A 98201-nucleotide genomic window follows, 5' to 3' on the forward strand; every position below is an offset into this window, starting at 1 on the left:
AGTCTCCAGGATTTTTTGACGAAACTCCGTCGAATAGGCTTTCATAATGGCATTTCTAACCTTCTCTTTGACTGTACCTCACTCACGTGAAAATTGCTATATTAATATTAAAGTGGCAGTAGTAGCAGCAATACGATCGCAGTTTAATCTTAAAATAGTGTAGAAAACAAAAATATTTATCGTTGAAATAAACAGAACAATACGTCGAGAAGACGGTAAATTTATCTCAATAAAATTAGAGAAAAAATCAAAAGTTCTAGGAAGTCCTAAAGGATGATCGCTCCAAACCTCTTGATAAAAAATGTAGCCTCGTTTTAGTAAATGAACCCGTGTGAGTTCGATTGACTCATCAAAATTAAAATGCCCCGGATAGTCTATAGGGACTGCTAAACTCACTAAGACTAACAAGCAGGTTATTAAAGCAATACCAATAATAAGGTCTAAAAACTTTCTCACAGCAAAAGTTAGTACATCTGTTTCAAGAAGGCACAATAATATAATAACTTTAAAAAAGGCTAAAAGCTTCTCCTTGCTCGTATTGCAACAAAAATCAAACGATATCTGCAAGCAGGAAGAGGTAAGCAGAGCCAGTCTTGCCGTGCAGTTGCAGCAAGTAGACTTCAAAGATTGGTGGACAAACTTGGGAACGAGACAGTAAACTTGGAGGGATTACTAACAAGTAATTCTCCGGGGTGCAATCAAGCTGTCCCGGAAAATTGCTATCGCTACTGTAATTAAGGACTCGCGCGGAACCTATGATAACCAGTATCGCTCCCTAAATCCTCAACCGCTTTCCCCACAACTGACAAGATTCAACAGTCCGAACAGCATTTCATGAAAGTTTCGCTCCTAGCACCCGACTTATCCGGCGGCGGAGGAACCCGAGTTTATTTACTCGGACAAGTCCTGCAAAAGCTGGGCTGCGACGTTAAAGTTTTCGGTTTTCTCTTCGGCGAAAATCTTTACCCCCTGCCCCCAAGCAATCTTCCCGTTCAGTGGGTGCGAGGTCGCAATTATCCCCAAATCCTCGCCGCAGCCCGCGAACTCCTCTCAATCCTCGATGGCGACGTACTGTACGCGGTCAAACCTAGACCGACAAGCTTTGGGATCGGCTTACTCAAACGTTTTTTCTCACGCCGTCCAGTCGTTCTAGATATCGACGATTGGGAGATGAGTTGGTTTGGCGGGGATGACTGGCGCTATCGTCCAACTCCTAAGCAACTGGCTCGGGATGTACTCAAAAAAGATGGCGCATTGAGAAATCCCCAGCATCCTTTCTACCTCCAGCAAATCGAGCAATACGTTCGTCGCGCCGATGCGATTACCGCCGATACTAAATTTTTGCAGCAGCGATATGGTGGCACTTATCTTCCCAACGGGAAGGATACGGATCTCTTCGATCCAAGTCGGTTTAACGCTGATGCTTGCCGTGCTAAGTATGGTTTGGAAAACGTTCGCGTGTTAATGTTTCCGGGAACGGCACGACCGCATAAAGGATTAGAGGATATCTTGGCGGCGCTCGATCGCTTGAACCAAGAAGATCTCAAGCTGGTGTTGGTCGGCGGACGAGAGATTGGCGACGGTTATGTCGAATCGCTACTCTCCCAATGGCCGCGTTGGATTGTCAAACTGCCGTCAACGCCGATCGATAAAATGCCAGAAGTGGTAGCGGCTGCCCATGTCGTCGTCGTACCCCAGCGCGAAAATCGCACCGCCTGCGCCCAATTCCCGATTAAGCTGACGGATGGAATGGCAATGGCTAAGCCGATTGTGGCGACTCGTGTCGGCGATATTCCCGAAATTTTAGGCGATCGCGGTTTCTTGAGCGATCCGTCTTCTCCGGAACAACTCGCCGACAAAATTCAGTGGATTTTCGAGAACTTAGAGGCGGCTAACGCGATCGGATTGCAAGCCAGACAGCGCTGTGTAGAGCGCTATAGTCTCAAGACAATGGCTGAAATCTTGGCTAAAATTCTCGAAGGTTTAACTCATCGTTAGGAATAGAAAAGAATGTCCGCAAGTCGGCTCCTCCTAAAATTTGCTCTGCGCTCCCGTTTATTAGTTATTTTAACGGTCGTTTTAAGCTTTTCTGGCGCACTTTTTAATGGCATCGGAACCGCTCTTATCGTACCGGTTTTGCTGGGCTTTTTGGGGCAAGATGTTGCTTTTAAAAAAGCACCGCCTGCTTTGGCAAAGATTTTGTCATTGTTTGACGTATTTCCGGAAAACACGAAATTACTGGTAATGTTAGGGGCTGTATTTAGTTTAATTGTCTTCAAAAATGTAGCGAATTATGCAGCGCTTCTCGTGGGCAGTTATTTCTCAAAAACTTTAGTTAACGGGATGCGGCTAGAAGGACTAAAACTACTTCTAGAATTAGATTTAGACTATTATGCTAAGAACAAACTCGGAAGCATTGTAAATTTACTCAACCAAGAGATTGGGCGAACGGCGAATGCTATTGGGATTGCTGTTGGGATGTTCACAAGTATTAGTACGATCTTTGTTTTTCTGATTTTATTGATCGGCTTATCTTGGCAGCTAACCGTTTTTACAACAGGCTTATTATTCATCGTTGCACTTATCAACAATTACTACATTAAACGAGCTAAATCTTACGGTAAAGTTCTCAGTCAAAAATCTCGAGAGTCTACGAATAAGCTACTCGAAATTTTAGCGGGGATGCGCGTGATTAAAACAGTAAATTATGAAGATATCGAATACGATCGCGCCGAATCGTTAATTCGAGAGCGCGAGCAAGCCGAATTGCAGTCTCAAGCGAACTATGCAATCATGGGACCGCTGAATGAAGTTTTAGGGATACTGCTCGTCTTATCGATCGTTGTAGCGGGGCGATCGCTGTTTGCTGGGAGAATTGCGATCGCAACGATTGGGACATTCTTATTCTTGCTTACTCGCCTGATTCCCGTGGTTAGCAACCTCAACGGCGCGCGGAGCAAATTTGCCAATGCCGTTCCTAGCGTCGAAATTGTTTCCGACTTCCTACGGCGCGAAGATAAACCGTTAATGACCAACGGCAACAAACTCTATATCAAACTCGAGCAAGGCATCCATTTTGAAAACTTAAGTTTCGCTTACCCCGGAAGCGACGATTTAGTCCTTAGAGAGATCGATTTGTGGATTCCTAAAGGCAAAAGCGTTGCCCTTGTCGGCTCATCAGGGGCAGGAAAATCGACGGTTGCAGACTTAGTACCGCGATTTTACGATCCGAGCGCGGGCAGAATTACCTTTGATGGGATCGATATCCGAGAGTTTAATATTGGCTCGTTGAGAAAAGGGATGGGGATCGTGAGCCAAGATACCTTTCTATTCAATAATACGATTCGCTATAACATCGCCTATGGGATGGACGCGGCGACGGACGAAGATGTCCTGAAAGCAGCCAAACGGGCCAATGCCTACGAGTTTATCAGTAGTATGCCCCAAGGTTTCGAGACAGAAATCGGCGATCGCGGCGTGATGCTATCCGGCGGACAGCGCCAGCGTCTCGCGATCGCGCGGGCGCTACTGCGGAATCCCGATATCCTAATCTTAGACGAAGCCACCAGCGCCCTCGATACCGTCTCAGAACGCCTCGTCCAAGGTGCGATCGACGAACTCTGTCGCGAACGCACCACCCTCGTCATCGCTCACCGCCTCTCCACCATCCAAAAAGCACACCAAATCGCCGTCATGGACAAAGGGCGCGTTGTGGAAATTGGAACTCACGATGAACTCTTAACGAAAAAGGACGGTCACTACGCGCGCTTGTATAATATGCAATTCTCCGATCGCGCCCGAATGACCCTCCCCAGCAACGAAGCTCTGATTCGCGCTTCCTTAGCCGCCTCCCAAGAAATCCGAACCCGCCTCTCCTACGATATCCGAACCCGTTTGAACTCCATGCTCGGTTCCCTCCGATTGCTCGCTGACGATCTCGTCGATAGTCCCGAAGAACAAAAGGAACTGATGGAGGAATCTTACGACTCCGCCTTACAGATTCTCAAAACCATTCAATCCTTCGAGGAAAAAGCACCGATGTTGCCCCCGGGTTAAAGTTCGGCATTCCGATTACAACAATCCGACAAAATGAAGGGGTCCGTGACCGCTAATCAGTTCGAGGAGTAGGGCGAGGAAACCGAGCATCGCGAGGCGACCGTTCCACACTTCGGCGGTAGAGGTCATCCCCCATTCCCAACGTTCTTGAGGGTACATCTTCATCGCTTTTTTCATAGGACGAGCAACTTCAGAAAAGGTACGAGGGGGACTGTTTAAAGCATCAATAACCAATCCGGCTAAGGCATTGATGAAGCCGGGATAAACGTTAAGAGCGGGAACGCGCTTGAACGTCTCAATCCCCGCTTCTTCAGCAATTTCCCGATATTCGATATCGATTTCTTGGAGGGTTTCGATGTGTTCGGACACGAAACTGATGGGAACGACGAGAAGGTCTTTAACCCCAGCCGCACCGAGTTCTTTGAGCGCGTCTTCTGTGTAGGGTTTGAGCCATTCCACCGGGCCGACGCGACTTTGGTACGCCAGTAGCCAGGGATTGGGGCGATTGAGGGTTTGCATAATCAGTTGAGTGCATTCCTCAATTTCTTTTTGATAAGGATCGCCGCCTTCAGTGACATAACTTGCCGGTACGCCGTGGGCGCTGAAAAAGATCTGAATCTCCGAGCGTTCGCTTTCGGGAAATTTGTCGAGTTCGGCCGCGATGAGATCGGCCATCGCCTGTAAATAGCGCGGATTGTCATACCAAGAGGGGATGACTGTATAATCGAGTTGCTGAAGGGCGGGTTCCTCCTGCCACATCTTTTCAAGAATCCGGAACGACGAACCGCTGGTGCTGATCGAAAATTGGGGGTAAAGGGGGAGGATGGCAATTTTGTCAAGGCGATCGCTTTTAATACGCGCGATCGCTTCTTCAGTGAAGGGATGCCAATACCGCATCCCAATATAAACGCGCGCGTCGCATCCTTCTGCTTTTAGTTTTTCCTCCAGCGCTTCGGCTTGCGCTTCAGTAATTTTTCTGAGTGGAGAACCGCCGCCGATTTGCTTGTAATTTTGCTGAGAAGTTTTCGCTCTTCGGGTGGAAATCAACCAGGCTAAGGGTTTTTGCAACCAGGGAAAAGGCAAGCGAATAATTTCTGGGTCGGAGAACAAGTTATATAAGAACGGACGAACATCTTCTAATTCGTCAGGGCCACCCAAATTAAGTAATAATACTCCTACGCGCGCCATATGAATTTTTGTCTCTAAAACTTTCAGATTGTTTACTAAGTTTAACAATAGATCCCGCGATACGTTAAGTTTGATGCGAACCCTTGTCGAGAAGCGATTCTGGGCGAGGGGACTTTTGGAGCCGCTCGAACCGTCGGGGCAGCACGAAGGCCGCGATCGCGAGCGCGCCCATCAATGCCAAAATGATGCCGATGACTCGTCTGCGCCTTACGAGGCCGACAGCGGCCGCGATTGTGAGCGCAAATAAGATTACGCCGACATAACCGAGACTCTGAGCATTGACATCGATAAGCGAAGGTGCAGCCACGGGTTCGCGTAACTCAATTTTTGGGGGCGGCGCTTCTTCAGCGATAATCGTCAGCTTAGGAGAACCGAGATCTGCGATGAAAAGAGACCTCGATAGTTGAAAGGGAAAAATGGATTTGCTCATAAAATGAATGAAGTTTACCGGAATTACCAAGTCGGTTCGGAAAACTCAGAATCGCTTTGGCGAATTCCGAGATGCGCCTAAAATCCTCAGAGCGTTAAACCCCGATCGTAGCGCTTATGCAGCAACAATACTTAAGTCAATTGAGAAACTTGCGCCGCTACTTGCCGCGTCCAGTAGACCGGGAAGCCGGAAAACAGTTAGAAAGCGAATTATTGGAAGACGCGCGTTGGACGATTAACTATGAAGTCTTAATTGTAAGTTCTTGCGCGATCGCAACTTTCGGACTCGTCAACAACAGCGCTGCCGTCATCATTGGTGCAATGTTAATTGCACCCCTGATGTTACCCCTGCGCGCCCTTGCTCTAGGGTTCCTCGAAGGCAACTGGTTGCTATTGCGCAGAGCAACACTCTCGCTCGTGGGAGGAACCCTCTTGGCCATTGGGCTTTCATTCCTGATTGGTTGGCTTGCACGCATTCCTCCCCTCGGCTCGGAAATTCTCTCGCGAACGCAGCCTAACTTAATCGATCTCGGGATTGCAATTTCAGCAGGCGGAGTTAGCGGCTTTGCCAAAATTCGCAAAGACATTAGCGATGTCCTGGCTGGAACGGCGATTTCTGTCGCCTTAATGCCTCCTTTGTGCGTCGTCGGACTCTCTATATCGCAGGGAATTGTCTCCTATGGTTCTGGTGCTTTTCTCCTGTATTTAACCAACTTATTCGGGATCGTCTTCGCTTGCCAGTTGGTGTTCATTTTAGCGGGTTACAGTCGCCTGAGTCGTTCCTTACTCCTAACGAGTTTTTTTACCGTTCTGCTCTTACTTCCCCTCAGCACTAACTTCATCAAACTGGTTCGGCAGCAGCAATTGCAAGCCACGATTAATCAATTGCTGCTACGTCGAACCATTACCTTAAATCAAGCAGGTATTTCGTTACGAGGAAACCAAGTCGATTGGACGGGTAAGCCTCCCACCGTCTATCTTTTCATTGACTTTACCCCCAATGCTAGGGACGCTCAAATGATTACATCCAAGCAAGTCGCTGAAGTGGAAAAGTTCATTTCGGCTCAAATGCAACGACCTTTTACGCTGGTGGCGATTGTCAATGAAGTGCAAAAAATTCAGGCCAGTTATGAAAATTCCGAGGCAGGAAAGCATAGAGTAGACGAAACCCCTTCCCGTTCTATCCGCACGGAAACATTACCCGGTTTCGTGCAACCGACTGAAAATTGAGAAGCAACCAGCACCATTCTCCAATGATGAATGGAGTCGTCCTGATTTAAGGCGAGCGCTGCTAACCCTAGGAAATATCGAGCTTTCGGCGAGTGATTTTTTCTGATTTCAGGGTTATTTCCCAACGATGGAATGCGCGGTTGGCATTTCCGCTACGAACGGCGATCGAGTACCCTGGAGAATGACTGTATTGTAAGTTTGTTGACGAGAACCTAAATGACTGCAACCGCAACTCAACCCAAGTACGAAATTAAAGACATTAACTTAGCCGCAAAAGGCAAACAACGCATCGAATGGGCAGGACGGGAAATGCCTGTCTTGCGGCAAATTCAAGAACGATTTGCCGCTGAAAAGCCGCTAGCCGGAATTCGCTTGGTAGCCTGCTGCCACGTTACCACCGAAACGGCTCACCTCGCGATCGCGCTGCGTAATGCCGGTGCTGATGCTCTCCTAATCGCCAGCAACCCCCTCTCCACTCAAGACGATGTAGCTGCTAGCCTTGTCTCCGATTACGGTATCCCAGTCTATGCTATCAAAGGCGAAGATAACGACACTTATCACCGCCACGTCAACATTGCTCTCGACCATAAACCCAACATTATTATCGATGACGGCAGCGACGTAACCGCTACCCTGGTCAAAGAGCGCCAAAGTCAAATCTCTGATATTATCGGCACAACCGAAGAAACCACCACCGGCATCGTCCGCTTGCAAGCGATGCTGAAAGATGGGGTTTTAACTTTCCCCGCTATTAACGTCAACGATGCTGACACCAAACACTTCTTTGACAACCGCTACGGAACCGGACAATCGACTCTCGACGGCGTTATCCGTGCCACCAACATTCTCTTAGCCGGTAAAACCCTTGTGGTTGCGGGGTACGGATGGTGCGGTAAAGGCGTTGCTATGCGTGCGAGCGGGCTGGGTGCTAATGTTATCGTAACCGAAATCGATCCCACCAAAGCGATTGAAGCTGTTATGGATGGCTTCCGCGTCATGCCGATGGCAGAAGCCGCTTCTCAAGGCGATCTTTTCATTACCGTTACGGGTAACAAGCACGTTATCCGTCCCGAACATTTCGCGGCGATGAAAGATGGGGCAATTGTTTGCAATTCCGGTCACTTTGATATCGAAATCGACCTACAATCTTTAGGTCAAGAAGCGACTGAAGTCAAAGAAGTTCGTCCTTTCACTCAACAGTATTGCTTGAAGAGTGGAAAATCGATTATTGTTCTGGGGGAAGGACGTTTGGTGAACCTGGCGGCTGCTGAAGGACATCCTAGCGCCGTGATGGATATGAGCTTCGCTAACCAAGCGCTGGCGTGCGAATATCTGGTTAAAAATAAGGGTCAATTAGAACCCAAAATTTACAATATTCCCACGGAAATCGATAAAGAAATTGCACGCTTGAAACTGCAAGCAATGGGAATCAAAATCGATAGTTTGACAGCCGATCAGATCGAGTATATTAACTCTTGGACGGCGGGGACTTAAAGTTTTGAGATAGCTCGATTACTTTAAAAACGTAACAAATTTAGGTGGGTTTGAGCGAGTCTCAAACCCACCTCTTCTTATTTCTTCAACCAGCTAAACATCGCGCGCAAATCTTTACCGACTTCCTCAATCGGATGCTCGGCTTCTTGACGGCGCATCGCCGTAAATCCGGGCTTACCGCTTTGATTTTCAAGGACGAAATCGCGGGCAAATTTACCGTCTTGAATCTCTTTAAGGATTTGTCGCATTTCGGCGCGGGTTTCATCGGTAACGATGCGAGGGCCGCGCGTATAATCGCCGTATTCTGCGGTGTTGGAGATACTATCTCGCATTTTTGCGAGGCCGCCTTCAACGACAAGATCGACAATTAATTTAACTTCGTGGAGACATTCAAAGTAGGCGAGTTCGGGTTGATATCCGGCTTCGACAAGGGTTTCAAATCCGGCTTTAATCAGGGCAGATAAACCGCCGCAAAGAACGACTTGTTCGCCGAAGAGATCCGTTTCGGTTTCTTCGCGGAAGGTAGTTTCAAGGATACCGGCGCGAGTGCCACCAACACCTTTAGCATAAGCCATCGCGCGATCGCGGGCCTGTCCGGTGGCATCTTGGTACACCGCAAACAAACAGGGTACGCCTTCGCCTTGTTCGTAGGTACGGCGCACGAGGTGTCCCGGGCCTTTCGGCGCAACCATGATAACATCGACGTTGGCGGGCGGAACGACTTGTCCGAAGTGGATATTAAACCCGTGGGCAAAAGCGAGAATGTTTCCTTCGCTCAAGTTCGGTTCGATTTCTTCTTTGTAGACGGTTTTCTGCACTTCATCGGGCAGCAGAATCATGATGAGATCGGCAGCTTTAGCAGCTTCGGCAACGCTATGCACCTTTAAGCCTGCTTCTTCGGCTTTGGCTGCGGATTTGCTACCGGGATAAAGACCGACGATGACGTTAACGCCGCTATCTTTAAGGTTGAGGGCGTGGGCGTGACCTTGGGAACCATAACCCACAATTGCAACGGTTTTACCCGCTAATAAGTCTAAATTTGCGTCTTCATCATAGTACATTCGAGCCATCGTTTTCTTCCTTGTCGCCAGTTGTGCGTTTCGATACTGCAAACTTTTAATTTTATCGCAAGTGGGACGAGGGAATATTGAATTATCGGGTTGAGCGGTAATAGATACATAAGATATTGATTTTGTCAAGATTTTGAAGCGCGATCGCGTTCGAGTTCTGACTTCGCGGTTTGCTGGTGCAGTTTTTGAATGCGATTTTTAATCGAGACGGCGTGTTGACTTTGTTCGTAGGCCATGACCCAGGATAAAGTCATTGAAAGCGCGATAAGATTGAAGAACATCGCAATAAATATCTCGCAAATTGCAGCAGTACGTGCGAGATACGAGACGGGATGAATATCGCCGTAACCGACAGTGGAAAAGGTGACAATGGAGAAATAAATGGCGATGAATCCTTCTTGAAAGCCATCAAAGTTAGACGGATCGCTCCGATAAAGTTCGGAGTTAAAGCTGGCAAAACCCAATAAAATAGCAAAGAAGCTCAAGCCTAAAAATAAAAGCAAATACGGAAGTTTACTAAAAGAGGGAATAAATTGATATTCTTTGTAAACTTTGTTAGCTTTCTTGACTTCGACTTCTATATCCATCCCAGCGCCGATAAAAATTTCAAGGATGAGTAAAACGACTAATGCTAATCCTAAAAACAGACTGAGAAGGGAGGGAAAAAGGGCGAGTTCGACTAAATGGCTGTGGGGAAAAACTTGATGGAAGGTATTAAAAATTGAGTAGAGCAAACCGATCGCGGTGAAAACGCCGATCGCAACTCGAACGCGAATGAGGCGACGGTGACGCGGATAGCAGTTTTGCTGGAGAACTTCTGACGGGGAATCAGCGGAAGGGGCGAATAAATTGACGCGATCGACAATGGATTGTGCGATCGCTTGAACTAAAGCTTCGTTCTCGAATTCAACGGGCGGTTTTCCGTTCTTTTCGGGTTCCAATTCCATCTCTGAAAATTCACCCTTCTAGCAAGAGAGGCGGTTAATAACTCGCTCTTGACAAAATGGTCTGGGTGGGCATTGCCGAGCGAGTAGGGGCGAGGAAACGCAATACCCGCCCTACAACTCTAGCATTAACGCGATCGCTGGAAAAATTCCCGAACTGCCGCCGGTTGATTGTCCGGTTGGACAAAACTCGCGAGAAAAACAAAGTCGAGTTCGGGAAAAAATTGGCTTTTCTCCCAGGGCTGATACCCTCCCTCCTGCAAGCGATATAAAGAAAACTTGCCGTTCTGCCAAAACCAAACTTCAGGCACTTTTAAACCCAAATAAACTTGCAATTTATTGATACTACCGCTCGTTACCACCACTTCAACTGCGAAATCGGGAATCTCCCGTGTCCCGCTCCTATTTTCGAGGTTTCCTCGAAAACAGGGAACACTTTTAGCTCGCCGACACAATAGCATTCATCGGGTTCTAAACCGCTGCCTTCTGCTTGAGCGCGATAGGGAGTCGAACCGCAGCCGTGCAAGTCGATATTTTTAGCGAGGGCGTAGGTTTCTAATAAGCGAGCGATCGTTTTTTTTTCGCGTTCGTGTCGAGGGGAAAGAATCTTGATTTCGAGCAATCCTTGGCAGTAAGTCAGGCGCAATCCCGGTACGTTTTCGAGTACGGAGTCAAGCGTCAGATAGTCCTGCCAACTCATATTGCTTAGAATCAAACGCTGTTCGGTTTGAGTATCGAGTTGTTCGAGGAATGCTGTATTCTTGACACTCCCCAACCTAAAGGTGTGGGGATTCTTGGTTCAACGAGACCACTTAAAGTAGATACCTTGCAATGCCTACCCCAGAGGTGGGACTCTCCCCAAGCGACTTCGGGTATGCCCTACCCTAGTTGAATTGCTTCAAGTTCTTTTTGAGGCGTGAAACAATATGTTTCAAAGGACTGTTTGCCTAGCTCCTCTAAATCTTTTACCTACTGCGAGGCCGAGTCTAGGAAAATGCAGTAGAACCGCATAGATTTAATTGTTCAAGGTTCAGCGTTGTACCTTTCGGCAACTGGGTTTTTAGAGCGGTTGATTACCCGACCCGCTGTGCTATATTCTAGCACGGACATGAAAAGCCGTCCTGGAAGGACGGGGTTTTAAACCCAAATTTTTCGATAAATTGCCAGTCCAGTAAGGCGCTCTGAAGGGTTATTCAATAGAGCCGCTTACTTCTTCTTCTGTTGTCCATTCTAAGGTATCGCCCACGATCGCGCCGGTATGGTACGCACCGAGCAAAATTTCGCTGGTTTTTCCCCACGCGATCGCGCCGTCGGCCGATAATGCAATTGCGCCAAAATCTCGCCCCCTCTCCTTCGACTCCCGAAACGAACGTTCCATCGCCTCGGAAAGCGATAACCCATCCGTCACGCGCACGACAATTCGCGCTGCCAAACATTCATCGATGATATCTTCGCCAATCCCCGTGCAACTCACCGCCGCGCGCCCGTTTGCATAGTTCCCCGCAGGCATGGCAGAATCGCTGACGCGCCCGATACGCTCCAAGCCTTTACCGCCCGTCGAAGTTCCCGCACAGAGTTGCCCTTCAGCATCCAACGCCACCACGCCAATCGTACCGCGTCTGGCTCCGGTTAACTCCGGTTCGGCGATGGTTCCCGCCATTGCTTTGCTAAAATTCTGCTTGCGTTCTTCAATCCACTCCTGCAAGCGCAAATCGGTGAGGGGATCGTAAGCGGGGATTTTCAGTTCTCGCAATAATTCTGCCGAACCATAATCGGAGAGGACGCGATCGCTTTCATTTTGCAGGAATTCTGCCAGCGCGATCGGATTTTTGAGGCGCGAAGCATTAATTACGCCGCTAAAGCGCTGCACTGCGCCATCCATCAACGATGCGCTCATACGAATATTGCCATCCGATTGTAACACCGAACCCGTTCCTGCATTGAAGCGCGGTTCATCTTCGAGCAACTGACAGCCTTTAATGACGGCATCTTTGGCGCTCCCGCCCGCTTGCAACAGTGCGTAGACTTCCTCAACAATACCGTGAAGCGCTTTCCGAACCGCCTCCACGCCGCCTTTACTCTTGAGCGACAAACCCGCGCCGCCGTGGATAATCAATTTAGGTTGTACTTTCGATGCAGACATCAAATTTCTCTCTTGCTTGTGTGCGTGCCGTTCGATTGTCTCAGAAAATCGCGATCGCGGATCCGGTATGTAGATCTCGAATCCCCACAACTCTCCCGTGAAGGTGAAACTGTATATTAAAATATGTGAGTTGAACCGATACTAATTTCTGTTTCCCATTCCCGAATTATGAATTACAAATACTGATTGACGTTTGATGTGCATTATCCAAAAGTCTTGATTTCCCTCACCCCCAGCCCCTCTCCCCATCGGTGGGAGAGGGGAGAAAGAACAGTAATATCTATCTTTCTGGCTTCTAATTCACATTAGGCGTGATTGCTATTCTCCATTTCCAAATTACGAATTACGAATTACAAACTACGAATTACTAAATGTCTTCCTACTTCCGCCCCAGTGTCGATGCTATGTCTGGCTACGTTCCCGGCGAACAACCGCCCCCGAACGTCAAAGTTATCAAACTCAACACCAACGAAAACCCCTACCTGCCCTCTCCCAAAGCGGTGGCAGTCTTGCAGGATTTTGCCCCAGAATTGTTACGCCGCTATCCTAACCCGATGGCGCAGACGTTTTGCGAAGCAGCGAGTGCTGTTTTAGGCATTCCTAGCGATTGGATTTTAGCGGGGAATGGCAGCGATGACTTGTTGACGATGTTGATGCGCGCTTGCAGCGAACCGGGGCGCGCAGTCGTCTATCCAATGCCCACGTATGTACTTTACCGCACGCTGGCGGAAATTCAGGGCGCAGAAACGATTGAAGTGCCGTATCCAGAAGATTTTACTTTGCCGGTGGAAGCATTAATCGAGGCGCAAGGGGCAATTACGTTTATTGCCTGTCCGAACAGTCCTTCGGGAACGGCGATTCCGTTAGAGTTACTCGATAAGTTGGCGGCGAATTTGTCGGGGGTATTAGTCATTGACGAAGCGTATGTCGATTTCGCGGAAACGACGGCGTTACCCTTAGTGAAGAAGTACGAGAACGTTATCGTTTTGCGAACGCTATCGAAGGGATATTCACTGGCGGGATTGCGGTTTGGGTTTGGGGTAGCGAATCCGGTGCTGTTGGAAGGGTTGATTAAGGTTAAGGATAGTTATAACGTGGACGCGATCGCTTGTGCGGTGGCGACGGCGGCGATTCAGGATGTGGAGTATAAGAATGCTAGCGCCCAAAAGGTGAAGGTAGAACGCGATCGCGTTACAACAGCTTTAAGCAAGTTAGGATTTGAAGTTTTACCCTCCCAAGCCAACTTTATTCTTGCTACCGTTCCCCCGCAGCACAATGCCGAAGCGATTTATCAAAATCTCAAACAGCAAGGCATTTTTGTCCGCTATTTCAAACAACCGGGCTTAGATAATAAACTAAGAATTACCATTGGTACGCCGGACGAAAATAGTGCTTTGTTAGATGAAGTGAGTCTTTTTCTAAGAAAATAACAACTTTTTATAGGCGCTGTTAAATAACATTTCTATTGCATTTTGCGCTTAAAAGCGACCCGATCGTTATCTTGAAACCCTTGATGCGCTGTACCAATATCCGGGTCTCTGGAGATGTCTACTAAATTTGTGACTTGTAGGGTAGTAATTACGAATTACGAATTACGAATTACGAATTACGAATCCCCTTTTAATGTATCATATTAGTTAAAGTTTGAATTCCGCCCCATGACCTCGAAAGAAAAACCTGCTGTTACCCCAACAGAAACCGAAAAAACATCCTCTGAATTAACTTTTTGGGAACAAGTTAAAAGTAACAGTAAAACGATCGCGATCGCGCTGTTAATTGCTCTTATTATTCGCGCTTTCATCGCCGAACCGCGCTACATTCCTTCAGATTCCATGTTGCCGACCCTAGAAGTCAGCGATCGCGTCATCGTCGAAAAAATTTCCTATCGCTTCCATCCGCCCCAACGCGGCGATATTATCGTCTTTGAACCGCCACCCCAACTCCAAGCATTAGGCTATCAAGCCGACCAAGCGTTTATCAAGCGTACCATCGGCGAGCCGCATCAGACTGTCGAAGTGCGCGATCGCACCGTTTACCTCGATAACCTCGCCCTCAAAGAAGATTACATCGCCGAAGCGCCCAATTACGACTTACAGCGCGTTACGATTCCCGATAATACAATCTGGGTGATGGGCGACAATCGCAATAATAGCAACGACTCCCATATTTGGGGATTTTTACCCCAACGTAATGTCATTGGACGCGCCTTTTTCCGCTTTTGGCCGCTGAATCGTCTCGGTTGGATTTCTCGAGGGAATGAGAATGCGAATAATCCCATCGAACTTACCTAATTTAACGACTCTGAAACCCTCCTTTCTTCTGTGAAATCTCAACTTGCATTCAACGCCCAAAAAAGCGATCGCACTGCCCAATGGAAAACCCTTTGGAACGATACTTGGACCGTATTTTGGAGTGAATGGCTTGACTTGCGCGTGCGCGTTCCGCAAGTCGTCGCGACGGGTTTAATCTCCCCCGCCATTTATATCCTTGCTTTTGGCTTGGGATTGGGCAGTACCTTAGATCGAGCGATGACACCACCCGTGGGCGATAGTTACCTAGAATTCATTTTACCGGGAATGGCAGCACTCTCCTCGATGACCATTAGCTTTGGAGGGACAACCTTTTCCATTTGCGGCGATCGCCTTTTTAGCAAAACTTTTGAAGAATTACTGCTTCTCCCCGTCCATCCCCTCGCCCTTCACCTCGGCAAAACGATTGCAGGGATCCTCCGAGGTTTAATGACTTCCGGTTCCGTCGTCTTTCTCGCCGTCCTCTTCACTGGCAAAGTTTGGAGTTTCCTCAATCCGCTCTTTTGGTTGGTCTTAATCCTTAATTGCGCGGTTTTCGCCGGTTTAGGCGTAATTACCGGCTTAAGAGTAAAATCCCTCGAAAGTGTAGGACTTTACAACAACTTCGTCATCGTTCCCATGTCCTTTCTCGGGGCGACCTTTTTCGATCCTTCCACCCTTCCCGCCGCCCTCAAAGCTGTGGTGTTCTGCCTGCCCTTAACCTACACCAGCATTGGACTGCGCGCTGCCGCTTACCGCCCGCTAGCCGAGTTTCCGTGGTACTCGCTGCCGATTTTATTTGCCGCCGCGATCGCGCTTTCAGTTTGGGGCGCTTACCAATTTTCCCACCAACAGGATTAGAGCGTTATACCCGATTGATATGAAGCTACATAAAATCTAAAAGTAGGGTGTGTTAGCGAAGCGTAACGCACCATTATCCTAACCCAAAATTGAGAGGAGTCGATTTTGTGGAACATCATATTCAATGGGTATTATTCAGTTAAAAGTTAACTGCGATCGCGGTTAACTTTTAACTGTTATTAGTTATCAATTATTCATTGTCGAATGGCACTGACTTAAGACTGGTGGGCGCTGCCCACCCTACGAAAGATCGATGCTTTGGGCAATTTTTAAACCCTTATTTCAGTGCCATTCATTATCCATTATCCATTATCCATTATCCATTACTTCCTAGTCGAATTGCCCGCTTGAGGTCGCTATCCGACAGCTTAACTCGATCCAATTTTGCTCCGATTAAGTTCGTATCTTGGAGATTAGCACCGCTTAAATTTGCTCCTCCTAACTCGGCAAATAATAAACCGGCTTGACGCAAATCCGCTCGTTGAAGATTAGCAGCTTCTAAATTTGCTTCAAGTAAATTTGTTCCCGATAGATTAGCGTTGCTCAATTGTGCCTGTTGCAAACTCGCGTTATTTAAGTCGGCTTCTTGAAGGTTCGCCCGCCGAAAGTTGGCCCCTATCAAGTTAGCATAGCTTAAATTTGCCCCCTCCAAATTTGCCCCTTTCAAGTTAGCCCCCGAGAGATCGGCTTTGCGCAAGTCGGCAAAACTAAGGTCGGCTCCTTGAAGGTCTGCACCTCGAAGATTAACGCGCTGGAGATAGGCTCGAATCAGAATTGCACCCTTGAGTGTGGCTAAGCTCAAATCAGCTTCCGTCAGGACGGCGCGCGCCAGCATTGCTCCATTTAAGTTAGCTTCTGCGACTCGGGCGCGAGTGAGTGTCGCTGAGGTGAGGTTCGCGCCCTTGAGTCGAACGCGACCGAGCAGTTGCGCGCCTAGTAAACTACTGCCGACTAAGGAAGCATATCTGAGGTCGGCTCCGTTTAAATTGCTACCTTGAAGAATCGCGCCGGTTAAATCGGCTTCTGCAAGGATTGCACCACTCAGATTGGCTTGGGATAAATTCGCATCCACGAGCATCGCTCGGAAGAAGTTCGCTCGGCACAAGTTTGCATTTTTAAGATTGCTGCCAATCAGACGAACGCGGGTAAAGTTAGTTTTTTTGAGGAAAGCTTCGCTAAAATTGCAGCAGCTAAGACAGGCTCGACTGAGGTCTGCCTTCGGTAATTGAATACCTTGAAAGTTGCGCTCTCCTCGATAGTATTGATTTAACAGATCGTCAGTCTTAAATAACTCACTGGTACTCATAAAATAATGGTAAATGGTTTCTCGCGGTCAATGCGGAGGTAGATTGAACCCAATGAACCGATGTACCGCTTGCAGCGGAATTCAAAATTCAAAATACTCACTAAGTCAGTATTTTAAATTTTGAATTAGGTTGTGTCTGCGGCCCTCTAGCCTTAGCTTAAAGCTGATTGAAGCGACCGCCTTAAAGCACTGTCATACAGCACGGTGTTTTACTGTTACTGCTTGGGTTATCGGGAACTCAAACTGAAAAATTTGCCGCTACAAAGGGGCAAATAATAACCCAAACCATCTTTCCAAATTTATAGCTCCCAAGGCTTTAGTCGATGGCATACAGTCTGTCAAAAAATATTGAGCCGGACGATCGCGCTTGTGTTTTAAGCTTCTTTATCACAAGCCTCCTAAAATGTCAAGAGTGAGTTGACATTTTCCGAGCGATCGCGTAGCTGAAGACGCTCGATATTTACTAAAGATAATCGTTCTTCCCTCGGGAATGCAAGAGAACGGCTCTTGTCGATCGCGTTTTGCTCGAAACTGGGTTGAGCGGTAATTCTTTCGAGGCTCTGTGCTGTTCCCCCGCAACCTCATAAGTACGCGATCGATCCCCGATCCGTCTCGCCTTAAGTTAATGCCCTCGATCTATCAATTTATTTTTGTCCCAATCCAAGCTCTTTATCGTAGTAAAGTTTTTTCTCAATCGCTCGATTTTCAGGGTTAAATTCAATAGAAAGGGTGAGGGTGGGTGCGCCTTGCCAGTGACACCAGCGATTAGGCGACTTGACTTTTTGGGGCAGATCGTCATCGCAGTAGACTCTTAATCTATCCAAAACCAGAGCATCGATTTCTTGATAAGATGCGCCGTACTGAATGCGATCGTAAATTACTTTGTACTTCTGCTGGAGTTGAACGGTGTTTTGCATCCGACGGTCGCGCTCGCCATTCAATGTTCCCCAAAACAAAACGGCAAGCGTTCCGGCGATCGCAACCAAAAAGACGAGCGAGCTTCGTAAATAATCCTCGATCCGCTCCATAATCCTAGCGATACCAAGACATTCAATACAATAGCGCCTCAGAAATTGAATTTCAACTCGCGCGGGAAAATGCTAAAACTCCTGTAACGTCCTTTTTGCGCAAAATATGTCCGAACCTAAAATTGCTGCGATTATCTGTACCCACAATCGGGATTATTACTTGGGTGCAGCGATTGATAGCTTATTGGCTCAAACCTGCGATGATTTTGAGGTGTTAGTCGTGGATAATGCTTCAAGCGATCGCACTCGGACCGTCGTTGAGGAACGCCTCAGCGATCCTCGCCTCCAATATATCTACGAAGACGCGATCGGGCTATCCGTCGCCCGCAACCGAGGGGCAAACGAAAGCCGCGCCCCGATTCTGGCTTATTTAGATGACGATGCGGTTGCCAGCCCTCACTGGTTGAACGTTCTCCTGGCCGCCTACCGCGATAACGATAAACTGGCGGTTGCTGGCGGGAAAGTAACTTTAATCTGGCCCGAGGGCATCGAACCCCCTAACTGGATTTCTGAGGGACTCGCCGGTAACTTAGGACTGTACGATCTCGGTAATACTGTTACCTATATCCGACAACCCGGACTTACACCCCGAGGTCTCAATTATTCGCTCCGTCGCACGTTTCTCGAGCAAATAGGGGGCTTTGATCCGAATTTGGGGCGAAAAGGCAAAAATCTACTGTCTAACGAAGAAGTCTTGATGACGGAACTCGCGATCGCAAAAGGCTGGCAAGTGGCTTATCTCCCCGATGCTCTCGTCGCCCATAACGTTGCTCCCGAACGGATCGATCCGAAGTGGTTTTTACAGCGCAGTTGGTGGCAGGGGATTAGCGAGTGCTACCGCGAGGAGGCAGCAGGGCGGACGGGAATCGCTCAACTCGGACGCGGCGGCGAGCGCATCGCACGCGGACTCTACAAAAGCTTAAAATATTTCTCGGATCCGGCCGAGCGCTTCGATAATCTTGTCTATGCTTACGGTCAGTTGGGCTATTTGAGCGCCGCGATTAAAGGAATGCTAAGTCTTTCCAAACCTTCACTTTGATAAGCGATGACTGATGAGCGATAACTCAATTCCCCATCCTGACGAACCGAATCGTACTGTAGGTTGTGCCATCATTACGGTTAGCGATACGCGCACCTTGGAAACCGATCGCAGCGGGCGCATTCTCCAAACTTTACTGCTAGAGGCGCAGCATCGCGTTGTGGCTCGAGAAATTATTCCCGACGAACCGGCTCGCATTCAAGAACTATTCGTTCAGTGGTGCAAGCGTGACGAGGTTGAAGTTCTAATTTTTAATGGCGGAACGGGCATTGCGCCGCGCGATACGACTTACGATGCGATCGCGACTCTTCTTGAAAAAACTTTACCGGGGTTTGGCGAACTGTTCCGCTTTCTGAGCTATCAAGAAATTGGTTCCCGCGCGATCGCTTCGCGCGCGATCGCGGGGACGTATCGCAATAAGCCGATCTTCTCCCTTCCCGGCTCTACAGCAGCCGTTACCTTGGCGATGAAGCGCCTAATTTTGCCCGAACTGGTTCATTTAGTCGGTCAACTCAATCCTCCCACAAGGGACGACTGACAAATCATTGATTTGATTCAAAAGCGAGTATTGGACTGACTCTCTAGCCGTGTTTTCCACGACCGGCAATTTAGTTAGCGAGGGTTACTCAGTAATTATCGTGTCCTTAGAGGGATCGTTGTCCGATAGCGTACCCATCGGTACATTGCTGGCAATTTCCACGCCGTCACCATTGAGTCCGCGCCCGAGTCGAATTTGAATTTGAGGGCCGGAACTGGCTAAGCGCACGATCATGCCATCGGTTATGGTTGCTTTATTAATACGCTTGCCATCAAGGTAAGTTCCATTCGCTCCTAAGTTAACAATTTCCCATTGAGCATCTCGCTGTCGGATTTCAACATGATGGCGGGAAACTACAGCACTGTAAAGTATAACTTCGTTGTCCGTCGAGCGTCCTATCCCGATTGTGGAGTTCGGATCGAAGGTCCAACTTTGAACTGGCACAGCCTGAAGTGGATGCAGCAGAGTCAGAGTAATCACCTAAAGTTCATGCTTTGCGAAAGTTTTGCAAATGAATTGATTCATTTTCGAGCCAGCCTAGGTTATTGCAGCTTCTTATTATAGAGCGTTAAATTCCCCAGCTAGTTGAAGATGATTTTATCCTAAAAGCCCTCTTATTTAGAGGAGGGGTTTCGGGATACAATTGTCCCTTCAGGTAAAGCCCCGTGCTGATACGGAAAGCGTTAAACCCAATTGACGGACGATCCTTCGGGAGATATTCCGAATAATGCTCGAAAACATACTCCATTTTGGCGATTGCTTAGTTCTTTTTATGTATAGCTTGTAGAAGCAATATTTTCAACCCTCTTCTCAATCCAGACTCATGCGAGTTAAAATTTGCGGAATTACCCGTGCCGACCAAGGTTGTGCGATCGCGCGACTGGGAGCCACAGCCCTCGGTTTTATTTGCGTTCCTTCTTCTCCCCGCTATATTCCCCTAGATGCGCTGCAAGAAGTGACGCGCGCCCTCCCCACTCGCGTCGATCGCATTGGAGTATTTGCGGATGCGTCGATTGCTGAGATTTGTCACGCTGTCGCCCGCTCTGGGTTGACAGGCGTGCAGTTACATGGTAAGGAATCGCCCGATTTCTGTCGGAAACTGCGCCAAGCTCTGCCCGATATTGAAGCAATTAAAGCCTTAAAAATTAAAACGTCGGAATCCCTAGCCCTAGCAGAAGCATATCGCGATTGCACCGATGGTCTTCTGCTGGATGCTTACCATCCCCAACAGTTGGGCGGAACCGGACAAACGCTCGATTGGGATGCGATCGCAACTTTTAATTCCCCCCTGCCTTGGTTCCTAGCGGGGGGGCTGAACCCCGATAACATTACCGAAGCCTTAGAGCAACTCAAACCGAACGGGATCGACCTTTCTAGTGGCGTGGAGCGATCGCCGGGAGATAAAGATTTAACGCGAGTCGCGAAACTATTCGAGCGCTTGAGAGCAATAAAGACCATTGAATAATTGATAATGGACAATTGACAATGGATAACGTGCGTTGTCCATTATCAATTATCAATTAACTTTCCCCCCACAAGACTGACTTACGAAGCCGAAGCATAACTCAGTGCTAACAAATCTTCTGCTAGCGCCACCGCCCCCCACAAAGGCGCTTCATCGCCCAGTTCGGCAGGAATAACTTGGAAATGAACTTCAGGCAAAGCTGTTGTTTCGGCAGTTTGACGCACCACTTGCCAAAATTGTTCGCCAGCTTTAGTTACGCCGCCACCGAGGACAAATAATTGGGGATTAATTAAATTAGCAACGTTGCCGATACCCGTTCCTAACGCCCAACCCGCTTTCGCGATCGCCGCCCGAGCCACTTCGTCGCCCGCCTCCGCTGCCAAACTTACCGTTTGACCTGTAATTGCGTCCAGTTTCCCGCCCACTAACGTGCGTAGAACCTCGCCGCGTTCTGGCTGTTCGAGGAGTTGCGATCTCACATCGCCCGCCATATACGGTCCGGAAGCCAAACGCTCCACGCAGCCGCGTTTTCCACACAAACACTGCGGCCCGTTCGGTTCGACGACCGTATGGCCGATTTCTCCAGCCATTCCCTCAGTTCCTTGCCAGAGTTTGCCATTCAAAATCCAGCCGCCGCCAACTCCCGTGCTGACGGTGATATAAAATAGGCTATTGTATCCTCGCCCCGCCCCAAAGCGATATTCGCCCAGTGCGGCGACATTCGCATCGTTATCGACGGCTGCGGGCGCACCGAATTCGTCTTCGAGAATGCGACTGAGGGGAATATTTTCCCAGCCGGGGACGTGATGTGAAAGGCGTACCTCTCCCGTTGCGGCGTTGACTGGACCGCCAAAACTAACACCGATTGCAAGCGGCGTGCGACCTTGTAGGAGTTCGCGCCCCAGAGAACGCGCGATTTCTAAATCTGTTTTTGCATCCGCTCCTGGCGGTGCTAATACGCGCCGATACTCCTGCCAGTGGCGCTGACCGGGTTTTAATAAGGCTGCGGCGTGTTTGGTTCCCCCGAAGTCAAAGACTAAGATGAGGGGTTCGCGAGTTGCGGCGCGCCGGTCGGAACGGCGCTGGGTGGTAGATGGCGTGCAAACGTGCATAGTTTTTGAATGTGCGATGAATCGGTGTGAATCGCCTGCGAGCATTTGCTGCCCGACCGGCAAGGCTGCAATCGCGATCGATTAAATTTATTCAATCGATCGAGGGTTCCGCTCCTGTCAACTTTTCGATTGGGATGGCGAGGGCAGATTTTTACGGATTGCGCCTCGAGTTTATGCCATCTAACCAGGTTTTGCCATTAGGGATCGAACGAGCATCCACCCCCTCTTTTAGACGAGGGTTACGCAAATATACGCTCGGTGATTGTTAATCTACCTGGAAAAAATAAGAGTAAAGGGGGAAGTTTTGCGTAACTTCACTGTTGTTGGGTGTGATGGGAGGGTGAGAACGCTGTAACTGACGGCAATTTTGGATTTGAAGGAAGAGACTGATTTTATTTTTACTCACCCCCTTGCGTTATTTGAAATTCTTGCTATACTAGAAAAGGCGACGCGGGATAGAGCAGTCTGGTAGCTCGTCGGGCTCATAACCCGAAGGTCGGTGGTTCAAATCCGCCTCCCGCCACCTTTAAAAGAATGTAAGATTTCCCCAGCAACGTTAAGGTTGTTGGGGAAATTTGTTTGGGTCAAAGTTATCAGGAAAAGTTTGTTTTGCCGCACTAGACCTTGCAAACGAGAACTGATTGCTGATTGTGTCCCTCTTTCCGATAAGATGAAAAATGCTAAGCACCCCGAGTGCTGTCTTTACAGTACGCTTGTTGAGATTGAGAGAAAAAATGACCAATACAGAAATTTTTGATAAAGTTCAAAGCATTGTTGCCGAACAACTAGAAGTTGAACCGTCGAAAGTTACACCGGAAGCGACCTTCGCCGGAGATCTAGGGGCGGATTCCCTCGATACGGTGGAATTGGTGATGGCTTTTGAAGAAGCATTTGGTGTCGAAATTGCCGACGAAGACGCAGAGCAAATCGATACGGTTCAAAAAGCTGTGGATTATATTGCATCGCAGAAATAGCCGAGTGCTTGAATTGAAAATCTTAACCGGGGGGGAAAGTAACCGAGCCGCTCGATCGCGTTCTCTAGGGGGCGGATCGGATTGCTAAATCGCCGATCGCTCGTCTTATCAATTCCCAACCGGAAAGCAACACCTGCGGGTAGCTGTCTGTTCTTTTAACTTCTGCATTCCGGGCAAAAAGCCCTCATAAGAGATCGATTACCATGACAAACTTGCAACTCAAGCGCGTTGTTGTGACGGGGTTAGGCGCGCTTACCCCGATTGGAAATACCCTGACCGACTACTGGGAAGGTTTGCTCGACGGGCGCAATGGCATCGGACCGATTACGCTGTTCGATGCTTCCAAACACGCTTGTCGGTTTGCTGGGGAAGTGAAAAATTTTGACCCCAACCAGCATATGGAGCGCAAAGAAGCCAAGCGCATGGATCGATTCTCGCAGTTTGCAGTTGCGGTCAGCAAACAAGCGCTTGCTGATGCGGGCTTGGTTATTAACGATCTCAACGCTGAAGAGGTTGGCGTTCTTATCGGGACGGGCGTAGGCGGGATTAAAGTGATGGAAGACCAGCAGACGATTTATCTCGAGAAAGGTCCCGATCGCTGTAGCCCGTTCATGATTCCGATGATGATTGCGAATATGGCGGCGGGATTGACGGCGATTCATACCGGAGCGAAAGGCCCGAATTCTTGTACGGTAACGGCCTGTGCGGCTGGCTCGAACGCAATTGGCGATGCTTTTCGCTTGGTGCAACGGGGCTACGCTCGCGCCATGATCTGCGGGGGAACCGAAGCCGCAGTTACGCCCCTTTCAGTCGCGGGCTTTGCCGCAGCGCGGGCGCTTTCGACGCGCAACGACGATCCGACTCATGCCAGTCGTCCGTTCGATCGCGATCGCGATGGCTTTGTTATGGGTGAAGGTTGCGGAATTCTGATCCTAGAAGAACTAGAATCCGCTTTAGCTCGCGGCGCTCGCATCTATGCGGAAATGGTCGGTTACGGAACGACCTGCGATGCTTACCACATGACGGCTCCGGTTCCTGAAGGTTTGGGCGCAACTCGCGCGATCGCGCTAGCCTTAAAAGATGGCAACCTCGTTCCCGAACAAGTTAATTATATTAACGCTCACGGAACCAGTACCGCAGCCAATGACGTAACCGAAACCAAAGCGATTAAGAAAGCCTTGGGCGATGCGGCTTACCATGCGGCGATTAGTTCGACGAAATCGATGACGGGTCACTTATTGGGCGGTTCTGGAGGCATCGAAGCCGTGGCAACCGTAATGGCTGTCGCTAACGATAAAGCCCCGCCGACGATTAATTTGGCAAATCCAGATGCCGAGTGCAATCTTGATTACATTCCCCACGTCTTCCGCGAATTGCCGATTCATGTCGCCCTCTCCAACTCGTTTGGATTCGGCGGTCATAATGTCACCTTGGCATTTCAGAAATACGTGGAGTAAATTAAAGATTAAAAATTTAATTTCCGGTTCCCGGGCTGGCAAGGAAAACATTAAGGGATGGCGACAAAGACGGGCAGACCGATTGCAATAGATTTGTTTGCCGGTGCGGGCGGGTTTTCTCTAGGAGTCGAGCAAGCTGGATTTGATGTTGCGATCGCCGTAGAATACGATCCAATCCATGCTGCCGTTCATGCTTTTAACTTTCCCCGCACTCGCGTCTTGCAGGCAGATATTTCAACCTTCGATGCTGCCCAAATTCGCGGATTGTGCGATCGCACCCCAGACTTGCTAGTCGGAGGACCGCCCTGTCAGGGGTTTTCGACGGCAGGACTGCACAATCTCAAGGACGATCGTAACAGCTTGATTTTTCATTTCTGTCGCTGGGTGAGCGTCCTGCAACCGCGTTATTTCGTGATGGAAAACGTCCCCGGTTTAACCCAAGGGCAGAATAAGACGTTATTGCGGCGACTCAAGCACGATCTGCGCGATCTCGGTTACAAAATTACCGAGCCGGTTCGGATCTTGAATGCTGCTGATTTTGGCGTACCGCAGAATCGCTCGCGCTTGTTTTTGTTGGGGGCGCGGCTGGGGGAACGACTGGTGAGTTATCCTCAACCGCTCGATCGCCCCAAAGTTAGCATTCGAGACGCGATCGCAGATTTACCTAACCTCGATAGCTTCCCCGAACTGGCTAAAACTGATGAAGTGCTACTCGCCCGCTCGCAAATTCGGTATTTAAATCAAAATGCGAGCAATTATGCCAAAACAATGCGACGACGGTTGACAGATACACAAGATTATGCGTACCGCCGTCACTGGAATCCCAGCTTGCTGACTTGTTCGCGACAAACGCAGCATACCCCAGCCATTATCGAGCGCTTTAGCCTCTTGCCGCCTGGAAAGCAGGATGGTCCCTCGCACTTTTACCGTTTAGACTGGGAAGGGCGATCGGTAACGTTGCGTGCGGGAACCGGATCCGAACGCGGCGCGCATACCGCCGCGCGTCCCCTCCATCCCGAATATCATCGCGTGATTTCCGTGCGCGAAGCAGCCCGCTTGCACTCCTTTCCCGATTGGTTTCGCCTGCACGCGACCAAATGGCATGGATTTCGGGAAGTGGGGAATGCCGTCCCACCCCTCTTAGCCCGCGCGATCGCCCGTCAAATTTTACAGGCGCTAGGAGTAGAACCCGTTCTCCCCAGACCGATCCTGCCGTTAGGAGAGAGGCAACTGCTGTATCTAACACCGAAACAAGCAGCGCGCCATTTCAGTTAAAGGAACAGATTTTTGGGCGCGCCGTAACTCACTTTCCGCGATCGTTATCCATTGTCAATTAAAATTTGGTGCATCAGGACTGGCAATTGGTATTACAATTCGCATTTAATCGGAAAAAAGAACAGATTCTTAGGCACGCCGTAACTCACTTTTTCCGATCGTTATCCATTATCCATTGTCAATTGTCAATTATTCCCGGACGCATAGCAGGAGGAATTTTGCGCTTGCTGAGTTGGCGCAACCAGAAACCGCCCAATACGGCAATAATTAGCGAAATCCAGCCCGTTAGCGGTTGCAGTAACAAGAAACCGCCGATCGCGAACATCGACCCAAACAGCAGTAAAATCGCCGCCATCACCTTAAGCAAATCCAAGCCCAAATCCTGAACCGGCGAGATTCCCGTGCGTTGCTGCTGTCGCTTCCAACCCGGTCCCGCCGGACGCACGCGACGATAGAATTCATCGAGCGTTTCCTCGGATTCTGCCCGCGTCAGAAACATTGCCGCAATCCAAAAAATGCCAACGGTGACGGTAATAAACGCCAAGCGCAGCCCGAAATCTTCAATTTTGAATTGCGGAACGGTGCTAGTGACTAAACCGACGGTAAAACTGCCAACAATGGCTGCCAGTTCTGCGGCTGCATTGACGCGCCACCAAAACCAGCGCAGGATGAGTACCAGCCCCGAACCCGTCCCAATCGCGATCACCAAACGAAAGACCGTCGCCACATCTTTTGCATAATACGCCGCCACAGCCCCCAATGCCGTCACTAACACCGAAGCAATGCGCCCCACCCAAACTAACTCGTCTTGACTGGCTTCTGGCTTCACAAAGCGTCGATAGAGGTCGTTGGTGACAAAGGATGCACCCCAGTTGATCGAAGTTGAAACCGTACTCATGAAAGCCGCAATCAGAGAAGAGACGACTATCCCCAGCACGACAGGTGGCAAAAAGTCAAGCATTAATTTCGGGTAGCCTAACTCGCGGTCTTGTAAATCTGGGTAGACGACGAGTGCAACGAGGGAAACGAGAATCCAAGGCCAAGTCCGCACCACGTAGTTGAGGATATTAAACAGCCACGCCGACTTTTCCGCTTCGGCTTCATCTTTAGCAGCAATCAAGCGTTGAATAAACTCGCCGCCGCCATCGCTGCGCCGCCACGACCACCATTGCACTAACATATAGGCAGCAAAGGTACTGGCGCTAATTCCGGCAACATCGCTCCATTGCAAACCGCCCGCGCTGAATTGGAAGGGAAAGAAGGAGAGAACGTCGAATTGAGTTGCTTGTTGGGCGGCGGGAATTAAGGCTTGGATGTTGGGAACGCGATCGCTACCAATCGAATAAAATGCCACTAAAACCGCCCCAATCAAAGCCAAAACCAGTTGGAAGAAATCCGTCGTTACTACGCCCCACAACCCCGCAAAACCGGCGTAAATCAGCACTAAAACGCTGATTCCCACCACGCTTAAAAACTTAAGATTGTCTCCCGGTTGAATGCCGAAACTCTGCCAAACTTCCAACGCATCGACAACTTTCACCGCAGCAAGCATGGCGTAACCGATGCCGATACAGTTAATCGGTACTGCAAACAGGAACGCCTTCACGCCGCGCAACACGGCTGCTGTTTTGCCGCCGTAGCGCAGTTCGGTGAGTTCCGCATCGGTAATCACTTCGCTACGCCGCCACATCCGGGCAAAAACGTAGACCATAATGATGTGGGAAATGCCGAAACTCCACCATTCCCAATTCCCCGCAATGCCTCGGTTGCCGACAAGACCCGCCACGTAGAGAGGGGTATCGATGGAAAAGGTTGTCGCTGCCATACTGGAACCAGCCAACCACCAAGGGAGCGATCGCCCCGATACGAAAAAGTCTACCAAACTCTTCGAGCCTTGGCGCGACAGATATAACCCAATCCCCATTGAGGCAATGAGGTATAGGAGAACGACGATCCAATCAACAGTTTGCATTCAACTACCGATAAACTGGATTTATCTTGCCATAGTTGGGGTTCAATAATGCCCACCGGACAAAAATGAGATTAGTCGATCCTCAGCCAGCTAAACACTTCAGCCGCCGAAAGTTTCCAATCTCCCAGCACTTGGAGAACGGTCAAGCGATCGCTTCCTTGTTTGAATTCTGGCAATTGTCCGGGTTGAAAGATTGCGATCGATTCGTCTTCGGGATCGATAAACCATCCCAGTTGAGTTCCGTGTTGAAGACAGAATACAATTTTCCGAATCACGCGATTGGGCGACTGTTCGGGGGAAAGAATTTCAATCGTCCAGTCGGGCGGAATTTCAAATTTGTTGGCAATTCGACCGTTAGCTGTTTTAGGAAGTCTTGACCATTCAAAGACAGAAAGGTCGGGGACGAGGGAAAGTCCGCCGAAGGTACAGCGTAATTCAGTGAAAGCGTGGACGGATTTTTGAGGAAGTCCGAGTTCGTTGATAGCTGTTCCCAAGCGAATTTGTAGGATGCTGTGTTCGCCTTGAGGCATCGGTTTTGAGTAGATTTTACCGTCGATATATTCGCGTGCCGGTTGGGTTTCAGGTTGTTGGAGAAATTCGTCGAGTGGGAGTTGAGTGGGGGGGGGTAGAGTTGAGGTCATTTCGGTAAGGGCGGGGTTTTCCTGCCCGTACAGCGATCGATAGATCGAGGGGTAGGGGCGAATTTTTGGGGGCGATTTAGAAGATTGATTTTTAAAGATAGCGGTTTCGGTGCGATTCGATCGCAACCTCGTTTGAGGAAGTCAATAATTTAGCAATAATTTCTAACGCAAACCCGATCGCAAAATACTAAAAATCAACCACAATCCCAAAAACGAAGCCGCCGTAAACAGAATATTGGGAATAATCGAGAGTTGAGGCGTTTGCGCGCCGGAGGAGATAATCGCCGCGCCCATAATCAGGGAACCGACGAGAATGCTAAAGGATAAACGGTTAGCAGAATCGTCTAAACTGCGTCGCAAGCCGTTGAGTTCGCGGATATTGAAGTTCCAGTTTAAGGTTTCCGAGGTCATGCGCTCCAAGAGTACGTCGAGTTGCTGGGGCGATCGCAACGATAAACTTTTAAGATCTAAAGCCGTTCTCAACAGTGTTTGCAGGGGATTAGTCCCCAGTAGTTGGCGGCGGAACAAATCGGTGAGTAAGGGTTTGACTTCATCGAGGAAGTTAATCTCGGGGTCGAAACCGCGCGCTAAGCCTTCTAAGTTCGCCAGGGATTTAGCAAATAATCCCATACTTCCCGGCAGGCGAATTTTATTATTGCGGGCGACTTGTAAGGCTTCGTAGATGATTTCGCTGAAGTTAATTTGCGATAAATTGAGGCTGTGATATTTCCGCAACATTCGGCTGAAATCGCCTTCTAAACGCTCTAAATTAATGAGTTTGCTGCCTTGTTGCGAAAGTTTGAGCGTTAGTTGGCTGCATCGCTGCGCGTCGAGATCGACGACGGCGAGGAGCAATTCGGTTAAAATTTGTTGCGATCGCGGATCGATTTGTCCCACCATCCCGCAATCGAGGAGGGCTACTCGCCCATCATCGAGGTAAAAAATATTACCGGGATGCGGGTCGGCGTGAAAGAAGCCGTCGATATAAAACTGCTGGACGAAGGCGCGAAAGATTAACGAAGTAACTTCGCTGCGTCGTTCTTGCCCTTCCATTCCCGACTGTGCGAGGGCGAGTTGCGAAGCAAGCAACGGTTGACCGTTCAGCCATTCTAATACCAAAAGTTTGGGGGTACTCAGTTCCCAATAAACGCCGGGAGTCGTGATGCGATTGGCCTCAAACCAGCGACTTTTGGCGAGATTTTCCCGCAAGCGATCGGTATAATCGGCTTCTTCGAGAAAGTTGAGTTCCGATTGTAGGGCGGAGGTGAATTCGTCGGCGAGGGTGACGATATCGAAGTCTTTGCCGGTTTCCGTTATCGAGACGAGTTCGGCTAACCCTTTAATCAGGGCAACATCTTGGGCGACGATAATATCGATCCCCGGACGTTGGACTTTGAGGGCAACTTCGCGACCGTCGGCGAGGGTAGCGCGGTAGACTTGACCGATAGAACCGGCTGCGATCGCCTCCGAACCGACTCGCGCAAACACTTCTTCAAGCGGTTTACCTAACTCTTGTCGCAGTAGCGCTTCAACCTCAATCCAGGGCGCGGGAGGAACGTTAGCTTGTAAGTCCGTCAGCGCTTCGATATAGCGCGCTGGCAGCACGTCGGGACGGGTGGAGAGTAACTGACCCAGTTTGACGTAAACGGGGCCTAATTCAACGAGAATCTTGCGTAGGGTTTCCGGGGAAGGCAATCGCGGTTCGCCGGACTTACCCCCGACGAGTAGCCCGCGCATATAGCCCCAACCGTTACGCAGGACTACTTCTAAAATTTCTCCCTGTCGAGAAACATTTTTAGTCAGCGAAAACATTTAATAATTTAATAATTTTTAATCTAATTTTGAGTTTAGGCTACAATTTTTAGGTCTTGCGCTCCTCTGCTTCGCCAATCTGTAGAGAGCTTACCGCTTTGGAAATCGGGCGTACATCTTCCCTAGGTTAAATCTTGGGTTCTAACTCGCGAAGGACGGAACGAAGAGCGCGCTCGGTTATTGTGCTTGGCATGACTAGAAAAAGCTCCGATCGCTCTTTGAGACTGATAGTTTGAAACTGTAGCGGCTCAATGAGCTTATCGAACTCAATTTTGAGGATTTTATCATAATGGCAGCATCAAAACCGCTAGAGGGTATTGAATTAGTTGATTGTGCTAGCGCTAATGCCAAGTCGGGCATTGAAGTGACGGCGCGACAATGTGGGTATGGCAAAGATGTCGAGGCTTTTTGGCAGAGTCTCGACAAGGCTTGTCAGCAGATGGGGATTTCGATTGACGATCTGAATGATTTAGTCCGCGATCGCCCAACTTCGCTAGAACGCGGTATTGAAATTGCACCAGACACCGATTACAGTCTGTAGCTTCTGTACCAATATTTCGACTCTAAAAGATAAAGATTAGCTCCAGCGTCCAATTTCGACCATCGCGAACGATTTCGATTTGACGGAGAAATTCGCGGAAGTAGAAGCGGCGTTCTGCTTCTGAGAGGTCAAACCAGAACTGAGGGATTGAGACGGTTTGCGCGATCGCGTCGAGATTGGGAGGGGGAAGTTCAGCTAAGCTTTGCCGCAGGCGGGCGATTTCGGCGCGCAAGTTATAACGGCGCAAGTCTGCGGTTTCTTCATCTAAGATTTCTTTTTCGACCAAGGTGGGGATTTGTGCGATTATCTCTTCTTTTTGAGCAATTTGAGCGGCTAATCGCTCGCTAATGGTGCGAATTGGCGAGCCTTGCAAGTTAGCGACGGCGCGGGGCAGTTGCTCGCAAATGCAAGCGATCGCGCGCTCGAGCAATTCCCCATAAGGAATTGCTTGACATTTTGGATTTTTTGTGCAGCAAACGGGGCGTAAGTAGAGATATTCTTGCGATTTGCCGCGCGGGGCAACGCGAGTAATGGTGGTAGGCGATTGGCATTGCTGGCAGAACACGAGTCCGGCGAGCGATCGCGGTGCGCTAGCGGTTCGGGGGGGTAAGCGGCGGTTGCGGCGCAATAAGCGATCGATTTGAGCGGCTTCTTCGCGCGAGAGGATCGGTGCGTGGGTATCGGGAATGACTTCGCCGGTTTGATAGGCGGTATCGCCGCGATATACGGGATTAGCAAGCCAGCGCCGCCCGGTTGTCACTGAGATTTTTTTACCGTACTTTTGTTCGAGGTAGCGCACTGCACCGCGCAGGGAACCGAAAAGGAGGTAGCGATCGAAAAAATCTTTAACGACGGGGGCGGTACTGCGATCGAGGATATAGCGATCTTTGCCGCGCCGATAGCCGTAGCAGGCTTTTCCAGGCGGTGGCAGTGCTTTAATGCGGTTGCGGGCGTGTCCTTGGCGCAGGCGATGGCGGTGGAGATTGTGGACTAGCGAGAGTGGTGCGGTGCGATTGTCGGCGGTTTCGGCAGCGATGAAGGGGATTTGGAGGGCTTCGAGTTGGGCGAGGGCGCGATCGATTTCCTCGAGATTATCGCCGAGTTCGTCTAAGCGGCGAACTAGCAAGCATTCTGGCGGCTGCTTTTCGCTATCGGCGAGGAGTTGTTGCCACTGGCTGCGATCGCATCTATCTTGGTAAACGCGATCGACATGAATTCCCTCAATTTTTGCATCGGCGAGAGAATCGAGGAGCGGTTCGCCGTATAGGTAAGCAATGACGGACACAATTTTAAGAGCTTGTTAGCAATTTCGCTTTCAGAATCTTAGCGCTATTTGTAATCCACTCGATTGGTTTTGTTTCGGTTTTTTTGCACTCAGTCAAGGATGATTCGATGTACTCTGGGAATTTATAGCCAAATCTGTAAATATCCTTTTTAAATAAATTGGCTACTAATTTTCGTTCTTTTAAATTGTACATCGCCGTATAATGTTTGTGTTCTCTTTTTTCAATGTGCGGCAGCAATATATCGCTCGCTCCAATCTTGTTCAACATCGCACTAAAATCTTGCTGTAGCGTTTCAAATCGCAGCGTAAAATCCAACTCTTCGTTCAAGATATCATTGTAAAACAAGGTTTTATAAGTTTCGTTAGAGTGCGGTCTTAATTTTTTAATAAACGTTTCAAAGGAACAGTCTTCGTTTAAGTTTGCTGCCTGATGCCACCACTTACAAGCCCACATTGAGACAATGCGATCCCAAGGATTTCTCACCACAGAAAACTTGGTGTAGCTATTCCAAATTTTTTCTCCATAAAGCTGGCGGGCTTGCGCTGCTGTAATGTGTTTGGTGGGCGCATCGATTAGCCACCAATCTTTCCCTGCTAGGGCGGTTTCGATGCTCGTTCCACCGGTTCGAGAAATATGGATAAAAATTAGCTTTCTGGTGCGATCGATCATTATTTATTCTCCAGTGCGTAGCAGAATCGGCGTGTAATTTTGTGTGGTTTCGGAAAAGAACAGCGTTATTTAAATTTATTTTTCTCTGAGGGAAGTAAAAATGTAAAAAATTTTTCCTGCAATGATTTTAAGCAGATGTTAGTTAAAGCTTTGTCTGCCAGAGCTTTAACTATTTGGTTTGTATTTTAGTAGGTATTGATGGTTATCTGGGCTAGACTAACCGTTGATGGTATTGATAGTTCGAGCGGGCTGTTCGAGTCTTAAGATTTACTTTATAATTTATCATATTCTCTCAATCCTGGAAAATCATGATACTTCCCGAATAACAGACGACCCAAACTTGTTGAGTATCGGGATCGTAGGTAATCCCAATGGGATGGGTATCGGTGGGCAGGCTTTGCAGGACTTTCAGATCGCTAGTACGGACTTTACTAACGGTATTTGAGAAATAGTTAACGACATAGAGAAATTGCCCATCGGCAGAAAGAACCATGCTGCGTGGGGCATTACCCGTTCTAACCTTTTGCCATTCGTTGGTACTCAAGTCGATTTTTGCAATAGTTCCTTCGCTATTTAAACTGGCGTAAAGGTAGCGATTATCTGGTGAAAGATTGAGGTGGCGCGGTCCTGCCCCGACATTTTTTATCCAATCGACGGAGAAGTTTTTTAAGTTAACAATTGCGATGTTACTCGAACCCATGACGGCGACATAGGCGCGGGTGGAATTGGAATCAACTGCGATACCGCGCGGATATGCGCCTAGCGGAATGCGGCGAATTTCTTGGTTTTTTTCGGGATCGACAACGCTTAAATCCCAGCTACACCAATTGCTGGCGAGGACATATTGGTTATCTGGGGTGACGGCAACGTATTTGGGGACGGAACCGACTTTGATGACTTTCTCGATATTAATCGTATCGGTATTGATGCGGTAGAGGAAGCTAGGATCGTGTTTTGCTTCTGGGGAACAGCGATCGTCTCCTGGATTGCCGAAGCCGGAACCGTACATTTGGTAGTTGGATACCCAAGCGTATTGTCCGCTGTGGGAGAATGCTGCTTCGACGGGCGCGCCGCGATAAGTACCGGGATAGTCTTTGTAGCCAAAGTCGGAGAGTTTGACGGCATCGGAGAGGGTTCTAATTAGTTCGTATTGTTGGTTGTAGACGGCGATGGTGTGTCCGTACATCATGTTTTGTACGAAAAATTTTCCTCGTCCGGAATAAACGATTGATTTGGGGGAAAGATTGCCGCGAATCGCCTTTTCAAACGTCATGGGCGAGATGGCAGATTGCAACTTTTCTTTGATGGAGTCGAGGTAGTATTCGTATTCAATAATTTTTTGCGATGCGATCGCGAACTGGGAATGTCCCGGCGGAACGGCTTTCATGGCTGAGATCGCGCGTTGCCAATTTTGGGCGATGGTTTGCCACTCGCTTTGCGTTTTGGCTGTTTTTCCCAGTTCTACGGCTTGTTCTGCTGCTTGGATGCCTTTGCTGAAGTCATCGGGCATCCGTCGGGCATACTCGATCGCGTTTTCGTACTCTCGCAATTTTTGCTGGGCAAGGGGATAATCGCGATCGCTCTTGGGTACGGATTTCATTGCTGCGATCGCTTTTTGCCATGCTTGTTCGACTTTATCCCAATCATCGGGGGTTTTAGCCGTCTGCGCGAGTTGGGCGGCGATCGCTGCGGCATTCGCGCCTTGATAGAAGTAATCGGTTTTCGGGGGGGGCGGTGCTACTTTTTCCGCCGGTTTTAGCGCGCTAGAGGGGGCAGCAGGCTGAGAACGGGCGTTTTTGCTCGGTTGCTGTTTTGCCGTTTCGAGATTGGCGCGATATTCGCTAATTTTCTGCTGGGCGAGGGCATAATCGCGATCGCCTTTTGGAACCGATTCCATCGCCGCGATCGCTTGCTGCCAGAACTTAGCAACATTTTGCCATTCTGCCTCAGTTTTTGCCGTTTTCGCCAATTCTGCGGCGGCGGCGGCGGCATTGGCCCCTTCGTAGAAGAAATCCGGCGGCAGCGCTACATCAGGACTTTCGGGGACGGGTTCGGCAGCAGGAGAAGGAGACTTTTGACTCTGTTCCTCGCTTTGAGGTGGCTTTGATGCTGGTGTTTCTTCCGGTGTTTGGGGCGCGGATGGTGCTGGGGGAACGGCGGCGCGATCGGGGGACTGTACTGGGGCGGGAGAGGGGGCTTCTTGCTTTGGTTCCGGGCGTTCTAGCGGTTTTTGGGCGGCGCGATCGGGGGACTGTACGGGGGTGGGAGAGGGGGCTTCTTGCTTCGGTTCTGGGCGTTCTGGCGGTTTTTGGGGCAGGGTTTTCGGTTCTTGGCGCGCGCGTTCGAGGTTGGTTTGATACTCGCTAATTTTCTGTTGGGCGAGGGCATAATCGCGATCGCTTTCCGGGACGGATTTCATCGCTGCGATCGCTTGCTGCCAAAACTTCTCGACGTTATCCCATTCTGCCTCGCTTTTAGCCGTTTTCGCCAATTCTGCGGCAGCAGCGGCTGCATTCGTCCCTTCATAGAAGAAATCCGATTGCACCTGGCTCGATTCTGGCGGTTCTAGCGGTTTTTGGGCAGCGCGATCGGGGGACTGTACGGGGGTGGGAGAGGGGGCTTCTTGCTTCGGTTCTGGGCGTTCTGGCGGTTTTTGGGGCAGGGTTTTCGGTTCTTGGCGCGCGCGTTCGAGGTTGGTTTGATATTCGCTAATTTTCTGTTGGGCGAGGGCATAATCGCGATCGCTCTTTTGCACGGATTTCATCGCTGCGATCGCTTGCTGCCAAAACTTCTCGACGTTATCCCATTCTGCCTCAGTTTTAGCCGTTTTCGCCAATTCTGCGGCGGCGGCGGCGGCATTCGTCCCTTCGGAAAGAAAATCTGTCTTTTGTTGCGAAAGTTGGCGGAGTTCTTCGCGAAGTTCTGCGGCTTGGGGCGGTTCTTCTGGGAGAGGTTGAGTTGCACTCTCTAAGGGTTCTGCTGTACGGAACGTCTCTTCGCCCGTCGCTAGCAATTCGCCATTAGCGCGGGCAAAATCCGGCGGCGTGACGAGGAGAACTAGCGCCGCGACAGCCAGTAAATGCAAGCCAAAAGCACTCGGCACTACGCGCCAATTCCACAATCGTTCGGACAGATTGACTTCAACTCCAACCTCTCGTTCGTAAACTTCGTAGGAATGGGGGTAGGCTAAAGCTTCCATTTGCAATCAATTGATAATGGACAATTGATGATTGATAATTCATTCAACAAACAACTTGTTTTGCAACCTAGAAATTACCTTCCTTTAAGTCATGCTTTCTCCTTTGTTTTGGATGAGATGACTGTTAATTGCAAAGCACGAACTCTTCGTTATCTTTTGTTTGTTATACCAATTCCCATAGGTTTTGCACGATTCCCTAGAGCGAGGGCATAACAGTGTTATGCCCCTACAGACAAAATTTAGTGCATTAAAATGAGAATTGGTATTAGCAATTATCAATGGGTCAATTGCCCATTATTCATTGTCAATTGTCAATTGTCAATTAACAACTGCCGTTTCGCAGTCCACCAAATTGGCGCTCAAATCCCACAAGCGCACGGCGCGTTCGTCATCGCGCGCTTGCGGCGAAACCTTCTGTACGAACACATTGCGATTTTTGCTGTTGCGGTTCCCCCAGCTAAAGTATGCGCCCGATTGTTGATACTCCGGATCTACTGTAACAGCCGCCACGCGATCGCCCGCCAACTCCTGAGAAACATAGCCCTTAGTAATATACTTCTGGAACAACGGAAAGAGCTTCTGGAACAGCGGGTAATGATTGCGGAACAGCGGGGTATCCGCCACGCAACCCGGATAGAGTGCGCTAAACGTAATTCCCGTCGAATCGTGGAAGCGGCGATGCAACTCCCGCATCGTCATCACATTGCACACCTTACTATCCTTATAAGCCTTCACCGGCTCGAATTTCTTGCCATCCGCCATCGTAATCGGATCTTTGAACCCCGCCGCAAAGCCTTCTAACTCTCCCAAATCCGGACGCGGGTATACCTTACCGCCCGGTTCGTCGGGATTGTGCGTTACCGTTCCTAAAATCACCATACGTTTATCCGGAAGCGGCGACTTTTTCAAATCGTCCATCAGCAAATTGCACAACAGAAAATGTCCGAGGTGATTCGTCGTCATCGTCAACTCATATCCTTCTGGACTGCGCAACGGTTCTTTAAGCAAGGGCATATAAATCGCCGCATTGCAGACTAAAGCCTGAAATAATCGCCCGCTGGCGCTAAATTCCCGTGCAAACCGACGCACGCTTTCCAAATTGCCCAAATCAATCTGCTTAATCGTGTAGCTGCCTTGAGGCAAACCGACTTTTTGCGCTGCTTCGCCCGCCCGTGTCAAGTTGCGGCAAGCCATAACAACGTGATATCCTCGCTCGATTAAAGCCTTGGTTGTATATAAGCCTACGCCGGAAGAGGCTCCTGTAACGATTACGGTTGGAGTTCGATCTTGTACCATCTTCGTTAAAAATTTGTTCGTTGCTGTTTGCTAATTCAGCGATCTTACACCCTGAAGCGACCCGCGTTTCATTGAAATTCACGTCAACATAATTCGTAATTGATAATTCGTAGTTCGTAATTATTACCCCACGACGGTCAACATAATTCGTAATTGATAATTCGTAGTTCGTAATTATTACCCCACGACAGTCGTCGGGGGCTTGAATATCGTTGCTGGTATTTCTCAACTTTTTCCTCATTAAAATTAGAGGATTGTGACCAGAAATTATAAATTACATTTCGGCAGGTGCTACGCTTAGCTTGCCGAAGTGTTCAATGACCGCGAATTAATAATTGTTGGGTTATGTAATATTGGTTTGAGATTTACTCAACCAAGCATTGCGATGCCCTCATCGGACTGGGGAACATCATATATAGCAGTTTTTACATGGATAAGGTACACCCAGCGGGCGAATACCATTCGCCCCTACGGGGCGGCGTTTAATTTCGAGGCGACCTCGAAATCCGCGCCCCTACCGATTTGATTTTTGGAACTGTACCTCACGCAAAGGAAAAACGCTATATCTTTATTACGATAATGTTGGACTCCCCTGATTTGTCCTACTAAAAAAATAGCTCGACCCGACCCGATTTAAAATCATACTTCTCCAACACATCGAGCATCACTTTTGTTAATTTTTCTCCCCCTCGCTCTGACGGTTCGATCGCGTTTGCGTAATCTTCGGGTTCGCTGAATATCTGTCGCAGATCGATAATCGGCAATCGTGCAAAAGATGCCTCGCGCAGGATGACTTCATTGAAAAAACTTAAGGCTGCGCTTGCTAATTCCCGATAGCGAAGCTCGCTAAAATTGGGGTAATAAATCGTGCAAACGGTTGTCGGCAACCCCACTCCTAAAACAGATTGTAACATCGCGCTATATTGCTGCTGAAACTCTTTACCTAGGGCTACGAATCTCGCTAAAACTTCAGATACAGAGGTTGCAGTTCCTTCTAAAATGCTAGCTTGTGCTAAGGCATTATTTCCGCCTGCACTGAGAAATAAATGAGTTGCATCTTGAGGAATATGTTTGAGTTGAACGATCGCATCTTCTGCCTTCGCTCCATCAACCGCTAGAAGCGTTGCTGGGCTTCCCACCGGAAGTTTAGAACGAAGTTGAGCAATGATATCGGGCTTGCCCTCAACGTAGGCAGCGTTGTCAAAAATTGAATCTCCGAGCAGAACGGGATGGTAAGGCATCGTCGGTTTTAGGGTTTTCGATAAGCTCTAGGAATTAGCAAGAGCGACAATCCACGCAAGTTGAGAAGAGGGGTGTTTTTTAGTTTACAAAAAAGTGTAACAGGTTGATAATTGTGATTTCAATCGGACTAGACTAGAGGTTTTCAATCGGAGCAGAATCTAGCCATGAAATGTGGAAGCTCGATCTTACAAGGCTCGAATTGGGGCAAAATAACGACAGGAATATTGCTAACCTCTAGCGCTGCGATCGCGTTAGCTCTTCCGGTTCGCGCCCTCACTTTCTCGACCGACCGCGCGGCATTCAACAGTAACGATAGCCTGGATTGGTCGAGTTTGGGAAAAATTTTTGCGCCTCCAATTGACGCATCGGATTTTCTCCCATTTTCCTTCTCGGCAACGTCCCAACAAGGATTGGGATTAAATGTCAATGTTCCTTTCCCGCCCGTCGGTTCGGGAATTACGCCGCCGTTCGTTTTCCAAACTTTACCGCCTCCCCAAGGGATTCCGACTAACTTTGCCCCCGGAGATTTTATTCTGTTTAGCGGGTTGCTGCCGGGACGTTTTCCCGCTCCCGGAAACCCCGGTCCACTAACGATTACTTTCGATAAACCCGTATTAGCAGCGGGAACGCAAATTGCTACGGACGATACGCCGTTCTTTACGGGATTTATCTCGGCTTTTGATAAGGATAATAATTTATTGGGCGAATTTTCTGCACCGGGAACTTCTTCGGTGACTCTCGATAATTCCGCTCTCTTTCTCGGCGTTCGCAGCGATACGGCGAATATCTCCAAACTCGTGTTTCAAACTTCCGTTCCCGGACGCGCGATCGGCATTAATACTTTAAGTCTAGATCGAGCGAGCGTTCCCGAATCTAGCATTCCCGCTTTGGGCTGGATTCTCGGCGCGATCGGTGTTGGATTGATACGCCGACGATCCCAGCATTAGTCCCCTAATTTGTGTCAAAAACGCTGAAATTGTTTGCATTTCGGTGCGTTACGCTTCGCTAACGACACCCTACTTAATTCCACCCGCCAAGGTAGTAGTAGGGTGCGTTAGGCGCGAGTTCTATTGCATAAAAAGTAACGGATTTTTCGGCGCGCCGTAGCGCACCATTTTAGAACGTTACCCTTCGCTTTGACTTCAGTTAGTGTTATTCATTAAGGCTTAACGCCCCGGTTACAGTCAAAATGAATTCGGGGCTAGGAGTGCGCCACAATTGGTCCAAGCGCGTTGCGGGAATGGTTAAATAAACCGTATAACCGGTCAGCAGTTGCACGTCGAGCAGATCCCAACCTTGTACCGAGCGACCTTCGGCATTGACATAAAGCGGTACAAAATCGGCTTCTTTGGCGGCTTCGCGAATGGTTTTGCCGTAAAAGGGATGCTCGCTGGTAATTAAAGTTGCTAGGGCAACCCAAAGCAAGTCATCCGTCATGCCATTGCCTAAGATTTTCCCACCCAGAGCGGCGGCGGCAAAGGCAGGGGTTGCCAGTTCGTTGGGACAGAGTACGGTTTCAAAGCCGAAAACCTGCTGGACGGCGAGGGAAAATTCGGGGTCTTGGTTGCGGACAATGACGGGGAGATTGGGGCGCAATCCGCGAGCGCACAGGCTGATTTCGACGTTAATCGTATCGATATTGGTTGCCGCGATTAAAGCGTCGGCGGTGTCGATGTTGGCAGCTTTGAGGGCGTTAGCGAGTCTTGCATCTTCGAGGATAACGGGAACGCCGAGCGATCGCGCCGCATTGAGCAAACGATTGCTAGGATTGCTTTCAATGGCGACGACTTCGTACCCTTGTTCGACAAATTGCTCGATAACGTACAGTCCCAATTCTCCCAACCCGCAAACGATATAGTGATAGCGAGAGGGTACGCGCGCTGCATCCCAAAATTGGCGGATGCGACTGCCTAAAATGAAGTCATTGATTAGGGCGTAACAAATTCCGACAACTCCCGCCCCAACGATCATCATAATCGCGGTAAAGATTTTAATTCCTTCCGGGCCGTTCTCGGCAACTTCTTCTTTGCCCCCCGCGCCGGTAATCATACCGACGGAAAAGTAGAAGGCATCGACGAGGGAGGTGTGAAAGTTAACGAAGGTATAAGTCAGCGTTGCCATAAAAATGGTCGCTAGCAGGGCAATGCTGACGAGGGTAACGGAACGTCCGTAATGCCCGAATTGTCGAAAGTTGCTGAGGACTTTGAGCAGTTTGCGGGGGCGCAGGCGGCGGTTAGAGCGGGTTTTGGGTTGCGTGCCGATAATTAAGCGATCGCCAACTTGCAGTTGTTTGCCTTCTTCCATCGCTGTAATGAGGTCGAATTCGCCGGTCGCGGGAAGATAGTAAATCAGCATCCGGCTGCGATTGTCCCAAAGCGCGCTCAGGGGGCGGTACAGCCAAGGGTGATTTTCGTCTACGATTTCTTCGTGGATGGGCCACGTGCGATCGAATAGTTGCAATTGACCGATCGCTTTATTCCCCAAGGCAGCGAAGGCAAAGGTGGGGGCGGCGAGGGCGGGAGCGCTCATGCTGACGTGATCCCGCAGGGTTGTGTCGAGGCGATCGCCGAGCGTTTCGTTGAATAAACGATTGATGATGCGGATGCGAGGGTTGAGAACTCGTGCTTGGGTGAGGATGGCGAGATTTAAACCGTCATCGTTGTTAGCCAGAACGATACTTTGGGCTTCTCGAATGCCCGCAGCTATTAACGTTGTTGCCGAGCGGAGATTGCCGATAATAATATCATCTTTCCGCTCTCCTGGCATGGGGCGATCGCTAATCCCAACAACGTCAGCGCCTTGTTGCCCGAGCAGTTTGAAAATTTTGTAGCCGGTTCTACCGAGACCGCAGACAATAATGCGGGGTTTCATGGGTAAATATTTAAGCGCGAAGAGGAGCAAATCGAACAACTGTCTATTATCGCTTAGTCCTCCCAGGCTAAGTGTAATTCAAAGCACTTTTTGCTCGATTTCTATCGATTGTCTTCAAAATTTACAGTGCGCCTATTTTGTAGGAATCTGAGAATTCAAAGTTTCGAGAATTTGCTCCAATAACTGAGTTTGCTCTCGGTTAATTGTTTCTAGCTTTTGCAAAATTTCGGAGAGTTCTAAGGAGCGATCGGATAATACTAAATCTGAAGATTTTTCGGCAACAGGTAAGGGATTTTGTGTTCCTTTGAATTTTAAGCCATTGGAGAGAAAACGACCGAGTTTGAGAGGCAGACTAAAGATCGTACTCCAGAAGGCAACATTCAATTGTGCGATCGATCGCGATAGGGTTTGAAAGAGGAAAACGAGTAGGGACAGAAGAACGAGTAGGACGACGACGCTAATAACGGGATGAGAAATTGCCCAATCGACGCGCGGATGTTGGGCGAACCAATTTTGGAAGGGATTGCTGAAGAGCGTTTGAATCATGGTATCTGGCGCTATTGGCGAAACAAGCGGTTTTTATCAACTATTGTACCGATAGCAGACTGCCAATCCGAACAGGGACGCGATCGCGCTTCGGGTAAGGGCTGAGTTTTCCCCAGCGTTACCGTCAGTCCTTACTGGCGATCGCGCTCGAGTAACGCTTCCACTGCCTCCCGCGTCGCTAAAGAAGGCTGCGCGCCTTCCACCGTCGTCGCTAGCGCCCCCGCCGCCGCACCCCACAACAACGCCTTGCTTAGGGACAAATTCAAGTCCAAGGCAGCGGCAAACGCACCGTTAAACGCATCCCCCGCCGCGACAGTATCGATCGCATCTACCGCAAACGGCGGCACAAATTCCACGCTTTCCGCCGTCACCGCCACCAACCCCCGACTGCCCAATTTCACAATCGCGCCTTCTGCCCCTCGCGCCAGCAATTCCCGCCCCGCCCGAATCGCTGTCTCCGGATCCTTCACCTCAAATCCGACTAACTGACTGGCTTCTACTTCATTGGGCGTTACCCAATTGACAAATTTCAAGATTGGTGTAATATCGGTTTCCGGGACGGGAGCGGGATCGAGAATGACTCGAACGCCTGCGGTTCGGGCTGCCCTTGCCGCTGCTTCCACCGCCGGTAACGGAATTTCTAGCTGTAACAATAGCACCGTTGCTGCCGACAAGAGCAGGCGCACGCGATCGCAATCCGTTGCATCAATGCGCCCGTTTGCACCGGGAACGACGATAATTTGATTGTCTGCGCGATCGCTTGCTGCGATCGCCGCAACGCCGGAATGCGCCTCGGAATCTACCGTTACGCCTTCAATAGCGACTTCATTCCCGCGCAAACTTGCTAACAACTGCTTCCCGAACGCATCCCCGCCGACACGCCCCACCATCTGCGTTTTCGCCCCCAAGCGTGCCGCTGCTACGGCTTGATTTGCGCCCTTACCGCCGGGAATGGTGGCGAAACTACGACCCGCGATCGTTTCTCCGGGGAGAGGAAGACGAGGCGTGCGGACGACTAAATCTAAGTTAAGGCTGCCGAATACGAGAACGCTCATCAGAAAAATGGGTTTGAAACCCCGTGCTTCTAGTACGGCTTTACATTAATTTTTGGTAGAATAGTATTGGTCAATGACCCACCCGCGACGATGGAGACATAAACCCTAACACCAAAGCTTGCGAAACTTCGCAACGGGGAAGAAAAATCGGTAGACCGGGAAAAGAGGACGGGGCAATGGGTAGAGCTATCCCTCGAATCAACCAAAAACCTAGAAATTCTTTTCGGAATTTCGACACCTAAGAACCGCTGGGCTAGCGGGGATAGTCTGTGGAGCGAACGTAAGACCATAAAACTCCTTGCGGGTAGAGGCAGTTGCAATGAAGCAGAAACCTGAATCGTAGCGTCCTCGTTTTTGAGGAGAACTCAAAAATATGGACGGGCGCGTGAGGTTTAGGAATCACCGCACTTTTAGGGCGGTGAGGATGTCAAGTTAAGTTGACCCCATAAGCTACAAAACGCCTTTAGAACTGGGAATTTGTTCGGCGCGACGAGGATCGATTTCTAATGCCATTCGCATCGCACGAGCAAAGGCTTTAAAAGTAGCTTCGATGATATGGTGAGAGTTGATACCATCAAGTTGGCGAATGTGCAGCGTCATTTGGGCATGATTGACGATCGCAACGAAAAATTCTCGCACTAATTGAGTATCATAAGTACCGACGCGCTGGGTGGGAATTTCTAAGCCGTAGCTGAGGTGCGGTCTACCGGAGAAGTCGAGGGCGACTTGAACTAAGGCTTCGTCGAGAGGGGCGACAAAATGCCCGAAGCGATGGATTCCTTTGCGATCGCGCAATGCTTGGGCTAAGGCTTGCCCCATTGTAATCCCTACGTCCTCGTTGGTGTGGTGGTCGTCGATTTCAATATCTCCCGTCGCTTGAATATCGAGATCGATTAAGCCGTGGGAAGAGATTTGATGCAACATATGATCGAGGAAGGGAACGCCGGTATTAGCGTGACATTTTCCGGTTCCATCTAAATTGAGGCTGACTTGCACGTCAGTTTCCCCGGTGGTGCGCCGCACGGAGGCACTGCGAGCGGTTGAAGGGGCGGTGAGGGCGCGATCGCTAAGCTGCATAAATCTAAAATTCAGAATTTTCTAAGGAATATTGTATTTTAAAGGAATCACCGTCTACAATTCGTAGTTCGTAATTCGTAGTTCGTAATTCGTAGTTCGTAATTCGTAATTCACCACTCACCACTCACCACTCATAACTCATAACTCATAACTCATCATTCATAATTTATAAGACTGTCATGATTCAACCTGCAAAAAGCACTCACATCAGAACTTTAGAACAATTGCGATCGCTCACTAATCTTCTTGATAATGCTGTTGGTATTCCTGGTACGCGCTACCGCGTGGGATTGGATCCGGTTCTCGGATTATTGCCGGGAGTTGGGGACTATGCAGGCGCGATGATGTCGAGTTATATCGTGATTCAAGCAGCGCGAATGGGTGCTTCTCGGGCGACTTTAGGACGGATGGTGTCGAATATCATTTTGGATTCCTTCGTGGGGATGGTTCCTTTATTCGGTGATTTATTCGATGCGGGGTGGAAAGCTAATACTAAAAATATTGCCTTGTTGGAGCAACATCTCGAACTTCCTCAAAGTCGTCAAAAAGCGGATTGGCTGTTTTTGGGATTGCTGTTAGGCGGGTTGCTTTTGGTGCTGCTTCTGGTTACTGCGATTAGCGTTACGCTTTTCCAAGGCGTTTTTAGGTTTTTGCAATTCTTGTTCGCACGTTAAGGGATGACTGTACGGAGCGGTTCTAAAATGAAGAGAATGCCTCCGAAGGCGATCGCGACTCCTAATGTAAGTCCGGTTGCAGTGGCAGGATAATCGGGAAGGACTTGTAACATCGCCGCCCAAGCAATGGGGGTTGTGGACTGAAGCAGCACGATTCCGAGCAGTAAGGCGGTGAAATGGCGTTCTCCAAGCCATAGGAGGGGAAGGGCGCACAAGAGGGCAAATTGCGTCCAGCGCCACGCCCCGACGCGATCGCCCAAAAATCCGCCGAGGAGCTTACCTAGGGCTGCGGCGATCGCTAATGCGAGCAGTAAATCGGCACGTGCTAAGTAAATTTGCTGAAATAAATTCCAAATTGCCGAGCGCAACGCGATCGCGCCCAATAAAACCGCAATCCACACCTCGCGATTTTCCAGGAGTCTTTCACCTTTGAAGCTCTGAATGTGTGGATAAAATCGAGCTTGAGAGACTAATAGGGCGATTGTCCCCGCCAGCAGTAGTAAAGCGGCGAAAAAGGGCGCGATCGCATTTTGCTGTGTCAGCCCGATAATACCCCCGATTGCCAATCCAACCACTCCTGGTGCGGCAAATACCGAGAGTTCCGTTATTTTTCCCGCAGCGAGAGCGTTCGCGATCGCGCCACCGCCGGGATGAAACAGTGCCGAACCGCATCCAGCCAAGAAAACAGCGGCTATTGGCGTGCTGCCAGAGAGGGGTAAAGCAAAGGCGAGGAGGAGTAGTCCCCCAATGGCTGCCAGATGTGGCTTGAGGGCGCGATCGACGAGTAAACCCGCGATCGCTTGAGCGCCAAAGGCAAGCGCATTGTAGAGTAAAATCCAGAGCGAAATTTCAAGCAGCGATCGCCCGCGCGCCAAACTTGCCAGCAGGAAGGCTGCCGACGCATCCGCAACGCCGTGCGCTGTTCCTAACGCGAGTAGAAGAGAGCGATCGCATTGCCGCGTTATCGAGGCGAAAACCACAGCCGCAATACTCCGAATAAGAGGATTAAAACACAGTAGCTCGCCGCATTCGCAACGGCAGATGCAAAGGCAGTTTCTCGCAATGGCTTGCGCCGCAACAACAGCAGCATTGACCCTTCAATCAGGAAGGATAGCGCCCAACTGAGGAAAAGCCATAAGGGGAAGAAAATTGCGGGGGGGAGAATTCGATAAAGCGCTGCAAAATTGATGAGACTGAGCGGTAAACCGATAATGCCCGAAGTCATATTGGTGAGGGAAGCATCGAGGAGCGATCGCTGCCAAGTTCCCCATTCCAACTGCCACAAAACCAACGTTTCGCAAACAATCACAATAAGTTCAAAGACAATAAAACCAACCCCACCAATAATAGGAATTGTTTGGGCGGGCAAAACATCGGCAAGAAGAATTATGCCTAACATTGAGTTCATTCTCAATTCCTAACTCCCATTTTATAACTCATCAATCTTTTTGCGTCAAATCATTTCGCTCCAGTTCGTAATTCATAACTCATAATTCATAACTGTCCAAACGAGCTAGAAATATCGATTAACCAACGCACCGTTTGCGGGAAGATAACAACCAATACTAAGACAATGCCCTGCAACGCCATAAACGGTAAAGCACTGCGATGAATATCCGCTGTCGAAACTTCTTTCGGCGCTACGCTCTGAAGGTAAAAAAGGGAAAATCCAACTGGCGGGGAAATAAAAGCAGTTTGCAAGTTAATCGCCATAATCACTCCAAACCAAACCATATCTAAGCCCAACGCTTGAGCAGCGGGAACTAATAAGGGCATAGCAATAAAGCAAATTTCGATAAATTCGAGGAAGGATCCAAGCGCGAAAATAACGATATTACTGACGATCAAAAATCCAACTTTTCCTCCTGGTAGTTTCAGCAATAAATCGGTAATTAACGTCTTTCCGCCTAACGCATCAAACACTAAAGCAAACAGAGAGGAACACAATAAAATCATTAGGACGAGCGCTGTAATCACCATTGTCGAGTGTGCTGCATCTCGGAGTAATTGCAGTGTCAAGCGCTTGTTAAAAGCTGCAATGATACTCGCACCAACCGCACCCACTGCCCCCGCTTCTGTCGGCGTTGCCAAACCAAAAAAGATACTGCCCAATACGGCAAAAATGAGGAGTAAGGAAGGAACAATCGTTTTTAGGACTTTTTGGAAGAGTTCGCCCTTTTTCGGAAGCGGTACATCCGCCGGGAGAACCGGCACCATCTCCGGTTTAACAAAGGCTAAAGCAATAATATAAAGTAAATACGAACCCGACAGCATCAAGCCGGGAATTAATGCGCCTAAAAATAAATCGCCTACGGAAACCCCGATTTGGTCGCTGAGAATCACTAAAACTAAACTGGGAGGAATGAGTTGCGCTAAAGTTCCTGAAGCAACAATAATTCCGGCGGCTAATTTTTTATCGTAACCGTAACGCAACATAGCGGGTAAATACAGCATCCCCATCACGATTACGGTTGCGGCAACAACGCCCGTTGTTGCCGCAAGTAACGTCCCCACGACGACGACGGCTAGCGCCAATCCGCCCCGCACTCGCCGTAGCATAATTCCCATTGTTTCTAATAATTCTTCTGCCAGTCCGGACTTTTCTAAAATTGCGCCGAGAAAGACGAAATAGGGAATTGCGAGAAGGGTAAAATTGGACATCGTACCGAACCACAGATTCGGCAATAAAAGCAAGCGGTTGAGGTCAAACGCACCAAAAATTAAACCGATCGCGCCAAATAAGAGCGCCGTTCCCGCAAAGGAAAATGCAACGGGATAACCGCTAATTAAAATAAAGAAAAAGCCGACAAACATTAAGATTGCTAGCCATTCATACCCCATAATTGACCTCGCTGTTTAATTAGAAATTAAAAGGTAAAAATTAAAAATTACTTATTCGGGTGCGATTTTTTCGGAAGATTCTAAGCGAACGCGATCTTCAATGTCTTGGTAACCTAAGATAATGGCTAAATATTTAATGGCTTGGGAAATACTTTGTAGCAACAATAAGAGTAATCCGATGGGAATCATTGTTTTAATCGGCGCGCGCGGCAAACCGTTAGCATCGGAGGAGATTTCCCACGGCCCCCAACTGCCATCGGGCAATCGTCCCCAAGATTGTAGGACGGGATTAAACGTTACCCAAAGCCCTATGAGACAGAAGGGAATTAAAAATAAAACCGTCCCGACTAAATCGACGAGAGCTTGTTTTTTGGGTGAAAAATGCGAGTATAAAAAATCAACGCGGACGTTTTCGTTATGCAGGAGAATATAAGAAAATCCGAGCCAAAATAAGATGGAAAATAAGTACCATTGCAGTTCGATGAACGCATTGGAAGAGAGTTGCTGGCCGACGAAACGACCGAGAAACCGGGCGATAACGTTATAAAAACCGACTCCGAGGGTTAATAAGACCAGCCAATTGGCAAGCCATCCCAACTTTTCAGATAAATTATCGATCGCGCGGGAAAATTTCAGCAGCGATCGCACCGGCAGCCTTCTAAAAAACCGAACCATATTATCGAACGCAACAAGGGAAACTTCAGCCGTCCTATTCTACCGAAATGCGTTCCCCTTCTCGTGATATTCTGAGGAAACTTTGTTTGGTAGGGTTGATATGAAACGTCGAGCTATTGTTAGAGCGTTATCCCAAGGCGCGATCGCGACGACGGGCGTTGCGATTGTCGGTGGGTGCAGATCCGCACAGAATTCCGCCGCACCGGGTTCTACCAATACCGCCAACCCTGCCGATCTTGCGAATTTGCCTTCTCTACAATGGCAAATGGCAACCAGTTGGCCGCGATCGCTCGATACAATCTTTGGGGGGGCGCAAGTCTTAGCCGATCGCGTCGCCGCCCTCACGGGTGGAAAATTGAAGTTAGTCCCCCGTGCCGCCGGAGAAGTCGCCCCGCCCTTAGATGTCTTAAACGTCGTCTCCCAAGGCGGCGTACAGTGCGGACATACCGCCTCTTATTACTATGTCGGGCGCAATCCCGCCCTCGCCTTCGGTACTACCCTTCCCTTCGGATTCACCGCCCAACAGCAGAATGCTTGGCTTTATGAAGGCGGCGGTTTGAAAAAATTACAAGAAATTTACGCCGCTAAATTTAACGTCATTCAGTTTCCGGCGGGCAATACCGGCACGCAAATGGGCGGTTGGTTTCGCAAGGAAGTCGCAACACTCAACGATCTCAAAGGCTTAAAAATGCGGATTCCGGGATTGGGCGGGCAGGTGATGGCGAAGTTAGGCGTAAACGTGCAAACGATCGCGGGGGGCGAAATTTTCCAAGCGCTACAAACCGGCGCGATCGATGCAGCAGAATGGGTTGGGCCTTACGATGATGAAAAATTGGGCCTCAATAAAGCCGCGAAATTTTATTACTATCCCGGTTGGTGGGAACCGGGTGCAACCTTGGAATTTCAGGTTAATTTAAACGAGTGGAAAAAGTTACCGGCGCAATATCAACAAGCAATTCAAACGGCTGCGTTTGAGTCTAATGCAACCATGCTGGCGCGCTACGAATCTCGCAATAACGAAGCATTGCAAAAATTGCTTTCTACCGGAACGCAAGTGCGTCCTTACAGCCCGGAAATTTTAGCGGCGGCAGAACAGGCAGCTTTCGCGCTTTACGATGAGTTTGCCGCCAAAGATGTCGATTTTAAGGCAGTCTATGATTTGTGGAAACCCTTCCGCGATCGCGTCACCGCCTGGAATAAACTCAATGAAGGCAGTTTTGCCAATTATATTTACTCGAAAATAAAAGCGTAGGGACTTTGTATACAACGTCCCTACCGATAAAAACCTTTGACGGCTCCTCGCCCTAAAGATGCGAGGATTCTTGGATCGTAGGGAGTCTAATGACTTTACCCTCACCAAAATTCACGGCGATGCGCCCCACCGCTGTATGAGAAAATTCTTTCTGCTCCCTTGGAGCCAAAACTTTCCCAGGAAATTACGCCCATTGCGAGACAGGTTCCTCCGCTCTTGGCGCGAGTCTCTGACTGTGTGGCGGATGCCTTTATCCTACCATCAGGCATCCGCCCTAGAAGGGCGTAGCTCTGTATCCCATTATTTTCGGTCAAAATTCAAGATGTGGAGGCGTGGCTTGTGTTCCCCCATCCCCCGCACGAGACAAAATTTAGCTTGACAGACCGATCGCGAAGGTACGGGAATTGCGATCGCGTTCTGGGAAAAACCGAACGCTATCTCGGCTCTAGCTCTGTTAGCATCAAATACAGGGTATGAATTATTATTAAGTTGGCGACCCGAGGAGATTGCGATCCGATGCCTTCGACTGACTTCAAAGACTACTACGCCCTCTTGGGGGTTAATAAAACCGCTAGCGCTGAAGAAATTAAAAAAACCTTCCGCAAATTGGCGTTAAAATACCATCCCGATCGCAACCCGGGAGACAAAGCCGCTGAAGCGCGCTTCAAAGAAATTAGCGAAGCCTACGAAGTGCTGTCCGACGCGGATAAGCGCAAAAAATACGACAATTACGGGCAGTATTGGCAGCAAGCCGAGAAAGCAGGAGATTACGCGCGCGGCGGTGCGGGCGTAGACTTCGGCGGCTTCGATTTTGGACGCTACGGCAGTTTTGAAGAATTTATCAACGACTTACTCGGTGGGATAGGCGGACAAACGGGAGGCGGGCGCACGGGAAATTACACCTACCGCACCTCCACTTCAACCGGACGTTCCGGTTATAGTAGCACCGATACTTTTAACACCGGCTTTAACGGACAAGCGACTCAAAGCGATACGGAATCCACCATTCAACTCACTTGGTCGGAAGCCTATCGCGGCACCAAGAAGCGCTTGAATTTAGGGAGTGAAGTTATCGACGTGCGCATTCCTCCCGGCGCAAAACCGGGCGTTCGCATTCGAGTTCGGGAAAAGGGCAATGTGAACCCTTACACCCGCAAGCGTGGCGATTTGAACCTGAAAGTAGAACTCTCGCCCCATCCCTTCTTCCGCTTTGAGGATGACAATTTAGTCTGCGAAGTGCCGATCGCGCCAGACGAAGCTGCTTTAGGTGCTTCGATTGAAGTGCCAACGCTGGATGGTATGGTGACGATGAAAGTCCCGGCGGGGATTCGCGGCGGACAATCGCTGCGGTTGCGGGGCAAAGGTTGGCCGAATCCCAAAGGCGGACGCGGCGACCAATTGGTAAAAATCGCGATCGCAACCCCCCAAAATCTCAGTAAAACCGAACGGGAATATTACGAAAAACTGCGCGGCGTTCGTACAGAAAATCCGCGCGCTCATTTGCAGAATATTCAAGTTTAATGAGTTTGGAATGACAGAATGCGATCGCTAAGTAAGTGCAATAGCTCCGATTTGCCCTCGCTCAAGCGTTGGACGGTTCGAGACTATCACCGCATGAGCGAACTGGGAATTCTCGACCCTAGCGAGCGAACCGAACTCATCGACGGACAAATTACTTTGATGATTGCTAAGGGAACGCCTCATGTTACTGCCTTACGCTTACTGGCAGCAAAATTAGAGGCGTTGCTTGTTGGCGATGAAAATGTTTTTGTAAGTACCCAAGACCCAATTCTTTTAGACGATCTTTCCGAACCCGAACCCGATTTAGTTCTCGCACGCGGCACAATTTTAGACTACAGCGAAACGCATCCCTGCTCGGAAGATATTTATCTCCTCGTCGAAGTTGCCGATTCCACTTTAAAAACTGACTGCGAAATTAAAGATAAACTCTATGCCCGCGCCGGAATTGCTGACTATTGGGTTCTAGATGTTAAAGAGCGCCAACTCCATCTTTTCCGCGACCCAACAGCAACAGGATATACTCGCCACCTCATCGTTTCCGAACCCAATCGAGTGGCTTCGCTTGCCTTTCCCCACCTCAACCTTTCCTTAAGCGAAATTCTTCCTCCTCAAGCTTAAAATCCCATCTTAATATCTACCATTTATCAACGTCCCGTAGGGGCATAGCACTGCTATGCCCTCTTAAGTAATCGTGCAAAATCAATAAAAATTGGGATAAAAGAATAGTAGGGTTCAGTGCTGAAAATTTGTGGAAGTGTTTCCAAGCATCCGGAGTGAATTCTAGCTTGAAGGGCATCATACCAACTCTCATTGATTTTGCACGATTCCCGAAGAGGGCATAACGATGTTATGCCCCTACGACGAAAAATTTAGTGCATCGTAACTGAGAATTGGTATCAGTCCTCTTTGGTAAGATTGGCTGACTTTCTGCTATTATATATCTAAAAAATAACGAAAATTAGTTTTTAGGTTTCCAGTCCAGCATTTATCATTTGAGCGATTATGAACCCAGCCGTTTTAATTGAAAAATTACAAAAAAATTACGGTTCCATTCCTGCGGTAAAAGACGTTTCTTTTCGAGTCGATCGCGGCGAGATTTTCGGACTGCTTGGCCCCAACGGTGCGGGCAAAACGACGACGATCCGCTGTTTGTGTACCCTAGCCAAGCCCGATGCGGGCAAAGTCGAAGTTTGCGGGATTGACGCGATCGCGCAGCCCAAAATCGCGCGACGCAGATTGGGTTACGTCGCCCAAGAAGTCGCCCTCGATAAAGTCCTCACCGGACGCGAACTGCTGCAACTCCAAGCCGCCCTCTACCACCTCCCCAACGCCAACGCCAAAGCGCGCATCGAACAACTGATTCAAATGCTTGGCCTCTCGGAATACGCCGATCGCCAAACAGGAGGCTATTCTGGCGGGTTGCGCAAGCGCTTGGATCTCGCCGCCGGACTCCTCCACCAACCCGATTTACTCGTCCTCGACGAACCCACCGTCGGTTTGGATATCGAAAGTCGCGCGGCAGTCTGGGAGTTTTTGCGAAACTTGCGCGCGGCGGGAACCACGGTATTAATCACCAGCCATTATTTAGAGGAAGTAGACGCACTAGCCGATCGCCTCGCAATTATCGATAAAGGAACCGTCATCGCTGAAGGAACCCCCTCGCAACTCAAAGATCGAGTCGGCGGCGATCGCGTTACGCTACGAGTGCGCGAGTTTACTGCCACCGAAGAAGCCGAAACCGTGCGAGATAAGTTACTAACGCTGCCCTTTGTCGAAGAAGCGATCGTTAATCCCGCCCAAGGCAATTCACTCAACCTCGTCGTCGCACCGCAAAGCAATCCTTTAACTAAAATCGAGCAAACCTTGCAAGAACTCAGCTTGCCCGTTTTCAGTATGGCTCAATCTCGCCCCAGTCTCGATGATGTTTACCTCGCTGCCACCGGACGTACTCTTATGGATGCAGAATTAGCCGCCGCAGGCAGTCGAGATTTAAAGAAAGAGAAAAAGCAAGAAATGAAGTAATTGATAATTGATAATTGACAATGGATAACGAAAGAATAAAGTAGGGTGCGTTAGCGGAGCGTAACGCACCGTTCATCTAACTGAGAAAAGGTGAATAGTCAATGTAGTAGTTCATCCAACTTTCTGTATTCTTTTCAACTGAGAAGAAGCAATAATTACGGTGCAAACGCACCCCAAAAAACTCGCGTTGGAGTCGGCAACGCCTAACAGCCAAGGCTTTTGTGCGTTTACAAACGTACATTGGCGTTTTAAGTAGCGCGATCGCCGCAAATTTCAATTTCGGGGGGATTTTTGTAAAGATTCAAAAAATGTAGCGAAAGAACATTGACAGTGGGAGGAGGAGAGTAGATTAATTTTAAATAGGTTTCGACCGAAAGTTCGGAACTTCGAGAAAATAAAATTTTCTTTCATTGAGAATAAAAAAGACCATATCGTTTCTCCCTCACAGAAACGCCAACCCGCCTCGGTTGCCGCCAGTGCGATCGAACCCTCCGCCAACTCTATCACTTTATCAGGAACCCCTATGCCCGAAACCACCAGCCAAGTTGCCGAACCTGCTAATGGTATGGTTTATGCGATCGGTACTCTCGGTTACGACTTCGGCACTGAAGCCCGCCGCGACACCTTCAAACAGTTGATGCCCCCCTACACCATTCAAGGCAGTCAGATTCCTGCCAACCCTTACGACGCGCGGCAAATGGTGGATTACCTGGCTGAGAACCTGTCGGAAATGAAGTCGCTGATTTGGACGCTGAACCTGGAATCTCCAGTTTACGCGATCGAACCTACGGGTTCCTTATCCGGCAATGTCTACGCCATCCTGCAAGACCTCCTCGCCGGTCAAGTCGAAGCCGAAGACAGTGCAGCTTACATCGAGCGAGTCAACATTCCCGGTCTAATTACGGGTCGCACCGTGCGCCTGTTCTCCGGTCAAGTCGTCCCCGTCATCGAACTCCCAAGCCCTCGCGTGATGTACGGCTGGCACGTCAACACCCTAGTAGATGCCGCCCTAGAAGCGGTTGGAGCAAAACAGGATGCTGATGAAAAGCAAATGCGCCGCACCCTCAGCAGCTTCCTGAATCGAATCTACTACGATCTCCGCAACCTGGGGCAAACCTCCCAAGACCGCGCCCTCAACTTCGCTGCAACCAATGCTTTCCAAGCGGCGCAAACCTTCTCAGAAGCCGTCGGGGCGGGGATGGAACTCGGTAGCATTAATGTGTCCAAGAGTCCCTTCTGTCGGCTGGATAACGATTGTTGGGACGTGCAACTGAAATTCTTCGATCCGGAAGACTACCGTCGCGCCAAGAACTTCCGGTTTACCATAGATGTGAGCGATCTCATGCCCGTTACTCTGGGCGAGGTGCGTTCTTGGTCGTCGTCTGATTAAGATGAATTCCGAAGTGATTTCGTAGGATGGGTTAGTTCATATTCAAAAAATATAGCGAAAGGCAGTGCTGTATTTTTCTTACACTGCTGCATAACCTGAAGGAGCAACAAATATGATTCAAACGCGCCCTAAAAAACTGACCTTTGAGGAATACCTCGAGTATGAAGATGAAACCGATAACCGCTACGAACTCATCGATGGAGAATTAATTGCCTTGCCCCCAGAATCAGGATTGAATGATTTTATCGCTCGCTTCTTACTCTTCCTTTTTGCCAGTCAAAATCTCGTCCCCCTGAAACTGCTTGCTATCCACACCTGCGAAATTCAAGTCCCCATTCTGCAACCCGGAGATGCTGCCAATCGTTACCCCGATTTAGTGGTATTGCACGAAGAACATTGGCAGTTAACCCAAAAACGACTCACGATTACCTTGGAAATGCCGCCACCGCAATTGGTGGTGGAAATTGTCAGTCCCGGACGCATCGGGAAAGAACGAGACTACCTTCGCAAGCGAGCGCAATATGCCGCAGTTTCTATTCCTGAGTATTGGATTATCGATCCTCAAAAACAAACTGTTTCGGTGTTATTATTAGAAGGAAATTCTGGGCAATATTGCGATCGCGTTTTTCGAGGACAAGACTCTCTTGTTTCTCCTACCTTTCCAACTTTACAGTTAACAGTAGAACAGCTTTTTGCATCAATCGACTAAAGAATTACTAAAGTTTGGGGATTCCGGTAACAAATTGATTTGTTACTACGAGCGGGCGAAGGCTATTCACCTCTACCTCACTTCCGCGAACGATACCAGCGAACAAACAATTTTTCCAGTTCCACCCAAACAAACAACAAACTGCTGAAGCCCAAACAAATTAAGAGTTCCTGTTGGGTAAGCGGTACTGTCCCGAAGAAACTTTGCAGGGGGGGAACATAGACTAACATCAGTTGCAGCAAGGTGGTTACGGCAACAGCCCCTAAAAGAAAGGGATTAGAGAAGGGATTGACTTCGATCGCGAGTTGTGAGTGGGAACGGGCGGCGATCGCGTGTCCCATCTGTGCCAAACACAGCGAAGTAAAGACCATCGTCTTCCAACTATCGGGGCGATCGGTTCCCTGGACGTGGTTGTAAGCCCACACCATCAACGCGATACTGACGATGGCAAAAATAATGCCGATGCGAACGATATAAAGCCCCAATCCCCGCGCGAAAATATTCTCGTCGGGGCTAAACGGCGGACGGCGCATAACATTCGGTTCTGGCGGTTCGACAGCGAGGGCGAGGGCGGGCAGTCCGTCGGTAACAAGGTTCATCCAGAGGATTTGCAATGGGGTTAAAGGAACTCCGCCCAATCCAAGCAGGGGGGCGGCGGCAATCGTAATTACTTCCCCGACGTTACTACCGAGAATATACTTAATAAAACGGCGGATATTAGTATAAACGACGCGCCCTTCTTCTGTGGCGGCAACGATGGTGGCGAAGTTATCGTCGAGCAGTACCATATCGCTGGCTTCTTTACTCACATCCGTGCCGGTGATGCCCATTGCAATGCCGATATCGGCTTGTTTGAGGGCGGGAGCGTCGTTGACCCCATCTCCCGTCATGGCGACGAATTTACCGCGTTTCTGGAGGGCGCGGACGATGCGGAGTTTGTGTTCGGGGGAGACGCGGGCGTAGATGCTGACGCGATCGACTTCGCTTTCAAGGTCTTCTTGGGACATTCGTTCTAGTTCTTTCCCCGACAGGGCGCGATCGCCAGTTTCGGCAATTCCGAGTTCGGAAGCGATCGCGGTTGCGGTAAGCTGGTGGTCGCCGGTAATCATCACCGGACGAATCCCTGCTTCACGACTGCGTTGAACGGCAAGTTTAACTTCTGGGCGGGGCGCATCTAACATCCCCACCAGTCCCAACCACACCATTTCGCGTTCGTTTTCTTCCTCCGTTCCCGCTTCCGGAACGGCTTGGAGGGATTTGCAGGCAAAGCCGAGAACGCGCAAGCCCCGAGCCGCCATTCCCTCATTGCTTTCTAGGATGGCTTGGCGTTGTTGTTCCGTCAGCGGTTCGATGTTTTCTCCCGATTGCACGAATTGACAGCGTTCTAGCACCAGTTCCGGCGAACCTTTGGAAAATAGGGAGTAGGGGGCGCTTTCAGCGTTGGGGTTTATCTGCGCCGAACCTCCACAAATAACGCTCATGCGCTTGCGCTCTGAGGAAAAGGGAAATTCGCCCATGCGCGCAAATTGTTTATCGAGTTCCTTTTGTTCGAGTCCGGCTTTCCCTGCGAGGGCAAGCAATGCGCCTTCGGTTGGGTCGCCGAGAATGTTCCAGCCATTACCGCTGTCGTTACCGCCGCTATTCTGTTGCAAAACGGCATCGTTGCAGAGAACGCAAGAGTGGAGTAAGCCTTGCAGTTCGCCGATCTCGCTGACTCGAACCGGGCGATCGTTGTTGAGAAATTCGCCGGTGGGGGCGTAACCTTCGCCCGTGACGCGATACCGCCCGCCGACGGTTTCGACTTCCTGCACGACCATTTTGTTTTGGGTGAGGGTTCCGGTTTTGTCGGAACAAATGGTGTTGACGCTACCGAGGGTTTCGACGGCGGGAAGTTTGCGAATGAGTGCGTTGCGGCGTACCATGCGCTGCGTCCCCAGGGCGAGGGTAACGGTAATGACGGCGGGCAGCCCTTCAGGCACGACGGCGACAGCCATGCTTAGGGAGACTTCGAGTAATTCTCGCAGGCGAGCGATACCGTCGGGTTGGAGGATGCGATCGATTCCTTTTTCGAGTACGCCAATGATGACGACGATGGCAACGAGAATGAGGGAACCCGTGACGAGAACGTTGCCGAGTTGCGTCATTCGCTGCTGGAGGGGCGTGGGTTCGCTTTCCACCGATTGCAGCATTTGGGCGATGTTGCCGAGTTCGGTGTTCATTCCGGTGTCGGCGACAACGACTTTGGCACGTCCTTGGAGGATTTCAGTCCCCGAAAAGACCATGTTAATGCGATCGCCTAATGGGGTGTCTTCCCCTAGCTGTACGTCGGGACGCTTGGTAACGGCTTCTGCTTCTCCGGTTAAGGCGGATTCGCGCACTTGTAAGTTAGCGGCTTCGATTAATTGTCCGTCGGCTGCAACTTGCATTCCTGCTTCCAGCAGTAAGATATCGCCCGGAACGAGTTCGCGCGCTTCAATTTCAACGGGTTGCCCGTCTCGCAGGACGCGCACCTGCGGCGAGGCCATTTGTTTGAGGGCGGCGAGGGCTTTTTCGGCGCGACTTTCTTGGAGGTAGCCTAACAGTCCGTTCAGGATTACGATCGCTAGAATCGCGATCGTATCTTTGAAAGGGATGCCTTCGGCTTTGCCTTCGCGCAAGTCAATATAGTCGAGAATGCCGGAGATAACCGCGACCGCAATCAGCATCAACAACATAATATTGTTGAACTGATCGAGGAGAATTCTCCAAGCGCTTCGCCCCCCGCTTTCTGTAATTTCATTGAGGCCGTAGCGTTGCGATCGCGCACTCGCTTCGGCGGCACTCAATCCCGTGTTGGGATTACTTTCGAGTTGCTGAAGGGTTGTTTCGAGCGGTTGCGCGTACCAAGACGTTTTTGGGGAGGGAAGTTGTGCTGTCACGGGCATTTCAAACCTTAAAGCGAATGCCTCCCTTAACGAGCGATACGCATAAATACTGCTGGGGGTGCGATCGAGCGATTGAGAGGCTGTTACTTCTTTCATCATATCTGAGGAGTAGGCCCTTCTTCTCAGTTGGGTAACGATGCAATTTCGGCTCGAGTGTTGATAGACTTTCTCTCGAGCCGAGCTTAATTATTAGAGACCAGGATTAAGTTTCTACCTAAAATCTAGGAATCTTGTACTTCTATTTAGCCTCGATTGCGCTCGCTTTTAGTTGCGTGCAAACCGTGATTTTTGTGACCTGTCTCTGAGGGGGGATTTTCCCCTCACAAGTTAATGAATTAAAGGGTTGACCGGCAAACTTTTGCGTCTGACTAACTCGCATCATTGCCAAGGGCAAGGTTGCTGCAAAGGTCACTAAGACTGCCACCCAGAGCCAGACGTATTTGTGCATCTCACAACTTGAATATTGCATAGGGTTTCTCTCCTTACTGTAATGGAAGATAGGGGAACAAAGGATGCCAAGACATCAGAGTTGCTAGCGTAAATAGACTAAACATCCCGAAAAACAGCGTTCTCGTTTTTATATTTCTTGATTTTAAAAGGGGGTAGAGAATAACAAGACTGCCGAGCCAAGCAATAATAAATACTGTTTCCTTACCTGCATAGCTGCCAATATTACCCCACATTGGATTATTGCTCGCACTACCCGGAATCCAGCTTCCTAACGTTTTTAATGAGGCTTCGCGCGCTTTAGAAGTATCGGACAGATGATGGGCTATCATCAGTCTATTAATAATTAGTTGCAATAAGTCTTTTAACCCTGAATTGGCACGCTATTTCTGACTGACGGGCAGAGCCAGCATTGGCTGCGATCGCAACCTTTCCTTCGCTATATACCTTTATATTGCTTGAAAGCTGCTTACTGGGCTTCAATTCCTAGCGAGACGCGATCGCTTCCGACTTTCCGCATCTCTGCCAGCAATTGAACGACTTTTTCGTAATTGGCTTTTGGGGCGGCTACTAAGACCGCAGTATTCTGTGGATTTTGTGCTAAATGAGCTTGAATTGTTGAAAGTAATTGTTCTCGCTCTACAGGCTTTTCGTCAACAATCAAACCATTGTTATCGTCGATTTTTACAATTAGGGGGGGCGGTGCATTATTATTCTGCTGCGCGCCGTTCTGTTCTGCTGGTAACTTAACTTCAACCCCTTCTAATGCTCCCGTCAGTATCATCGATAGTAAAATAAAGAACGTTAAAATAGACATTAAAACGTCCATCATCGGAACGAGGTTTATTTCCTCTATCTGATCTCTCTGTTGACTCTTGAATCGCATTATAGTAAATGTTTTTTTGATTTAAGAAACGGCAAATAATGTTAGCAAAAACTAGCCAAGGTTTTTTACCGATCGAAAAAATAGCCAATATCAATAAAATTAATAGACTATCAATTATCCCCTTTCAATTGCGAGCGAGACGTTCCCGCCTCCTATTTTCATCATTCTTTTTAAGAGATTATCCACTTCTTGATACGATAATTCTCGGTCTGCCTTCAAAATAACCGTACCATCCTTATTTTTTTCAATATAAGCTTTCATTGCTTTTTCAATGTCAGCTTGTCCGGCTTGAGGATTTCCCTCTAACAAGACTTTTCCGTCCTTTTGCAAGCCAATCACCAGAGGTTTTTCTTCCTTTGCCTTCGCCCCACTTTCCGTTCCGGGTAACAGAATATCGCCGAGTTTCTGTCCCGTCATCGCCATTGAAGTCAAAATAAAAAAGGTCAACACAGACATTAATACATCTAACATCGGGACGAGGTTGATTTGAGGCATTGATGCAGAGCTTTTCTGTTTTTTAAACCGCACGCTCAATACTCCTCAACAGCAAAAGTTTCATTCGCATAATTAGAAGTCGAATCTGGCAAAGCACGGGCTTCTGACTCTTCTTTAACTAGGGAAGGTTCGTACCACACCTGCCGATAAATCAATTCTAGTTCGCTTCCTACTTCAGAGAAATATTCGACTTGCTGGGCTTGAAAAGTGACTAAAACGCGAAAAACCAGCAGTGCGAGAATAGCAACAATCATACCTGTTGCGGTTGTAATCAATGCTTCGCCAATCCCGGCAGCAGCTTTTGTCGCTTGTTCTGCGGATGCGCCGCCTCCGATGTTAAGGTTATTGAAGGTGTTAATCAAACCCGTAACGGTTCCGAGTAAGCCGAGTAAGGGTGCGATCGCGACAACAGTTTCCAGGAACTTATCGCCCTTACGCATTTGCACGAACTCCTTATCTCCCGCCGCTTCCATCGCGAGGCGAAAGGTTTCGGGCGTGGGGCGTTTGAGTTGGAGGGGTGCTAGAAGAAAGCGTCCAATGGGGAGAAAGCGGGCGTGTTGGGCAATTTTTTCAGCTTCGTGAAGGTTGTAGCGCGCAGCATCGAGAACATCATGGACAATGCGGCTTTCTTGTGATAGCAAGCGACTCCAAAACCAGATGCGCTCGAAAGCAGTAGTAAAGGTAAAAATCGAGAGTGCTAGCAAGGGCCACATTACCGGGCCGCCTGCTATAAACATATCGTAAATCCGATTCATGCGGCTGTCTAAGGAGAAAACTTAATCAGGGTTTAGCATATCCGAGTCTGATGGTCTTTAGGTTAAGAACCCATTAACTTTTGCGATTTATAAAGGTAAAATCGCCCAGAGTACGGATGTAATTGCTCGTAGCCGTAAATATGCTGCGATCGCAGACTGCAAGCAGAATTAATTAGTTCCAGCTTACGGTGGAGGCGGCGCGTATAAACCAATTTCAAATAAATCTCTAACTCCCGTCCACCCTTGCCCTAAAAACAGTAACAGGCTGAGGCAATTTAAAATAATGTGAAGGGTGCGCCAGCGGTTGCTGCGATCGCGGTGAATTTCTGGCACCATTGCTAAAGACGCGATCGCGAGAATCGCCGCCAGCGTTCCATAATAGAAATGAGAAATAAACCATTCGTTATCGCGACGAAAGACGATGGCTTTTTCGGTAATCCCTAAGCGATCGAGATAACCAAAAATAATTAACCCCAAGCTGGTTAAAACGGCAAAGATTGCCCGCCAACGTCCCATCTGAGCGCGATAAAGCAGGATAAAGCAACTCACGGTTGCCACAAACATTGAAATAATCCAAATTGCTGCTGTTGGATTTTTGGCGAACAGGTTAACTTCTGGATTGAGAAATGCTTTGAATAGAAAGATGTAAGCGATCGCGATCAACCAAACGCCCACAACTGCTCCCGCCAACCAACGCCCCATACTAAAGTGTTCTCGTCCGACAGTCGCCGGAATTTTGCTTTTTTCACCGGCTACTGTTTTCAGACGACGCTGGCGAGTTTGCCAAGCAAAGTTAACGACAATTCCTAGGAGCGGATAGACGAAGAGAATCGCGATCGCGGGATGAATAATCCCAGCCCATTGTTCGGCATTCATCGTTGTTTTTGTGAAAGAATCTGAAGTTTATACGTCTATCGGGCTATTTTAGGATCTACGGGAGCGGCGCATAACCAAAAGTAACCTTAAATTTGCGACACCAGAGGGAAACCGTGCGAAAATCCTTTACGTTTGTCCCTGCTGGAATTGCGTAACGCTGCGTCCCGCTGATTTTTTGTAACTTTCCTAAATTGAGATAATTCGATTCTGTATAACTTTTAGGCACGGCTTCTTTGTGAAGTAACACGAGAACATCCGGCCCTTCTTTAGTGCTAAACGCTTCGTCAAGAACCAGAAAACTTTGTCCATTTTCTGTTACAATACTTGCCGTTCCTTTCGTGGGTTCGTCAACGGAAACAAAAGACGCGCCCGACAAGCTTGGCGACGGTACAGTATTAGCAGGAGAGGCAGAAGCGTCAGTCCGGACAGGTGGAGGATTACTGCGAGGACAGCCCGCGATCGCAAAAGTTAAAATTCCGAGTAAAGTTAACAGATGCTTTGACACGATTAAAATAACCTCAAATAGCGATATCTCTATCGTATTCCCTGTTTTTTATGCCCGCCATACCTTCTGCTGTCAATCTCGCTCAATTTGATACGTTAATGGTTCCGCAAGGGGCAGAATATCAAGCGGTTTGCCGAGGATTAAAAAAAGTAAAGGGAGTTACGCCGCAAGTTTTAGCACTCCCTGTCGGCGCGTCTTCAGTACAGAAGTATTTGCAACAACTCGACTTTGTACCGGCGCGAGTTTTATTGTTGGGTTTGTGCGGGAGTTTGCAAGCAGAGTTAGGGATAGGCGATATTGTTGTCTATGAAAGTTGTCTGAATTTTACAACGCAAGCGCTCAAACTTTGCGATGTGAAGCTAACGCAAATGCTGGCGGAAAGTTTAGGAGAAAAAGCAGCGCGGGTGACGGGATTAACGTGCGATCGCGTCATTTCCACCGCCGCCCAAAAACGCGCCATTTCCCGCGATTATCAGGCTGAAGTCGTCGATATGGAAGGATTTGCGGTTTTGGAAGGGTTAAGCGCGATCGGCGCATCTGTAGCGATGCTGCGCGTGGTTAGCGATGATTGTTACGGCGACATTCCCGATCTTTCTGGCACAATTAGCACCGACGGCAAACTAAAACCGCTTTCTTTAACTTTTGCTTTTCTCAAACAACCGCTTGCCGCCCAACGTTTGATTCGCGGTTCTCTTAAAGGATTAAAGGTTTTGGAAAATCTTTTTTTGACGGACAATCGATAATTAATCAACGGCACTGACTTAAGGCTGGTGGGCGCTGCCCACCCTACGAAATATCAATGTTTTGGGCAATTTTTCAACTCTTATTTCAGTGCCATTTGATAATTAATAACTCATACCAGATTGATGTAAAGCTGCATAGAATGAAAAGAAAGTAGGGTGTGTTAGCGAAGCGTAACGCACCGTTATCCTGAGAATTGAGGAGAGTTGATTCTAGGCAGCGCAATCTTAAATTGGTATCACCAGCGATCGTGTAATCTATCCCTCGATAGAGAACCGCGATCGCGCGTTATTTTCTTTACCCCCCTCGAATCCCATCATAAAATCGACTTTCCCATTCCCTGAAACATTAACCAAGACAAGAAAAAATTAGTCGTAAAAATTGCTAACAAAGCAGTCACCACTGCTGTTGTTGTCGATTGCCCAACCCCTTTCGCCCCGCCCGTCGTCGTCAGTCCCCAACTGCACCCAATCGCTGCTATCAATCCCCCAAACACAACCCCTTTAATCGTGCCGCAGATTACATCCCGAACGCTCAACAAATCTTGAATAGAATTGAGAAACATTTGCTGCGTAATGTCGCTGCCATACAGCAAAGTTACGACCAAAAGACCGCCTGCTAGCCCCGTTACTAACGAAAAAATTGTCAAAATTGGCATCATTACCGTGCAAGCTAAAAAGCGCGGAATGACTAAATAGTCCAGCGGATCGGTTTTGAGCATATACAGCGCATCGATTTGCTCGGTAACGCGCATTGTACCAATCTCCGCCGCAAACGCCGAACCCACTCGCCCCGCCACAACAACCGCAGTCAATACTGGCGTGAGTTCCCGAGCCAGCGCCAACGCGAGGATACCGCCCACGAGATTCCCACTGCCAAAGCGAATAAACTCCCGCGCCACTTGAATGGTAAACACCATCCCAACAAAAGCAGCCGTAATTAAAGCAATACCGAGCGAATCAGGGCCGACAACTGCCATCTGTTCGAGGGTGTTGCGTCGGTGAATCCTAGCTTTGAGTAAGTGCAAAACAGCTTGACCGCCTAACAGCATCGCTGCCAATAGACGACTCGCCCACAAACTCAAATTATTCGGCGTTGAACTCCCTCGTGTCGCCATAATTCGTAATTCGTAATTCGTAATTCGTAGTTCGTAATTCGTAATTCGCGGTCAATGAACCCCAAATTATCAATTACGAACTATGTTGACCCTAGGTCAAACCTTCAACTTTTGAAACCTTTATGCAGAGCTACTTCTCAGTGCCATTCATTATCCATTATCCATTGTCCATTATCAATTATTAATTGCTTTCCGTCGTATCGACCCGGAACCGTTCTACTGAAGCCAACAAACCGCGTGCAATACTCACCTGCGTTTGCAAAGACCCCGACACGCGCTGCGACTCTTGAGAAGTTTCTTGCGCCGTTAATTCGACCGATTGCATAACCTGCGCCACAGAGAGCGTATTTTCCGTTTGTTCGACGGTATCGGCGGTAATCGATCGCACCAGCGCGTCGATACGATTCGACACTTGAATGATATCCTCAAGAGCGCGCTTCGCCTGATCCGCCCGTTGGGTTACGTCAATGACCTGCGTTACCCCTTCTTCCATCGCCGCCATTACCGAACTCGTTTCACCCTGAATCTGCAATACATTTTGCTCGATTTCCTTCAGCGCTTTTGCCGCCCGATCCGCCAACTGTCGCACTTCATCAGCAACAATCGCAAAACCGCGCCCCGCTTCTCCCGCTCGAGCCGCCTCAATCGAAGCATTCAACGCCAGCAAGTTCGTCCGCGATGCAACCGAAGCAATCACCGCCACGATCTTAGAAATTTCTTGCGAAGCTTCCGCTAATCGCTTGACTTTCCGTGCCGTTTCTGCTACCGTTTCGCGAATTTGTAAGACCCCAGAGACCGTATGTTCGACCGCCTCGCCGCCTTTAAGTGCCACATCCGCCGCCGATCGCGCCACATCTTCCGCTTCCTTCGCGTTGTCAGCGACGCGGCGAATCGAATCCGTCATCATCTGCACTGAATTCAGCGTCACCGCCAACTCTTCCGCCTGTCGGAGCGCATCTTGCTGCAAATTCCGGGCAAATTGCTCGTTTTCCCCAGAAATCTTATTCACCTGACGCGCCGCTTCCTTCACCTGTTGGACGATTTCGCGCAAGTTTTGGATGGTCAAGTTAAACGCATCAGCGACTGCACCCAGCACGTCCGCCGTGACTTCCGCGCGCACGGTTAAATCGCCGCGTGCCGCCCCTTCCACATCGTCTAACAAGCGAATCACTTGGCGCTGCAAATCTTCTTTCTGCTGTTCGGTTTCTTCCGCCCGCCGCTGCGCCTCGCTCGTCGTCGTTAAAATCACCCGTGCCATCTCATTAAAACTCGCCGCCAGCATCCCAAATTCATCCTCTGAATACACCGTCGCCTTTGCATTCAGATTGCCTTGGGCAACAGCCTCAAACTGAGATTGCAGGTCTGCTGTCGAGCGATGGAGTTGTCGCGTCGCCGCACGTCCTAAAATCAAGGTCGTTGCAAAGCTACTCGCACCTCCCACCAACGCCATCAATAAGCCGGACACGCGCATTCTCGGTACGATTTCAGCCTTCTGGCTATCCGGCGCGCTCGCCGTCGTTAAAAAGCTGACTGTCGCTACAGCAAGCATCGCCACAATTCCCGCCGCACCCGCCGTTAAAAATTGCTTCTTTTGTAGGGGTGCATTCTCAAAACCCGCCAGCGGACCTTGCTCGATTTCTACGGTGGGTTCGACTGCACGCTCGGGCGACTTCGTAAAGTTGGCAGAAGGAACGTTGTCTGTGGTGGGAGCTAGGTCAAACATACTGTTAGTCGAGCCAACCGACTCCGCCCCCGTGCCGAACCCAAAATCGGGGTCGCTCAAACTCGTGGATTCGACGAAACTGATATCGCTCGGAGGCAGATGCGAATTCAAATTCCCGGAAGGATCTCCATCGTCTTGAAAAACGTCAAAGTTTTCTAAAAAAGTTCCTGGAGTGCCAGAATAGCCTGAAATCAAATCTCCTGTACTATTTCCTTCGCTATTTTCGTCGTCAAAGCCATCAATGTCGAGGGACAGGTCGTAATCGTCAAAATCGAAATTATCCGACGAATTGTATTTACCGTTATTTAATGACTCGAAGGACTCCTCGCGTGCTACCGGCGGCTTCTCATTTGTGGGTTTGTCTGGAGTATTGCCTTTGTAGTAACCTGGGTTGCCTAAAAATGTATCTTCATCCTCTGCGTTCGGGGAGGTTAAAAAAGTTTTGTCCGGCGGCATTCCTGCGAGGGAATCGAAGTCATCAAGTTCGGAGTTTGGGCTAGAGATCTGAAAATCCTCAAAAGTGCTGCCATTACCGTCTTCCTCATCCAGCGCAAAGTCTTCTACTGAAGAGATAGTAAAATCAATCGGCGAGTCGGCGAAGGGGTCAGTTAGTTCAAAATCGCTCTTCTGCTCGAAAGCGTCGCCTCCAGTTTGGAAGGCAAAAGGACTTTCTGCCCCGTTACTATCTTCGGTTGCCGGGAAAGCATCAAAGTTCATTTGATGCGGGGTGCTTCCTGGGATGTTAGTGCTGTTAAATTGCGTCGTGTCTTCATCCCACTGGGCGCTCGCCTCGTCGTCCATCCCGAAGGCGAAGGAGTCTTCGCTCTCAAAGGCAGCGGGAGCGTCTTGAGGTTGTGAAGTGGGGGAGGGAGCGAACCGAGAAGGGGTGGCAAAGGGGTTGTCGGCTTCGGGAATTGAATTTCCCGATGCGGTTCCTGCTATTGGGTTGCCCTGCCAGCTTGTTAAGTCGAAATCGTCGCTATCGAAGTCTGCTAAGGCTTGCTCGCTTTCATTATCGAAGTCGATCGACTCGGGAATGCGATCGAAGCTGTCGTAAGTTCCGTTGAGGCTTCCATCATTCCCATCGTTTCCGTCGAAGCTGTCGTAAGCGCCGTTGAGATTCCCATCGTTCCCGTCAAAGCTGTCGTAAGCGCCGTTGAGATTCCCATCGTTCCCATCAAAGCTGTCGTAAGCGCCATTGAGATTCCCATCGTTCCCATCGAAGCTGTCGTAAGCGCCGTTGAGATTCCCATCGTTCCCATCGAAGCTGTCGTAAGCGCCGTTGAGATTGTCATCGTTCCCATCGAAGCTGTCGTAAGCGCCGTTGAGATTGTCATCGTTCCCATCGAACTGGTCGAAGTTTTCGTAAGCGCCGTTGAGACTTTCATCGTTCCCATCGAACTGGTCGAAGTTTTCGTAAGCGCCGTTGAGACTTTCGTAGCTTCGATCGAAGCTGTCGTAAGCGCCGTTGAGACTTTCATCGTTCTCGTCAAAGCTGTTGTAAGCCGAAGCGTCCAAAGATGGGGAAGGATTAAATTCAGTCACGGGTGAGTCCTCCCACTGCGAGGAATCTTCGTCAATGTCAGCTTCTTCGTTCCAGTCTCCAGAAGCGCTCTCTCCCCCTAAGCTCGATCGCAGTTGATGGGCATCTTCCATGCCATGATGGGCATAATCGATATAATCCTGCTCGTCTGTAAGTTCAAGCACTCGTTCGTACTGCTCTTGGGCAACTTCGTACTGGTGCAGGCCATAACAATAAATATGTCCTCGCAGGAGATTGACCGCCGGATCGCTATTGTACTCTTCGATCAAACGGTCTACGATCTCGGCAGCTTTTTCGTAATTGCCTTGGGCGTAAGCTCGTTGAGCCTGTCCGTAGTCTTGTGCGTAATCAGTGCTTTGTGCCATTTACCTTCTCCAGCTTCATTTGCGATCGATGGGGTTCGGGGGGGGGTTCGGGGTATATGCTCGATAAATCGCTGACCGTTTTGGGAGCCTTATACGCTATTCTCTATAACTTTCCATTGCAATTCAACTTTTTCATTACAACGATAGAATAATTTTTACGCAGTATCGACCGCAAGGCTGCCTCGAAAGAGAGGATAGGAAGACTGACCGCTTTCAGGAGTTTAACCGCTCGCGAAGGACTTCTAACGATACTTAGAGATTTTGACATACTCCCCGGCATGAACGCGCGGGGATTCTAAGCTCAGACAGCAATTGCAGGCACAGCCTGTCTAACATCGCCTAACTTAGCGGTCGATGCCCCAACCGCACAAATATTCTTAGCTGCATTCTCGTCTCTGCCATTGACTGACTGACACCGAGGGCAGCGCCATTCTCTGATCGACAGGTCTAAACTTTCTAGAATATGACCGCAATGAGAGCAAGTCTTAGAACTGGGATACCAACGATCGATAAAAACGATCGGCTTTCCTTTTTTGAGAGCGACCCATTTTAATATCCTTAAGAACTCACCCAAAGCAATGTCTGAAATCTTTCGCCCCCAGAGACGTTGCATTCCCTTGAGGTTGAGCGTCTCAAAACACAGCACATCGAACTTATCGGTTAACTGATGAGCGAGTTTCCAGAACCAATCAGAGCGACGATTGACAACATCTTCATAGCGAAGGACAAGATTTAGCCTTGCTTTTTCTCGGTTAGCCGAGCCTTTCTGTTTCTTGGAATGATTGCGACTGGCTTTTTTAATGGCGTTGAGCGACTGCTTCAAGAATTGCGGTGATTCAATCTTGGAACCATCCGAACAAGTGAGGAACGTTTTTAACCCGAAATCAAAGCCAGCGATTCTACTCGTCTCGACTTTAGCATCTAATCCTTCAACGCCGTCTATCACTACAACCATAAACAACTCACCCAAAGGCGTGCGCTTAATCGTCAAGGTTTTGACTGTTCCCTCTACTTCTCTGGAATTCCAATACTGATACACCCGATTCCCGATCTTAATCCGATTGCCACCCAAGAATTTGTAGCCAGCCTGTTTGAGTGTGAACGATTTGTATCGACGGACTTTCTTGAATCCCGGTGGTCTAACTCCTTTCTTGTGATGTTTAAAGAACAGTTGGTAGGCTTTCTCGATACGTTGGCAAATATCTTGCACGGCTTGAGAACCGACTGTTTGCCAGAACACTTTTCGCCTTCTCAGTTTGGCGATATGAGCCTGAAGTCTTGCACAGTTCAAATGCTTTCCCCACATACGGTAGTACCGTTTGTGAAGTGCAATGCAATGGTTATAAATCACCCCGGCAGCGTTGATACTGCGCTTGAGGTGTTTGTTCCGCTTGCTTTGGTAGAGTTTGAACTTCAGTGTCTTCATGCGAGTATTGTATATCATCTCGATATACTAGGCAATGAAAAAGAGTGTATTTTTTAGACTGACTAGCGAAGAGTTTGAGAGGTTAGAAGCCTACTGCAAGGCGACAGGAAGATCGAAGTCAGATGTTCTAAGGGAACTTGTTAGAAATCTTAAGATCGAGAGAAAGCCGTCCTAGATGGTTGCTGAGACTTCGGCGTGAGCGCTCAGTAGAACGCTTGTCGAAGTAAGGACGTAGCTCTAGACCCATTCCTTCGGTAAACGAGGGAAAGGTCAGCCGAATGAATAGATGACCTCCCTGTCAGCGTTGCGAATTTTCTGGCGCTGGGGCATCAGCGCGAACGAAGGTCGGTTATTTCTAGGTGCAGTAATCCTGCGTCCTCTCGGGGGGCGTTCTCCCTAGAGCGCTAGATTAGAGGAGCATTCATTTTAGAATGTTGAGGATATACTGAGACTGTCTGATTTGAAAACAAAAGAGTGCCGGTGCAAAGAACAGAACTTTTTTGCCCTGAAAGATTGACAAGAGGAGTTTTTTATGTTTGGTTTGGGATGGCCTGAAGCGATTGTAATCGCGATCGCACTTGTACTGCTTTTTGGTGCCAAGAAAATTCCTGAAATGGGCAGCGCCCTCGGTAAAAGTTTGCGCGGATTCAAAGAAGAACTCGATCGCCCCACCCTCAATCGAGCCGATGCAGAAAGCGATGAAGACTAATTCTCATTGCTTGAGTTGACTCTCGATCCCACCTCGGAATTGAGGATTGCGATCCTCAAACAGAAATTTTAGGCGCGAAAGCCGCCTCAATCTTCGTGCGGCTCCGAAGGAATCTGCTTCGCGGATCGCGCCCCGCGAGACTGCATAGATGTTCAGGAAAATCAATACCTAATTTTCGCCTAACTCATGAGTCAATCGTCTAATTCCTCATCTTTACCCCCGCTCTCTCGACGAACGGCCTTAAAACTAATGGGAGTTGGCGCTGTCGGGGCCGGGTTAGGTTATTCCCGCCTTGCCAAACCGCAGCCCACCCGCCACCAACCTGACAGCCTCGATTTACCCCGGAATTTAAGCGCTCAAAAAAGCGTCGTTGTCGTCGGCGGCGGACTCGCTGGACTAGCTTGCGCTTACGAACTCAGTCAGCGCGGTTTCGCGGTTACTTTATTGGAAAAGTCGCCGCAATTGGGAGGAAAAATCGCCAGTTGGCCCATTCAAGTGGGCGGAGAAGAATTCATGATGGAACACGGCTTCCACGGCTTTTTTCCGCAGTATTACAACCTCAAGAATGTTGTTGAGGAATTGAGCATCGGCGAGAATTTTAAGTCTTTAGAATTTTACTCGTTGGTATTCCGCGCGCCGCAAACAGATTCCGATCGCGATCGCGCTTACGCACCCGAAGTCTTTCGCCCCAGCCATTCGGCCTTTCCTTGGAACATTGTCGATTTAGCAATTTCTTCGCCCAACCGTTTCCGTTGGGGAATTAATTTAACAAAACTCAAGCACCTGCAAGTTTTTCGCGCGATTACAGGTTTCCAAATCCCCGAAAGTTTCGATCGCCTCGATAGTATCGCCGTTTCCGATTGGGCAGCCCGAGATTTCCCCCAAGGATTGTACGATCTTTATTTCCTGCCTTTTGCTAAATCTAGCCTCAACGCGCCGGATGTTCTCAGTACCGGGGAATTACTGCAATTTTTCCACTTTTATTTCTTCGGCAACCCGGAAGGACTGGCGTTTAATGGCACGAGGGACGATATGGGAACCAGTCTGGTGCAACCGATCGCGCGATCGATTCAAGCCAAGGGCGGGCGTATTATGACTGAAGCCACCGTCAGTCAAATTCATTGCAAAGATGGCAAAATCGAGTCCCTCAGCTATCAACAAGGGAACAGCGAAACCGACGTTCCTTTTTGGGTAGAACGCAATCCTTTGCTGACGGACGGCGAATATTACGGCGGCGGCGATCGCGTGTTCCTGGCGAAAAACGAAGGCGAAGCACTTTCTCTGACTTGCACCCATCAAGGTTGCACGGTTCAAAAACAAGCCGACGGAAAGTTCTTCTGTCCTTGTCACGGCGCGAGTTACGACGAACGCGGACGAGTTCTCAGCGGTCCGGCGCGACGAGATTTACCCCAGTACGCGATCGCGCAACGAGAAGGCGATCGCGCTCAACTGATTGCGAAATCGCCCGCCCCCCCGGAAACCCAGGAAACCTTAACCGCCGATTACTACGTTATTGCCGCCGATGTACCGGGAACGCGCCACCTGTTTACTTTGATGGAAGGAGACACGAACGCGCAACTCAACCGTAAAATCGAAGGCCTCGCGATCGCAGATCCCTTTGCCGCCGCGCGCTTTTGGTTCGATCGCGACTTCGAGTGGGAACACAGCAACTTTACTTCCCTTTCCGGTTACAGCCTCACTGACAGCATCACCCTCTACCATCGCATTCAAACCCAATTCATGGAATGGTCGCAACGCACTGGCAACAGCGTTGTTGAATTGCACGCTTATTGTTACAAAGAAAAAGAGTTTCCCACCCAACAAGCATTACTTGCCACCTTCGAGCAAGAACTTTATGAAATTGTCCCCGAATTAAAAGCAGCAACCTTACTGCATCGGGAACTTGTCAACCAGAAAAACTTCTCCGGATACCCGCCTAACAGTTACGCCGAACGCCCGGAAACAACAGTAGAAATCCCCAATCTCATGCTAGCGGGCGACTGGGTAAAAATGCCTTTCCCTTGCGGTTTAATGGAACGCGCTGTTAGTAGCGGTTTGCTAGCCGCGAATGCCATTATTCATCGGGAAGGTTTGCAGCGGCGGACGCTATTTTCAGTCAATCCGGAGGGAATCTTGAAAATTTAATTGATAAAAATCATAAAATAAATTGGATTGCTAATACCAGATTGATGAGAAGCTGCATAGAATAAAAAGTAGGGTGTGGAGCGCGAAGCGTAACGCACCGTTCTCCTGAGAATTGAGGAGAGTTGATTCTAGGCAACGCAATCTTAAAATTGGTATAAATAGCTCGCTCGAGCCTTTCCAGGTCTCCAATACCAAGTTCGTTATTCCCTAGACCCTGTGTATTATTATGCGTTGTGCAATTTCCAGTCGTGCGGGTCAAACTTTAGCTCGAGGTCGTTTATTTATCCAAAAAGAGGAAGATGGGGAACTGCGCTTGATGTTTCAGAGCGATCGCGGAACTGTAGTCGAAGGCGGACTGGTGGCGGACGATGGCGATATGACGGTAGCCAGTCAAGAATTGATGCTGCAATTTTTCACCCTCTGGCGGATGACAGACTTGACATTAACCGCTACTTCTAAGGGTGCGCGGGACGAACATTATTTGTCGCGACCGATAACGTATTAGCCTCGTATTAAGCTATGAAATTATTATCTTCGATCGGTATTGGCATCGCGATCGCTTCTTGCCTCAATCCGACCCAACCCCTCCTCGCTCAAACGCGCGATCGCATTCCTATCGCTACCCAAGTTCAAGCGGTTGTCGAACGCTTGACGGGCGTGATGGATACTTCCGCGCAACAGGCGAAAAATCCTCAAGCGCCGAACGTGCGGATGACAACTTGCAGCGTTCGCGTTACGGACTCGGAAGCGACTTTTCTCTACCAAGAACAAGCCCTAGCGCAAAGTTTAGATCGTCCCTACCGCCAGCGTTTTCTGCGGGTTGCGCCCAGTGCGGCGGGGGATACCGTCGAATCGAAATCCTACAAGCCCTCCAATCCTCAAAATTGGAGCGGATTCTGCAATAAACCGATTGAGGAGCGTGTTGTTAACTTAAACGAGCTAAGCGACGCAGAATGCAGCGTTTTTCTGGTTCCGGTTGCTAATCTCTACGTCGGACACACGCAAGCGGGAGGATGCGCGACGAATGTACGAGGGGCCGTTCGCATCACTAATTCGGTGTTTCTCCATGCTGGAGGGATGGATACTTGGGATCGCGGTTACGATGCGGATGGGAAGCAGGTTTGGGGGGCAGGCGGACAGGCTTATCAATATCGGCGAGCCAACTAATAATGAATGATGAATGATGAATAATGAATGATGAATGATGGATAAAAAAAATTTAGGATTCGTTCCTCAGTCATTTCTAATCATTCGTAATTCGTGATTTGTCGTTCCCCTCAATCTTTTCCCCGCGCGATCGCGATCTGCGCCTCCAGACGCGCCGAAACCTCACTCAGCGACGAACCCGAGCTAAATCCGCCGGAAATCGGTGCGGCGTACCGGGGAAAAGCGCTTGCAGCAACGGCAATATGGCGATCGCAAACCGCTAAACCTTGCGTCGGATCGAAACCGCGCCATCCCGCCCCGGGCAAGTAAACTTCTGCCCAAGCGTGTAAATCCCGGCGTTCCTGCTCGATATCTCCCTCCTGATAGCCGCTGACGAACCGCGCCCCTAAACCCATACAGCGACAGACTTCCATAAATAACACCGCGACATCGCGACAAGAACCCCGCCCCTCCCGCCACGTCACCCCCGGATACCAAGGATCTCCCTCCTCCCGCACGATATGCTTGCAATTGTCGTATAACCGTTGATTGAGCGCGGTTAAAAAAGAAATGGGTTGTCCGCTAACTTCTCGTTCGATTTCCTGCGCTAGCTGCACTGCAACGGGATCGAAACTCACGCCGTAGGGTTGTAAGTAGGGCTGGAGTTGCAGCCACAAAGAATGCGGATAATTGATGGGTAATTGTAGGGCTTCTGTTTCGAGTAAAAAGTTGAAAGGATTGCTTTGTCGGGTTTCAACTTCACTCGTTAAAACGATCTTTAAGAAGTCTGTTTCTTGTTGAAAAGAGAGTTTAACGATCGCGTTGCCGTCGAGATCGACCCAATGAAAAATCCCTGCCGGTTCCGGTTCCACTGCGATCGAAAAGTGTTGTAAAGTTTGCCAACTATCACAACGGGGGCGCAGGCGAACAATATGAGGTTTAAGCAGGACGGAACGATTGTAAGTATAGGTGGTTTGATGGCAAATGCGATAGTACACTGTGATTGGGGAAGGTCGAGCTTCGTGATTGAATTTCAGGCGATCTTATGAGTTATCGAGCGTACCTGCTCCCGATGTCAAGTTGCTTCGCTCCCATTCGTAATCAATACCCCCTAAATTATTTTAGAGGCTTGGAATTTGATTGTTAGATGAGCGAGCTTTTATTCCCTAGTTCTTAATTCTAAATCAACGCAGATTGAATCGAGTGTATCTTGTTTAACGAGAGATTCTGGAGTTTGTTCTTTGCTAATTTGTCCGACCAGAATCCAAGAAAACGTTAAAAGAGCGATCGCGGAAATCGGATCCATGTTGCCTCCTCATCATCAATTCTCTCACCGGCAATCGGAGGATTGCATTTTTTTAATATCTTCACTAAAGATTCTCAAAATTCCGCTAGATTTGAGTTAAGTTTGATGAAGACGATAAGGGAACAGAAAAAAGTAGGGGCAAACGATAATTCACCCCTACGGAAGGCTTAAATGATTAGGGAACCAGAGACGAGATCGCGGCTTCTAATTTTTCCGTTGCTTCATCCACTTCAGCAGCAGAAACGATTAAAGGTGGTACGAAACGCACGACTTTATTACCGGCAGGAACCAATAATAAACCTTTGTTCATTGCCGCTTTAACCAATTCAACGGCAGTCAGTTCGATGTCTTCTTTGAGTTCTAAACCGTTAATTAAACCCCAACCGCGTACTTCAGAAATTAAACTGGGATGCTGTTGCGCGATCGCGTTTAAATTCGCGCGCAACTGTTCGCCGCGCGATCGCGCATTGTCCAAAATTCCCTCTTCCTCTAACGTCTTCGCCACCGTTAGCGCCGCCGCACAAGCAAAGGGATTGCCACCAAACGTACTCGCATGGTTGCCCGCCTCAAAGACATCGTAGGCTTTCTTGCACATCATTGCACCGATGGGAATACCGCCCGCTAACCCTTTCGCGCTGGTGAAAATATCCGGTTCGATACCCAGATTCTCATACCCCCACCATTTCCCCGTGCGTCCCATTCCGACTTGCACTTCATCGAGAATCAGCAAAATTTCCGTTTCATCGCAGATTTTGCGAACGCCGTGGAAATAATCGAGATCCCCCGGACGCACGCCCCCCTCACCTTGCAATGCTTCGAGCATAATCGCACTGACGCGGCGATTGCCCTCATCGAGATCGCTAATCGCATCTTCCAACGCTTCTAAATCGTTGTAAGGAACGTAGGCAAATCCGGGAACGAGAGGATCGAAATGCTTTTGATATTTCGGTTGTCCGGTGGCGGTAATCGTTGCTAGCGTCCGTCCGTGAAAACTGGCTTTTGCCGTCAAGATGACGGGTTGTTCGATTTGCTGGACGGTGTGAGAATATTTACGCGCCAGCTTGATTGCTGCTTCGTTCGCCTCCGCCCCAGAATTGCAGAAGAACACGCGATCGGCACAAGAATGCTTGACAATCCACTCCGCCAGTTCTCCTTGCTCGGCAATGTAGTAGAGGTTGGAAACGTGATGCAATTTCTGAATCTGTTTGGCAACCGTAGCAGCGAGAGCGGGATGGGCGTGTCCGAGGGTACAGGTGGCAATCCCAGCAACAAAATCGAGATATTCTTTCCCTTCGGTATCCCAAACGCGGCAGCCTGCACCGCGTTCGAGGGCGATGGGAAAACGCCCGTAAGTTCCCATGACGTAGGTATCGAAGCGATCGCGTACCTCGCTCGTGGGTGTATAAATCGAGGTGGCAGGGGGGGCTTTGAGGAGGGTTTCTGAACTCACAGGTTAACTCCGGTTTGAATTCTTATTTAGGTTATAGTAATCGCAATTTCCTTTTCGTGGGGGAGATTTTCGGTGCGTGTCAGGAAAGGTTGGTTTTCTTCCCAAATCTCGGAAGGATTAGGATACCCTAGTAGGGTTAGCAGAAAAGCCGAACTCGGCTGGGGGAACTTATGGTACAAGAATTCCTCGTCAGCGACGATTATTACGTTCCAGATGCCGAACAACTGATTACTGAAGACGATACGCCGGTGGATAATTGGGCTTCGGAAAAACAACAACGCCTTCTGGCGGGAGCGCTGTATAGCAATCCGCCGCAACAAACTTTTCTGGCTGCGGCGAATGTTGGAATTTATTACGCTGATGGCGAACCAGCGATTGTCCCGGATGTTTTTGTCAGTTTGGATGTTAGCGTTCCGGAAAATTGGTGGGAGAAACAAAATCGCGTTTACATGATGTGGCGATTTGGAAAGTCGCCAGAAGTCGCGATTGAGATTGTTTCTAACAAAGTTGGCGAGGAGTTGGGGGAGAAGAAACGCATCTATGAGTTGATGCGGGTGAGTTATTACATTGTCTACGACCCAGCGCGGCAATTGAGCGATCGCATTTTACGGATTTTTGAGTTAAGAGGACGGCGCTACACGGAAACGTCGGCTACTTGGTTGGAACAGGTGGAGTTGGGCGTGTGTTTGTGGGAAGGAGAGTTTGAAAATCGGCACGATGTCTGGTTGCGGTGGTGCGATCGCGCGGGTAATGTTTTACCGACGGGTGATGAGTTAGCTCGGACGGCACAGCAGCAACGCGCCGAAGCCGAACAGCAACGCGCCGAAGCCGAACAGCAACGCGCCGAAGCCGAACAGCAACGCGCTGAAGCCGAACAGCAACGCGCCGAAGCCGAAGAACGTGCCGCTCGCGCCGAAGAACAAACCCGACGATTGCTCGAGCAGTTGCGGGCTGCGGGAATCGAGCCGGATCCAACGAATTGACAATTGATAATGGATAATGGACAACGTTGAGGAACTCAGAAGTTGAACGGCTCCGAACGTTATCAATTGACAATTATTCCCTACGTTATCCATTGTCAATTAAGTAAATCCTAAATATTGCTCGATCGCCGCTCATGGAAACCTCAGAACTCAACGAACGGCAACGTACTTTGTCGCGAATGGCGATCGCCACTTCCGAACAACAATACCACCGCCTGCGCAAACAATTATCGGCTGGGGTAGCTGGACTGGCTGGAATTTTTTTGATGGGAACCCTCTGGTACAGTCTCGTTGAGAAGTGGACGTGGATCGATGCAGCTTATATGACAACGATTACGCTGGCAACGGTGGGATATTCGGAAACGCATCCGTTGAGCGAGCGATCGCGTTTATTTACAATTTGGCTGATTGCAGCGGGTATCTTAAGTATCGGTTACATCGCCAATCGGTTTACAGAAGCCTTAATTCAAGGCTATTTTCAAGAAGGCATCCGCCAGCAACGAAGGAGGCGCGCGATCGAAAACTTTAAAGATCACTACATTCTGTGTAGCTACGGTCGTATGGGGTATCAAATTGCCCTCGAATTTGAAGCCGAAAACATCCCCTTTGTCATTATTGAATCGGACATCAGCCACGTTGAAGATGCCCGACAGCACGGCTATATCGTCATTCAAGGCGATGCAACCTTGGATGAATGCCTGATACAAGCGGGCATTAGTCGCGCCGTATGCGTGGTTGCTGCCTTGCCTTCCGATGCCGAAAACCTCTATACGATTTTATCGGCTAAAGCCCTCAATCCGAATATCCGCGCGATCGCCCGCGCCAGCAGCGAAGAAGCCATCCAAAAACTCAAGCGCGTCGGTGCTAATGCTGTCGTCTCGCCTTACGTTACCGGCGGACGCAGGCTTGCCGCTGCTGCTCTCCGCCCCCAAGTTATGGATTTCGTCGATGGTATTATTACCGGCACGGATCGCTCTTTTTTCCTCGATGAATTTATCCTCGGCGAGCGCTCTCCTTGTATCGGACATACCCTCCGCGATGCCAAACTGCGCGTTAAAACGGGCGCGCTCGTGCTGGCGATTCGTCGCGCTGACGGCAAGTTAATCGGCGGTCCTTCCGGGGAAACCGTTCTCGCTCCGGGCGATTTACTCATTTGTATGGGAACTTCCGAGCAGTTACACGCCCTCAATCAGTTATTGATGGTAGCACGCCCTTATTAAAATTCATGAATACCGTTCTCACCGATAAAAAAACTAAGTTTTAATTGGAACTATCGAAATTGTTTCTTCGTACAGCGAAACTCTAATCTGAGTCATGAAAACATTGAATCTCAAACAAATATTCAACGCAGTCGTTATCAGTGTCGGTACTTCTTTCTTAGTCACCTCTTCTGTCGGTGCTACATCATCTAATGGAGCCGCTAGAGTCAATTCGATCGGGTCTGGCAACAACCTCATCATTGCTCAATCAGAGCAGATTTATTTTGCGCCAGGGGAAAGTTCAGCTTCAGTCAGCGGTGGAGTGCCTCGAGGAACCAGTTATAGCTATTTCCTCGATGCTAGTGGCGGTCAATATATGACTGTTTCGATTAGTTCGGTTGAATCTAATGGCGTATTCAGTATTATAGCTCCTGATGGCTCGGTTCTGGCGGGAGAAGCAACGAGTTGGGGAGGAACATTACCCAATAATGGAACGTACCAAATTGTAGTTGGCTCGACTCGGGGGGGAGCTAGCTATACTCTTTATGTTGCCATTCAATAAGGCTGGATTTTCTTGAATTTTTTGAGTTATCTAACGGTAGAAAAACAGGGATTTGGGCATTAGGACGCATTCAAGACATTCAGATTTTGAGTAGGGGCGAACGATTATTCGCCCCTGTTGGCGTTAAGCTGGCGATGCAACCGAAGTTGCAGAACTGCGCCGCCGTCGCGCCGGTTTGCTTTGCGGTTCCGTCGGCGTTTGTAACAAGAACACCACCAACGGACGGCTTTGTAATTCCCGATTGGCAAGGCGTTGCAAGCTGCCTTCAATATCGAGACGCAATCCCGTCCAGTCAATTTCGCTTGTTTCGCCTGATGCCATTTCCGAGGCGCGCTGGGCGAGCGTTCGTTCGATAGTTCGGATAGCGAGTTGTTGCAACAGCGATTTCTCGACTGCTGTTACTACGCCGCGCAGATGAATTTCGGGCTGCGCCAGCAGTTGGAAGTCCCAACCCACCGCCGCCGCAACGACAATCGTTCCATCTTCAGCCAATTGTTGCCGTTCTTTGAGGACGTTATCGTGAACGACTCCGGCGCTATCCACTAATTGCAAGCCAGAGGGAACTTTCCCGGCAATGCGAATGCTATCTTCGGTTAACTCCACAATATCGCCGTTGTCGATAATCGGGGTATTTTCCGGCGGAATCCCCATTTGATGCGCCATTTCAGCGTGTTTGACCAGCATCCGGTGCTGTCCGTGAACGGGGACGAAGAATTTTGGTTGGGTTAAGGCGAGCATTAATTTTTGGTCTTCCCGTGCGCCGTGTCCGGATACGTGGATTCCTTGTTCGCGCCCGTAGATAACCTTTGCGCCTTGCATCATTAAGCGATCGATCGTATCGACGACGGCGAGGGTGTTACCGGGAATCGGGTTGGCAGAGAAGACGATGGTATCGCCTGCTTTGACTTTCACTTGGCGGTGTTCGCCTTTGGAAATGCGGGTGAGGGCGGCGAGGGGTTCGCCCTGGGAGCCGGTGGTTAAAATCAGCAGTTGGTTGTCGGGGAGGCGACTGGCGGATTTAAGCGGCTCGAAGATGTCGTCGGGACATTTGATGTAGCCGAGGTTGCGGGCGTGGGCGATGACGTTGAGCATGGAACGTCCGACGACGGCTACTTTGCGTTTGTGTTTCTGAGCGAGTTGGAGGATGATGTTGAGGCGATGGACGGAGGAGGCGAAGGTTGTCACCATGATACGTCCTTGCGCTTGCCCAAAGATGCGATCGAGGTTGGGATAGACGGTTTGTTCGGAGGGGGTATGTCCGGGAACTTCGGCGTTGGTGGAGTCGCTAAGCAGGCAAAGTACGCCTTTGGCTCCGTGTTCGGCGAGGCGGTGCAAGTCGAAGCGTTCGCCATCGACGGGGGTATGGTCGATTTTGAAGTCGCCGGTGTGAATGATTACGCCGAGGGGGGTGTGGATGGCGACGGAGAAGCTATCGGCGAGGGAGTGGGTGTTGCGAATGTATTCGACGAGGAAGTTTTTGCCGATGCGTACCATGTCGCGCGGTTGGACGCTGTGGAGTTGGGTACGATCGCGCACGCCTGCTTCTTCGAGTTTATCCCCGAGCAGCGCCATTGCTAACCTCGGCCCGTGAATGTGGGGAATATCGAATTGTTTGAGGTGGTAGGCAATTCCACCGATGTGGTCTTCGTGACCGTGGGTGACGATCATGCCTTTGATTTTATGCCGGTTTTCCCGTAAGTACGAGACATCGGGCAGGACGATGTTAACCCCGTGCATTCCATCGGTGGGAAAGGCTAAACCGGCATCGAGCAGCACGATTTCGTCTTCGTATTCAAAAATGCAAGTATTTTTACCGATTTCGTGCAGTCCGCCGAGGGGAATGATTTTGAGGGTTGATTGGGTTTTAGAATTACTCATGTGTTTGTTTGGGTAAAAGTTGTGGAATTTTTGAGCGCGATCGCGTTCTGGGGTTGCGATATTGCTCTGGCGCTGAATTCTGAATTTTCGGTTGATGTCCTGCAAACCGATCGCTTAATGCCTCCCTTGGTTGGGAGCTATTCTTAAAAATTGCCAATAGCGATCAAATTAAAGCCAATTGCTCTAAGGTCGTTTTGAGGTGTGCTTCAAGTTCGGGTGGCATTTCGCATAACGGCGATCGCACCCCGCCCACTTCCCAACCTTGTAACCGCAATGCGGCTTTAACGGGAATGGGATTTGTCGTGCAAAATAGCGCTTTGAACAGCGGTAAAAGTTGGAGGTGCATCTCTAAGGCTTTTGCATTTTCACCCGCTTCAAAAGCGCGAATCATAGCTTGTAGCTGGGGCGAGACGAGGTGACTGGCGACGCTCACTACACCAATGCCCCCCACCGCTAACAGGGGCAACACGAGACTATCCTCGCCCGAATAAATGGCAAAGGAAGCGGGCGTATTGGCTCGCACCTGACTGGCAAAGTCTAAGTTGCTGCTGGCTTCTTTTATCGCGATTATGCTCTCAATTTCGGCTAACTTTGCGACGGTTTCGACACTCAAACTGGCGCTGGAGCGACCGGGGATGTTATACAGCATCATGGGGAGGTCGGGACAGGCGCGCGCGATCGCTTCAAAGTGCCGGTAGAGGCCCGCTTGCGGCGGTTTATTGTAATAGGGAACGACTTGTAAAGTGCCATCAACCCCCATTTTAGCAGCTTCTTGGGTAGCAGCGATCGCGGTATCCGTACAATTCGAGCCAGTGCCGACAATAATTTTTGCGCGATCGCCCACTGCCTGTTTCGTAACTCGGAACAACTCGTACTCTTCGTCGTGGGTTAAAGTCGGGGATTCGCCTGTCGTTCCGCAAATCACCAAACCGTCATTTCCCTGTTCGACGAGATGGACGGCTAATCGTTCTGCGATCGCATAATTGACGCTCCCATCTTCTTTAAACGGCGTAACCATTGCTGTAATGACTCGCCCAAAACTGTCATTGACCATTGACATCTTTAAGTTACAAATTGATGAATTCTTAAGTCGTTCCTAACCCTTTATTCAAAGCAGCACGCTGCTTTTCCCCTTCCTTCCAAACCGAAAAAGAAGAAAGAGTTAAAAGAGGGAAAATAGCACTCTTCTAAAGAAGGCGGGTAAAGCGGACATTGAGAAACCAAAAACCCGTTTTCTCTCTCTTCACTACTCTGATAATTCCCTACGCCGAAACTACTGTTTTCGATGCGTTCAATAAATTTTTCTTCACTAAAAGCTCGGCAATTTGTACCGCATTCAGCGCTGCACCTTTCCGAATTTGGTCGCCGCTCAACCACAACTCTAACCCGCAGGGATGAGATAAATCTTGACGAATTCTTCCAACTAAGACTTCATCGCGTCCTGTCGCCTCGAGGGGCATGGGGAAGTAATTTGCTTGCCAATCTTCTACCAACTTCACACCCGGAGCAGCGCTCAAAATTTCTCGCGCTTTCTCCACGGCAAACGGAGACTCAAACTCTAAGTTAACGCTTTCTGAGTGGGCGCGCAGTACGGGAACCCGTATACAAGTCGCACTGACTCGCAAATCCGGCGCGTCAAAAATCTTGCGGGTTTCGTTGAGCATTTTCATCTCCTCCTCGCAATACCCCTGCTCGTTAATCGGGGTGTTATGGGGGAATAAATTAAACGCTAACGGATAGGGGAAAATATTCGCTTCCGGTTCCTTTCCGTCCAAAATCGCGCGACTTTGTACCTTCACTTCTTCCATCGCGCGCGCACCCGCCCCCGAAGCCGATTGATAAGTGGCAACGACGACGCGCTGGATGGGTTGCACTTGATGCAGGGGATAAATCGCCACGCCCATCAAAATTGTCGTGCAGTTGGGGTTCGCAATAATTCCTTGATGGGTTGCTGCCGCTTCCGGATTGATTTCCGGGACGATTAAGGGGACGTTAGGAGCCATCCGAAAGGCACTGGAATTATCGATCGCGACGGCTCCCGCTGCAACCGCTTTCGGCAACCAAGCCTTAGAAGTGGAACCACCCGCCGACGCGAGAACGATATCGATATCCTCAAACGAATTATCGTCCACTGCTTCCACGGGAAGTGCTTCACCGCGAAAGTTGAGCGTACTCCCCGCAGAGCGAGGCGATGCGAGCAGTTTGAGGTCGGCAACCTCAAAATTTCGCTCCTCTAATAACTGGATTAACTCGGCTCCAACGGCCCCTGTTGCGCCAAGAATGGCAACGCGAACTGAATCGGGCAAAATCAATATCCTCCGTTTTTTTCAATAATTTTAAAGATTCACACTGGAAAGCTCGAAAGACTGAAAGGCGTTTAACCGGACGCTCCCGCAGGTGTTGAGGAAAGGGGAGTTGTCGCGGCAAGGCGCTAAACCTTTGACGCTGGCACAAGGCTTGCCGGTTTGCCCTTTGGATTTTCGTGCAGCGGGAGTTGCGCCTACTTGACTCATACTCAAAACTCTAAACTTTAAAGACTTGATTCCCTCAGATCGCGATCTGCGAGTTATCCTTTGCAGTATACCTTCTGTCCGTTGAACCGCGTCGCGAGGGAAGAATTTTCTCGACACGCCTGCCCTAAATTTTAGACCCAATTCCGAAAAATTTCTCGGTTTTTCCAAAAATATGACCGAAAAAGCCTGCCGCCGTGCAATCCATCCTCAGTCGAGTTGCTCGACTTTACCGGCAAAAGCGCTCAGCGGCTCGTCCGAAAGGTTAGAGTTTGAACGCCTGTTCTAACTCGGTTGCAAGCCGGAGCCGACAGGGGCAGTTGCACTCAATTCTAATGCCGGATGGTCTTCTTGTATTTGTCGTAAATTCCATTCATTCTTAAACAGCAAAACGGGACGATTCCAGGCATCTTTTACGGTTAAAGTATTAAAGATGCGTCCTGCTTTTTCTAAGGCTGCCCAATTGCCTGTTACCCAGCGCGCAATACTATAGGGGAGCGGTTCCATACGCGTTTCTACGCCATACTCACTCTGCATCCGAAACTGCACGACTTCAAACTGCAATTGACCGACGGCAGCGAGAATGGGGTCGCGTTTAAATTCGTCGGTTGAATACATGATTTGAACGGCTCCTTCTTCTTGCAATTCGCTAATTCCTTTATTGAATTGTTTGAATTTAGAAGGATTGGGATTTTTGATAAAAGCAAAGAGTTCGGGGGAGAAACAAGGTATTCCTTCATACTCCAATTTCTTGCCCGTATAAATCGTATCGCCGATCGCGAAAACTCCGGGATTGTTTAAGCCAATTACATCCCCCGCATAGGCGACTTCCAGCGATTCTCGGTCTTGGGCGAAGAGTTTTTGCGGGCGAGAGAGACGCACGGTTTTTCCCGTTCTTGCATGGCTGACGGTCATATCTTTCTCGAATTTTCCCGTACAAACGCGCACGAAGGCAACGCGATCGCGGTGTTTTGGATCCATATTCGCCTGCAATTTAAACACGAACCCCGTAAACTCGGGATAGGTGGGTTCTAGTTCGCCTGCTGAAGATTTTCGCGCTTCGGGGGCGAGGGCAAAATCGAGGAAAGATTTTAAGAAGAGTTCTACCCCAAAGTTGGTCATCGCACTGCCGAAAAAGACGGGAGTCATTTGACCGGAACGAACGGCTTCTAAGTCTAAGGCCGCGCAAACTTCGTTGAGGATTTCGAGTTCTTCTTTGAGTTGGTAATACAGTTCTTGTTCGAGCAATTCTTCAATTTTAGGATCGCCTAAATCGATGACGGTATCTCCGGCTTCGCGAGAACCGTGAGCGCGTCTTTCAAAGAGGTGAATGCGTTGCTGCGTGCGATCGAATACGCCTTTGAAGCGCTCGCCCATCCCAATTGGCCAGTTTACCGCATAAGTTTGCAAGCCGAGTTCTTGTTCGATTTCGTCGAGCAGTTCCAAAGGTTCGCGTCCCGGACGGTCGAGTTTGTTAACAAAGGTAAAGATCGGGAGCGATCGCAATTTACACACTTCAAATAGCTTGCGCGTTTGCGGTTCTAGCCCTTTTGCCGCATCAATGAGCATGACCGCATTATCCGCTGCTGCTAGCGTGCGATAAGTATCTTCGCTAAAATCTTGGTGTCCGGGAGTATCGAGCAGGTTAATCTGATAGCCGGAGTAGTTAAACTGCAAGACGGTGGAAGTGATGGAAATCCCGCGTTGTTTCTCCATTTCCATCCAGTCCGAAGTCGCCTGACGTTGCGCCCGCCGTGCTTTTACCGCCCCCGCTTCGTGAATCGCCCCTCCGTAAAGCAAGAGTTTTTCGGTTAGGGTTGTTTTCCCCGCGTCGGGGTGGGAGATAATAGCAAAGTTGCGGCGGGAGTTCACCGCGTTTTCGATTTCGGTCTGGAGTTCGGTGGGCATTCGCTGAAGATTTGGTTCAATACTTGCAGTCAAATTTAATTATAGGCGTTTGAGATCGGATTCTCCGGCTGGCATGGTAATTTAGGCTCTGTTTGGGGTCAAAAAAGCTCCGGAGCGAGATGCGATCGCGTCGTATTAACAATCGAGGACTCTTGAAGTCGTGCGGGTTGCAAGATATCGCCTCTTGTCTCTATTTCCGGAGTCAATCAATTGCGTTCCAGCTTCGAGGTAGTCTATGTGGCATTTAAGGCAAATTGTAATAACTTTTCTTTTAATTTTTGCTTCGGCCGCTCTCCACGCCCGCTCTTTCAAAGTTACCTCGCCTCAGTCTTTATCCAATCGGATAGAGCGTCAGGCGCGCACTCAAGAGGTGAGTCCGTGCCAAGATTTTCTCGACAGTTGGGGACAGAAACCGCCACAGTTACAGTTTATCGATTGCCAACAAGTGGCGACATCTCAAGGCGATCGCGCGATCGCTACTTATTCGACAACCAGCGCTGATGCAGCCGCAGTCGAAGCAGTTTTACAACATAAGTTTAGAATGGCTCCCCTTCAGTTTGTTGAAGGAACATGGGAACCTGTCGTCTCAAACGATAAGGGTCAATTGCGTCCTGCATCGGGCGAGTTTGTCGATGATAACGGAAATATTTTTGAAGTTGTTATGACTTCGGAGAGAACAACTTTCTCTCGTCGTCAAGATTGGAGGAAGATAAGTAAATTTAAGGTTAGTATTATTCAGCATTTAGAAATGACGCGATAAGTTAGGAAATTCCGAAACAGAAGGCTGTTAATGTTTTCTAAAGTCAGAGATTGCAAAGTACGGTTTTCACGTTGTTTTTGACTATAGAGAACGGAGAATGATGTTAGAAAAGTGATATACTTGCTTAATGTTTCTAGCTTTGTAGATAAAATCGATCCGAATGAGATGGAATCCTGAAGACTACGCTAAAAACTCAGATGCTCAACTGAAATGGGCGCAAGAGTTAATCGTAAACTTGAACCTGCGCGGCGATGAATCCGTGTTAGATGTCGGTTGTGGCGACGGTAAGATTACCGCAAGTTTTGCGAAGTCTATTCCAGAGGGAAGCGTTGTCGGAACGGATAGTTCTCCAGAAATGATTGCCTATGCTCGAAACGTTCATTCTAGCAGCGAGTATCCCAATCTTTCCTTTGACTGTATCGATGCGCGTTGTTTGGATTTTACGGAAGAATTCGATCTGATTTTTTCTAATGCAGCGCTTCATTGGGTTGATAATCATCAAGCCTTTTTACGGGGTGCGAGTCGAGCGTTGAAAAGGGGCGGGCGCTTAATTATTTCTTGCGGCGGTTTTGGGAATGCTGCCGATGTTTTAGAAGTCTTTAGCGAACTCGTGACGCTGGAAAAGTGGAAGGATTATTTTGGGGAGTTTCACAATCCCTACTTTTTTTACCGCGATCGCGATTATATCCCTTGGTTATCCGAGTCCGGGTTTCGAGTCCAACGCCTCGAATTAGTTCCTAAAGACATGGCGCATCAAGGAAAAGATGGGTTAGCGGGTTGGGTTCGGACGACTGGGATGCCTTTTACCCAATGCGTTCCCGAGCGCGAACGAGAAGACTTTATCGCTAATTTTGTCGATCGCTATCTAGAAAAATTCCCCTTAGATGGCAATGACTTAGCGCACGTTCGCATGGTACGCTTAGAAGTAGACGCTTTCAAGCGATAAGCCCCAAACGTTTTAGGGTTAAAATGCTTTAAAACTCGCTCTAATTCGGCTATCCCCGATTGCTAATCGCGATTCGATAATCCAATGGATTGGAAACTATTAGGCTTAAGTTTTATAACAGTTTTTCTAGCTGAGATCGGCGATAAAAGCCAATTAGCAGCGATCGCGCTAAGTGGAAGTTCGCGATCGCCACGCGCAGTATTTCTAGGTTCCATTGCTGCATTACTGCTAACCAGTCTCATCGGCGTACTTTTGGGTGACGGTTTAGCCGAAATTCTGCCCACGCATTTTGTCAAAGCGATCGCGGCTTTCGGTTTTGCATTTTTAGGGTTACGTTTGTTATGGTACGAAAAAAAGTAATGAGCGATCGGTGACGAACAGGAGTAAGTAAATTTCAGGACTTCTAACTCAAACCTATACTTCCCTTCTCGATTTTTTTAGAGTTCGTTGACGCTTCTAACCGAAAGAAAAAGTCGCCAGCCTTTTTTTTAAGTGGGCAGAAGGTCTTCTACTGTTAGCTGTTTACTGGATTGAATGGCACTGACTTAAGGCTGGTGGGCGTTGCCCACCCTACGAAATAATCTGTAGAGACTTTGTATACAACGTCTCTACAGGTGATTTTTAAACTCTTATTTCAGTGCCGTTCATGACTGAATTGGCAGGCTTCTCACCTGTCTTCATTCATTATCAATTATCCATTATCAATTATCAATTATGACTTTTACGGTTCCAGCTATTGAAACGCCAAATACCTTACAAATCCGCTTAGAAATCCGAGCGCTACAAGCTCAACTGGTAGAATGGCGAAGACAATTACACCAACGCCCCGAACTCGCCTTTAAAGAACAAATAACTGCGCAATTTATCGCGCAAAAACTGCAAGAATGGGGAATCGAGCATCAAACGGAAATTGCAAAAACGGGCATCGTAGCAATTATTAAAGGCGATCGACCCGGTAAAGTATTAGCCATCCGCGCCGATATGGACGCGCTTCCCATCCAAGAAGCGAACGAAGTTCCCTATCGTTCGCAGCACGACGGGATTATGCACGCTTGCGGACACGACGGTCATGTTGCGATCGCGCTCGGAACGGCTTATTATCTCTCTCAACATCGCCATACTTTTAACGGTACGGTGAAAATTATCTTTCAACCGGCAGAAGAAGGCCCAGGCGGTGCAAAACCGATGATTGAAGCGGGCGTTCTCAAAAATCCCGATGTCGATGCCATTATCGGATTGCACCTGTGGAATAATCTTTCCCTCGGACAAATTGGGGTGCGAAGCGGCCCTTTAATGGCTGCGGTAGAATCATTTCACTGTACGATTAACGGGCGGGGCGGACACGGTGCAATGCCCCATCAAACCGTCGATTCCATCTTAATTAGCGCCCAAATTGTTAATGCTTTACAAGCGATTGTAGCGCGCAATGTTAACCCCTTAGATGCCGCCGTTGTTACCGTCGGGGAACTCCACGCCGGAACCGCCAATAATGTCATCGCCGATTCAGCCTGGATGAGCGGTACGGTACGCTATTTTAACCCCCAACTCGAAGATTTTATCGGCGAACGGTGCGATCGCATTATTGCCGGAATTTGCAGCAGTCACGGCGCAACTTACAACCTCGATTACTGGCAATTGTACCCCGCCACCGTCAACGACCCCAAAATCGCTGAATTTGTCCGTTCCGTTGCCTTAGAAGTCGTAGAAACGCCGTTAGGAGTCGTTCCCGAATGCCAGACGATGGGCGGGGAAGATATGTCTTTTTTCCTTAAAGAAGTTCCGGGATGTTACTTCTTTGTCGGTGCGGCGAATCCTGCTAAAAATCTTGCCTATCCGCACCACCATCCTAACTTCGATTTTGATGAAACGGCGCTCGGAATTGGGGTAGAAATGTTTGCGCGTTGTGTAGAACGGTTTTCAGAAATCAGTTAAAGATTATTGATTAACTTTTTGTTAAAAATTATAGAGACGTTGTATACAACGTCTCTACAGGCAAGGCATTGGCTAACAATACGAACGAGCGTTACTTCCTTCCCGGTTTAAAATTTCCTCCAGTTAATGCAAAACTTCTTCCAATTGATGTTGCTGCCAAAGGAATTGATACAATCCTTGTTGGGCGAATAACTGTTGGTGCGTTCCCGCTTGGACGATTTTACCGGCTTCCATCACTAGAATGCGATCGGCAGCAGCAGCGGCGGAAAGTTGATGAGTAATAAAAATTACGGTTTTATTACTCGTTCCGCTGGAAAGATTTTGCAGAATTTGCGTAGCAGTTTGATTATCGACGCTAGAGAGTGCATCATCGAGGATGAGAATTGGCGCGTCGATGAGGAGGGCGCGGGCGAGGGCAGTACGCTGTCGCTGTCCGCCAGAAAGCGTAATCCCGCGTTCGCCAACTAAAGTATCGTACTGCTGGGGAAAGTTGAGGATTTCTTCGTGAATTTGGGCAGTTTTGGCGGCATAAACGACTTTTGTGCGATCGCTCAATGGTTTGCCGTAGCTGATATTTTCTTGAATCGTGGCACTGAAGAGGAAGCTATCTTGCGGGACGTAAGCGATCGCGCGGCGCAAATCGTGCAACTTTATTTTAGCAATGTCGCAGTCATCAAGAAAAACTTGTCCCGGTTCGAGGAAAAGTAAGCGCGGTAAGGTATTGGCGAGGGTAGATTTTCCCGAACCTACTGCCCCGACAATCGCCACAGTTTCTCCCGGTTCGATGCTAAAACTTACGTCATTTAAAGCCGGATTTTTTGCACCGGGATAAGTGTAGTTGAGGTGGGAAACGACAATTTCGCCGCGAATAGTTTCGGGGGAAAGGGAAATTGCATCGGGAAGATCGCGAATTTCCGGTTCGACTTGAAAGATCGATTCGACGCGATCGATACTGACTTCGCCGCGTTGATAAGCCGTAATCGTGAAACCGAGTAACGCTGTCGGGAATACTAAGCGTTCGACGTAGAGAATCAAAGCGACAAAATCGCCAATCGTAATCTCGCCGCGCGCGATCGCACCCGAACCCATCATCAATAAAATCAAGAGTGAAACGAATACTAAGCCTTGAATAATTGGAAATAATAAATTTCGCGTTCTTGCAAGGCTTAAATTCGCGTTCAACAAAGCGAGATTTTTCTTCGCAAAAGCTTTACGTTCGTTTTCTTCCTGAGCGTAAATCTTAATCGAAGCGATGCCGCTCATATCTTCTTGAATAAGCTGGCTGACATCCGACAAATTTTCTTGTACGTCTCGTTGTTGCACGCGCAATTTATCGCTAAATAATTGCACCGAAATCAACATAATCGGATACACCGCCAAGGCAGCCAAACTTAAGGGAATATTAATTCCCAACATCACTGGAAGCGTCAGCGCATACGCAAAGAGCGTATTCACCAAACTCAACACCGCAAAACCCACCAAGCGACGAATATTATCTAAATCGCTCGTGGCACGGTTGATTAAATCGCCCGCCGTATTCGTATAAAAATAAGACGGATGGAGAATCAATAAATGCTCGAAGATTTGCTGCTTGAGATCGAATTCTACCTGCCGTCCTACGCCAAACATGATGATGCGGGAAGCCATGCGAATGAACCACATCACCGAGGCGAGGACAATAATGACGATCGCGTAGCGCGTCACTTGTTCGGTAATGGTTGCCGCGCGCAATTTGTCAATACTATCGCGAATCAACAGGGGAATATAAACCCCCAATCCATTCACCGCCAGCAGAGAGAGAATCCCTAAAAGAACTTTTTGCCAGTGGGGGCGCAGGTAGCCCCCGAGTTTTTTTAATCGCGAGTTAGCCATTTCCTTAATTTAGCACGATCGCACCAACTGTTACCCCCGTCCTCCGGCGGACGGGGAAGAATCGTTAAAGATTTAATATTGGCAATTGAAATAACTATAGCTTAGCTAATCCCATAACCCGTATGTTGCCGCATATAAGGCGCATGAAAGGCTAAAATAATTTTATCTTTAGGAACGCCCGCTGCTACAAGTTCGTCGGTAATTCCATCTTCAATCCCATCTCGGTGAATCCAAATTTTACCCTCAATGATTTCGACATGGACGACGCAGCCATGAATTCGCCGCTGTCCATCCCACCCAGCATTCATAAGGACGAAATTGTTGCGATCGCAATCTACAATAAATTTACTTTCAATTTCGCCATGTCCGAAGGGAATGCGATGATGGGCTTCTAAAATTCGATAAACAATATCCCGATAGTCTTCTACTCTATCCATTGCAAAACCTCGGCGGTTTTTATATTAAACCTGAAAGGAATTCATTTTAAGCCGGAACCAAGGCATCAACGCGCTGCAAGACTCGCATATCTTCCTCATCTAATTCAACGGGCATCCCGCTACGAATCAGTTCTGCAAAATCTTCATTGGGAACCATAATGCACAAACAATACAATCGTCCCGAACCCGTATTCCGTATTTCGTGAATGCCCGTTGGACGCACTAATAAACTGCTCCCAGGATGCAAGCTAAGCGTTTTTCCGTCGCAACTAGCGAGTCCTTCTCCTTTGAGGACAAAAAACATTTCTACGGCGATATTATGGCGATTAGGTGGTGTTTTTCCGCCCGGATCGAAGATTTCTACGCAAACGGTAAGGGACGCATCGGCGACATCAGGATCGAAGACAATCGCGAGGCGATTAGTGTCGTGGGGGCTAATCCGATAAGCTTGATAGTCGTTCGGAGATTTGACGACGGGAATCGTACAGCGATCGGGATTTGCTTGTAGAGAATTCATCGGGCGAAGTGGGGGTAAAGGTTGCAGCAGTTCTTCTGTTTCTATTAAGACCGAGCGACCCCAAAAAAACCAGAACCTTTATAAAAACTTCGCAAAGTTGCGAGATTTGTAATAGTTAGCAATAATCCCTACCTGTGACTAATTGTTACAGGAATTTGAATAATAAATTCCGTTCCCCATTCAGGAAAAGAGTGACATTCAAGCTGCCCTTGATGTTGCTCGACGACAATTTGATAGCTGGATGCCAGTCCTAAACCCGTTCCTTGCCCAACCGGTTTAGTCGTAAAAAACGGATCGAAAATATGAGATAAAATTTCTGCGGGAATGCCGGGACCGTTATCGTGGATGCGGACGATCGCAACATCTGTACGCGCGTGTAGGAAACTGCTTCGGGGGATAGGAGCAATTTCGGTAGCAATGGTAATTGTCGGCTGGTCTGCAACTTTTTCTAAAGCATCGATCGCGTTAACCAAGATATTCATAAATACTTGGTTTAGCAAGCTAGCATAGCATTCTACTGCCGGAAGGTTGCCATAGTTTCTGATAATTGTTATCTTTTTTTTAAGCCGTTTGAGGTGGCTTCCGAGCAGCAATAAAATATTATCTAGACTATCGTGAAGGTCGATAGATTTGCTTTTAGCTTCATCGAGACGAACGAAGTTCCGCATCGAGCCAACGATATCGACAATACGTTCGGTGCCGCTCCTCATAGACTGGATAATTTTAGGTAAGTCTTCAGCCACAAAATCGCAGTCCATTTCTTGGACTTGGGTTTTAATCTCAGGGGGAGGATCGGGATAATGTTGGCGGTACAGTTGCAAGAGTTCGAGTAAATCTCGAGCGTATTCGGAGATGAAGGCGAGGTTACAGTCGATGAAAGAGATGGGATTGTTGATTTCGTGAGCGACTCCAGCTACTAAGCGCCCCAAGCTAGACATTTTTTCGGTTTGGATGAGTTGGGCTTGGGTGTGTTGCAGTTCGCGCAGGGCTGTTTTGAGTTCGGCTTCAGATTCGCGCAGGGCTTGTTCGGTACGAGAGCGCTCTTTGAGTTCGCTTTCGAGTTGCTCGAAAAGGGCGGCTTGGCGAATTGCGATCGCGAGTTGCACGTTCAAGCGTTGCAGCAGCGTAATTTCCGCCTTAGTCCATTGATGCGGTTCGTCGCAGTGATGGACGATCAGCAGCCCCCAAAGTTTGGCTTTTTGAAAAATGGGAACGGTTAAGCTCGCCCGAACCTGAAATCGTTTGAGGCGCTCGATCGCTTCGTTGCTTAAGTCGGAGTTGTAAAGGTCGCTGACAGCCCGCAGGCTGCCTTTTTGATAGAGGGGAACGTAGTTGGCATGAAGGTTATTTTTGCGAGCGCCGCTTTCGAGGATGGATCTCCAACCTTTACCGACGGATTCAACAATAATTTTTCCCTGCCAATCTTGAGTTTTTACACTGTGTGTGGTATGCAAAAATCGATAAACGACGACGCGATCGGCACAGAGTGCCTGACGGACTTCTCGCACGGCGGTGTTGAGGACGCGATCGAGGTCGATGGACTGGCGGATGCGGTTGGCAATTTGACCGGTGAGTCGTTCGCGTTTGATGTGCGCTCGCAGTTTTTCTTCGGCGCGTTTGCGATCGCGAATATCTCGCGCAAAAATACAGTAATAGTCTTGACCGTTGCAGTGCAAAATTGTGTTGCTAATTTCGACGGCAATGCTCGTGCCTCGCGGTGATTTTAACTCGATTTCGCGCGGGGAGGTTTTAAGCTGCTCCGATTGCCAATCTCCGGCGGGAAACAGATCTGAGGCTTTGAGGGCTAGCAGTTCTTCGCTGGAACAATCGAGCAAGCGACAAGCGGCTTCATTAATATAAGCCAGTCCTCCTTCAGCGCGGATGTAGAACGCAGCATCGGCAGCGCGATCGATGGAAAATTGGATCAGGTGTTGGGCTTGTTCGACTTGCTTGCGTTCGGTAATGTCGGTTTGAACGGCGATATAGTAAATCAGTTCTCCCCGTTGGTCGCATACGGGCGAGAGGGCGAGTTCGTTCCAGAAAGGCTGACCGTCTTTGCGATAGTTTTTTAGAACCAGTTGTACCGAACCGCCGGTTTGCAATGCGGCTCGAATTTGGGAAACCGCTTCGGGATCGGTATCGGGTCCCTGTAAAAATCGGCAACTCTTGCCCAAGACCTCTTCTTGGCGATAGCCGGTAATGCGTTCAAAAGCAGGATTGCAGTAGATGATGGGAAAATTGGACTGACGCGCGTCCGCGATCGCGATTCCGCAGGGCAATGCAGCTAAGGCGCGCTCGTGCAGCCCGAGGGTGGCGAAGTCGAGGGAGTGTTGCTTGAGGTCGGACACAACGGCCAAAGTTGAGGAGAGGATCGATCTCGATTTTTGCATCTCAATCGCTGAAAGTAGACACAGCAGCCTAAAACGAGAGTTAATGCCGATTCAGAACGCAAGAGGGTTGATGCACCGTTTCCAGGCTCGGTCGAGTTTTCAACCTGAATTCTTAATAATTCTCAGTTTAGTACGTTGCTGGGAGTTTGGCTCGTACCCCAGCCAAGAAAGATGCTTGCTGATGGCTCGAAGGGTAGAGATTGCGACAGCGTGGTTCGGTTTTACGACTCTAGGAATAGGTCGAAATCGGGCTATTATCGAGAAGATTACAGGGGTTAAAAATACCTTGTCAAATTTCTGAATTATTTCTTTGGGTCGATATTCATGATGTTTGAGTCAGACGGGTTACTGCTTGCACTCTCGCAAATTATCGAGCAAGAAGAGTCGAGCAGCGGACAGAGCTATGCCTCTTCAGTAGCAGCGAGCGAGATGTTAGGAACGAGCGCGGCTCAACGCAAAGCGGAAGCTCAGTGGCGTTGCGCGATCGTCGCCTTAGAGCGCCTCCTGATGCCGATCGCTGAAGCCACTCGAGCGGACTCCTGTCAGGGGTTAATTCTCTCGGCTCCCTCGCCCATTTCCAGCCAACCCGCGATCGCCGAACGCTTTCAGTGTGGCACTTTTACCCGCGAAGCTTTCAGTACGCTTCTAAGGCAGCAGTTTCAACTCCCAGCGGCAGAACCTCAAACTTTTTCCTCTCCATCTCCAGCCCAGCGAGCGATGGAATATCCGCTGTTCCCCGTCGATCCTTTAGCGAGCGAACAATTTTGCTTGGTCTTAACGGCTAAATTTTCCCTGGTTATGGTGTTGGGGGAGAATAGTAATAATCAACCAACTTTTCAGTTTTCATTCAATCCCGAAACCGTCGATCGCGCTTGGGCAACTTTGCGATCGCGCCTGTGTCTCACCGTTCCCTACCACCTTCCCGCCCTCGAGGCGATCGTACAGAAATTCGCGCCCCGTCACCCCGATTATCGCCTCGTTGCCGATTTCGCGCGCCACTTGCTCGAACAATGCCCCGATACGACTCCTTCGGGGACTAAAAAAACCGTCATTCTCGCAGCTTCCCCGGAAGATGAGAGTCAGACGATTATTCTCGAGAGCGATTCCTTGCCCGAACTGCAACTCTTGCAAGCCCTCACCCACGAAGTTCGCACTCCCCTCACGACGATTCGGATGCTGGCGCGACTCTTACTCAAACAGCGCTCCAATCTAGCTCCTGAAGCGGTGGAACGCCTTGAAACCATCGATCGCGAATGTAGCGAACAAATCGATCGCATGGAACTCATTTTCCGCGCGGCTGAGTTGGAAACTACGCCTTGCGATCGTCAAAACCTGCAACTCGTCCCGATCTCTCTCGATCGAGTCATTCAGCAAAATATTCCCCACTGGCAAAAACAAGCGAAGCGGCGCAGTATCGATCTCGAAATTATTCTGCCCGAAAAATTGCCGACCATTGTTAGCAACCCCGCCATGCTCGATCAAGTGTTGCGCGGCGTTATGGAAAGCTTTACTCGCAATCTACCTCCCGGCAGTCGAATGCAGGTACAGGTGATGACTGCCGGACATCAACTTAAACTGCAACTTCTCTCTCGCGATGCGTCTTTGAGTAATTCTCTTAAGTCCCTCGGTCAACTCCTCGTTTTTCAGCCCGAAACGGGTAGCCTGACTTTAAATTGGGACGTTACTAAAAATCTCTTTAATGCCCTCGGCGGTAAATTGCTGCTGCGACAACGCCCCCAACAAGGAGAAGAACTTACCGTTTTCTTGCCTTTGGGTAACGCACAATCGGAGTTTTCTGCTGGGATGTTTGGTAAGAAGGGGAAGGCGAAAAAGGAGTCCCGCTCGGAAATCCAAAGCCGCTTTTAAGAACGCGAAGAGGGACAAGCGGCTCGAAAAGCAACTTGTCCCTTAATTTAGCGCTGTTATAGCGAGTTAATTGAAAGCGAAACTCGGATTAGAGAACGCCAACATTCGCTAAGCCCAGAATTGCACCAGTACCGAGAATGTGACCGAAGCAAGCACCAGCAACCAAGTTCGGCAGGGCAATTCCACCGACTGAGGGAGCGCCAGCCGTGCCAGCGTTGTCGCGCTTGGAAGCGGAGTAGTTCGCGATCGCAATTCCTAAAGCGACGCAGACAATCATTACAACGCTAACCAGCGGATTCCAAGACGGCGTATAGGGAACGTTACCCGCAGTCGCTAATAAAGTTGAGAAAGTCAATTTCAAAACTCCTTATATCCTACATTTTTTCGCCATTATATAACCCCGTGACGAGTCTCTAGGTTAATATTAATTGCCGATTCTGTCGTATTTGGATTTTTGGCCGCACAAACTTTGAGGGTATTAACTGCCGCACTGGAGTTAGCTTTGACCCTACTTTAATAATTGCCTAACTGAATTTGTTAGATTCAGTTCGATTTAAAATACCCCCAAGGGAATTCGAATCCCTGTCGCCTCCGTGAAAGGGAGGTGTCCTAGGCCTCTAGACGATGGGGGCTTGTTTTTCACACCTTAATCAGACTAACGAATTATTTTAAGTTTGTCAACACTTTTAAGAAAAATTTTAGGGGCAGCCCGTTCCGCTGGGCGAATCCCCCGAAAAGCGCCACTGGGATAAACGCGCTTTGGCTTTATCATCAAGGCAATCGAATAAAAAACGCCCTTTTTGAGTTTTCGGGCGCGACTGGCTTTTGCGGCGGGTGCTACTGGCGGCGAGGGTAACAGCGCTGGCGAGATGCTGGGAGGACATCCATTCCGCACCGTAACCGATCGCGGTTAGCTGTTGGGCGCGATCGGAGGTTGCGACAATCAGCCGTAAGGAGCGAACTGCTAGCTCCCGGGCTGCTTTAGCACAAGTCCGCTCGATATAAGTATCGGCGGTTTGGGCAAACTCGGTATAGTAAGCGGAAACATGAGGGCTGTGCGCTTCGCGATAAGCGGCTGTTTTTTGGTAGTGAGCGTCGAAGACGACTTCGGTTTTGTAGCCTTCAAAGGCGCTGTAATTGACGAGGGCTTCGAGCAGGCGGTAACGAGCCATTTCCAGTCCAGAGCGATCGCGTTCTTGTTTTAACTCAGGCCAACTGCCGATAATGTTGTAGCCGTCTACGAGCAAGAAAGTATTGGATTCAGAAAGAGACATTTTAGTTGTTAGGCCTGCATTAGTGAAGGGTGAAGGTGTATTAATTGAAGTCTCAGAAAAGCCGTGCTAGCTTTCGCGGATCGAGCGTTCCTTAAGGCGTTGCGGTTCTCCGGAATCAACGACGCGCCCGCCCTCGAGCAATAGCGCCCCATCGCAATAGTTGAGTTCGTCGAGGCGATGCGTCACCCAGAGGGCTGTTAAACCGCGACTTTCAACTAAGCTTTGGACTTGGACGACGAGATCCAGTTGGGAATCGGGATCCAGGAGGGCGGTCGGTTCGTCGAGAATTAAGACTTGACATTGGCGCGCGATCGCGCCTGCAATCGCAATGCGCTGCTTTTGACCGCCGCTGAGGGCATAAATCGGTCTTCGTTGGTATTCGAGCAGGTTTACGGCGGCTAGCGCTTCCCGGACGCGATCGCGGACTTGCGCGATCGACAAGCGTTCTTCGACTAGCCCGAAGGCCACATCTGCCCCCACCGTCGGCATTACCAATTGGCGATCGGGATTTTGAAATACAAAGCCCACGGGGGCTAAGACCTCGACTTGCCCGCCTTGGGGCTGGAGCAACCCCGCCAGCAACTTCAGTAGCGTCGATTTGCCGCTTCCGTTTGCCCCGAGTAACATCCAGAATTCCCCTTTGGGAACGCTTAAGGTACAAGCGTCGAGAATCGGTTGCCCTTCGTGCCAGCTAAAGCTCAGATCTCTTACCCAGATAGCCGATTGGTCGCTCGTCATTGGTTCTACTCCACGCCCACAAAGAATCCGGTCGGTCGTCCCGAAGCGGCTGCTCCCGATCGCTGAGAGATAATCACAGCGCTGATTTGATCGCTAAAAAGCGAGACTTTTTTCTCGGGTTCTTTTTCGCAAGTCAGTTCGATGGCTTGGGGCGTTCCGCCCATCGCCGCTACCACTTTTTGGTAGAGTGCTTCGGCATCTTCTCGATCTTTGCGCTGCACGGACACGGCGATCGGGCTGTATTTGAGCGTTACGTCAATGGAATACATTCGCTGCTTCGTAATTTAGGGATAAACAATAGTACCTCGGAGCTTCGCAGCTTGTTGGCTGCGATCGCAACCCTCCCGAGATGATTTGACTCTTAAGAATTTCTTAAGGTCTGCTAGGTTGCACCAAAAACTGTATCATTTATTATAATGGCGTAAAGAAAAGTAAACTTTCCTCACAAAAGGCTCCGTCTTCTGATAAATCCGAGAATGGCGGTCTCCTAATTTAACGTTGAGTAAAGTTTTGCCCTTATCCTGTATAAACCTTAATTTTTTGGAGAACAGCGCACTATGACAATTGCAGTCGGACGCGCGCCAGAGCGAGGATGGTTTGATGTCCTCGACGACTGGTTAAAGCGCGATCGCTTCGTCTTCGTTGGCTGGTCGGGAATTTTACTGTTCCCCTGCGCCTACCT

At 49.2% G+C, this 98201-nt stretch carries 91 protein-coding genes, 2 tRNA genes and 1 pseudogene; 39 read left to right on the forward strand and 55 right to left on the reverse strand.

Going from position 1 to position 98201, the window contains the following annotated elements; genetic code table 11:
* Positions 1-96: 96 nt before the first annotated feature.
* A complete protein-coding gene (locus tag H6G50_RS18430; RefSeq protein ID WP_190719500.1) occupies positions 97-456 on the reverse strand; it encodes a hypothetical protein in 360 nt (119 codons plus the stop codon).
* Between the two features lie 378 nt (positions 457-834).
* Between H6G50_RS18430 and H6G50_RS18435 the strand changes: the two genes are divergently transcribed.
* A complete protein-coding gene (locus tag H6G50_RS18435; RefSeq protein WP_190719502.1) occupies positions 835-1998 on the forward strand; it encodes a glycosyltransferase family 4 protein in 1164 nt (387 codons plus the stop codon).
* Positions 1999-2010: 12 nt separating this feature from the next.
* The gene (locus tag H6G50_RS18440) at positions 2011-4056 is read left to right on the forward strand and encodes an ABC transporter ATP-binding protein (RefSeq protein WP_190719504.1); all 2046 of its coding nucleotides are present in this window, start codon (positions 2011-2013) and stop codon (positions 4054-4056) included.
* A 15-nt stretch (positions 4057-4071) separates the two neighbouring features.
* Here the strand turns inward: H6G50_RS18440 and hemH are convergent, their stop codons facing one another.
* Together hemH and H6G50_RS18450 are read right to left on the reverse strand one after the other, a co-directional pair.
* Positions 4072-5244 carry a ferrochelatase gene (hemH, locus tag H6G50_RS18445; RefSeq protein ID WP_190719706.1) on the reverse strand — a complete coding sequence of 391 codons (1173 nt, stop codon included), beginning with the start codon at positions 5242-5244 and terminating at the stop codon, positions 4072-4074.
* Positions 5245-5308: 64 nt separating this feature from the next.
* Complete coding sequence (locus H6G50_RS18450; RefSeq protein ID WP_190719507.1) at positions 5309-5674, reverse strand: hypothetical protein; 366 nt, start codon at positions 5672-5674, stop codon at positions 5309-5311.
* Between the two features lie 116 nt (positions 5675-5790).
* On the opposite strand from H6G50_RS18450, the gene H6G50_RS18455 reads away from it, so the two are divergent.
* Entirely contained in the window at positions 5791-6903 is a 1113-nt protein-coding gene (locus H6G50_RS18455; protein ID WP_190719509.1) for a DUF389 domain-containing protein, read from the forward strand.
* Positions 6904-7119: 216 nt separating this feature from the next.
* Complete coding sequence (gene ahcY / locus H6G50_RS18460; RefSeq protein ID WP_190719511.1) at positions 7120-8397, forward strand: adenosylhomocysteinase; 1278 nt, start codon at positions 7120-7122, stop codon at positions 8395-8397.
* A 77-nt stretch (positions 8398-8474) separates the two neighbouring features.
* Here ahcY and ilvC read toward each other — a convergent pair whose 3' ends face one another.
* The 5 genes from ilvC to H6G50_RS18480 all read right to left on the reverse strand — a co-directional run bounded on the left by ilvC (position 8475) and on the right by H6G50_RS18480 (position 12554).
* Positions 8475-9467 carry a ketol-acid reductoisomerase gene (ilvC, locus tag H6G50_RS18465; RefSeq protein WP_190719514.1) on the reverse strand — a complete coding sequence of 331 codons (993 nt, stop codon included), beginning with the start codon at positions 9465-9467 and terminating at the stop codon, positions 8475-8477.
* A gap of 125 nt (positions 9468-9592) precedes the next feature.
* The gene (locus tag H6G50_RS18470; RefSeq protein ID WP_190719517.1) at positions 9593-10414 is read right to left on the reverse strand and encodes a potassium channel family protein; all 822 of its coding nucleotides are present in this window, start codon (positions 10412-10414) and stop codon (positions 9593-9595) included.
* A gap of 125 nt (positions 10415-10539) precedes the next feature.
* On the reverse strand, positions 10540-10776 hold the full coding sequence (locus tag H6G50_RS24485; protein ID WP_206756577.1) for a Uma2 family endonuclease: 237 nt from the start codon (positions 10774-10776) through the stop codon (positions 10540-10542).
* Entirely contained in the window at positions 10767-11186 is a 420-nt protein-coding gene (locus H6G50_RS24490) for a Uma2 family endonuclease (protein ID WP_206756578.1), read from the reverse strand. The genes H6G50_RS24485 and H6G50_RS24490 overlap by 10 nt, the downstream gene beginning before the upstream one ends.
* 414 nt (positions 11187-11600) lie before the next feature.
* Positions 11601-12554, reverse strand: coding sequence for an isoaspartyl peptidase/L-asparaginase (locus H6G50_RS18480; RefSeq protein ID WP_190719520.1), 954 nt, complete (start codon positions 12552-12554; stop codon positions 11601-11603).
* Positions 12555-12925: 371 nt separating this feature from the next.
* Here H6G50_RS18480 and hisC point away from each other — a divergent pair, with 371 nt between their 5' ends.
* The 3 genes from hisC to H6G50_RS18495 all read left to right on the forward strand — a co-directional run bounded on the left by hisC (position 12926) and on the right by H6G50_RS18495 (position 15703).
* Complete coding sequence (gene hisC / locus H6G50_RS18485; RefSeq protein WP_190719523.1) at positions 12926-13984, forward strand: histidinol-phosphate transaminase; 1059 nt, start codon at positions 12926-12928, stop codon at positions 13982-13984.
* A gap of 228 nt (positions 13985-14212) precedes the next feature.
* Positions 14213-14845, forward strand: a complete 633-nt coding sequence (gene lepB / locus H6G50_RS18490) for a signal peptidase I (RefSeq protein WP_190719525.1) — start codon at positions 14213-14215, stop codon at positions 14843-14845.
* 30 nt (positions 14846-14875) lie between these two features.
* Positions 14876-15703, forward strand: a complete 828-nt coding sequence (locus tag H6G50_RS18495; RefSeq protein ID WP_190719528.1) for an ABC transporter permease — start codon at positions 14876-14878, stop codon at positions 15701-15703.
* 316 nt (positions 15704-16019) lie between these two features.
* Here H6G50_RS18495 and H6G50_RS18500 read toward each other — a convergent pair whose 3' ends face one another.
* Together H6G50_RS18500 and H6G50_RS18505 are read right to left on the reverse strand one after the other, a co-directional pair.
* On the reverse strand, positions 16020-17009 hold the full coding sequence (locus H6G50_RS18500) for a pentapeptide repeat-containing protein (RefSeq protein WP_190719531.1): 990 nt from the start codon (positions 17007-17009) through the stop codon (positions 16020-16022).
* 644 nt (positions 17010-17653) lie between these two features.
* Positions 17654-18037: a hypothetical protein gene (locus H6G50_RS18505; protein ID WP_190719534.1), complete on the reverse strand. Its 384-nt coding sequence runs from the start codon at positions 18035-18037 to the stop codon at positions 17654-17656.
* A 106-nt stretch (positions 18038-18143) separates the two neighbouring features.
* On the opposite strand from H6G50_RS18505, the gene H6G50_RS18510 reads away from it, so the two are divergent.
* Entirely contained in the window at positions 18144-19076 is a 933-nt protein-coding gene (locus H6G50_RS18510; RefSeq protein ID WP_190719537.1) for a glycosyltransferase family 2 protein, read from the forward strand.
* A gap of 13 nt (positions 19077-19089) precedes the next feature.
* Positions 19090-19614, forward strand: coding sequence for a MogA/MoaB family molybdenum cofactor biosynthesis protein (locus H6G50_RS18515; protein ID WP_190719539.1), 525 nt, complete (start codon positions 19090-19092; stop codon positions 19612-19614).
* 84 nt (positions 19615-19698) lie between these two features.
* On the opposite strand, the gene H6G50_RS18520 is transcribed toward H6G50_RS18515, so the two are convergent.
* Entirely contained in the window at positions 19699-20094 is a 396-nt protein-coding gene (locus H6G50_RS18520) for an FHA domain-containing protein (RefSeq protein WP_190719542.1), read from the reverse strand.
* A gap of 343 nt (positions 20095-20437) precedes the next feature.
* On the opposite strand from H6G50_RS18520, the gene H6G50_RS18525 reads away from it, so the two are divergent.
* Positions 20438-21079, forward strand: a complete 642-nt coding sequence (locus tag H6G50_RS18525; RefSeq protein ID WP_190719545.1) for a phosphoribosylanthranilate isomerase — start codon at positions 20438-20440, stop codon at positions 21077-21079.
* Between the two features lie 80 nt (positions 21080-21159).
* Here H6G50_RS18525 and H6G50_RS18530 read toward each other — a convergent pair whose 3' ends face one another.
* A complete protein-coding gene (locus H6G50_RS18530; RefSeq protein ID WP_190719548.1) occupies positions 21160-22191 on the reverse strand; it encodes an ROK family protein in 1032 nt (343 codons plus the stop codon).
* A 449-nt stretch (positions 22192-22640) separates the two neighbouring features.
* Here H6G50_RS18530 and H6G50_RS18535 point away from each other — a divergent pair.
* The 4 genes from H6G50_RS18535 (at position 22641) to H6G50_RS18550 (ending at position 25897) form a co-directional block, all read left to right on the forward strand.
* Positions 22641-22714: transfer RNA gene (locus H6G50_RS18535), tRNA-Met, on the forward strand.
* A 211-nt stretch (positions 22715-22925) separates the two neighbouring features.
* On the forward strand, positions 22926-23165 hold the full coding sequence (acpP, locus tag H6G50_RS18540) for an acyl carrier protein (RefSeq protein ID WP_190719551.1): 240 nt from the start codon (positions 22926-22928) through the stop codon (positions 23163-23165).
* 203 nt (positions 23166-23368) lie between these two features.
* Complete coding sequence (gene fabF / locus H6G50_RS18545; protein WP_190719554.1) at positions 23369-24622, forward strand: beta-ketoacyl-ACP synthase II; 1254 nt, start codon at positions 23369-23371, stop codon at positions 24620-24622.
* A gap of 57 nt (positions 24623-24679) precedes the next feature.
* Positions 24680-25897, forward strand: a complete 1218-nt coding sequence (locus H6G50_RS18550; protein WP_190719557.1) for a DNA cytosine methyltransferase — start codon at positions 24680-24682, stop codon at positions 25895-25897.
* A gap of 178 nt (positions 25898-26075) precedes the next feature.
* On the opposite strand, the gene H6G50_RS18555 is transcribed toward H6G50_RS18550, so the two are convergent.
* From H6G50_RS18555 to H6G50_RS18565, 3 genes are all read right to left on the reverse strand, one after another.
* The gene (locus H6G50_RS18555; RefSeq protein WP_190719559.1) at positions 26076-27869 is read right to left on the reverse strand and encodes a sodium:solute symporter family protein; all 1794 of its coding nucleotides are present in this window, start codon (positions 27867-27869) and stop codon (positions 26076-26078) included.
* Between the two features lie 71 nt (positions 27870-27940).
* Positions 27941-28510, reverse strand: a complete 570-nt coding sequence (locus H6G50_RS18560) for a Uma2 family endonuclease (RefSeq protein ID WP_190719710.1) — start codon at positions 28508-28510, stop codon at positions 27941-27943.
* A 162-nt stretch (positions 28511-28672) separates the two neighbouring features.
* Entirely contained in the window at positions 28673-30322 is a 1650-nt protein-coding gene (locus H6G50_RS18565) for an AarF/ABC1/UbiB kinase family protein (protein WP_190719562.1), read from the reverse strand.
* Positions 30323-30611: 289 nt separating this feature from the next.
* Between H6G50_RS18565 and H6G50_RS18570 the strand changes: the two genes are divergently transcribed.
* Complete coding sequence (locus H6G50_RS18570) at positions 30612-30863, forward strand: hypothetical protein (RefSeq protein WP_190719565.1); 252 nt, start codon at positions 30612-30614, stop codon at positions 30861-30863.
* 22 nt (positions 30864-30885) lie between these two features.
* Here the strand turns inward: H6G50_RS18570 and H6G50_RS18575 are convergent, their stop codons facing one another.
* The 5 genes from H6G50_RS18575 to H6G50_RS18595 form a co-directional block, all read right to left on the reverse strand.
* Positions 30886-32148, reverse strand: a complete 1263-nt coding sequence (locus H6G50_RS18575) for a recombinase family protein (RefSeq protein ID WP_190719570.1) — start codon at positions 32146-32148, stop codon at positions 30886-30888.
* Positions 32149-32152: 4 nt separating this feature from the next.
* Positions 32153-32818 carry a sulfotransferase family 2 domain-containing protein gene (locus H6G50_RS18580; protein WP_190719574.1) on the reverse strand — a complete coding sequence of 222 codons (666 nt, stop codon included), beginning with the start codon at positions 32816-32818 and terminating at the stop codon, positions 32153-32155.
* 292 nt (positions 32819-33110) lie between these two features.
* Entirely contained in the window at positions 33111-36017 is a 2907-nt protein-coding gene (locus H6G50_RS24265) for a hypothetical protein (protein ID WP_242032894.1), read from the reverse strand.
* Positions 36018-36335: 318 nt separating this feature from the next.
* Complete coding sequence (locus H6G50_RS18590; RefSeq protein WP_190719578.1) at positions 36336-37313, reverse strand: protochlorophyllide reductase; 978 nt, start codon at positions 37311-37313, stop codon at positions 36336-36338.
* Positions 37314-37918: 605 nt separating this feature from the next.
* A complete protein-coding gene (locus H6G50_RS18595; protein WP_190719582.1) occupies positions 37919-38554 on the reverse strand; it encodes an SGNH/GDSL hydrolase family protein in 636 nt (211 codons plus the stop codon).
* Between the two features lie 165 nt (positions 38555-38719).
* Here H6G50_RS18595 and H6G50_RS18600 point away from each other — a divergent pair, with 165 nt between their 5' ends.
* Positions 38720-39502: a hypothetical protein gene (locus H6G50_RS18600; RefSeq protein WP_199303220.1), complete on the forward strand. Its 783-nt coding sequence runs from the start codon at positions 38720-38722 to the stop codon at positions 39500-39502.
* 205 nt (positions 39503-39707) lie between these two features.
* Here the strand turns inward: H6G50_RS18600 and H6G50_RS18605 are convergent, their stop codons facing one another.
* The 4 genes from H6G50_RS18605 to hisB form a co-directional block, all read right to left on the reverse strand.
* Positions 39708-41426 (reverse strand): NAD(P)-binding protein, encoded by a 1719-nt coding sequence (locus H6G50_RS18605; RefSeq protein ID WP_190719584.1) that lies wholly within the window; start codon positions 41424-41426, stop codon positions 39708-39710.
* A 132-nt stretch (positions 41427-41558) separates the two neighbouring features.
* Complete coding sequence (locus H6G50_RS18610) at positions 41559-41972, reverse strand: hypothetical protein (protein WP_190719587.1); 414 nt, start codon at positions 41970-41972, stop codon at positions 41559-41561.
* A gap of 131 nt (positions 41973-42103) precedes the next feature.
* Entirely contained in the window at positions 42104-43027 is a 924-nt protein-coding gene (gene rbsK, locus H6G50_RS18615) for a ribokinase (RefSeq protein WP_190719590.1), read from the reverse strand.
* Positions 43028-43477: 450 nt separating this feature from the next.
* Complete coding sequence (gene hisB / locus H6G50_RS18620) at positions 43478-44104, reverse strand: imidazoleglycerol-phosphate dehydratase HisB (protein ID WP_190719593.1); 627 nt, start codon at positions 44102-44104, stop codon at positions 43478-43480.
* A 179-nt stretch (positions 44105-44283) separates the two neighbouring features.
* Between hisB and H6G50_RS18625 the strand changes: the two genes are divergently transcribed.
* Positions 44284-44778: a DUF4112 domain-containing protein gene (locus H6G50_RS18625; protein WP_190719596.1), complete on the forward strand. Its 495-nt coding sequence runs from the start codon at positions 44284-44286 to the stop codon at positions 44776-44778.
* Here H6G50_RS18625 and H6G50_RS18630 read toward each other — a convergent pair.
* From H6G50_RS18630 to H6G50_RS18645, 4 genes are all read right to left on the reverse strand, one after another.
* A complete protein-coding gene (locus tag H6G50_RS18630; protein WP_190719599.1) occupies positions 44775-45758 on the reverse strand; it encodes an MFS transporter in 984 nt (327 codons plus the stop codon). The genes H6G50_RS18625 and H6G50_RS18630 overlap by 4 nt on opposite strands.
* Positions 45740-46186, reverse strand: coding sequence for a hypothetical protein (locus H6G50_RS18635; RefSeq protein WP_190719601.1), 447 nt, complete (start codon positions 46184-46186; stop codon positions 45740-45742). The genes H6G50_RS18630 and H6G50_RS18635 overlap by 19 nt, the downstream gene beginning before the upstream one ends.
* Positions 46187-46272: 86 nt before the next feature.
* On the reverse strand, positions 46273-47619 hold the full coding sequence (locus H6G50_RS18640) for a TRAP transporter large permease subunit (RefSeq protein WP_190719604.1): 1347 nt from the start codon (positions 47617-47619) through the stop codon (positions 46273-46275).
* Positions 47620-47670: 51 nt separating this feature from the next.
* A complete protein-coding gene (locus H6G50_RS18645) occupies positions 47671-48294 on the reverse strand; it encodes a TRAP transporter small permease subunit (protein ID WP_190719607.1) in 624 nt (207 codons plus the stop codon).
* A 100-nt stretch (positions 48295-48394) separates the two neighbouring features.
* Between H6G50_RS18645 and H6G50_RS18650 the strand changes: the two genes are divergently transcribed.
* The 6 genes from H6G50_RS18650 (at position 48395) to H6G50_RS18675 (ending at position 55188) form a co-directional block, all read left to right on the forward strand.
* Positions 48395-49546: a TRAP transporter substrate-binding protein gene (locus H6G50_RS18650; RefSeq protein WP_190719610.1), complete on the forward strand. Its 1152-nt coding sequence runs from the start codon at positions 48395-48397 to the stop codon at positions 49544-49546.
* A 516-nt stretch (positions 49547-50062) separates the two neighbouring features.
* A complete protein-coding gene (locus H6G50_RS18655) occupies positions 50063-51067 on the forward strand; it encodes a DnaJ C-terminal domain-containing protein (protein WP_190719613.1) in 1005 nt (334 codons plus the stop codon).
* An 18-nt stretch (positions 51068-51085) separates the two neighbouring features.
* Positions 51086-51685: a Uma2 family endonuclease gene (locus H6G50_RS18660; RefSeq protein WP_190719616.1), complete on the forward strand. Its 600-nt coding sequence runs from the start codon at positions 51086-51088 to the stop codon at positions 51683-51685.
* A gap of 384 nt (positions 51686-52069) precedes the next feature.
* Positions 52070-53089 carry an ATP-binding cassette domain-containing protein gene (locus H6G50_RS18665; protein WP_190719619.1) on the forward strand — a complete coding sequence of 340 codons (1020 nt, stop codon included), beginning with the start codon at positions 52070-52072 and terminating at the stop codon, positions 53087-53089.
* A 352-nt stretch (positions 53090-53441) separates the two neighbouring features.
* Positions 53442-54479, forward strand: coding sequence for a PatA/PatG family cyanobactin maturation protease (locus H6G50_RS18670; RefSeq protein WP_347239964.1), 1038 nt, complete (start codon positions 53442-53444; stop codon positions 54477-54479).
* Positions 54480-54591: 112 nt separating this feature from the next.
* The gene (locus tag H6G50_RS18675; protein WP_190719622.1) at positions 54592-55188 is read left to right on the forward strand and encodes a Uma2 family endonuclease; all 597 of its coding nucleotides are present in this window, start codon (positions 54592-54594) and stop codon (positions 55186-55188) included.
* Between the two features lie 77 nt (positions 55189-55265).
* Here the strand turns inward: H6G50_RS18675 and H6G50_RS18680 are convergent, their stop codons facing one another.
* The 7 genes from H6G50_RS18680 to H6G50_RS18710 all read right to left on the reverse strand — a co-directional run bounded on the left by H6G50_RS18680 (position 55266) and on the right by H6G50_RS18710 (position 62076).
* Positions 55266-58112 (reverse strand): cation-translocating P-type ATPase, encoded by a 2847-nt coding sequence (locus H6G50_RS18680; protein ID WP_190719719.1) that lies wholly within the window; start codon positions 58110-58112, stop codon positions 55266-55268.
* A gap of 482 nt (positions 58113-58594) precedes the next feature.
* Complete coding sequence (locus H6G50_RS18685) at positions 58595-58891, reverse strand: hypothetical protein (protein WP_190719625.1); 297 nt, start codon at positions 58889-58891, stop codon at positions 58595-58597.
* Between the two features lie 137 nt (positions 58892-59028).
* A complete protein-coding gene (locus tag H6G50_RS18690) occupies positions 59029-59445 on the reverse strand; it encodes a biopolymer transporter ExbD (protein ID WP_277882709.1) in 417 nt (138 codons plus the stop codon).
* A 114-nt stretch (positions 59446-59559) separates the two neighbouring features.
* Complete coding sequence (locus H6G50_RS18695; RefSeq protein WP_199303222.1) at positions 59560-59940, reverse strand: biopolymer transporter ExbD; 381 nt, start codon at positions 59938-59940, stop codon at positions 59560-59562.
* A gap of 35 nt (positions 59941-59975) precedes the next feature.
* Positions 59976-60695 carry a MotA/TolQ/ExbB proton channel family protein gene (locus H6G50_RS18700; protein ID WP_190719632.1) on the reverse strand — a complete coding sequence of 240 codons (720 nt, stop codon included), beginning with the start codon at positions 60693-60695 and terminating at the stop codon, positions 59976-59978.
* Between the two features lie 183 nt (positions 60696-60878).
* On the reverse strand, positions 60879-61571 hold the full coding sequence (locus H6G50_RS18705; protein WP_190719636.1) for a DUF4079 domain-containing protein: 693 nt from the start codon (positions 61569-61571) through the stop codon (positions 60879-60881).
* A gap of 55 nt (positions 61572-61626) precedes the next feature.
* Positions 61627-62076 (reverse strand): DM13 domain-containing protein, encoded by a 450-nt coding sequence (locus H6G50_RS18710; RefSeq protein ID WP_190719637.1) that lies wholly within the window; start codon positions 62074-62076, stop codon positions 61627-61629.
* A 50-nt stretch (positions 62077-62126) separates the two neighbouring features.
* Here H6G50_RS18710 and H6G50_RS18715 point away from each other — a divergent pair, with 50 nt between their 5' ends.
* Positions 62127-62819: a phosphorylase gene (locus H6G50_RS18715; protein WP_190719638.1), complete on the forward strand. Its 693-nt coding sequence runs from the start codon at positions 62127-62129 to the stop codon at positions 62817-62819.
* 314 nt (positions 62820-63133) lie between these two features.
* On the opposite strand, the gene H6G50_RS18720 is transcribed toward H6G50_RS18715, so the two are convergent.
* The 3 genes from H6G50_RS18720 to H6G50_RS18730 all read right to left on the reverse strand — a co-directional run bounded on the left by H6G50_RS18720 (position 63134) and on the right by H6G50_RS18730 (position 69009).
* Positions 63134-63934 (reverse strand): MlaE family lipid ABC transporter permease subunit, encoded by an 801-nt coding sequence (locus H6G50_RS18720; protein WP_190719640.1) that lies wholly within the window; start codon positions 63932-63934, stop codon positions 63134-63136.
* Positions 63935-64115: 181 nt separating this feature from the next.
* Positions 64116-67565, reverse strand: a complete 3450-nt coding sequence (locus tag H6G50_RS18725) for a methyl-accepting chemotaxis protein (RefSeq protein WP_242032895.1) — start codon at positions 67563-67565, stop codon at positions 64116-64118.
* Between the two features lie 301 nt (positions 67566-67866).
* Entirely contained in the window at positions 67867-69009 is a 1143-nt protein-coding gene (locus H6G50_RS18730) for a transposase (RefSeq protein ID WP_242032896.1), read from the reverse strand.
* 16 nt (positions 69010-69025) lie between these two features.
* Between H6G50_RS18730 and H6G50_RS18735 the strand changes: the two genes are divergently transcribed.
* From H6G50_RS18735 to H6G50_RS18755, 5 genes are all read left to right on the forward strand, one after another.
* Positions 69026-69166, forward strand: a complete 141-nt coding sequence (locus tag H6G50_RS18735; RefSeq protein ID WP_190719642.1) for a ribbon-helix-helix domain-containing protein — start codon at positions 69026-69028, stop codon at positions 69164-69166.
* A gap of 357 nt (positions 69167-69523) precedes the next feature.
* Positions 69524-69700 carry a twin-arginine translocase TatA/TatE family subunit gene (gene tatA / locus H6G50_RS18740; protein ID WP_190719646.1) on the forward strand — a complete coding sequence of 59 codons (177 nt, stop codon included), beginning with the start codon at positions 69524-69526 and terminating at the stop codon, positions 69698-69700.
* A 186-nt stretch (positions 69701-69886) separates the two neighbouring features.
* A complete protein-coding gene (locus tag H6G50_RS18745; protein WP_190719649.1) occupies positions 69887-71845 on the forward strand; it encodes an FAD-dependent oxidoreductase in 1959 nt (652 codons plus the stop codon).
* Positions 71846-72071: 226 nt separating this feature from the next.
* The gene (locus tag H6G50_RS18750) at positions 72072-72350 is read left to right on the forward strand and encodes a hypothetical protein (RefSeq protein WP_190719652.1); all 279 of its coding nucleotides are present in this window, start codon (positions 72072-72074) and stop codon (positions 72348-72350) included.
* Between the two features lie 14 nt (positions 72351-72364).
* Positions 72365-73012, forward strand: coding sequence for a chromophore lyase CpcT/CpeT (locus H6G50_RS18755; RefSeq protein WP_190719654.1), 648 nt, complete (start codon positions 72365-72367; stop codon positions 73010-73012).
* Between the two features lie 110 nt (positions 73013-73122).
* Here the strand turns inward: H6G50_RS18755 and H6G50_RS18760 are convergent, their stop codons facing one another.
* The 3 genes from H6G50_RS18760 to H6G50_RS18770 form a co-directional block, all read right to left on the reverse strand.
* On the reverse strand, positions 73123-73989 hold the full coding sequence (locus tag H6G50_RS18760; protein ID WP_190719656.1) for a transglutaminase family protein: 867 nt from the start codon (positions 73987-73989) through the stop codon (positions 73123-73125).
* A gap of 161 nt (positions 73990-74150) precedes the next feature.
* Positions 74151-74297: a hypothetical protein gene (locus H6G50_RS18765; protein WP_190719659.1), complete on the reverse strand. Its 147-nt coding sequence runs from the start codon at positions 74295-74297 to the stop codon at positions 74151-74153.
* 175 nt (positions 74298-74472) lie between these two features.
* On the reverse strand, positions 74473-75747 hold the full coding sequence (locus H6G50_RS18770; RefSeq protein WP_347239963.1) for an aspartate aminotransferase family protein: 1275 nt from the start codon (positions 75745-75747) through the stop codon (positions 74473-74475).
* Between the two features lie 170 nt (positions 75748-75917).
* Here H6G50_RS18770 and H6G50_RS18775 point away from each other — a divergent pair, with 170 nt between their 5' ends.
* The 3 genes from H6G50_RS18775 to H6G50_RS18785 all read left to right on the forward strand — a co-directional run bounded on the left by H6G50_RS18775 (position 75918) and on the right by H6G50_RS18785 (position 78491).
* Positions 75918-76730, forward strand: coding sequence for a Uma2 family endonuclease (locus H6G50_RS18775; RefSeq protein WP_190719662.1), 813 nt, complete (start codon positions 75918-75920; stop codon positions 76728-76730).
* A 134-nt stretch (positions 76731-76864) separates the two neighbouring features.
* Entirely contained in the window at positions 76865-77950 is a 1086-nt protein-coding gene (locus H6G50_RS18780; RefSeq protein ID WP_242032897.1) for a potassium channel protein, read from the forward strand.
* Positions 77951-78044: 94 nt separating this feature from the next.
* Positions 78045-78491 (forward strand): hypothetical protein, encoded by a 447-nt coding sequence (locus H6G50_RS18785; protein WP_190719665.1) that lies wholly within the window; start codon positions 78045-78047, stop codon positions 78489-78491.
* A 123-nt stretch (positions 78492-78614) separates the two neighbouring features.
* On the opposite strand, the gene H6G50_RS18790 is transcribed toward H6G50_RS18785, so the two are convergent.
* Positions 78615-80369, reverse strand: a complete 1755-nt coding sequence (locus tag H6G50_RS18790) for a ribonuclease J (protein WP_190719667.1) — start codon at positions 80367-80369, stop codon at positions 78615-78617.
* On the opposite strand from H6G50_RS18790, the gene H6G50_RS23985 reads away from it, so the two are divergent.
* Entirely contained in the window at positions 80370-80516 is a 147-nt protein-coding gene (locus tag H6G50_RS23985) for a hypothetical protein (RefSeq protein WP_206756579.1), read from the forward strand.
* Between the two features lie 16 nt (positions 80517-80532).
* Here H6G50_RS23985 and dapA read toward each other — a convergent pair whose 3' ends face one another.
* The 4 genes from dapA to prfC form a co-directional block, all read right to left on the reverse strand.
* A complete protein-coding gene (gene dapA / locus H6G50_RS18795) occupies positions 80533-81423 on the reverse strand; it encodes a 4-hydroxy-tetrahydrodipicolinate synthase (protein ID WP_190719733.1) in 891 nt (296 codons plus the stop codon).
* Positions 81424-81631: 208 nt separating this feature from the next.
* Positions 81632-82675 carry an aspartate-semialdehyde dehydrogenase gene (locus H6G50_RS18800; protein WP_190719669.1) on the reverse strand — a complete coding sequence of 348 codons (1044 nt, stop codon included), beginning with the start codon at positions 82673-82675 and terminating at the stop codon, positions 81632-81634.
* Between the two features lie 30 nt (positions 82676-82705).
* Positions 82706-82882, reverse strand: coding sequence for a hypothetical protein (locus H6G50_RS18805; RefSeq protein ID WP_190719672.1), 177 nt, complete (start codon positions 82880-82882; stop codon positions 82706-82708).
* 282 nt (positions 82883-83164) lie between these two features.
* Complete coding sequence (gene prfC, locus H6G50_RS18810; protein ID WP_190719736.1) at positions 83165-84787, reverse strand: peptide chain release factor 3; 1623 nt, start codon at positions 84785-84787, stop codon at positions 83165-83167.
* A gap of 370 nt (positions 84788-85157) precedes the next feature.
* On the opposite strand from prfC, the gene H6G50_RS18815 reads away from it, so the two are divergent.
* The 4 genes from H6G50_RS18815 (at position 85158) to H6G50_RS18830 (ending at position 88425) form a co-directional block, all read left to right on the forward strand.
* Positions 85158-85547: a DUF4952 domain-containing protein gene (locus H6G50_RS18815; protein ID WP_206756580.1), complete on the forward strand. Its 390-nt coding sequence runs from the start codon at positions 85158-85160 to the stop codon at positions 85545-85547.
* A gap of 160 nt (positions 85548-85707) precedes the next feature.
* Positions 85708-86493, forward strand: a complete 786-nt coding sequence (locus tag H6G50_RS18820; RefSeq protein ID WP_190719675.1) for a methyltransferase domain-containing protein — start codon at positions 85708-85710, stop codon at positions 86491-86493.
* Between the two features lie 84 nt (positions 86494-86577).
* Positions 86578-86853, forward strand: a complete 276-nt coding sequence (locus H6G50_RS18825; RefSeq protein WP_190719678.1) for a TMEM165/GDT1 family protein — start codon at positions 86578-86580, stop codon at positions 86851-86853.
* A gap of 354 nt (positions 86854-87207) precedes the next feature.
* Positions 87208-88425 carry a M20 family metallopeptidase gene (locus H6G50_RS18830; protein ID WP_190719682.1) on the forward strand — a complete coding sequence of 406 codons (1218 nt, stop codon included), beginning with the start codon at positions 87208-87210 and terminating at the stop codon, positions 88423-88425.
* Between the two features lie 123 nt (positions 88426-88548).
* On the opposite strand, the gene H6G50_RS18835 is transcribed toward H6G50_RS18830, so the two are convergent.
* The 4 genes from H6G50_RS18835 to H6G50_RS18850 form a co-directional block, all read right to left on the reverse strand.
* Positions 88549-90297 (reverse strand): ABC transporter ATP-binding protein, encoded by a 1749-nt coding sequence (locus H6G50_RS18835; protein ID WP_190719685.1) that lies wholly within the window; start codon positions 90295-90297, stop codon positions 88549-88551.
* Between the two features lie 101 nt (positions 90298-90398).
* A complete protein-coding gene (locus H6G50_RS18840; protein WP_190719688.1) occupies positions 90399-90734 on the reverse strand; it encodes a XisI protein in 336 nt (111 codons plus the stop codon).
* A 46-nt stretch (positions 90735-90780) separates the two neighbouring features.
* A complete protein-coding gene (locus tag H6G50_RS18845) occupies positions 90781-91251 on the reverse strand; it encodes a cupin domain-containing protein (protein WP_190719692.1) in 471 nt (156 codons plus the stop codon).
* Positions 91252-91379: 128 nt separating this feature from the next.
* On the reverse strand, positions 91380-93641 hold the full coding sequence (locus tag H6G50_RS18850) for a PAS domain S-box protein (protein ID WP_190719695.1): 2262 nt from the start codon (positions 93639-93641) through the stop codon (positions 91380-91382).
* Between the two features lie 324 nt (positions 93642-93965).
* On the opposite strand from H6G50_RS18850, the gene H6G50_RS18855 reads away from it, so the two are divergent.
* Positions 93966-95507 (forward strand): HAMP domain-containing sensor histidine kinase, encoded by a 1542-nt coding sequence (locus tag H6G50_RS18855; protein WP_242032898.1) that lies wholly within the window; start codon positions 93966-93968, stop codon positions 95505-95507.
* A gap of 88 nt (positions 95508-95595) precedes the next feature.
* Here H6G50_RS18855 and psaK read toward each other — a convergent pair whose 3' ends face one another.
* The 5 genes from psaK to H6G50_RS18880 form a co-directional block, all read right to left on the reverse strand.
* Entirely contained in the window at positions 95596-95862 is a 267-nt protein-coding gene (gene psaK / locus H6G50_RS18860; protein ID WP_190719697.1) for a photosystem I reaction center subunit PsaK, read from the reverse strand.
* Positions 95863-96066: 204 nt separating this feature from the next.
* Positions 96067-96139: transfer RNA gene (locus H6G50_RS18865), tRNA-Glu, on the reverse strand.
* Between the two features lie 66 nt (positions 96140-96205).
* Positions 96206-96781 carry an NYN domain-containing protein gene (locus H6G50_RS18870; protein WP_190719699.1) on the reverse strand — a complete coding sequence of 192 codons (576 nt, stop codon included), beginning with the start codon at positions 96779-96781 and terminating at the stop codon, positions 96206-96208.
* Between the two features lie 66 nt (positions 96782-96847).
* Positions 96848-97519, reverse strand: a complete 672-nt coding sequence (locus tag H6G50_RS18875) for an energy-coupling factor ABC transporter ATP-binding protein (RefSeq protein ID WP_190719701.1) — start codon at positions 97517-97519, stop codon at positions 96848-96850.
* Between the two features lie 5 nt (positions 97520-97524).
* Positions 97525-97788 (reverse strand): hypothetical protein, encoded by a 264-nt coding sequence (locus H6G50_RS18880; protein WP_190719703.1) that lies wholly within the window; start codon positions 97786-97788, stop codon positions 97525-97527.
* A 288-nt stretch (positions 97789-98076) separates the two neighbouring features.
* Here H6G50_RS18880 and H6G50_RS18885 point away from each other — a divergent pair.
* A pseudogene (locus tag H6G50_RS18885) lies at positions 98077-98201 on the forward strand (photosystem II D2 protein (photosystem q(a) protein)); the annotation flags it as partial.

The sequence above is a fragment of the Oscillatoria sp. FACHB-1406 genome, assembly GCF_014698145.1.
Taxonomy (GTDB): domain Bacteria; phylum Cyanobacteriota; class Cyanobacteriia; order Cyanobacteriales; family Spirulinaceae; genus FACHB-1406.

What these genes read in the sequence shown, in the direction of transcription:
- H6G50_RS24265 (WP_242032894.1), bottom strand. Translation starts at nt 36,017, where the DNA reads ATGGAAGCTTTAGCCTACCCCCATTCCTACGAAGTTTACGAACGAGAG.
- H6G50_RS18635 (WP_190719601.1), bottom strand. Translation starts at nt 46,186, where the DNA reads ATGAACTCAATGTTAGGCATAATTCTTCTTGCCGATGTTTTGCCCGCC.
- H6G50_RS18565 (WP_190719562.1), bottom strand. Translation starts at nt 30,322, where the DNA reads ATGTTTTCGCTGACTAAAAATGTTTCTCGACAGGGAGAAATTTTAGAA.
- H6G50_RS18745 (WP_190719649.1), top strand. Translation starts at nt 69,887, where the DNA reads ATGAGTCAATCGTCTAATTCCTCATCTTTACCCCCGCTCTCTCGACGA.
- H6G50_RS18510 (WP_190719537.1), top strand. Translation starts at nt 18,144, where the DNA reads ATGTCCGAACCTAAAATTGCTGCGATTATCTGTACCCACAATCGGGAT.
- H6G50_RS18855 (WP_242032898.1), top strand. Translation starts at nt 93,966, where the DNA reads ATGATGTTTGAGTCAGACGGGTTACTGCTTGCACTCTCGCAAATTATC.
- H6G50_RS18450 (WP_190719507.1), bottom strand. Translation starts at nt 5,674, where the DNA reads ATGAGCAAATCCATTTTTCCCTTTCAACTATCGAGGTCTCTTTTCATC.
- H6G50_RS18705 (WP_190719636.1), bottom strand. Translation starts at nt 61,571, where the DNA reads ATGAATGCCGAACAATGGGCTGGGATTATTCATCCCGCGATCGCGATT.
- H6G50_RS18690 (WP_277882709.1), bottom strand. Translation starts at nt 59,445, where the DNA reads ATGCGATTCAAGAGTCAACAGAGAGATCAGATAGAGGAAATAAACCTC.
- H6G50_RS18655 (WP_190719613.1), top strand. Translation starts at nt 50,063, where the DNA reads ATGCCTTCGACTGACTTCAAAGACTACTACGCCCTCTTGGGGGTTAAT.
- H6G50_RS18480 (WP_190719520.1), bottom strand. Translation starts at nt 12,554, where the DNA reads ATGTCTGCATCGAAAGTACAACCTAAATTGATTATCCACGGCGGCGCG.
- tatA (WP_190719646.1), top strand. Translation starts at nt 69,524, where the DNA reads ATGTTTGGTTTGGGATGGCCTGAAGCGATTGTAATCGCGATCGCACTT.
- H6G50_RS18685 (WP_190719625.1), bottom strand. Translation starts at nt 58,891, where the DNA reads ATGATAGCCCATCATCTGTCCGATACTTCTAAAGCGCGCGAAGCCTCA.
- acpP (WP_190719551.1), top strand. Translation starts at nt 22,926, where the DNA reads ATGACCAATACAGAAATTTTTGATAAAGTTCAAAGCATTGTTGCCGAA.
- lepB (WP_190719525.1), top strand. Translation starts at nt 14,213, where the DNA reads ATGACCTCGAAAGAAAAACCTGCTGTTACCCCAACAGAAACCGAAAAA.
- H6G50_RS18805 (WP_190719672.1), bottom strand. Translation starts at nt 82,882, where the DNA reads ATGAGTCAAGTAGGCGCAACTCCCGCTGCACGAAAATCCAAAGGGCAA.
- prfC (WP_190719736.1), bottom strand. Translation starts at nt 84,787, where the DNA reads ATGCCCACCGAACTCCAGACCGAAATCGAAAACGCGGTGAACTCCCGC.
- H6G50_RS18550 (WP_190719557.1), top strand. Translation starts at nt 24,680, where the DNA reads ATGGCGACAAAGACGGGCAGACCGATTGCAATAGATTTGTTTGCCGGT.
- H6G50_RS18470 (WP_190719517.1), bottom strand. Translation starts at nt 10,414, where the DNA reads ATGGAATTGGAACCCGAAAAGAACGGAAAACCGCCCGTTGAATTCGAG.
- H6G50_RS18645 (WP_190719607.1), bottom strand. Translation starts at nt 48,294, where the DNA reads ATGGTTCGGTTTTTTAGAAGGCTGCCGGTGCGATCGCTGCTGAAATTT.
- H6G50_RS18455 (WP_190719509.1), top strand. Translation starts at nt 5,791, where the DNA reads ATGCAGCAACAATACTTAAGTCAATTGAGAAACTTGCGCCGCTACTTG.
- H6G50_RS18785 (WP_190719665.1), top strand. Translation starts at nt 78,045, where the DNA reads ATGAAAACATTGAATCTCAAACAAATATTCAACGCAGTCGTTATCAGT.
- H6G50_RS18580 (WP_190719574.1), bottom strand. Translation starts at nt 32,818, where the DNA reads ATGATCGATCGCACCAGAAAGCTAATTTTTATCCATATTTCTCGAACC.
- H6G50_RS18880 (WP_190719703.1), bottom strand. Translation starts at nt 97,788, where the DNA reads ATGTATTCCATTGACGTAACGCTCAAATACAGCCCGATCGCCGTGTCC.
- H6G50_RS18845 (WP_190719692.1), bottom strand. Translation starts at nt 91,251, where the DNA reads ATGAATTCTCTACAAGCAAATCCCGATCGCTGTACGATTCCCGTCGTC.
- H6G50_RS18600 (WP_199303220.1), top strand. Translation starts at nt 38,720, where the DNA reads ATGAAATGTGGAAGCTCGATCTTACAAGGCTCGAATTGGGGCAAAATA.
- H6G50_RS18570 (WP_190719565.1), top strand. Translation starts at nt 30,612, where the DNA reads ATGGCAGCATCAAAACCGCTAGAGGGTATTGAATTAGTTGATTGTGCT.
- H6G50_RS18825 (WP_190719678.1), top strand. Translation starts at nt 86,578, where the DNA reads ATGGATTGGAAACTATTAGGCTTAAGTTTTATAACAGTTTTTCTAGCT.
- dapA (WP_190719733.1), bottom strand. Translation starts at nt 81,423, where the DNA reads ATGGTCAATGACAGTTTTGGGCGAGTCATTACAGCAATGGTTACGCCG.
- H6G50_RS18820 (WP_190719675.1), top strand. Translation starts at nt 85,708, where the DNA reads ATGAGATGGAATCCTGAAGACTACGCTAAAAACTCAGATGCTCAACTG.
- H6G50_RS18610 (WP_190719587.1), bottom strand. Translation starts at nt 41,972, where the DNA reads ATGATTCAAACGCTCTTCAGCAATCCCTTCCAAAATTGGTTCGCCCAA.
- H6G50_RS18440 (WP_190719504.1), top strand. Translation starts at nt 2,011, where the DNA reads ATGTCCGCAAGTCGGCTCCTCCTAAAATTTGCTCTGCGCTCCCGTTTA.
- H6G50_RS18515 (WP_190719539.1), top strand. Translation starts at nt 19,090, where the DNA reads ATGAGCGATAACTCAATTCCCCATCCTGACGAACCGAATCGTACTGTA.
- H6G50_RS18530 (WP_190719548.1), bottom strand. Translation starts at nt 22,191, where the DNA reads ATGCACGTTTGCACGCCATCTACCACCCAGCGCCGTTCCGACCGGCGC.
- hisC (WP_190719523.1), top strand. Translation starts at nt 12,926, where the DNA reads ATGTCTTCCTACTTCCGCCCCAGTGTCGATGCTATGTCTGGCTACGTT.
- H6G50_RS18780 (WP_242032897.1), top strand. Translation starts at nt 76,865, where the DNA reads ATGGAAACCTCAGAACTCAACGAACGGCAACGTACTTTGTCGCGAATG.
- H6G50_RS18695 (WP_199303222.1), bottom strand. Translation starts at nt 59,940, where the DNA reads ATGCCTCAAATCAACCTCGTCCCGATGTTAGATGTATTAATGTCTGTG.
- H6G50_RS18870 (WP_190719699.1), bottom strand. Translation starts at nt 96,781, where the DNA reads ATGTCTCTTTCTGAATCCAATACTTTCTTGCTCGTAGACGGCTACAAC.
- H6G50_RS18595 (WP_190719582.1), bottom strand. Translation starts at nt 38,554, where the DNA reads ATGCCTTACCATCCCGTTCTGCTCGGAGATTCAATTTTTGACAACGCT.
- H6G50_RS18700 (WP_190719632.1), bottom strand. Translation starts at nt 60,695, where the DNA reads ATGAATCGGATTTACGATATGTTTATAGCAGGCGGCCCGGTAATGTGG.
- H6G50_RS18835 (WP_190719685.1), bottom strand. Translation starts at nt 90,297, where the DNA reads ATGGCTAACTCGCGATTAAAAAAACTCGGGGGCTACCTGCGCCCCCAC.
- ilvC (WP_190719514.1), bottom strand. Translation starts at nt 9,467, where the DNA reads ATGGCTCGAATGTACTATGATGAAGACGCAAATTTAGACTTATTAGCG.
- H6G50_RS18790 (WP_190719667.1), bottom strand. Translation starts at nt 80,369, where the DNA reads ATGAGTAATTCTAAAACCCAATCAACCCTCAAAATCATTCCCCTCGGC.
- H6G50_RS18750 (WP_190719652.1), top strand. Translation starts at nt 72,072, where the DNA reads ATGCGTTGTGCAATTTCCAGTCGTGCGGGTCAAACTTTAGCTCGAGGT.
- H6G50_RS18560 (WP_190719710.1), bottom strand. Translation starts at nt 28,510, where the DNA reads ATGACCTCAACTCTACCCCCCCCCACTCAACTCCCACTCGACGAATTT.
- H6G50_RS18500 (WP_190719531.1), bottom strand. Translation starts at nt 17,009, where the DNA reads ATGAGTACCAGTGAGTTATTTAAGACTGACGATCTGTTAAATCAATAC.
- H6G50_RS18830 (WP_190719682.1), top strand. Translation starts at nt 87,208, where the DNA reads ATGACTTTTACGGTTCCAGCTATTGAAACGCCAAATACCTTACAAATC.
- H6G50_RS18840 (WP_190719688.1), bottom strand. Translation starts at nt 90,734, where the DNA reads ATGGATAGAGTAGAAGACTATCGGGATATTGTTTATCGAATTTTAGAA.
- H6G50_RS18775 (WP_190719662.1), top strand. Translation starts at nt 75,918, where the DNA reads ATGGTACAAGAATTCCTCGTCAGCGACGATTATTACGTTCCAGATGCC.
- H6G50_RS18765 (WP_190719659.1), bottom strand. Translation starts at nt 74,297, where the DNA reads ATGGATCCGATTTCCGCGATCGCTCTTTTAACGTTTTCTTGGATTCTG.
- H6G50_RS18875 (WP_190719701.1), bottom strand. Translation starts at nt 97,519, where the DNA reads ATGACGAGCGACCAATCGGCTATCTGGGTAAGAGATCTGAGCTTTAGC.
- H6G50_RS18660 (WP_190719616.1), top strand. Translation starts at nt 51,086, where the DNA reads ATGCGATCGCTAAGTAAGTGCAATAGCTCCGATTTGCCCTCGCTCAAG.
- H6G50_RS18505 (WP_190719534.1), bottom strand. Translation starts at nt 18,037, where the DNA reads ATGGAGCGGATCGAGGATTATTTACGAAGCTCGCTCGTCTTTTTGGTT.
- H6G50_RS18755 (WP_190719654.1), top strand. Translation starts at nt 72,365, where the DNA reads ATGAAATTATTATCTTCGATCGGTATTGGCATCGCGATCGCTTCTTGC.
- H6G50_RS18625 (WP_190719596.1), top strand. Translation starts at nt 44,284, where the DNA reads ATGATTCAACCTGCAAAAAGCACTCACATCAGAACTTTAGAACAATTG.
- H6G50_RS18435 (WP_190719502.1), top strand. Translation starts at nt 835, where the DNA reads ATGAAAGTTTCGCTCCTAGCACCCGACTTATCCGGCGGCGGAGGAACC.
- H6G50_RS18680 (WP_190719719.1), bottom strand. Translation starts at nt 58,112, where the DNA reads ATGCCCGTGACAGCACAACTTCCCTCCCCAAAAACGTCTTGGTACGCG.
- ahcY (WP_190719511.1), top strand. Translation starts at nt 7,120, where the DNA reads ATGACTGCAACCGCAACTCAACCCAAGTACGAAATTAAAGACATTAAC.
- H6G50_RS18525 (WP_190719545.1), top strand. Translation starts at nt 20,438, where the DNA reads ATGCGAGTTAAAATTTGCGGAATTACCCGTGCCGACCAAGGTTGTGCG.
- H6G50_RS18735 (WP_190719642.1), top strand. Translation starts at nt 69,026, where the DNA reads ATGAAAAAGAGTGTATTTTTTAGACTGACTAGCGAAGAGTTTGAGAGG.
- rbsK (WP_190719590.1), bottom strand. Translation starts at nt 43,027, where the DNA reads ATGAGCGTTCTCGTATTCGGCAGCCTTAACTTAGATTTAGTCGTCCGC.
- H6G50_RS18555 (WP_190719559.1), bottom strand. Translation starts at nt 27,869, where the DNA reads ATGCAAACTGTTGATTGGATCGTCGTTCTCCTATACCTCATTGCCTCA.
- H6G50_RS18605 (WP_190719584.1), bottom strand. Translation starts at nt 41,426, where the DNA reads ATGAAACCCCGCATTATTGTCTGCGGTCTCGGTAGAACCGGCTACAAA.
- hisB (WP_190719593.1), bottom strand. Translation starts at nt 44,104, where the DNA reads ATGCAGCTTAGCGATCGCGCCCTCACCGCCCCTTCAACCGCTCGCAGT.
- H6G50_RS18850 (WP_190719695.1), bottom strand. Translation starts at nt 93,641, where the DNA reads ATGCAAAAATCGAGATCGATCCTCTCCTCAACTTTGGCCGTTGTGTCC.
- H6G50_RS18730 (WP_242032896.1), bottom strand. Translation starts at nt 69,009, where the DNA reads ATGATATACAATACTCGCATGAAGACACTGAAGTTCAAACTCTACCAA.
- H6G50_RS18715 (WP_190719638.1), top strand. Translation starts at nt 62,127, where the DNA reads ATGCCCGCCATACCTTCTGCTGTCAATCTCGCTCAATTTGATACGTTA.
- H6G50_RS18640 (WP_190719604.1), bottom strand. Translation starts at nt 47,619, where the DNA reads ATGGGGTATGAATGGCTAGCAATCTTAATGTTTGTCGGCTTTTTCTTT.
- H6G50_RS18590 (WP_190719578.1), bottom strand. Translation starts at nt 37,313, where the DNA reads ATGGTACAAGATCGAACTCCAACCGTAATCGTTACAGGAGCCTCTTCC.
- hemH (WP_190719706.1), bottom strand. Translation starts at nt 5,244, where the DNA reads ATGGCGCGCGTAGGAGTATTATTACTTAATTTGGGTGGCCCTGACGAA.
- H6G50_RS18650 (WP_190719610.1), top strand. Translation starts at nt 48,395, where the DNA reads ATGAAACGTCGAGCTATTGTTAGAGCGTTATCCCAAGGCGCGATCGCG.
- fabF (WP_190719554.1), top strand. Translation starts at nt 23,369, where the DNA reads ATGACAAACTTGCAACTCAAGCGCGTTGTTGTGACGGGGTTAGGCGCG.
- H6G50_RS18725 (WP_242032895.1), bottom strand. Translation starts at nt 67,565, where the DNA reads ATGGCACAAAGCACTGATTACGCACAAGACTACGGACAGGCTCAACGA.
- H6G50_RS18675 (WP_190719622.1), top strand. Translation starts at nt 54,592, where the DNA reads ATGATTCAAACGCGCCCTAAAAAACTGACCTTTGAGGAATACCTCGAG.
- H6G50_RS18665 (WP_190719619.1), top strand. Translation starts at nt 52,070, where the DNA reads ATGAACCCAGCCGTTTTAATTGAAAAATTACAAAAAAATTACGGTTCC.
- H6G50_RS18720 (WP_190719640.1), bottom strand. Translation starts at nt 63,934, where the DNA reads ATGGCGACACGAGGGAGTTCAACGCCGAATAATTTGAGTTTGTGGGCG.